At 57.0% G+C, this 115,343-nt stretch carries 94 protein-coding genes and 3 tRNA genes (2 of these 97 cut by a window edge); 49 read left to right on the plus strand and 48 right to left on the minus strand.

Going from position 1 to position 115,343, the window contains the following annotated elements; all coding sequences use genetic code 11:
• Positions 1–458: the 3' end of a DUF5671 domain-containing protein gene (locus tag OHL22_RS03815; protein ID WP_263333429.1), read on the plus strand. Its footprint begins 607 nt before the window's first position; only the last 458 of its 1,065 coding nucleotides appear in the window; its start codon lies off the left edge, out of view; it ends in the stop codon at positions 456–458.
• A gap of 28 nt (positions 459–486) precedes the next feature.
• Here the strand turns inward: OHL22_RS03815 and OHL22_RS03820 are convergent, their stop codons facing one another.
• Positions 487–1,500: a nucleoside hydrolase gene (locus tag OHL22_RS03820; RefSeq protein WP_263333431.1), complete on the minus strand. Its 1,014-nt coding sequence runs from the start codon at positions 1,498–1,500 to the stop codon at positions 487–489.
• A 163-nt stretch (positions 1,501–1,663) separates the two neighbouring features.
• Between OHL22_RS03820 and OHL22_RS03825 the strand changes: the two genes are divergently transcribed.
• Entirely contained in the window at positions 1,664–3,739 is a 2,076-nt protein-coding gene (locus OHL22_RS03825) for a SpoIIE family protein phosphatase (RefSeq protein WP_263333434.1), read from the plus strand.
• Between the two features lie 15 nt (positions 3,740–3,754).
• The gene (locus OHL22_RS03830; RefSeq protein WP_263333436.1) at positions 3,755–4,423 is read left to right on the plus strand and encodes a YkgJ family cysteine cluster protein; all 669 of its coding nucleotides are present in this window, start codon (positions 3,755–3,757) and stop codon (positions 4,421–4,423) included.
• Here OHL22_RS03830 and OHL22_RS03835 read toward each other — a convergent pair.
• From OHL22_RS03835 to OHL22_RS03865, 7 genes are all read right to left on the minus strand, one after another.
• Complete coding sequence (locus OHL22_RS03835) at positions 4,410–6,380, minus strand: DUF3857 domain-containing protein (protein ID WP_263333438.1); 1,971 nt, start codon at positions 6,378–6,380, stop codon at positions 4,410–4,412. The two genes, OHL22_RS03830 and OHL22_RS03835, sit on opposite strands and share 14 nt — an antisense overlap.
• Positions 6,381–6,416: 36 nt before the next feature.
• Entirely contained in the window at positions 6,417–8,396 is a 1,980-nt protein-coding gene (locus OHL22_RS03840) for a DUF3857 and transglutaminase domain-containing protein (protein ID WP_263333441.1), read from the minus strand.
• Positions 8,397–8,556: 160 nt separating this feature from the next.
• Entirely contained in the window at positions 8,557–9,048 is a 492-nt protein-coding gene (locus tag OHL22_RS03845) for a hypothetical protein (RefSeq protein WP_263333443.1), read from the minus strand.
• A gap of 212 nt (positions 9,049–9,260) precedes the next feature.
• Positions 9,261–9,971 carry a Crp/Fnr family transcriptional regulator gene (locus OHL22_RS03850; RefSeq protein ID WP_263333444.1) on the minus strand — a complete coding sequence of 237 codons (711 nt, stop codon included), beginning with the start codon at positions 9,969–9,971 and terminating at the stop codon, positions 9,261–9,263.
• A gap of 1 nt (position 9,972) precedes the next feature.
• Positions 9,973–10,272 (minus strand): STAS domain-containing protein, encoded by a 300-nt coding sequence (locus OHL22_RS03855; RefSeq protein ID WP_263333446.1) that lies wholly within the window; start codon positions 10,270–10,272, stop codon positions 9,973–9,975.
• Between the two features lie 194 nt (positions 10,273–10,466).
• Positions 10,467–12,803: a sigma 54-interacting transcriptional regulator gene (locus OHL22_RS03860; protein ID WP_263333448.1), complete on the minus strand. Its 2,337-nt coding sequence runs from the start codon at positions 12,801–12,803 to the stop codon at positions 10,467–10,469.
• Between the two features lie 344 nt (positions 12,804–13,147).
• The gene (locus OHL22_RS03865) at positions 13,148–13,918 is read right to left on the minus strand and encodes a hypothetical protein (protein ID WP_263333450.1); all 771 of its coding nucleotides are present in this window, start codon (positions 13,916–13,918) and stop codon (positions 13,148–13,150) included.
• A gap of 229 nt (positions 13,919–14,147) precedes the next feature.
• Here OHL22_RS03865 and OHL22_RS03870 point away from each other — a divergent pair, with 229 nt between their 5' ends.
• Positions 14,148–15,455, plus strand: a complete 1,308-nt coding sequence (locus tag OHL22_RS03870; RefSeq protein ID WP_263333453.1) for an NCS2 family permease — start codon at positions 14,148–14,150, stop codon at positions 15,453–15,455.
• 564 nt (positions 15,456–16,019) lie between these two features.
• The gene (locus OHL22_RS03875) at positions 16,020–17,336 is read left to right on the plus strand and encodes a hypothetical protein (protein WP_263333454.1); all 1,317 of its coding nucleotides are present in this window, start codon (positions 16,020–16,022) and stop codon (positions 17,334–17,336) included.
• Positions 17,337–17,550: 214 nt separating this feature from the next.
• Here the strand turns inward: OHL22_RS03875 and OHL22_RS03880 are convergent, their stop codons facing one another.
• A complete protein-coding gene (locus OHL22_RS03880) occupies positions 17,551–19,983 on the minus strand; it encodes an ABC transporter permease (RefSeq protein WP_263333456.1) in 2,433 nt (810 codons plus the stop codon).
• Positions 19,984–20,605: 622 nt separating this feature from the next.
• On the opposite strand from OHL22_RS03880, the gene OHL22_RS03885 reads away from it, so the two are divergent.
• Entirely contained in the window at positions 20,606–21,379 is a 774-nt protein-coding gene (locus OHL22_RS03885) for a hypothetical protein (protein ID WP_263333458.1), read from the plus strand.
• A 56-nt stretch (positions 21,380–21,435) separates the two neighbouring features.
• On the opposite strand, the gene OHL22_RS03890 is transcribed toward OHL22_RS03885, so the two are convergent.
• Positions 21,436–22,713 carry a glycoside hydrolase family 18 protein gene (locus OHL22_RS03890; protein WP_263333461.1) on the minus strand — a complete coding sequence of 426 codons (1,278 nt, stop codon included), beginning with the start codon at positions 22,711–22,713 and terminating at the stop codon, positions 21,436–21,438.
• A gap of 282 nt (positions 22,714–22,995) precedes the next feature.
• Between OHL22_RS03890 and OHL22_RS03895 the strand changes: the two genes are divergently transcribed.
• Complete coding sequence (locus OHL22_RS03895; RefSeq protein ID WP_263333463.1) at positions 22,996–23,412, plus strand: VOC family protein; 417 nt, start codon at positions 22,996–22,998, stop codon at positions 23,410–23,412.
• A gap of 50 nt (positions 23,413–23,462) precedes the next feature.
• Here the strand turns inward: OHL22_RS03895 and OHL22_RS03900 are convergent, their stop codons facing one another.
• From OHL22_RS03900 to OHL22_RS03910, 3 genes are all read right to left on the minus strand, one after another.
• Positions 23,463–23,996: a DUF2199 domain-containing protein gene (locus tag OHL22_RS03900; RefSeq protein ID WP_263333465.1), complete on the minus strand. Its 534-nt coding sequence runs from the start codon at positions 23,994–23,996 to the stop codon at positions 23,463–23,465.
• A gap of 162 nt (positions 23,997–24,158) precedes the next feature.
• On the minus strand, positions 24,159–26,678 hold the full coding sequence (locus OHL22_RS03905; RefSeq protein ID WP_263333467.1) for a penicillin-binding protein 1A: 2,520 nt from the start codon (positions 26,676–26,678) through the stop codon (positions 24,159–24,161).
• A gap of 149 nt (positions 26,679–26,827) precedes the next feature.
• A complete protein-coding gene (locus OHL22_RS03910) occupies positions 26,828–28,021 on the minus strand; it encodes a S41 family peptidase (RefSeq protein ID WP_263333469.1) in 1,194 nt (397 codons plus the stop codon).
• Between the two features lie 192 nt (positions 28,022–28,213).
• Here OHL22_RS03910 and htpG point away from each other — a divergent pair, with 192 nt between their 5' ends.
• The 6 genes from htpG to OHL22_RS03940 all read left to right on the plus strand — a co-directional run bounded on the left by htpG (position 28,214) and on the right by OHL22_RS03940 (position 33,217).
• The gene (gene htpG, locus OHL22_RS03915) at positions 28,214–30,079 is read left to right on the plus strand and encodes a molecular chaperone HtpG (protein WP_263333471.1); all 1,866 of its coding nucleotides are present in this window, start codon (positions 28,214–28,216) and stop codon (positions 30,077–30,079) included.
• Between the two features lie 93 nt (positions 30,080–30,172).
• Positions 30,173–30,496, plus strand: a complete 324-nt coding sequence (locus OHL22_RS03920; RefSeq protein ID WP_263333473.1) for a hypothetical protein — start codon at positions 30,173–30,175, stop codon at positions 30,494–30,496.
• 288 nt (positions 30,497–30,784) lie between these two features.
• On the plus strand, positions 30,785–31,441 hold the full coding sequence (locus OHL22_RS03925) for a peroxiredoxin (RefSeq protein WP_263333475.1): 657 nt from the start codon (positions 30,785–30,787) through the stop codon (positions 31,439–31,441).
• Between the two features lie 56 nt (positions 31,442–31,497).
• Positions 31,498–32,439, plus strand: coding sequence for a PLP-dependent cysteine synthase family protein (locus OHL22_RS03930; protein ID WP_263333477.1), 942 nt, complete (start codon positions 31,498–31,500; stop codon positions 32,437–32,439).
• Positions 32,436–32,876: a M67 family metallopeptidase gene (locus OHL22_RS03935; RefSeq protein ID WP_317890885.1), complete on the plus strand. Its 441-nt coding sequence runs from the start codon at positions 32,436–32,438 to the stop codon at positions 32,874–32,876. The genes OHL22_RS03930 and OHL22_RS03935 overlap by 4 nt, the downstream gene beginning before the upstream one ends.
• A 65-nt stretch (positions 32,877–32,941) precedes the next feature.
• Entirely contained in the window at positions 32,942–33,217 is a 276-nt protein-coding gene (locus OHL22_RS03940) for a MoaD/ThiS family protein (protein WP_263333479.1), read from the plus strand.
• A gap of 525 nt (positions 33,218–33,742) precedes the next feature.
• On the opposite strand, the gene OHL22_RS03945 is transcribed toward OHL22_RS03940, so the two are convergent.
• The 4 genes from OHL22_RS03945 to OHL22_RS03960 all read right to left on the minus strand — a co-directional run bounded on the left by OHL22_RS03945 (position 33,743) and on the right by OHL22_RS03960 (position 39,299).
• Positions 33,743–34,276, minus strand: coding sequence for a hypothetical protein (locus OHL22_RS03945; protein WP_263333481.1), 534 nt, complete (start codon positions 34,274–34,276; stop codon positions 33,743–33,745).
• Positions 34,266–36,584 (minus strand): tetratricopeptide repeat protein, encoded by a 2,319-nt coding sequence (locus tag OHL22_RS03950; RefSeq protein WP_263333483.1) that lies wholly within the window; start codon positions 36,582–36,584, stop codon positions 34,266–34,268. Before OHL22_RS03950 ends, OHL22_RS03945 begins: the two co-directional genes overlap by 11 nt.
• Positions 36,585–36,627: 43 nt before the next feature.
• On the minus strand, positions 36,628–38,568 hold the full coding sequence (locus OHL22_RS03955; RefSeq protein WP_377819129.1) for a CRTAC1 family protein: 1,941 nt from the start codon (positions 38,566–38,568) through the stop codon (positions 36,628–36,630).
• A gap of 428 nt (positions 38,569–38,996) precedes the next feature.
• Positions 38,997–39,299: a hypothetical protein gene (locus OHL22_RS03960; RefSeq protein ID WP_263333487.1), complete on the minus strand. Its 303-nt coding sequence runs from the start codon at positions 39,297–39,299 to the stop codon at positions 38,997–38,999.
• 80 nt (positions 39,300–39,379) lie between these two features.
• On the opposite strand from OHL22_RS03960, the gene OHL22_RS03965 reads away from it, so the two are divergent.
• Positions 39,380–39,682 (plus strand): hypothetical protein, encoded by a 303-nt coding sequence (locus tag OHL22_RS03965; RefSeq protein ID WP_263333489.1) that lies wholly within the window; start codon positions 39,380–39,382, stop codon positions 39,680–39,682.
• Between the two features lie 56 nt (positions 39,683–39,738).
• Here the strand turns inward: OHL22_RS03965 and OHL22_RS03970 are convergent.
• Positions 39,739–39,815 (minus strand) — tRNA-Met (locus OHL22_RS03970).
• Between the two features lie 136 nt (positions 39,816–39,951).
• On the opposite strand from OHL22_RS03970, the gene kdsB reads away from it, so the two are divergent.
• A complete protein-coding gene (kdsB, locus tag OHL22_RS03975) occupies positions 39,952–40,701 on the plus strand; it encodes a 3-deoxy-manno-octulosonate cytidylyltransferase (RefSeq protein WP_263333491.1) in 750 nt (249 codons plus the stop codon).
• Positions 40,702–40,716: 15 nt separating this feature from the next.
• Here the strand turns inward: kdsB and OHL22_RS03980 are convergent, their stop codons facing one another.
• From OHL22_RS03980 to OHL22_RS04010, 7 genes are all read right to left on the minus strand, one after another.
• Positions 40,717–41,451, minus strand: a complete 735-nt coding sequence (locus OHL22_RS03980) for an HAD-IA family hydrolase (RefSeq protein WP_263333492.1) — start codon at positions 41,449–41,451, stop codon at positions 40,717–40,719.
• Between the two features lie 22 nt (positions 41,452–41,473).
• Positions 41,474–44,500, minus strand: coding sequence for an AsmA family protein (locus OHL22_RS03985; protein ID WP_263333494.1), 3,027 nt, complete (start codon positions 44,498–44,500; stop codon positions 41,474–41,476).
• Positions 44,501–44,576: 76 nt separating this feature from the next.
• Complete coding sequence (gene lepB, locus OHL22_RS03990; RefSeq protein WP_263333496.1) at positions 44,577–45,398, minus strand: signal peptidase I; 822 nt, start codon at positions 45,396–45,398, stop codon at positions 44,577–44,579.
• Between the two features lie 142 nt (positions 45,399–45,540).
• Positions 45,541–46,440, minus strand: coding sequence for a signal peptidase I (lepB, locus tag OHL22_RS03995; protein ID WP_263333498.1), 900 nt, complete (start codon positions 46,438–46,440; stop codon positions 45,541–45,543).
• Positions 46,437–47,324, minus strand: coding sequence for a ribonuclease III (rnc, locus tag OHL22_RS04000; RefSeq protein WP_263333499.1), 888 nt, complete (start codon positions 47,322–47,324; stop codon positions 46,437–46,439). Before rnc ends, lepB (OHL22_RS03995) begins: the two co-directional genes overlap by 4 nt.
• 59 nt (positions 47,325–47,383) lie before the next feature.
• Positions 47,384–49,210, minus strand: a complete 1,827-nt coding sequence (locus OHL22_RS04005) for a tetratricopeptide repeat protein (protein ID WP_263333501.1) — start codon at positions 49,208–49,210, stop codon at positions 47,384–47,386.
• A 117-nt stretch (positions 49,211–49,327) separates the two neighbouring features.
• Positions 49,328–50,626 carry a M24 family metallopeptidase gene (locus OHL22_RS04010; RefSeq protein ID WP_263333503.1) on the minus strand — a complete coding sequence of 433 codons (1,299 nt, stop codon included), beginning with the start codon at positions 50,624–50,626 and terminating at the stop codon, positions 49,328–49,330.
• 58 nt (positions 50,627–50,684) lie between these two features.
• On the opposite strand from OHL22_RS04010, the gene OHL22_RS04015 reads away from it, so the two are divergent.
• Positions 50,685–52,733, plus strand: coding sequence for an alpha/beta hydrolase domain-containing protein (locus OHL22_RS04015; protein WP_263333505.1), 2,049 nt, complete (start codon positions 50,685–50,687; stop codon positions 52,731–52,733).
• Positions 52,734–52,798: 65 nt separating this feature from the next.
• Here OHL22_RS04015 and OHL22_RS04020 read toward each other — a convergent pair whose 3' ends face one another.
• From OHL22_RS04020 to OHL22_RS04030, 3 genes are all read right to left on the minus strand, one after another.
• Positions 52,799–53,521, minus strand: coding sequence for a zf-HC2 domain-containing protein (locus OHL22_RS04020; protein WP_263333507.1), 723 nt, complete (start codon positions 53,519–53,521; stop codon positions 52,799–52,801).
• Entirely contained in the window at positions 53,518–54,204 is a 687-nt protein-coding gene (locus OHL22_RS04025) for a sigma-70 family RNA polymerase sigma factor (protein WP_263333509.1), read from the minus strand. The genes OHL22_RS04020 and OHL22_RS04025 overlap by 4 nt, the downstream gene beginning before the upstream one ends.
• A gap of 288 nt (positions 54,205–54,492) precedes the next feature.
• Complete coding sequence (locus tag OHL22_RS04030; protein ID WP_263333511.1) at positions 54,493–55,446, minus strand: quinone oxidoreductase family protein; 954 nt, start codon at positions 55,444–55,446, stop codon at positions 54,493–54,495.
• Between the two features lie 69 nt (positions 55,447–55,515).
• On the opposite strand from OHL22_RS04030, the gene OHL22_RS04035 reads away from it, so the two are divergent.
• Together OHL22_RS04035 and OHL22_RS04040 are read left to right on the plus strand one after the other, a co-directional pair.
• Complete coding sequence (locus OHL22_RS04035) at positions 55,516–56,199, plus strand: TetR/AcrR family transcriptional regulator C-terminal domain-containing protein (protein WP_263333513.1); 684 nt, start codon at positions 55,516–55,518, stop codon at positions 56,197–56,199.
• A gap of 20 nt (positions 56,200–56,219) precedes the next feature.
• Positions 56,220–56,295, plus strand: a tRNA-Ala gene (locus tag OHL22_RS04040).
• Between the two features lie 136 nt (positions 56,296–56,431).
• Here OHL22_RS04040 and OHL22_RS04045 read toward each other — a convergent pair.
• The 4 genes from OHL22_RS04045 to OHL22_RS04060 form a co-directional block, all read right to left on the minus strand.
• The gene (locus OHL22_RS04045) at positions 56,432–57,214 is read right to left on the minus strand and encodes an enoyl-CoA hydratase/isomerase family protein (protein ID WP_263333515.1); all 783 of its coding nucleotides are present in this window, start codon (positions 57,212–57,214) and stop codon (positions 56,432–56,434) included.
• Between the two features lie 28 nt (positions 57,215–57,242).
• Positions 57,243–58,115, minus strand: a complete 873-nt coding sequence (locus tag OHL22_RS04050) for a hydroxymethylglutaryl-CoA lyase (protein WP_263333517.1) — start codon at positions 58,113–58,115, stop codon at positions 57,243–57,245.
• A 45-nt stretch (positions 58,116–58,160) separates the two neighbouring features.
• Complete coding sequence (locus OHL22_RS04055; protein WP_263333519.1) at positions 58,161–59,351, minus strand: acyl-CoA dehydrogenase; 1,191 nt, start codon at positions 59,349–59,351, stop codon at positions 58,161–58,163.
• A 174-nt stretch (positions 59,352–59,525) separates the two neighbouring features.
• Positions 59,526–61,244 (minus strand): acyl-CoA carboxylase subunit beta, encoded by a 1,719-nt coding sequence (locus tag OHL22_RS04060; protein WP_263333521.1) that lies wholly within the window; start codon positions 61,242–61,244, stop codon positions 59,526–59,528.
• A 258-nt stretch (positions 61,245–61,502) separates the two neighbouring features.
• On the opposite strand from OHL22_RS04060, the gene OHL22_RS04065 reads away from it, so the two are divergent.
• The 4 genes from OHL22_RS04065 (at position 61,503) to OHL22_RS04080 (ending at position 71,430) form a co-directional block, all read left to right on the plus strand.
• Positions 61,503–62,711 (plus strand): ROK family protein, encoded by a 1,209-nt coding sequence (locus OHL22_RS04065; RefSeq protein ID WP_263333523.1) that lies wholly within the window; start codon positions 61,503–61,505, stop codon positions 62,709–62,711.
• A gap of 329 nt (positions 62,712–63,040) precedes the next feature.
• The gene (locus OHL22_RS04070; protein ID WP_263333525.1) at positions 63,041–67,762 is read left to right on the plus strand and encodes a 2-oxoacid:acceptor oxidoreductase family protein; all 4,722 of its coding nucleotides are present in this window, start codon (positions 63,041–63,043) and stop codon (positions 67,760–67,762) included.
• A 203-nt stretch (positions 67,763–67,965) separates the two neighbouring features.
• Positions 67,966–69,048 carry an acyltransferase family protein gene (locus tag OHL22_RS04075; protein WP_263333527.1) on the plus strand — a complete coding sequence of 361 codons (1,083 nt, stop codon included), beginning with the start codon at positions 67,966–67,968 and terminating at the stop codon, positions 69,046–69,048.
• A gap of 546 nt (positions 69,049–69,594) precedes the next feature.
• Positions 69,595–71,430, plus strand: a complete 1,836-nt coding sequence (locus OHL22_RS04080; RefSeq protein WP_263333528.1) for a phosphoenolpyruvate carboxykinase (GTP) — start codon at positions 69,595–69,597, stop codon at positions 71,428–71,430.
• 2 nt (positions 71,431–71,432) lie between these two features.
• Here OHL22_RS04080 and OHL22_RS04085 read toward each other — a convergent pair whose 3' ends face one another.
• On the minus strand, positions 71,433–72,377 hold the full coding sequence (locus OHL22_RS04085; protein ID WP_263333530.1) for an AraC family transcriptional regulator: 945 nt from the start codon (positions 72,375–72,377) through the stop codon (positions 71,433–71,435).
• A gap of 176 nt (positions 72,378–72,553) precedes the next feature.
• On the opposite strand from OHL22_RS04085, the gene OHL22_RS04090 reads away from it, so the two are divergent.
• From OHL22_RS04090 to OHL22_RS04105, 4 genes are all read left to right on the plus strand, one after another.
• Positions 72,554–73,456: an SDR family oxidoreductase gene (locus OHL22_RS04090; RefSeq protein WP_263333532.1), complete on the plus strand. Its 903-nt coding sequence runs from the start codon at positions 72,554–72,556 to the stop codon at positions 73,454–73,456.
• A gap of 190 nt (positions 73,457–73,646) precedes the next feature.
• Positions 73,647–74,024: an ArsR/SmtB family transcription factor gene (locus OHL22_RS04095; protein WP_263333534.1), complete on the plus strand. Its 378-nt coding sequence runs from the start codon at positions 73,647–73,649 to the stop codon at positions 74,022–74,024.
• A gap of 84 nt (positions 74,025–74,108) precedes the next feature.
• Positions 74,109–74,234, plus strand: coding sequence for a hypothetical protein (locus OHL22_RS04100; protein ID WP_263333536.1), 126 nt, complete (start codon positions 74,109–74,111; stop codon positions 74,232–74,234).
• Positions 74,224–74,976 carry a DUF899 family protein gene (locus OHL22_RS04105; protein WP_263333538.1) on the plus strand — a complete coding sequence of 251 codons (753 nt, stop codon included), beginning with the start codon at positions 74,224–74,226 and terminating at the stop codon, positions 74,974–74,976. Before OHL22_RS04100 ends, OHL22_RS04105 begins: the two co-directional genes overlap by 11 nt.
• Positions 74,977–75,034: 58 nt before the next feature.
• Here the strand turns inward: OHL22_RS04105 and OHL22_RS04110 are convergent, their stop codons facing one another.
• Positions 75,035–78,460, minus strand: a complete 3,426-nt coding sequence (locus tag OHL22_RS04110; protein WP_263333540.1) for a TonB-dependent receptor — start codon at positions 78,458–78,460, stop codon at positions 75,035–75,037.
• A gap of 230 nt (positions 78,461–78,690) precedes the next feature.
• Between OHL22_RS04110 and OHL22_RS04115 the strand changes: the two genes are divergently transcribed.
• Both OHL22_RS04115 and OHL22_RS04120 read left to right on the plus strand, forming a co-directional pair.
• Positions 78,691–79,878: a hypothetical protein gene (locus OHL22_RS04115; RefSeq protein WP_263333541.1), complete on the plus strand. Its 1,188-nt coding sequence runs from the start codon at positions 78,691–78,693 to the stop codon at positions 79,876–79,878.
• A gap of 4 nt (positions 79,879–79,882) precedes the next feature.
• Positions 79,883–81,454, plus strand: coding sequence for a hypothetical protein (locus OHL22_RS04120; RefSeq protein WP_263333543.1), 1,572 nt, complete (start codon positions 79,883–79,885; stop codon positions 81,452–81,454).
• 18 nt (positions 81,455–81,472) lie between these two features.
• Here OHL22_RS04120 and OHL22_RS04125 read toward each other — a convergent pair whose 3' ends face one another.
• From OHL22_RS04125 to OHL22_RS04135, 3 genes are read right to left on the minus strand one after another with little or no spacing between them, the layout of a single operon-like run.
• Positions 81,473–81,733: a UBP-type zinc finger domain-containing protein gene (locus OHL22_RS04125; protein WP_263333545.1), complete on the minus strand. Its 261-nt coding sequence runs from the start codon at positions 81,731–81,733 to the stop codon at positions 81,473–81,475.
• Between the two features lie 29 nt (positions 81,734–81,762).
• Complete coding sequence (cobA, locus tag OHL22_RS04130) at positions 81,763–82,515, minus strand: uroporphyrinogen-III C-methyltransferase (RefSeq protein ID WP_263333547.1); 753 nt, start codon at positions 82,513–82,515, stop codon at positions 81,763–81,765.
• The gene (locus tag OHL22_RS04135) at positions 82,512–83,126 is read right to left on the minus strand and encodes a precorrin-2 dehydrogenase/sirohydrochlorin ferrochelatase family protein (protein ID WP_263333548.1); all 615 of its coding nucleotides are present in this window, start codon (positions 83,124–83,126) and stop codon (positions 82,512–82,514) included. Before OHL22_RS04135 ends, cobA begins: the two co-directional genes overlap by 4 nt.
• 744 nt (positions 83,127–83,870) lie before the next feature.
• On the opposite strand from OHL22_RS04135, the gene OHL22_RS04140 reads away from it, so the two are divergent.
• The 4 genes from OHL22_RS04140 (at position 83,871) to OHL22_RS04155 (ending at position 90,163) form a co-directional block, all read left to right on the plus strand.
• Positions 83,871–84,614: a sugar transferase gene (locus OHL22_RS04140; RefSeq protein WP_263333550.1), complete on the plus strand. Its 744-nt coding sequence runs from the start codon at positions 83,871–83,873 to the stop codon at positions 84,612–84,614.
• 169 nt (positions 84,615–84,783) lie between these two features.
• Entirely contained in the window at positions 84,784–87,513 is a 2,730-nt protein-coding gene (locus OHL22_RS04145; protein ID WP_263333552.1) for an SLBB domain-containing protein, read from the plus strand.
• 100 nt (positions 87,514–87,613) lie between these two features.
• The gene (locus OHL22_RS04150; protein ID WP_263333554.1) at positions 87,614–89,224 is read left to right on the plus strand and encodes a hypothetical protein; all 1,611 of its coding nucleotides are present in this window, start codon (positions 87,614–87,616) and stop codon (positions 89,222–89,224) included.
• Positions 89,225–89,275: 51 nt separating this feature from the next.
• The gene (locus tag OHL22_RS04155) at positions 89,276–90,163 is read left to right on the plus strand and encodes a metallophosphoesterase (RefSeq protein ID WP_263333556.1); all 888 of its coding nucleotides are present in this window, start codon (positions 89,276–89,278) and stop codon (positions 90,161–90,163) included.
• 36 nt (positions 90,164–90,199) lie between these two features.
• On the opposite strand, the gene OHL22_RS04160 is transcribed toward OHL22_RS04155, so the two are convergent.
• Entirely contained in the window at positions 90,200–91,552 is a 1,353-nt protein-coding gene (locus OHL22_RS04160) for a phosphatase PAP2 family protein (protein ID WP_263333558.1), read from the minus strand.
• A 266-nt stretch (positions 91,553–91,818) separates the two neighbouring features.
• On the opposite strand from OHL22_RS04160, the gene ggt reads away from it, so the two are divergent.
• The gene (gene ggt, locus OHL22_RS04165; protein ID WP_263333560.1) at positions 91,819–93,510 is read left to right on the plus strand and encodes a gamma-glutamyltransferase; all 1,692 of its coding nucleotides are present in this window, start codon (positions 91,819–91,821) and stop codon (positions 93,508–93,510) included.
• Between the two features lie 34 nt (positions 93,511–93,544).
• On the opposite strand, the gene OHL22_RS04170 is transcribed toward ggt, so the two are convergent.
• The 3 genes from OHL22_RS04170 to OHL22_RS04180 form a co-directional block, all read right to left on the minus strand.
• The gene (locus OHL22_RS04170; RefSeq protein ID WP_263333563.1) at positions 93,545–96,046 is read right to left on the minus strand and encodes a phosphocholine-specific phospholipase C; all 2,502 of its coding nucleotides are present in this window, start codon (positions 96,044–96,046) and stop codon (positions 93,545–93,547) included.
• A 70-nt stretch (positions 96,047–96,116) separates the two neighbouring features.
• The gene (locus OHL22_RS04175; protein WP_263333565.1) at positions 96,117–96,554 is read right to left on the minus strand and encodes a hypothetical protein; all 438 of its coding nucleotides are present in this window, start codon (positions 96,552–96,554) and stop codon (positions 96,117–96,119) included.
• A gap of 51 nt (positions 96,555–96,605) precedes the next feature.
• Positions 96,606–96,731: a hypothetical protein gene (locus OHL22_RS04180; protein ID WP_263333567.1), complete on the minus strand. Its 126-nt coding sequence runs from the start codon at positions 96,729–96,731 to the stop codon at positions 96,606–96,608.
• An 81-nt stretch (positions 96,732–96,812) separates the two neighbouring features.
• Here OHL22_RS04180 and OHL22_RS04185 point away from each other — a divergent pair, with 81 nt between their 5' ends.
• Together OHL22_RS04185 and OHL22_RS04190 are read left to right on the plus strand one after the other, a co-directional pair.
• Positions 96,813–97,748 (plus strand): RraA family protein, encoded by a 936-nt coding sequence (locus OHL22_RS04185; protein WP_263333569.1) that lies wholly within the window; start codon positions 96,813–96,815, stop codon positions 97,746–97,748.
• An 88-nt stretch (positions 97,749–97,836) separates the two neighbouring features.
• Positions 97,837–99,210, plus strand: coding sequence for a mandelate racemase/muconate lactonizing enzyme family protein (locus OHL22_RS04190; RefSeq protein WP_263333571.1), 1,374 nt, complete (start codon positions 97,837–97,839; stop codon positions 99,208–99,210).
• A 163-nt stretch (positions 99,211–99,373) separates the two neighbouring features.
• Here the strand turns inward: OHL22_RS04190 and OHL22_RS04195 are convergent.
• Positions 99,374–99,450 (minus strand) — tRNA-Val (locus OHL22_RS04195).
• A gap of 191 nt (positions 99,451–99,641) precedes the next feature.
• Between OHL22_RS04195 and OHL22_RS04200 the strand changes: the two genes are divergently transcribed.
• Positions 99,642–100,238 carry a CDP-alcohol phosphatidyltransferase family protein gene (locus OHL22_RS04200; RefSeq protein ID WP_263333573.1) on the plus strand — a complete coding sequence of 199 codons (597 nt, stop codon included), beginning with the start codon at positions 99,642–99,644 and terminating at the stop codon, positions 100,236–100,238.
• Positions 100,239–100,290: 52 nt separating this feature from the next.
• On the opposite strand, the gene OHL22_RS04205 is transcribed toward OHL22_RS04200, so the two are convergent.
• Positions 100,291–100,455: a hypothetical protein gene (locus OHL22_RS04205; RefSeq protein ID WP_263333575.1), complete on the minus strand. Its 165-nt coding sequence runs from the start codon at positions 100,453–100,455 to the stop codon at positions 100,291–100,293.
• A 221-nt stretch (positions 100,456–100,676) separates the two neighbouring features.
• Here OHL22_RS04205 and OHL22_RS04210 point away from each other — a divergent pair, with 221 nt between their 5' ends.
• The 11 genes from OHL22_RS04210 to iscX all read left to right on the plus strand — a co-directional run bounded on the left by OHL22_RS04210 (position 100,677) and on the right by iscX (position 108,356).
• A complete protein-coding gene (locus OHL22_RS04210) occupies positions 100,677–101,141 on the plus strand; it encodes an RrF2 family transcriptional regulator (protein WP_263333577.1) in 465 nt (154 codons plus the stop codon).
• 60 nt (positions 101,142–101,201) lie between these two features.
• Positions 101,202–102,455: an IscS subfamily cysteine desulfurase gene (locus OHL22_RS04215; RefSeq protein ID WP_263333579.1), complete on the plus strand. Its 1,254-nt coding sequence runs from the start codon at positions 101,202–101,204 to the stop codon at positions 102,453–102,455.
• An 85-nt stretch (positions 102,456–102,540) separates the two neighbouring features.
• Positions 102,541–102,960 carry a Fe-S cluster assembly scaffold IscU gene (gene iscU / locus OHL22_RS04220; protein WP_263333581.1) on the plus strand — a complete coding sequence of 140 codons (420 nt, stop codon included), beginning with the start codon at positions 102,541–102,543 and terminating at the stop codon, positions 102,958–102,960.
• A gap of 149 nt (positions 102,961–103,109) precedes the next feature.
• Complete coding sequence (locus tag OHL22_RS04225; protein WP_377819146.1) at positions 103,110–103,511, plus strand: HesB/IscA family protein; 402 nt, start codon at positions 103,110–103,112, stop codon at positions 103,509–103,511.
• A 91-nt stretch (positions 103,512–103,602) separates the two neighbouring features.
• Positions 103,603–104,295, plus strand: a complete 693-nt coding sequence (gene hscB, locus OHL22_RS04230; protein ID WP_263333585.1) for a Fe-S protein assembly co-chaperone HscB — start codon at positions 103,603–103,605, stop codon at positions 104,293–104,295.
• A gap of 3 nt (positions 104,296–104,298) precedes the next feature.
• Positions 104,299–104,721: a tautomerase family protein gene (locus OHL22_RS04235; RefSeq protein ID WP_263333587.1), complete on the plus strand. Its 423-nt coding sequence runs from the start codon at positions 104,299–104,301 to the stop codon at positions 104,719–104,721.
• Between the two features lie 5 nt (positions 104,722–104,726).
• Positions 104,727–106,730, plus strand: coding sequence for a molecular chaperone DnaK (dnaK, locus tag OHL22_RS04240; RefSeq protein ID WP_263333589.1), 2,004 nt, complete (start codon positions 104,727–104,729; stop codon positions 106,728–106,730).
• A gap of 157 nt (positions 106,731–106,887) precedes the next feature.
• Entirely contained in the window at positions 106,888–107,307 is a 420-nt protein-coding gene (locus OHL22_RS04245; protein ID WP_263333591.1) for a 2Fe-2S iron-sulfur cluster-binding protein, read from the plus strand.
• A gap of 34 nt (positions 107,308–107,341) precedes the next feature.
• Entirely contained in the window at positions 107,342–107,686 is a 345-nt protein-coding gene (locus OHL22_RS04250; protein ID WP_263333593.1) for a ribonuclease E inhibitor RraB, read from the plus strand.
• The gene (locus OHL22_RS04255) at positions 107,683–108,078 is read left to right on the plus strand and encodes a cupin domain-containing protein (RefSeq protein WP_263333595.1); all 396 of its coding nucleotides are present in this window, start codon (positions 107,683–107,685) and stop codon (positions 108,076–108,078) included. Before OHL22_RS04250 ends, OHL22_RS04255 begins: the two co-directional genes overlap by 4 nt.
• Positions 108,079–108,137: 59 nt before the next feature.
• Complete coding sequence (gene iscX, locus OHL22_RS04260) at positions 108,138–108,356, plus strand: Fe-S cluster assembly protein IscX (protein ID WP_263333597.1); 219 nt, start codon at positions 108,138–108,140, stop codon at positions 108,354–108,356.
• A gap of 6 nt (positions 108,357–108,362) precedes the next feature.
• On the opposite strand, the gene OHL22_RS04265 is transcribed toward iscX, so the two are convergent.
• The 5 genes from OHL22_RS04265 to cysS form a co-directional block, all read right to left on the minus strand.
• A complete protein-coding gene (locus OHL22_RS04265; RefSeq protein WP_263333598.1) occupies positions 108,363–108,845 on the minus strand; it encodes a YraN family protein in 483 nt (160 codons plus the stop codon).
• 111 nt (positions 108,846–108,956) lie between these two features.
• Positions 108,957–110,366 carry an acetyl ornithine aminotransferase family protein gene (locus OHL22_RS04270; protein WP_263333601.1) on the minus strand — a complete coding sequence of 470 codons (1,410 nt, stop codon included), beginning with the start codon at positions 110,364–110,366 and terminating at the stop codon, positions 108,957–108,959.
• A 343-nt stretch (positions 110,367–110,709) separates the two neighbouring features.
• On the minus strand, positions 110,710–111,387 hold the full coding sequence (locus OHL22_RS04275) for a hypothetical protein (RefSeq protein WP_263333603.1): 678 nt from the start codon (positions 111,385–111,387) through the stop codon (positions 110,710–110,712).
• Positions 111,388–111,437: 50 nt separating this feature from the next.
• A complete protein-coding gene (locus OHL22_RS04280; protein ID WP_263333605.1) occupies positions 111,438–111,983 on the minus strand; it encodes a DUF4337 domain-containing protein in 546 nt (181 codons plus the stop codon).
• A gap of 20 nt (positions 111,984–112,003) precedes the next feature.
• On the minus strand, positions 112,004–113,494 hold the full coding sequence (gene cysS, locus OHL22_RS04285) for a cysteine--tRNA ligase (protein WP_263333607.1): 1,491 nt from the start codon (positions 113,492–113,494) through the stop codon (positions 112,004–112,006).
• A gap of 285 nt (positions 113,495–113,779) precedes the next feature.
• Between cysS and OHL22_RS04290 the strand changes: the two genes are divergently transcribed.
• Together OHL22_RS04290 and OHL22_RS04295 are read left to right on the plus strand one after the other, a co-directional pair.
• Entirely contained in the window at positions 113,780–114,856 is a 1,077-nt protein-coding gene (locus tag OHL22_RS04290) for a hypothetical protein (RefSeq protein WP_263333609.1), read from the plus strand.
• Positions 114,857–114,939: 83 nt separating this feature from the next.
• Positions 114,940–115,343 carry the start of an AMP-binding protein gene (locus OHL22_RS04295; RefSeq protein ID WP_263333612.1) on the plus strand. Its footprint extends 2,359 nt past the window's final position, so only the first 404 of its 2,763 coding nucleotides appear in the window; it begins with the start codon at positions 114,940–114,942; the stop codon falls past the right edge of the window.

Genomic DNA, 115,343 nt, shown 5'->3' on the forward strand with positions numbered 1-115,343 from the left:
ACTTCGGTGGCTTGCGCAAAACAGAGCCATCGGAAATTTCCGCAAACCGCGATCGTCTGATGGCCGTCATTAGCGCAGTCGCCGTTACCATCATCGCCATACTCGGGTTCATGCAACTCGGCACACCGCGGGTGCAGCGCGAGATACGAGCTGATTCGCAACGCGTGACGCAGCTTTATTATCTGACCGGCCAGATCAGAAACTACTGGAACGTCCACGGCTCTCAACTGCCGTCATCACTCGGCGACGTACCCGGCGCGCATCAGTTCGATCCGGTTACGCACGCGCAGTATGAATACATCCCAGGTATTGGTAGTCAGTATCAGCTCTGCGCCGTCTTTACGGCGGCCAAGCAAAACCAGGAACCTTACAACAATTCAGGCGTATGGGATCATTCCGCCGGTCATGCCTGCTTCAGCCTCGATGCCAAAGGCTTCACACCCTATCCGCCACAATAATCATCATGGAAAGCTGTGGGGGCGACGGTTACTTCCCCGTCGCCTCTAACCGGCTCAAGAGCAGTGAGAGAAAGCCGCTCTCATCGGATTTGAGACAAACCTGCGCATTTGGTGATCCATCCACCTGCTTCGTGAAACCCTTGTCATCGACCGCGATCCGCATCGGTTCCATCGGGCAGAGATCGGGACGGAAGATGTACGACGCAGCCACTGGATCGAAGAGCGTCGGTGTTGGCGCATGTTCGCGGCTTGGCATGATCCATTGGTGATAAAGCAGCGTGATCTGATCGGTAAGCGCCGCACCCGTTGCGAAGAGCTTGTCGCGCTGCTCCCGTTCGAGATGGATCTGGGTTGAATCGAGCGGCATCATGTAGATCGGCACACCGGAGGCAAATAGCTTCTGCGCGCCTTTCGGGTCCTGCAGGATGTTCCACTCGGCATCGGGGCCTTTGCGCTCGCCGTTCGCGCCATCGTAGCCACGCTGGATGGATCCACCCATCATCACCACGCGCTTCAGCTTGTGAAATGTCGTAGCATCGCGATCGATCGCCGCACCCACGTTAAAGAGCGGCCCAATAGCAAGCAGCGTCACCTGCCCCGGATGCTCACGAATTGCCGCGAGCATCGCCGCGACTCCGTCAGCGTATTTCCGATCCGGGGAATGCTCGGCATACGTGCGCTGGGTCATCACGTTACTGGTTTCGGTATGGACTCCCGCGGTTACAGGAATCGACGCTACCCCGCTGGCCTTGAGGAAACGGTCCGTCAACCGCGCTCGCGTCTCCGTATCGCCGAAGGCCGTGGAGATGCCCAGCACATGGACCTCGGGGCTGCGCACCATCAGGCTCACGGCAAAGGCATCGTCGATGTCGTCGCCAATATCAGTGTCGATCCACACCAGTTCGGGACCGTGCATTTCCCCTCGCGAGAAACCGCTCTTCACGGCGCTGCTTTGCGCCAATCCGATCATCGGCAGCAGCAACGCTCCCATCCCCGTAAGCAATAGCTTCGCCCTGCCCGACCACCTCAAACCCATCGGCATCCCCTGTTTCCCTCTTACTGCACGTTAGCTACCCACATACATTCATGTCCAATTCCCGCAGAAGTGCATCGCAAAGCCAACCTCGTGCCGGTACAGTATCAGACAAGCACTTCCCTTACGCGAGAGGACATTGAGCAAGCTTCCTGGCCACCTGAATTGACACATGCCTCGGCTATCTCCAATTCGTCGTTGGCCATTCTGGACTTTCTTTGTCCTGCTCATCGTTGCCGTTTCCGCACAAATCGCAAATGCTGAAGCAACCGATCTTCCGCAAGCCACTTTCGACTACCAGAGCAACCGCGCTCCGCTCGTTTCTCTGGATGGTAAATGGCGGTTTCATCCTGGTGACGATCCCGACGGCGCGCAGGGCTGGGCAAGCTCTGGGTTTGATGACTCCTCGTGGCCACTGATCTCGAGCGATGCTCCATGGAACGACCAGGGCTATCCGAATATGAGGGGATTTGCCTGGTATCGCTTCAGTGTCGTGGTTCCGGCGACGCATCCGGCACTTGCAATCGATCTCACGCCGATACTGTCGTCGTGGCAGGTCTTTGTCGATGGCAAACCGGCAGGTTCTTTCGGCAACATGCCGGCGAATATCTTTCCGAGGGCCAACTGGCAGTACTCCATGGTGCCGCTGGCTCCAGCAGAAACAGCCGCCTCCGGCGCGCCAGCGCATCGGATTCAGGTCGCCATCCGCGTATGGCAATCATCGATATGGGCAAGCAATCTTGGCGGAGGCACTGAGTTTTCAGGAAATCTGCTCGGAGACTCCGCGCAGATTACAGAAGAACAGACGCATCACGAAGAGCACCGGCGTCTGATTTTCGCCGATCGTTTCGCTTATTCAATCGTTGCTTTCATCGTCGGCATCACCATACTCGGCTTGTATTTCTTCCGTCCGCAAGAGCGCGAATATCTCTGGTTTGCCGTGGTACTGCTCGCCAAGGGCCTTGACGCCACGCTGACGGTTCTCTTCCAAGTCTATGCAGCCCCACCGGTCCCCATCTTCGATCTTCTCGATGGCTGTCTCGTCGCCTGCGCGCAGATTGCACTGCTGCTGTTCCTGAATCGTGTCCTCAGATTGCGTCGCAAAGCGCTATTGATCGGCGTTCTGGCCCTGGCCCTTATCAGCCCGATACCCAACATCCTCTACTGGCCAGGTATCGCTTCCGCTCCGGTCGGATCGCTTTTGCAGGTGTTGTGCCTGCTCCCTTCAGCACTTTGGATGCTGGCAATCCTCGCCATTTACTCAAACCGGCGCGACATCAATGCGCGCCTGCTGGTCTTTCCTATCTTCCTGATTGAAGGGCTGTGGCTGGCGAACAGCTTTCTCATATCCATGAACCAGTTCGGCTTCCCGATTGAAGCGCGCATTGTCGAGACGCCGTTCATTGAGGCGCCATTCACAATTCATCCGTCGATCCTTGCCGAACTACTTTTTCTCTTCGCGATGCTTGCCTTTATCATCCGGCGCTTTACCATCGCGCGCAGGCGTGAGGAGCGATGGGAGGGCGCACTGGAAGCTGCCCGGCAGGTTCAGCATCTTCTGCTGCCGGAGGCCATTCCGCAGGTTGTGGGCTTCAAGATCGACTGCATCTACCGGCCTGCCGACGCCGTTGGTGGGGACTTCTTTCAGATTCTTCCGCAGGAAGACGGAGGTCTGCTTATCGTTGTCGGCGACGTTGCGGGTAAGGGCCTGCCAGCCGCGATGATGGTGTCGATGATTGTTGGTGTAATCCAGTCTGAAGTCAGCCACAGCACTGACCCTTCGGAACTGGCCTCGGAGTTGAACACCCGGCTCCTGCACCGCTCGATTGCGCAAGCCGGTTCTGGATTTACGACCTGCCTTTGCGCACATCTATCCGCGGAAGGACGCCTGACCTTGGCCAATGCCGGGCATCTTCCGCCGTATTCCAATGGCCGCGAACTCGACCTTCCCGGAGCTTTGCCGCTGGGAATGCTGGAGGGGCTCAACTACCCGCATACGTCTATTCAGTTGCAGCCAGGTGACAGGCTTACATTCCTCTCTGATGGCGTAGTTGAGGCGCAAAGCAGGTCTGGAGAGTTGCTTGGATTCGCCCGCGCGGAAGAGATCAGCACAAAACCCGCTGCCGAGATTGCTGAGATCGCTAGCGCATTTGGCCAGCTGGACGATATCACGGTTGTAACAGTCGAATTCGAGGGTCAGAAGGCCTTGCGAACAGCAGGTCCGCAGGATCATGCTGGAAGTTGTTAAGTTGCAGGTGCCGTCATGCCGTCCGGTCCAGACCGCTTTGAAATCGATATTCCACTCACAGAACTTCTGGTCAAAGATCGAGAGCTGATTGTTCGCACAGACAAAGCTCTCGCTCACGCCGTCCAGTGTGGCGGCGAACATCTTGTCTGTCGCCCCGGCTGCACGCCTTGCTGTCATGGAGCATTTGCTATCAGCCAGCTCGACGCTCTGCGCCTCAGGCTCGCGATGAGCGAGCTGGCCATGGCCGACGCAGAGCGCGCAAAAGCTGTCTCGGCACGCGCGGCTGCTTATCGCGAACAATACGGCTCTTCATTTCCTGGAGATACGGCTTCCGGCATATTAGGAACTACGCCAGAAGCAGAAGCAGCTTTTGAAGATTTTGCAAACGATGCCGCGTGCCCGGCTCTGGACCCAACCAGCGGACGTTGTGACCTTTACAACGCGCGCCCGATGACGTGCCGCACCTTCGGGCCTCCCGTTCGACACGCCTCGGACGCCGGCGAGGGCTTTGCAGTCTGCGAAATGTGCTTTACCGAGGCTTTCCCGGAAGAGATCGAAGCGGCAGAGATGAAGCCACCGTTTGCCGAGGAGCAGGAATTGCTTCGGCACTTCAAGCCCGAGTCTGGCGAAACCATCGTCGCCTGGTGTCTGAAGCTGCCCTCAGACCACCCTACTGCCGCTTGAGAACTACCGTCGATTTCTCGTCCGTCAGGATAGTGGATTCGAGTTTACGGAAGTCCTGTGCCCTTCCCGAAGGCAGTTCTACCTCTTTTACCTTGTAATCGCGCTCATAGTGCAGGGTCTTGCCTTTGCTGGTCACGGATGAGTGATAGCTGGCGAAATCCATTTCCAGATTCACCGGATCAGGCATCTCGTCGACTGCGTATCCCTCCGGCAACGCAATGTCATAGCTGTCATGCCAGTGCCCCGTAGCTTCGAGATCGATCGGAACGGTGCGGGTTTTGTTGTCGCTGGGCAGCACATCCGATCCAACTACGCGCGGACGCACCAGCAACAACGGTCCGGCCTGGCGGGCGTATTGCTGGGCTGACAGCTCATAGTGCAGCTTCACTGGCTTGTCGAGATCCTTGGGCTCGTCATATTTGAAGCCGATCAACGAGACGCCTGGAATGTCCTGCCCGAGAGATCTCTCCAGACCGTCGTGAAGCTCTTTTTGATCTTCCTGCTTCAATGTCTGGCGAACATCGCCGCCCTCATCACCCATCCGCGTCGTTTCGACCGATCCGGTCAGCAATCCATCGGCCGTGAGTTTGAACTCACCCACACGCTCGGCGCCGCTAGCGTCCGGAGTCAGAATCGGAAGCTGCATCACCTGGCTGGCATCGCCCGCCGCCAGAAGACCATAGCCACCTTGCTCATACGCTGGCAGATCGCCGGCAGGCGTCCGCTCGTTTGTTGGATCGAAGATGAGATATCGCTTGCCGTCTCTGGCCTTCACCACAGCCTGCAGGCGCGTGTCCTGTACATCGGCGGGTATTTCGATTGCGGTGATCATGTGATTGCCTAGTAAAGAAGGATCGTCGGGATCCACAACACCGCGCCGACTATCGACCGGCATGTAGTAGGCGCGAATGCCCGCGACCTGCAACATCGAGATCAACAGCGTCGTCTTATCCTTGCAGTCACCATAACGATTACGGTAAATATCGCCCGCATAGTGCGCCTGCAGGCCTCCGATGCCGCGCAGTACGATGAAGTAACGAATCTCGTTCTGAATTGACCCGGTAATACGGCTCAGCTTCGTGTAGAAATCAGGCGCTCCGGCGATCAGCGTCTGCACACGCGTCGCTATCTCTGGAGTGGGTTCGGGCCTTCCTGACTCCAACTTCGTTACCCAAGCTCCAATCGCCTTCCATTCATTGTCTTTGCCGTCGACTGCGGCATCGCCCCACTGCACGGACATTCGCATAGCCAATGCAGACCATTCCGGATGGGATGGAATATCACGCAGGTCGAGAGGATGTACGTCTCTCATCTCCCATCGCCAATGATTAGGCGATACCTCAACGGCCTTCGCACTCCCTGCTCCGTGCCACGCCTCGAAATGCGCTTTCCCTGGTGGCAGATCGATTTCCAAAGCTTCGAAGACGACAGGAATTCCCTGCTGTACCTGCCAATCCTTTTCCTGAATGTAAGGCTGCATGACCTCTTCCGACTCACAGATGACGACTGCGCCTACGTCGATAGCAGGTGGATGAGCAACCTTCACCTTGTAGGTGGACAGCATGATCGGTATATCGGTATCGCCCACATCGACGAAGTCGGTGTCCTGCGCCTGATACTGTTTTTCATCAGCTCCGATCGTCCATGCGCGAAAGTAGTTAATCTTTTCGTCTTCATCGTGTCCCACTGCGCATGTATTCCCGCGTCCCTGCGGCTTCAGTATGCGGATCGCCTCACGTTCGCGCTCAACAGTTCTGCCCTGAGCATCGATGGTTTCCACATATTCGTCATAAAGGATGACCGCGTTCGCATCATGAGCATAATCCGGAGTCTTGGTCTTGTAGGCATCGAGCCCCCACTGCGGCACAGGCGCCTTCTTGCCGAAGATGCCTGCAAAACTCATCTCCGGCAACAACACAACGGCGGATAACGCGATCCACCAGCAGCTTGCTTTCATCTTCTTACTCCCCGGTCTCACCACGCATCGCACAGATCAGTTTTTGGCTGATGCAACCGCTGCCTGCTCCAGGACAAGTTGTTGCTGATCCGCCGCGGCCACCTTCTGGTAGAAATCCCGAAGCGCCGGATAATCTTTTGCGGCCAGCATCGAGAAACCACGGATGAACGTTCGGGTCAGAACGACAGTCGATTTATCCACCTTTGACTTGGTGCCCAGTGCGGCATAGCTCGCCCACGGAATCTTCGCGTCCGGCGGTGCGCTCTCCACGGTAAAACCGTCCGGCAGATGATACGTAACGTCATCGACCACCGCCTCGGAGTACTGCATATCTACTGGCATTTCGCGCTTTTCTTCTGCCACAAAAGGAAGTTTGGCGTGTGAGTCGAAGAACTCACCGGGCAGAAATACCCGCTTGCCCGTCGTAGTGCCGAGACTGCCTGAGATCTTGGCTATGCCCATCAACTGCGAGTGATAGTCTTCAAGCGCGAGAAAGTGATCGAAGTCTCCCTGCACGCCATCCGGCAAAATGCCCTTCAGGTATTCATTGAACTGCTTTTTAACTTCATCTTCGTCATTGCGGATCGCCCTGTGCCGCCATTGCAACGCCGCTGGGCCGGCCATGGAAATACGCACCGTTCCGGCCACGCTTCCGTCCTTGGCGATGGTTATATCCGCTATCCGGCTCGTGACAGCTTGTTTATAGGGAATGCCGGCGGTATTGCTGAATTCGACACCTTTATCCGACTGTCGCATCGCCGCTGTCATTGCGTGCCGCCAGTCTAGCTCCCCGAAAGGAGAGAATTTTGCGCCTGGATCCAGCGCGATTTCCTTACCGTCGATCGTCGCCAGCACCAGGACATCATCAAACTGTCCCATCGACATGAAATAGGAATTGAAGACCACACGATTGCGGTTGCTAACCACAGCTGCATAAGACTTGATACCCGCAATCCGCAGCATCGCAAGGTAGAGCAATGCAATCTCATCGCTCGAGCCGCTCTTGTGCGTCCACACATCGTCCGCATCCTTTGCCGGCTTGATGTGTTCACTCTTCATTTCAGCTTTCGACTTCTCGCGAGTGAAGTCGGTGTTATCAAGCGCCATCACCGCGTCGTACAGCTTGCGAGCTTTCACTTCCTCGCTGTCAGTCGGCGCTATCAGCTGGCTCACAGCCTGCTTGAGCCCCTTGCTCTCATCCGCAAAGGCATTCATCTCTTTGGACCACTTGCTGCCTGTGTGCTGCCAGTACTCATCTTTATTGAAGTAGGCCGAGTAATAAAAAATCACCTGAGCTTTTAGCGTATTCATCGGTGGCATGTAATCCTCATTGGGGATTGCAGGCATGTCGGCTACTTCGAGCGTATATTTCCGAGAGAGCTTATCCAAATTAACTTGCTCATTCGGGGGAAGCATCGAACTATAGAGCAACTTTCCCAAAGCATTCCCGTTTCCATCGGTAACGCTTTCGATATCCCGGCTCGGCTTGAAAGAATAGTGAGATTTACGAACAAAATATGGCCCCTGCACGTCCCAGTCAGGAGGCACATCCCACTGATCGTCGTATCGAAGCTGCCAGCGATATTCGAGGATGCTTCCTACCCCAACATTTGGCAGCGTAAAAACCATCTTGTTGACCTGAAAATCTTTCGACTTCTCCTCGACCAGATCGCTTGGCTTTACATCGAGCGGATAGATCGTTCCATCTGGATGAATCGTTCGCGCTTTGATATCAGTGATCGTATAGTTGCGCCGTGAGTAAGGAATATTGACCGTCGCGAGTTCCTTGCCTTTCTCTGTCAGCACCTTAATGCGTGCGTAATACGATTCGAAATGCAGAGTGTCATCATCAACTTCCTCCCGGTACAGATAAATAGCCGAGGCCCCCGGAGCTTTCGGCTCGGAGGTCATCTGGAGTTCTTCCTGCGTGGGGGCCTGAAACTGAGCGAGAACCGGCAAAGAGTGCGCGAAAGCCGCAAACACCACTGCTACCGCCAAACCAAGGCGAATCTTCATCACTGCTCCTGAGATTGCTGCAAATAACTTACCCTGCGAAAACGCAGAAATGCAACCGCCAGCAGGGGCATTGAAACAACTCCAGAAAGATGCTTAATGATTATCGGTAACTAAAGATTCGCACTATTTACTACTTTCTATATATGGAGCCATTTCCAAATCAGGCAGCAGCTTTGAAATTCTCCGATTTCTCACCCCGTCGCTCCGCCCTTGCCAAAAGCGACAGGAGCAGGGCGCCGGGCCACGAAACAAAGCTCACCAACAGCTTCGGAATCCGGCGAAAATCCTCGATGACCGACGCTTCTGCCTCTCCAGTCAGAAATGTTCCCTGCCGCATCACATGCCTGTGAAAAAGCGCCGAAATCACAGTGAACGCCACCGCGCCAGTGAATGCCCGTGCCGGAGCAGGAGCACCTGCGATCCGATGTACCAGCCAATCCAGTGCCTGCGAAAGGCCAGGTACCAGCAGCACGATACATACGTCTCCCAACCAACGCCGGCGTATGCTGAGTGCTCGTTGTTGCAGTCCCGCGTAAATACCTGCCGTCAGCGTTACGTAGAGCATCTCTATGCCGATAACAGCCAGCCGCTCTCTGTTTCCGCCTCGCACCATTGCAACGCCGTAGACCAATGACCGGACCACCGCGCTCATGAGCGCACACTTCCAGTTCCACGCACACTTCCAGCGAGACGGCACAAACCTTCGCCGCCCTTTGTGCAGATTAACGGAACACATACCCGTATCTTGCCCTGTTTCGTTCAGGAAAGAATGAACGCGGCATTACATTGAGGGAGGATTTGTGCTGCAGAGGGTACTTCCGTGATTCCCGAAGAACCAGCCTCCATATGGAGGCTGGTTCTTCGTCAGGAGCGGGCGTAGCTTGCCAATGCGCTGAGATTGGGAATGGTCAGCGTCGAGCCGTTCATTGCCACCAGGCCGCGCATCTTAAAGGTTGTCAGTGTCCGGGTAACTGTTTCACGCGACGCACCGATGAATTCGCCTATCTCTTCATGCCGCAGTGAGAAGCGAAAACGCGTTCCATGCTCCGTTGTCTGCCCGCGCTCGCTCCACTCCAGCAACAGACGGGCCAGCTTCTCTGGCGCGGTTGAGGCCAGACCGACCGTTCGCAACTGCTGGCATGCCATGTTGAATTGCGCGCTCATTTCTTCGGTAACGATCTGGTAGGCTTCCGGGTTCCGCATCAGAAAGCCAAGAAACTCGCGCCGTCCAATCGGAGCAATGCGTGCCGAATGGAGAGCTTCGGCCGTCATCTCATACGGATTGCCCGACAATGTCGATGTCAAGCCGAGCACCTCGCCGGCGTGCGCGATCCGCAGAGCCAGCCGTTTGCCATCGCTCGAATTGATCGACAGCTTTACTTCGCCATCAAGGATTAAATACACGCCGCTGGGAGCTTGCTGCTCACTGAACAAAACCTTCCCCGAAGGGTATTGCATCGGAATTTGCAGCGATGCGAAATCCTTTTGCGCCGCAGGTGAAAGCTTTTGGAAGAATTCTCTTCCGCTGCGAAAGTCTCTTGTCAGCATGTTCTCTGTGGCCTCGAATGAACGCATGTCAACGCCCCTCATCTGCTTTTATCGTGCTATCGGAGATTTCCTGGGCCAGATACTGAGTCCACGGTGAGTTGGTCTGCAATTCTGCATGACTGGAGGAATAAATCTCTCGCAACACCGCCAGACCGCCAGCATCGGCAAATGTTGTGTCCTTCAGGTCAATGATCAGTTTGTGCAGCTGGAGTCCGGGGTTGATCTCGGTCCAGACGCGGCTCAGCTCAGCCACCCAAGGTCCGGCAATCCGGCCTTCGAGTTTCAAGAGCACCGTCTCTGGTTTTCGGTCAATCGTGATTCTCAGCAAGTCTTGGCTCGTCCAGCGCCATGCCTATTCCCAATGCAAGACGCATGCCAAACCGCTCAGCCTACGGATGGTCGATCTATATACCATTGAAAATAATGAATTTAATCAAATTATCGTCGTCCTTTGGCTTGCAAGGTGACGAAAGCGCTGACGAAGTGACGAAGACGAAATTGCGTCGCCACGACTATATTTCGTCACTTCTCGAATTCGTCACGCTCAATTCCCAGCTTCTTGAGCTTCGAATTGAGCGTCGTACGCTTCAGACCGAGGCGCGCTGCTGCTCCGTTCGGGCCGCCGATCTGCCCCTTAGCCTCGCGCAACACCCGCAAAATGTGCTCCCGCTCAGCCTCGCGCAGCGTCGGATTTTCAACCTCGTCTGCTTCTTCCAGTTCAGCTGAATCCGGATTCTTCAGCTCAGCCAGCGGAACATAGAGCGCCGGGCCTCGCGTTAGAATCACCGCGCGTTCGAGAAAGTTCTCCAGTTCCCGGATGTTCCCTGGCCAGGACCACCGAACCAGGGCATCCATCGTTTCTTCGGGAATCGTCTCGATCGACTTGCCCATGCGACGGCTGTGGTTCGAGACGAAGTGCCGCACCAGACTTGGAATATCTCCGGTACGCTCGCGCAGCGGAGGAGCGAACACTGGAAATACCCTGAGCCTGTAGTAGAGATCGCTTCTGAATTGTTTATCGGCAACCATGCGCGCCAGATCGCGATTTGTCGCCGCAATCAGCCGCACGTTCACTGGAATCGGCTTGCTCCCGCCGACGCGCTCAATCTCCCGCTCCTGCAGGGCGCGCAGCAGTTTAGGCTGCAGATCTAAAGGCAGTTCGCCGACCTCATCCAGAAAGAGCGTCCCTTCATGCGCAAGCTCCAGGCGTCCGATCTTCCGGTTGATTGCCCCTGTAAACGCACCTTTTTCGTGGCCGAAAAGTTCGCTTTCAATCAGACCCGCGGGAATCGCGGCGCAGTTGATTTTGACAAATGTGCGCTCCCGACGCGGACTCAATCGATGAATCGCGCGCGCCAGGAGTTCTTTACCTGTTCCCGTCTCGCCCTGAATCAGTACTGTGGCGTCTGTCGGCGCCACCTTTTCTATCTCTCCCAGCACCCGCCGCAAACCGGCACTCTCGCCCACAATATCCTCGAACTGCCGTTCGCGATTGATCTCCTCTTCCAGGTACTGCTTTTCCTGCTTGAGCCGATCGCGCATTTCGCTGATACGGCGGAGCGCGATCGCATTATTGACCGCCAGCGCAACCTGCCGGGCGATGTGCAGCAGCACCTGCGCGTCTTCTTCCTTGAAGCGGCCCGCGGTTCGGCTCGACACCATCAGTGTGCCGATGACATCTCCGCGATTGGACAACGGTACCCAGCAACCAGATTGCAATTCCATTTTAAGAAGCGGTTCTATGCTCTCCGGAATGAATCCTGCCTCGAGTAAGCGCTCAACCACAAGCGGTTCCCGAGTCCGGAACGCGAGACCGGACGGGGATCCGTCAACCGGCAGTTTTACCTCTCCATAGATGTCGCGGTCGCCCTGCGCCAGAAAGTGAGCTATGAGGCAATCGTTTGCAGAGTCGTACATGGTAATGGCGGCACAATCATGCGGAATCATTTCGCCGACTGTTGCGGAAATGGCTGCCAGTAGCTTGCCGAAATCCATAGTCGCAAGCAGCGCCTGGCTGAGCTGTAACATCATCTCTTCTTCAGCCCGCTTCCGGTCTGTATAGTCCCGTACGACCTTCGCGAAGCCTGTCACTCGGCCTGCTGAATCCCGAATTGCGGTCAAAACGGATTCGGCCCAGAAACGTGTTCCGTCCTTGCGCACCCGCCAGGACTGATCTTCCGCTCGCCCACGTTGCGCAGCAATTCTAAGCAGCTCGGCCGGCCTGCCGCGTTCTCGCTCCTCATCCGTAAAAAAAATCGAGAAGTGCTTGCCTATGATCTGCTCCGACTCGTAGCCCTTGATGCGCTCAGCACCCCGGCTCCAGGTAACGACGGCGCCTTCCGCATCCAGCAGATAGATCGCATAATCGTGCACACTCTCGAGGATGGAACGCAATTGCTGATCCTGTACTCGTAGTGCCTCCTGCGCGTTGCGTTGGTCCGTCGCATCGCGAACAAAGCTGAGCACAACGAATTCTGTAGCCGTTTTTAGCGGCTTGAGCATGATGTCTACTGGAAACTCTGTGCCATCCTTGCGGAGTCCAAAGAGATTCCGTTCAGCACCCATCTGACGCGTTCGAGGGTGCTCCATAAATTTCTGCCGGTGTTGTGGATGCTGGCCGCGGAACCGCTCCGGGACAAGCATCTCCACCGGCCTGCCAGTTAACTCATTGAGCGGATAACCGAAGATCTCGACCGCTTTTTCATTCGCTGTTCGAATCAGCCCGTCAGAGCCAGTCAGCACAATAGCGTCCGGCGAGAGCTTGAATAATGTGGCAAATAAAAACCGAGTCGTGAGCGGAGACACGTCGCCCAGCTCAGGTATCTGCTCAGGAATTGGGGAAGAAGTTCCTGATTTCATCGGCTCAGTGTGCGGTGTGGGTCACAAAAGTGTGTTTAAGAAGGCTTTGCGAATCCAGACTTTGAACATAACTCTCTCTCCTATTGTGCGTCTACTCTGATCGCGCATTACAGAGTCGTGCTTGCAATGAGTCATGAGATCAATGCGGCCAAGCCCTTTTCTCTCTTCTCAATACACAGCACGAAACTCCTTCACGGAAAGAATGCAAACACCTTGCAGGAACGACAGAGCGATGCACAAAACACGAATCACAAAACATCTATGACGCGTAAGTGTCCGCCGCCATTGTCATGATTCGAACAGAACGTCCTTCGCATTGAGCAATTCAGTCATCCCGCAGGTACCTATTGGATATCAGAGACCTGACCGTTCATAAAGATCACTTTCAAGTTCAGGCTCTTGTAGACATACACCAACTTTGGTCCCACATTGATCTTTGTATCCGGCTGGCCCATGGCAGCCTCAACCTGGGCCGGTGAGTCTCCCTTCTTGATCTGCGACGGAGCTTGTTGCGGCTGGGGTGGCGGCGCGGCGGCTACGGGCTGGGCCGGTTGTTCAGCGGCAGCCGGTTGCTGTGCCGCCCCTTCATCGGGACCAAGAACCTGGTCTATCACATCCGAGACTTGTCCTGGGGCCGCGTTATCGAGAAATCCGGGAGCGAAACTGAATACTACGGAACTCTTCAGGGATGACACCTGCTGAACTCCGTTGCAGGCGTCGCACTCCATCACATCGATGGTGATGGTGCTCCTTTTCGTATTCACATCGAGTTTGGTGAGGAAGACCCGCTCGCCTACGTCGAGGAAGCGGCCATTTGGATCGCCTGCGGTGCAGAAACGTCCGGGAGGCTTGATATCGCCGCCTTTAAACTGGGCCTGACATTTGCCGAAGCTTGTTGGATTTACGCCGAAAAGTCCGCCCTTCTTCAAGTCAAATACCGGTCCAGCATCGATCACTTGTGTGCCATTGGGACCGAACGCTGTTTTCGTAAGTTTGTATTTGGTGATGAGCAGATTGCGCAACGACGGTGGCGGCTCATTCGCATCCTGGGCGATGGCTGTAATGCAGAAGGCAAGGAAGGCTGTGGAGACAGCAACTCTGAGCATGTTCCTCATGGATAGCTCCTTGACTGGGTATGAAGGTGTGGTTGGGGGCGAGCTGATGCTACCCCATTCCGGACAGGCAAACAAGCGCCTCTGATAAATACTGCGTAGATGTTCCTCCATTCTGCTCAACTCCAGTGAGGAATTTTCGAGAAAAGTCTTCGTTGCTTTGCAAGCGCATGTGGCGCGGGCAGGAAAGTGCTTTGGGAATTGGCGTTCCTGTGATTTGCTGTGTTTATTCATGACGAAATCTTTGGAACGCTATTTTGAATTCCATAGGCTGGGGACGAACTGGCGGACGGAGTTGCTGGCGGGGGTGACTACGTTTTTGACCATGGCGTATATCGTCCTGGTCAATCCGGCCATACTCTCTCTGACCGGAATGCCGCTATCGGCAGTGACGGCGGCGACGTGTCTTTCGGCGGCGCTGGGGTCGATTCTGATGGGAGTGGTGGCGCGGTATCCCATCGCTCTGGCGCCGGGCATGGGATTGAATGCCTACTTTACCTACACGGTCTGCCTGACGTTGCATGTATCGTGGCAGACGGCGCTGGGTGCGGTGTTCCTGTCGGGGGTGCTGTTTCTGCTGCTGACGGCGGTCGGCATCCGGCAGTTGATTCTGCGGTCGATTCCGCATGAGTTATATGCGGCGGTGGCTTGCGGGATCGGGTTGTTTATCGCGTTTATCGGGCTGACGAAGGCTGGGCTCGTTGTGAAGAGCGATGCGACGCTGGTGCAGATGGGCAATATCAAGGACCCGGCGACGGCGCTGGCGCTGCTGGGTCTGATCCTGATGGTGGCACTCGAGATCTGGAAAGTGAAGGGCTCGATCCTGATTGGCGTGCTCACCGTGACGGCGGTTTCGTGGGCGATGGGGTTGACGCACTGGACGAAGACTTCAGGCGGGGTCGAGGATCTGACGAAGACCTTCCTGAAGCTGGACATTCCAGGAGCGTTCCATATCGGATTGGCTGAGATCGTGTTTGTGTTTTTCTTTGTCGATCTCTTTGACAATCTGGGCACGCTCGTGGCGGTGACGAAACGAGCCGGCTTGATTGAGTCGGACCACTCGATTCCGCGGTTAAACCGGATCTTGTTTGCGGATGCCGTGGCTACGGTTGCCGGATCGTTGACTGGAACCTCAACGGTGACCAGTTACGTGGAGTCGACGGCGGGTGTGGCGGCGGGTGGGCGCAGCGGCATCACGGCGATTGTGACGGGGGTGCTGTTTCTGGTTGCGATGGTGGCTGCGCCGTTTGTTGGCGTAGTGCCGGGTGCGGCGACCGCTCCTGCGCTGATTCTTGTCGGATCGATGATGCTGACGACTGTGACCGAGATTCGCTGGACGGAGCCGCTGGTGGCGGTGCCGGCGTTTCTGACGGTGATCCTGATTCCGCTGACGTACTCGATTGCCAATGGGTTGGGATTTGGGATTATCGCGTGGGCGGTGCTGCATCTGGCCGCGGGGAAGCTGAGCCGCAAGGATTGGTTGCTGTATCTGTTGGCGGCTCTGTTCCTGGTGCGATTTTTGTATCTATCGGCGAGCTGACTTACTATCCTCCTGCTGAAAATAAACGAGTTGCAAAGTGGGAAGGGGAGGGGGTGTTACGCGGGTAGCGGTAGGCACCGGTAAGTCTTCTAACGGCTCAAGGTTTTTCAAGGCGGCAAGGCAGATTTCAGCCAGGCCTGTTGGATTTCGGGTCACTGACTTGGTTGGTTTGTCTGCGTTGAATGGGCTTTGATTTGGCATTGCTGTCTCCCGCGTGGCTGAAGTTTTTCTGCCTACGATTCCAGTTTGCCGAAATAGAGCATAATTTCACGCAAAGTTGGGAGACGGCATCTTTGTCGTGTATCAGCAACCCTTTAGCTCGATGGCGTCTGTAAATAGATGTATCGATCGCCCTGAAGTACGATAACCTTGCGCAGCAGTTTTGATGTTCTTCCTTTAGTTTTCCCGTGCGAACGGCCGGCAGCCGAAGGCGCGATGGAACAATCTTTTCGTTTTTTGCACGCTACCTGGACTGAGAAGAAATGGCCGAGACCCAAGTGTCGGTCAAGGCGTAAGCGTGGAATTCATTGTGAGCAGAAATCATCTCTGTTGGAGGGCGTGTCCATGAAAAACATCCTTCGTATTGGTCTTGCTCTGTCCTTGATGCCCGCAGCACTTTCGGTTGCGCATGCCCAAACCGCGGCGACAAAGGATGCAGTGTATTACCCGGCCTCCTCCGCGCTGCAAACGGAGGCCGACGAATACACGAGCTACGAATTGCTTGCTCCTGAGACGGCAAGTTTCAAGATCCACTACGAAGTGACCGCGACGACCGCTGGGGCGAGGTTCTTCTATAACCCGATACGCAAAGGCAGCGTGGCCAGCGACGAAAGCGTATATGACGCGATGAGCGGCGAGCCTCTGCGCTTTGAAGTGGTGAGCGGCGCCGAAGCACGTAAAGACGCGCTGATGGCGGACGCCGATCTCGATACCGAATACATCAAGGTGGCCCTGGCGCGACCCGTACCGGAGCATGGTCAGGGGCGGATGATTATCGTCAAGACCTACAAGGATGCCAAAAGCTATTTCGTAGACGGCAAAACGATCGTGTTCAAGCGGCCGTTGGGAATCCAGCGCGATAAGGTGATATTACCGTCCGGATATGAAGTGGTGAAGCTGACTGTGCCATCGCAAATTCTCGCCGAAAAAGACGGTCGCATTGCGATTAGCTTTCTTCATGCAGGGGAAGGCGAGGCTCCTCTTGAAGTGCGCGCGATTAAGGATGCGCAGACCGGCACGAATGCACTTCCAGCGGAATTGACCAAAGAGAGAAGCTGGGAGTCGCCCTTCACCGGAGAGACGGAGCAGCAGCGGTTGTCAGAGCGGGCCAGGCAGGATCGCGACATTGTGTACTTCCTCCAGCAGCCGGAGACGCATTCCTTCAGCCTCTATCACGACTACACCGAAGCCCGTGTTGGCATAAACGGATATGCCAACGTTGTGCGCACGGGCAGCGTCGCCAGTCACCCTTCGGCATACATTCTCGATACTGGAGAGCAATTAAAAGCCGAAGAGATGAGCGGCTCGGAGATGATCGCGTCCAAGATCAACACCGGCGAAACGGTTGAAGCCAAGGATCGGGTCGTCGTTATTCCCTTTACACCAATCCAGGCTGGGCGATCGTTACGGCTGCGCATTGTCGAAACTTACACCGCTCCTGCAAGCTACGGGCAGAAGGGTGATGAACTGGTTTTCGACCGCAGCCTGGGCCGGCCACGGAACGCAGTGGTGCTGCCGTCAGGCTGGTATTGCACAGCCAGTGCCGCCCCAGCGACGGTGAGCCAGTTGCCCGATGGAAGAATACGGCTGGATTATTGGGATAACCGTCCCGAAGCTGTGGATGTGTTGCTTAAGGCAAAGCGGCGAGTAGGAGCGGAGTAAGATACCGGGCACGAGGAGATACATTGTTTCTGCACCTCCGATCGCCCTTATAAAACCGGCGCTTGAGCACAAGGGCGTTTGTCGTTACTAATCCGAATACATTTGACTCAGGGTAAATGAGCGGCTCGCGCTGATTGCATTCATCGGCGGTAGCTTTGGAAGGCTCGACCTTCCCCATAGCTACTGCTTAACTTCGGCGAGAAGTCGCTTTCGTTTACGACGCGCGTATTGCAGCAACGGGATCGACCCGCGTCGCCCGTCGCGCCGGAAAGTAGCATGCGAGAAGCGACATCGCCGCAAGCAATACCACTACCACGCTGACCGTCAGAGGATCGTTGGCTCCCACTCCGTAGAGAAACGCGGCAATGAAGTGCGCGAGGCTGAAGGAGAGCGCCAATCCTAAGCTGAGTCCGATCGCTGTGAGCGAAAGCCCTTGCCACAACACAAGCCTCTGCACGTCGCCGGGTGAAGCGCCGAGTGCGACACGGATGCCGATCTCGTGCGTGCGAAGTGCTGTGCGATACGCCATGACACCATAGATGCCGGTCGTCGCGAGGACCAGCGCGATCGCCGCCAGGATGCCCGCAAACGTGCTCTGCATGACCGCAAAGATCGTCGCCATCTGCGTGGTCTCGCGCATCGGGCGCACGTCGAAGACCGGCAACCGCGGATCAATGTCGTGAATTGCACGCTCCACCGCCGGTGCTATGTCATTCGGATTGCCTTGTGTCTTCACCTGCACAACGGTCTCGTATCCCCACTGGAAGTAGCTCATGTAGACCATCGGTGCGGGCCGTTCGTTCATAAACTGGTGCTTCGTGTTCTGCACCATGCCAATGACCGCAGCAACGCTGTTCCCTATATGGAGCTTCTTCCCAACCGGGTCCTGCCCTGGCCAAAACCGCTTCGCGGCTGTCTGGTCCACGATCGCTACCAACGGTGCCTTTCGGTCGTCATACGGTGCGAAGTCGCGACCCTCGAGAATCGGCATGCCCAGCGTCTCGAAGTATCGAGACGCAACCTCGGCATGAAACACCTCGAGCGATTCATGCGGGTGTGGCGTATAGCCTACCGGATAGGCGTCGTCGGTCTTGCGGTTGAGGTTCAGCGGTACCCAATCGGTGAGCGACGCAACCGTCACGGTCGGCAATGCCGCTACCCGGTCAAGAATCTTGTGGCAGATCGCATCCACCTCTTCGTTGGAGTAGCCGGCTGTTGCGAGCCCCACAGACGCCGTCAAAACATGGTCCTGCTTGAACCCTGGATCACCCGCGGAGAGGTTGCGCAGTGTCTCAAGAAACAGCCCTGAAATCACCAGCAGCGCCAGAGAAAGTGCGATCTGCGCCACCACCAGGCCGCTGAGCAGCCGCCGGTTGTGCGTGCCGCCTGAGATGCTGGCCGATCCATCCTTGAGCACCTCTGCCGCAGGGACCTGCGACGACCGCAACGCTGGAAGCACGCCGGACAGCACGCTGGCCAGCGCCGCCAACGCCACGATCCCCATCACTACGTTCTGATCTACGGCTCCGTTGAGCGCAATGGGGAGAGAGTTTGCGGGAAAGAATCGAGCGAATGTCTTCGCCGTCAACGACGTCAGGAGCAGAGCCACCGCTCCCGCGCCGGCTGAGAGAATCACGCCCTCCAGCACCATCTGCCGCACAAGCTGCAGGCGCTGCGCCCCCAGCGACTGGCGAATGGCAAGTTCGCGCCGCCGCGTCACGAACCGCACCAAGGTAAGCGTAGCCACATTGGCGCAAGTAAGCAGTAACACCACACCGGCGATGGCCAGCAGAATGGGCAGCGTGGCAGCCATATAAACGTTTGCACCGAAGGGCGATCGCCACATGGGGTCCAGCGTGATGGTGTTGGTTCCCAGGTGATCGTTCGGATAGGCCGCCACGATCCGCCGCATGATCGTTTCGAGGTCTTGCGTCGCATGCTCGCGGCTCACTCCAGGCCGCAGCCTCCCCAACACAATCAGAAAGGCGGTGTTGCGATGCGTGAGCCTATATTCGTTCGTCCCAAGCGGGTTCAGCGTCAGCCATGCATCGTCCCGAAGCCCCGGCGCCGCCCCGATAAACCCCTCCGGCGCTACGCCGATCACCGTCACAGGAACCCGGGCAATCTCGATTACCTTGCCCACAATATGCGGGTCTCCCGCAAAGCGGGTCTTCCATAGCGAATATCCGAGTACGACGTACGGGACAGCATCTGGCCGCGTTTCCTCCTCGGGCAGAAAGAACCGCCCCAGCAGAGGCTTCACTCCCAGCACGTCGAAGAAGTTCGCTGACACATTCCCGATATAGATGCGCTCCGGCGTAGCTCCCGCATCTGTCAGCGTGATCCAGTCGGAGTGATAGGCAAGAAGCCCCGTCAGGCTGTGATTCTGTTCTCTCAGGTCGCGATAGTCGAGATACGAGAGGGGCGGCGTCGGCGAGGTATTCCACACGCCACGCATCACGCTCACCAGTTCCTCGGTATGCCTCGCTCCAGGAATCGGATGCAGCATGGTTCCATTGATCCAGCTGAAGACCGTGCTGTTGGCGCAGATGGCGATCGCCAGCATTACCGTCGCCGCAATCGTGAATCCGAGATTCCTACGCAGTTGCCTGACGGCAAAGCGCGTATCCTGAAGCAATCCTGCCATAGCTGTCTCCCAGGGACACTGTTCTTAGGGCAACGAGAGCACTGAGTGGTATGCCAGCATGTAATGTACCAAAGCGCGTCAAAGCCTAAGATATCGCTCATCAGTGATATAGCTTGTGCGTGAGCTCCCAAGCCCTGCTTGCCAGTGACCACTCTTGCCGCTGCATGTCCATTCTCGAACACCCGAGAGATTCATCTGCCCGCTTGCTATAGGCTGCTTACCGAACGCGCCGTCAGCTCATGCCTAATCACCAATGCACTCGTCGAGGCTCGATTAGTAATGACGAAGCTTGATTAGTAATGACTTGATTAGTAATGAGAAGTCGACTTGCGATCAGTAATCCACCAACTGCGGCGATGCACGCCTATCGGGATTTGTACTCTGGTTCGAATCGAGCTCGATAGGTAGATCAGTGTTCGATTTTGTAGCGACGTTCTCGATTCTGGACAAACGGTCGGGCCAGATCGGGAATGTGCAGCGCGCTTATTTTTCCTTGGGCTATTTCGAATACGCGCGAATTGAAAGGCCAAACGACCGGGTGGCAAGAGAACTGGACTGGCAATCTCCGCATTGCAATATGGCCATCGGTGTGCTGCCGTCAGAGCGTAAGGAGGCGTGTGTGATGAAACGAATTCCTGGAATGCTGGCAGCGATTTGCCTTGCGACAAGTATGGCGTGTTTGACACAGAGCCCTTTCATCGGCAAGTGGGAGTTTGACTCATCGAGAAGCAGAACTCCGGATGAGATGAAGGTTCAAAGCCAGGGCGGCAACAAGTACATCTTCGATTTTGGCGGAGGCGCGGAAACGATTGTGGCGGATGGGACCGATCAGCCGGGCCTCCAAGGGACTCTGCTTTCAGCGAAGCAGGAAGCGCCGGATACATGGATTATTGAGCGCAAGAAAGATGGCCGGTTGATGCTGAGGGCGACGTGGAAGCTTTCGGCGGATGGCAATACGCTGACGGACTATTACCGCGAGTTTGAGCAGGACGGTACGACGTTGAGTCTGGATTATGTCTACCAGCGCGTGGGTGGAGGATCGGGATTTGCCGCGGACTGGCAAAGCATCAAGGAGACGAGGAATACTCCGCTGTGGCTGGAGGTGAAGGCTTATGAAGATGACGGGCTTGCCTTTAACACTCCTGGACAGCAGAAGCCGCTGAACGTGAAGTTTGATGGCACGGAGCGCGCCATGGATAGCGCGAGCGATGGGCAGGGTCCGGCTGTGTCGGCTCGGAAGGTGGACGAGCACAATGTCGTGATGACATTTAAAAACAACGGCAAGGTGACGCTGACCCAGGAGGTTGGGCTATCGGCAGATCTGAAAACGTTGACGATCACCTTGCGTTTTGTGGGGCGAGAGAAGCCGGATGTAATGGTTTACCAGCGGCAGTAGGTGCGCTGATTGCTCATGCGCACAGCGGTTGTGTGAGTGTCCTGAACGGGTGGGGATTACCTGAGGCCGGCGGCGGCGGTTTTGGTGATGGTGCCGTTGGCGTCGTCGTCTTTAAAAGCCCAGATGAACGCGCCGCCGAGGCCACCGGGGACGCGCTTGCGAATGTACACAGTTTTAAGCCACACGGTGACCGGGTCATCGTAGGACCAGAAGGTCTGCGAGGTGGGGTTGTAGAGCCACACGGCGAGCCGGCGCTCATCGAAGTAAGACTTGTAGCCGGTGAGGCCGGTAAGCGTGAGATATGTGATGACACCGGGCGTTTGCAGATAATCGGTGGTGGGAAACGGAGCTGGATCGGTTGAGGTTTGATACAGGCCATGGTTGGTGCTGGGAACGCCGGTCCAACCGCGCGCATAGGTAGGAATGCCAAGGACGAGCTTTTCTCCGGGAACGCCAGCCTTAAGATACGAGCGAACGGTGTAGTCGATGTAGAAATTCTCGGAGGCGTCGGGATCCTGTTTGTCGTCGAAGAGTGGAGACGCGTGATTGGTGGAAGTCTCCCAGGTGCCGTGGAAGTCGTAACCCTGCAGGTTGAAGAAGTCTAACTGCCGCGCGACTTCGGCTAGCTGGAGGTTGGAGAAATTCTGCTGACCGGCGGGTCCGAACATCGTCAGCAGATAATGCTTGTGGTTGGCCTTGCCAAGAGCGTCCAACTGCTTGCGAAATTCCTTGAGCAGCAGTGTCGCGTTTTCTGTGTCGGTGGCGGTGGGAAACTCCCAATCAATATCGATGCCGTCGAAGACGCCCTCAGCGGAAATTCCAGTCGCGACATTGCCTTTGATGAACAGATCGATGCAACTGGCGACAATGGCCTGACGGCTCGCAGCGCTACTGGCAGCGGCTGAAAAGCCGGCGGCTCCGGCGAGGGATATCTCCACTTTGAGATTTGGATGCAGTTGCTTGAGCTGTTGCAGCGCGGCGAAATTTCCGTACAACGGGCCGGCGTATGGCGCGCCGCTAACACTTGGAAGAGACTGATCCTGATAGTCGGCCCAGCTATCGGCGATGGTGCAGCCCGTCGCCGTGGCATTGCCGAAGGCGTAGGTCAAATGCGTGAGCTTATCTGCAACGCCATTGGATTGTAGATTGGCAATGTTGAAGCCGGCGAAATAAATGCTCCACTCTTCGAAGTAGCCGCCGACCACTTTGAACTTCTTGTCGTGGTCCGGCTCTCCGGCGAGTAAGGGACGCGCAATGAAAAATGAAATGAGCAGGCTGGCGAGGAAGAAGATGAGGGCGCGGCGGGGAAGACCTGCAGAGACACGAGTAGGCATAGAACTCCCTCAGGGAGAGGATGTTAACCGGCGGAAGGAATATACAACTCCAGAGCACCGCTGACAACAGGAAACATATGTACCGCAGGATGAGTGTTCTAGCCGAGAGATATATCGCCTGGTCACTTATCGAGCGGTCTGCAGCGGAACGACGGCTCATGGACTGCGATGGCTGGTTCCTTGTAACAGCCATACTTCGTGCGGCGGATTCTTTCGCTGTCAGGGGTCTGCACGACACTATCTTCGGCATCTCAAAAAGGAGTGACAGATACTATTTCAGCTATGAGTACCGATGTTTTGTTTATTGCGGGGTTTGGGCCGATTGATCGCGATGTTGCCGAGAGCCGGACTTTGTTTGAGGAGAGTCTTGGCATCCAATTTAAGGAGGACACTGAGGGGTATCTGTACACCGGTGCTCTGCAAGGTGCGAAGCATTTTGCGCTGTGGCCTCTTGCACAGGCTGCGCGGTCGTGTTTCGGCACCGATGCATGGCCTGCCGATATTCCCATTCCGCAGGCATGGCTGGAGTTTGAGGTGCAAGACGTGGAGAGAGCGACGGCCGATCTGGAGTCGCGTGGATACCGGATGCTGATCAAGAACAGGACGGAGCCTTGGGGGCAAACGGTGAGCCGGTTTCTGTCGCCTGAGGGGTTGCTGGTTGCGGTGACGTTTACGCCGTCTTTGCGGGAGTCTGAGTGATTGAGAGGTTCGGAGCGCGATTTGGCTCGGATGTTCTGAGTTTGAATTGCTTAGGCTGGTTCGACTCCTAATGCTGGATGCACCCAGCCGTGGAGACATTGCTCTGATAGTTCGAAGGATCGCTCGCGGGTTATGCCGTTTCTTTGCTCGATGGCGAGAGGATGATCTGTCCCCTCAAGCTCGATCCACGAACGCTGCCCGGGTGGGCGGGAGTGAACGTTGCACTTGAGATTCACGGTATTAGGGTATTGCCAGATGCGATTGCAGAACCAGCCAAAATACGATGGCTCGTGGACGCGCAAAGGGCTATGAGCCAGTTCGCGCTCACGGTCGAAGTTTGCGCGGCTGAGCGATGACCAAACCCCGAAGGCGAAGATTTCTTCCGATCCTACGACCGGGATTTCCAACATTGCGCGAATGAAGAAGTGCTCGCCAGCGATGACGCAATAGTCGGAATCGATCCACGATCCGGATGAGGATTGATACGAGTTGCGATACTCCCAGGGGGCGGGAGCATCGAAGGCGAAGCTATTTGCCACGCCGTTATGAATCTTGCCGCAAGTGCTGCATTTCCAGGAAGTCATTTGGGAATAATAGCGCTCGCATGTAGAGCCCGCGGCTGAAGCCGCTTCTAGTAAACGCTGTTTATTCAGGGGCATAAATGCCCCTGCTCCCTTCCAAACCCTATTTTGAGTCGCTATTTCAAATAGCTTTATGAACTTTGGGAAGTGTTCCGATTCAACTGTTCATTGCGGAAGGGCTGGTTTTACTACTGGTCTTGGTGGCGGGGAGGATGTGCTGTTTGGCAGGGCTGGATGAATGGACGGCATAGCAGGCCGGACCTGTGATTGTGGTGCTATTGCATTTGGCCTGATCACGGGCGGAGCCGGTTTTGGCGCTGGATTTTGCTGTACTGGTCTGCTGGATTGAGACACGGGTCTGGCAGCGGTTGCTGCGCCCGTGATTCCGGGAGAAGCTTTTGTCGCGGTTGTCTTGGTTTCGATGACCGCCGACTTTGCCGCTTCTGCTTTGGCGGTCTCTGCTGTTGCGCTGTCGCCGGGGAAGGTTTCGCCGTCTTTGCCTTTGATGGCTTCGCGCATGAAGTCGATCCAGATGGGGAGAGCGACCCGGGCGCCTTGTTCCTTGTCGCCGAGGGATTGGCGGCTGTCGTAGCCGACCCAGACGCCGCAGGTGACGGACGGCGAGAAGCCGAGGAACCAGGCGTCGGTGAAGTCGCTGGTGGTGCCGGTTTTGCCGCCGAGGGCATGTTTCAACTGGGCCGCGGCGGCGCCGGTGCCGGAGCGGGTGACTTCCTTGAGCATGCCCATCATGGTGCGGGCGGTTTGCTGGGTGGTGACTTCCTTGACTTCGGGGGTTTGTTCCCAGAGGGTGATGCCGTCGGCGTTTTCGACCTTGCGGATGAGGCGCGGGGTGACGCGGATGCCGTCGTTGGGAAAGACGGAGTAGGAGGCGACCTGCTGTTCGAGGGTGATTTCGACGGCTCCGAGGGCAACGGGCAGGTAGGCGGGGATATTGCTGGTGACGCCGAAGCGGTGGGCGGTGTCGATGACCTTATGGATGCCGACGCGGGCGGCGAGCTTGAGGGCGGGGATGTTGCGTGATTCGGCAAAGGCGTTCTGGATGGTCATGGCGCCTTTGTAGTCGCCCTCGTAGTTATGGGGAGTGTAGGAGCCGAAACTGACGGGGGCGTCGATGATAATGTCGGTGGGCTTGACACCTTCTTCGATAGCGGTGGTGTAGACGTAGGGCTTGAAGCTGGAGCCGGTCTGGCGCTCGGCCTGGGTGGCGCGGTTGAACTGCGAAGTGGAGTAGTCGCGGCCGCCGACCATGGCGAGGATGTCGCCGGAAGTGTTGTCAATGGCCATGAGCGAGCCTTCAACGCCCGAGTCCTGCTCGAGGGTGGCTTTATGGGCTGTGCCTTCCATGCCGAGGTCGAGGTGGACGTAGATGATGTCGCCGGGCTTGACGAGATCGTCGCCGTGAGCCTGGCCGGTCCATTTCCAATCCTCGGGGATCATGACGATGGGCATGGAGCCGACGCGGGCACGGATCTCAAGGGGCAGGACGGAGGTGACGAGGGCGTGGACGTAGTCGCCGGGGCCGGATTTCATGGCCCAGTCGGGGTGCTTGTACTCGTCCATGTCGCCGCCCTGGGTGATGACGTTGTAGCGTGCGCCTTTCCAGCCGCGACGCCGCTCGTCCGCGGCTACACCGTCGAGGACGGCGTGGTTGGCGGTCTGCTGGAGATCGACGTCGAGGGTGGTTTCGACGCGGAGGCCGTCTTCGTGGACCTCTTCTGCACCGAACTGCTTTTCGAGCTCGCGTCGGACTTCTTCGATGTACCAAGGAGCGACGGACATCTGAGGTTGGGCGATGTGGAGGCCGAGCGGGGCGTCGCGGGCGATCTCGGCCTGCTGATGGGTGATGGCTTTGTCGTTCTCCATCTCGGTTAGAACGAGGTTGCGGCGGCGGAGGGCTTTTTCAGGATTGATGAGCGGCGAGTAGGCGACGGGGCCTTTGGGAAGGCCAGCCAGGAGGGCCGCTTCGGTCAGGTTGAGCTGGCTGGCGTGCTTGGAAAAGTAGAACTCGGAGGCGGCCTCGAACCCGTAGTTGCCGTGGCCGAGGTAGATCTGGTTGCCGTAGAGGGTGAAGATCTGCTCCTTGGTGAAGGAGCGCTCGATCTGGATGGCGAGGTAGGCCTCCTGGAGCTTGCGGGCGGTGGTGCGCTCGGCAGAGAGGAAGAGGTTGCGGGCGAGCTGCATGGTGAGGGTGGAGGCACCCTGGGCGCGTCCGTGGGAAGCGATGTCATGCCAGGCGGCCCCCATGACGCGGAAGACATTGATGCCCCAGTGGGATTCGAAGTTCTTGTCTTCAATGGAGATAACGGCCTGGCGAAGGACGGGGGCAAAATCGTCGTAATTGACGATGATGCGGCGCTCGAGGGCGAACGAGCCGAAGGGACGTCCCTTGCGATCGTAGAGATCGGTGGTGGTAGAGGGACGGTAGCGCTCAAGGTCATGGATCTGGGGCAGATCAGCGGAGTACACGAGCATGAGGCCGGCGAGGGAGCCTGTGACGGCGGCGAGGAAGAAGAGGATTCCAAAGGCGACGCGGCCGGCGAGCTTGCGCTGGCGACGATTGGCGGCTGGAGCAGCGGTTCGCTTTTGAGGAGGGCGAAAGCCGCCGTGCGCGGAGTTGCGTTCTGCTGGGCTGGCTGGACGCTGCGGAGGGGAGGTGGAAGCCAAAACAATGCCTCAAGCCCGAGCCTACCATGATCGGGAGTGTGATTGCTGGGGCGGGTTATTGGGCGTATCCGGTGTCTAAAGCTGTTCAAAATGCTAACGGGCGGCCGGATTGCTCCTCCGCCCGTTGTTTCGTCAGCTCTAAGTCCTGCTTACGCTGTCTTTGCCTTGAGGATGGAGAGCGCCTTATCAAGAGCGGGATCACCCTTGGGCTCTGCGCCGGTTTCTTCTTCTTCGGCCTGCTGCTCAGGGGTAAGGCCTGCGGGAACGTTGGGGGTGACGGCGTCATCGAGGAACTTTTTGCCGCTGGGGCTGGAGTAGGTGGCGACGGTGAGGATTACGGCTGCGCCGTCGGGCAGTTCCAAAGTTTTCTGAACGGAACCTTCGCCGAAGGTGCGCTCACCGACCACATCGGCGCGCTTGTTGTCTTCGAGTGCCGCGGCGGCGAGCTCGGCGGCGCCGGAGGTGCCACGGTTAACGAGAACGGCCATGGGAGCGGCGGTAATGAATTTCGATGGGTCGGCGGTGAAGGTCTGAGTGGGGAACTTCTGGCCGCTCAGGGTAGCAATGGTTCCCTGCTTGAGGAAGAAGTTGGCGAGGCGCTCACCCTGGGCTTCGTCGCCCTGGCTGACGTCGCGCAAGTCCAAAAGAATCTTCTTGTTATCTTTGCCTGCGGTCTTGAGCTGGGCGGCGATCTGGTCCACGCGAGCCTGGGTGAGGACGATGGGCTTGAGGTAAACGATGCTGCCGTTCTCGAATTGATCTTCGGCGAGAGCCGGAATTGAGGGAACTGTGCGGGCTAGAGTGAGCTTGTCCGGATCTGGTTTGCGGGGACGGATGACGGAAAGGACCACTTCCGAACCGGGTTTGCCCTCAAGCATGGCGCGAATCATCGCCAGAGAGAGCTCGCGTGTGGACTGGCCGTCGATGGATTCGATGGCATCACCGTCGGTTAGCTGCTCTTTTTCCGCCGGAGAGCCGGGCAGAACGCTGACAATAACGGCGTATCCGAAACGCTTGGAGACGGTCAGGCCTACCTGGGCGTCGGCGCCGACGGGATGGTCCTTATAGATTTTGTACTCGGCCGGGGTCATGTAGCTGGAGTCGGCATCGAGGGACTCAAGCAGGCCATGCAATGCGCCGGTGGTTACATCGTTCATGTTGGGCGCGGTGACGTATTCAGCCTGAATGTGCTTGAGCACCTGCTGATAGACGTTCATCTGTTTGTACGCGCCGTCATCGTTGGAATCGGCGCGGACGGCGTGGAGGCCAAACTCGCCGGCAATGAGGGCTACAAGCAGCCCGAGAGACAGCACAAAGACCGAACGTTGAAACAAACGATGCATTTACACCCCAAATTCGGGATTCCAGCCGGAAAACCGTACTCTGATAGACGAATGATACTCCAAAGTGGTTTTCGGAAGCTTGGCGCGAGGCGAATTCCAACGTGGAAACGGCGCGAAATGGAAATTTCATACCATTCGAGTGATTTGGCGGGGCTGGAGCGTAAGCGGGAGTTTTTGGATAATAAGGAAGTTATGTCTAAACGTGAATTTCAGACAGAAGTAAGCCAACTCCTACAGTTGATTGTCCATTCGCTTTACTCACACCCGGAGATTTTTCTCCGCGAACTGGTTTCGAACGCTTCGGACGCGCTGGATAAGCTGCGACATCTGACGCTGACCGACGATGCCTATAAGTCGCTGCCTTTTGAGCCGCGGATTGACCTGGATCTGGACGAAGAAAAGAAGACACTGTCGATCTCGGATACGGGCATTGGCATGAATGAAGAAGATCTGATTTCTCATCTGGGTACGATTGCCCGGTCAGGAACGAAGAACTTTCTGACGCAGCTTTCGGGCGATGCGCGGAGGGATTCGAACCTGATTGGCCAGTTTGGCGTGGGGTTCTACAGCGCCTTTATGGTGGCGGACAAGGTTGAGGTGACGTCACGCAAGGCCGGTGAGGAAAAGGCTTGGCGTTGGATTTCGGACGGAAAGAGCGGTTTTGAGATCGAGCCAGCCGAGAGGGCAGTTGCCGGGACGACGGTGCTGCTGCACTTTAACGATGAGGGTGCGCAGTATGCCAATAGTTGGCGGCTGCAGGAGATTGTGAAGAAGTACTCGAACCACATCGCGTTTCCGATCTTTTTGACCTATGACAAGAGCGAGTGGAATGAGGAAGAAAAGAAATCCACGAAGACACGGGTGACGGAGCAGGTGAACGTGGCAAGCGCGATGTGGCGCCGGTCCAAGTCTGAACTGAAGGATGAGGATTACAAGGAACTGTTCAAGTCGCTGGCTGGTGGATGGGAAGAACCGCTGTTCTGGTTTCATACCAAGGCTGAGGGGTCGCTGGAGTACACGACGCTGTTTTATGTTCCGGCCAAGGCACCACTGGATCTCTATCGCGCGGATTACAAGAGCGGCGTGAAACTGTATGTGAAGCGGGTCTTCATCATGGATGACTCGAAGGATCTGCTGCCGGAGTATCTGCGTTTTGTGCGCGGCATCATCGACAGCGAAGACCTGCCGCTGAATGTGAGCCGCGAGATTCTGCAGCAGAATCGGGTGCTTTCGAACATTCGCACGGCGAGCGTGAAGAAGATTCTTTCGGAACTGAAAAACATTGCGGAGAACGACAAGGAGAAGTACGCGACGTTCATCGCTGAGTACAACCGGCTGTTGAAGGAGGGTTTGTACAGCGACTTTGCGAACCGCGAGACGCTGCTGGAACTGATCCGCGTAAAGACGACAAAGGCGGATGGGCTGACGAGCCTGGCTGATGTGAAGTCGCGAATGCAGGATGGGCAGAAGGCGATCTACTACATCACGGGCGGAACAGAGGCTCTGCTGCGCACCTCGCCGCTGCTGGAGATTTACAGGAAGAAGGGCATCGAAGTGCTGGTGCTCGATGACGAGATCGATGAGATTGTCTTCTCAGGTATTGAAAAGTACGACGACATCGAATTGAAGTCTGTGAATCGCACTGCGACGAGCGACGACTTCAAGGACGAGGCGCAGGCGGATAAGACGGAAGAGGTGAAGCCGCTGCTGGAGAAGATCAAGGCGATTCTTGGCGACCGGGTGAAGGATGTACGGGCATCGGCGCGGCTGGCAGATAGTCCGTCGTGCATTGTGACGGATGAGGATGAGCCCTCGGCGCGGATGCGGCAGATGATGAAGGCGATGGGGCAGCAAAATCTTCCGGAGCTGAAGCCTACGCTGGAGATCAACCCGGAGCACGCGATTGTGCAGAAGCTGCTGAACCATGCGGATGACAAGGTGACGGAAGATGCGGCCTGGCTGCTGTTTGACCAGGCGCTGTTGCTGGAGGGAACGCAGTTGCAGGATCCGGCGGCGTTTGTTCAGCGATTGAACCGGGTACTGCAGCAGTCTGTGTAATTTGTGGATGCCCAGGCTCGACTACGGACCTGGGCGTTCCGACAAGAGTCAAAATCTGTTGATTCGAGTCTGCCGCCCTGAGAGCATGAGTGTATGAAGGTCTTTTTGTTCGTGCTCCTGGCGACGGTACTCGAAGCAACAGGAGATGCGGTTGTGCGGATTGCCCTGCATGAAAATAATGTGTCCGCCCGGCTTGGTTTTTTCCTGTGCGGAGCATTGGCGCTGACTCTTTATGGGACCTCGCTCAATATGGCTCCTGTGGAGTTTGCTCAGGTCACCGGCATTTATATAGCGACTCTATTTGTAGTCTTCCAGATCGCAAATTATCTGTTCTTTCGAACGCTCCCTACTGCTCCGGTATTTGTCGGTGGAAGCCTCATTATTGCCGGAGGGCTGATCGTTGGACTTTGGAAATAATTGGGGTCACGGGCAAAGACCGGCGCATCCAGGTTTACACATGGAGGATCACTGCTTTAGCCTATATATGTGTTTCGGAGCGACTTCGCTCCTTTTGATTTGATATGACTGGTCTGAATATATCCCGCGAATGCAAGTGCCCCTGTTGTTGCGGAGCCGCGCGGGTGTGTATCTCTGTGACCTGATTCAAGATTTCAGAGAGATACGAAGAGGTTCTCGAACCCACCCGCTGCCAGATGGCCGGGTGGGTTTTCACTTTAAGGCTGAATTGCACTCAGGAGAATTCAAATGTCGCTTCGCATCAACGATATCGCGCCGGATTTTACGGCCCAGACCACGCAGGGACCAATTCATTTTCACGAATGGATCGGCGACAACTGGGCAGTGTTGTTTTCACACCCGAAGGATTTCACGCCTGTATGCACGACGGAGCTGGGAGCCGTTGCCGCATTAGAAAAGCAATTCGCCGCGCGCGGCGCCAAGGTGATTGGGCTAAGCGTTGATCCCGTTGAGAGTCACTCGAGCTGGTCCAAAGATATCGAGGATGTGAGCGGCCATGCCGTGAATTACCCGATTATCGGTGACACTGAGCTCAAGGTAGCAAAGCTGTATGACATGCTTCAGGCCGATGCGGGCGATAGTAGCGAGGGGCGTACGCCCGCGCAGAATGCACCTGTGCGCACGGTATTTGTCATTGGTCCTGATAAGCGGATTAAGCTGACGATTGCTTATCCGATGTCGACCGGGCGCAATTTCGATGAGATTGTCCGGGTTCTCGACTCGATTCAGCTTACGGCCAAGCATCGCGTGTCTACGCCGGCTAACTGGAAGCAGGGAGACGACATCATCATTGGCGGCGCGGTTTCAAACGAAGAGGCAGACAAGATCTTTCCGGGATATAAGACGGTCAAGCCTTATCTGCGCACCGCAGCACAACCGAAGTAACAGACAGCGGCTGACCAGCTATTTTGGCGGGTCAGCCGCTATTGATATGGATTGCTATGACACCTGTAGAGAGTGCGGAACAGATTGGTTCATCGCTTCTGGAACGGATTGGCAACACGCCATTGATCCGGCTGGATGGGCTTGTTCGTGATTTGGATGGCGTAAACCTGCTGGCGAAAGCGGAGTGGGTGAATCCGGGCGGGAGCGTTAAGGACCGGGCCGCAGCGAGCATGGTCCTGGATGCGCAGAAGAGCGGCAGGCTCGCGCCGGGTAAGACGCTGCTGGATGCGACGAGCGGCAATACCGGCATTGCTTACGCGATGCTCGGTGCGGCACTTGGTTTTCCTGTGCTGCTTGCCATGCCGTCGAATGTGTCGCCGGAGCGCAAGCATATTCTTCGCGCTTATGGCGCTGGCATTGAGTGGACCGATCCAGACCTCGGGTCGGATGGAGCGATACGGCGCGCGCAGGCTCTGGCTGCCGAAGATCCGGATCGCTTCTGCTACATGGATCAGTACTCGAACGACGCCAACTGGCGGGCGCACTATCGGACCACAGGACCGGAGATCTGGCGACAGACGGAAGGCACCATTACACATTTTGTTGCGGGTCTGGGCACGAGTGGAACGTTTACTGGCACGGTGCGACGGCTGAGGGAGTTGAATCCTTCTCTGAAAGCGGTCAGCATGCAGCCCGATTCGCCTTTTCATGGGCTGGAAGGGTTGAAGCATATGGCGACGGCACTTGTACCTGCGATCTACGATCGACAGCTTGCGGACTGGACCGAAGAGGTGGAGACGGAATCGGCATATGCGATGGCGAAGCGGCTTGGCCGCGAAGAAGGATTGCTGATCGGCATATCGGCTGCGGCTGCGGTAGTTGCAAGCCTGCGCGTGGCTCGTGCAGAAGCTGCGGCTGGGCGGCGGGCGACGATCGTGACGGTATTGCCGGATTCCGCGGACAAGTATCTGAGCGAGCGCTTCTGGGAGGAAGAATGAGCGTGTTGCTGTTGAGCCGCGGGCTCTACGACGAGCTTCGCGCGCATGGGGAAGAAACTTATCCGCATGAGTGCTGCGGAGCGCTGCTGGGTACGCCGGGATCAGGCGGGTGGCATGTAACGAAGGTGGTGCGCGCAGGTAATACCCGCACGGATTCGGCGCACAATCGTTACAGTATCTCGCCGCTTGAACTGGTACGCATCGAAAGAGACGCGCGTCAGCACGGATTGGAGATCGCTGGTTTTTATCATTCGCACCCGGATCATCCGGCGCAGTGGTCCAAGACGGATTTCGAGGAAGCGCACTGGCTGGGCTGCGTCTACGTCATTACGACGGTTGCCAAGGGCAAAGCCGATGTCACGAACTGCTTCCTGCTGTCGGGCGCGAGTGAAGAGGAGAAGCAGTTTCAGAACATTTCCATCGAAGTTCGGGATTGAAACATCCCTTTGCAATGAGTACTGCTTGAGCGCTCATTCGGATTTACAGAACAGAAAGGATAACAATGAAGATTTTTATTCCAACCCCGCTGCGGCCCTATGCTGGCGGAAAAGACGCGGTTGAACTGCAAGCACCGACGATTGCCGCGGCGCTGGATGAGCTGACCCAATCGAATCCCGAACTGCGGAAACACCTGTTTACGGAGCAGGGGAAGGTTCGCTCGTTTGTGAATCTGTATTTCAACGATGAGGACGTGCGATACCTGCCGCAGAAGGAAGAGACGGAAGTATCGGCGAACGATACGCTCACGATTATTCCCTCGATTGCGGGCGGTCTGTAGCGCTCCCGGACCAGTCTACGGTGTGGAATCGTTCCGTCGTTCAGGATCTTTTCGCATCTGAGACACACGGACGCTCTGCAGCATTTTGATGTCGTTGAAGCGATCAGAGCAAGGAATTAGTGCGGCTTGAATTTCCCCGGTCCTGGGTTGGGTTTCGGTTCGCCTTTGATACGGAAGTTTGCGGTTATACCGTCTTTGCCTGATTTGCCGGGTACGGACTTTTGTGGGGTTGCTTTCTGAGTCGTAGCCATACGATTACCTCTACAACTTGGATGCACTCCGGTTTGCCTGGATAACGCGCCGGAACAGAAACAGGATGAATGAGGTGAGCGTGGCATCACAAGCGTCGGTGGCGCTCTGGCAGCATAGAATGGCGCCGCCTTCGGGGAAAGAATTGTCTCCAGCCGTACCAGCTTGGTCGGCCCACCAGGCTACAACCACTACTGTAGAGTTTCTGCCTGCAATGTAGCCACGTATCACTGATGCCTTGTAGTCGCGACCTTAGTCACTGGTCATAAGATCCGCTTAGAAGAGATTTCCCGACACCTGTTCTGCAGCAGCTTTGATCTGACTTTTCAGCGCACTCTCAGTAAGAATCGGGTCATCAGCCAAACTCGTTATGATCATGATTTCGAAAACCTGATCGCGAACGCGCCCTATGGCACGAATACCTTCACTGGATGAATCATCATTCAATGCGCACACAACTGTTTCGTTCCCTATCGCCTTCAGGGGCGTCGGTTCCGATTGGCAGGCCATCTTTCTTTTTGTAAAGCCGGCATGCGGATCGTCTTCAAACCTCGTCACCACAATCCTGAGCGTGCGTGTTCCATCTGCGGCTTGCTGGGTAAAAGTGCAGCTCGCGGTTGGGCTCTGAGAAGTAGCAATGTATGCGCCTTTGGCATTTCCACCGAGCAGCCCTGACGCACTTGCTTCATTCATCCACGGACAGGTATTTGCTGCAAAGGCATCGGCTGAAAGCCCCAAAAGCAAGATGCCAGGCACTGCCGTTGCAATTCTCAGCAAGAAGCGTGATCTTTCAGCTCGCTCAATTGCCATGATCGAGACCTTTCGCTTCGTTCAATATATCCGAATGCATATGCCAGGGAATGCTTTCGGTCGAGATCTCAGGATGCGATCGCAGATAGTTCAGCGAATACGTTGGCGCGCCTGGGTCAACTTTCTTATCTATAAACATAGCCTGTTGATCCGCAGCTTGTTTTGTCATACCCATGCGCCGGTAGAGGATCGACAGATTGTAGTGCGCGGTCAGATCATCGGGATCAATTTGCTGTAGCGCTTCAAATTGCTCCATGGCATCATGTTCGTCCTGCTGCTGATAATAGGTAATGCCTAGCTCACGGCGCGCATCACGCGATTGCGGAAACATCTCCACTACTTTCTTGAAATCTGCGATCTCCTGCTCTGTATTTCCAGCGCGCCGCTGTAGAAGGCCATCGTAATAAAGAGCGCGGGCGCTGTTTGGATTGAGCATGAGCGCTTTACGAATGGCCATGCGCGCCGAATCGTACTTCTCCCATACGATCTCTGTCAACGCAACATTGGTGTAGGCATCGGCATAGTCGTTACGAAGCTTAATAACCTCAGTGAATGCTTCCACTGCCTCGGCATATTGGAACTGGTCAAGCAGCGCAATGCCGAGATTGTTCCACCGCATCCAATCCGGGTTATCGGCTGGGTCGGGAGCTTCCGGGCGATTCTCGCCGATTTGAAGCACTCTTGTGCGCGAGGACAGTTCGACCACAGGGTATGCCGGGTGATCAGTCCCGAAGATATTGTTGAGATAGCTCTGGCGCAGATGACGATAGTTCACTTTGGCGGTTAGCGTGACCGGTCCGCGAATATCGGCAGGCAAACGGAACTGATAGCGCACAAGCACGGAGCGGCCTGCCTGAACACTGTTGTCATAAGCTACCGAATGAATCGTCCACACCTTGTGGCTATCAACGAAATCGCCTTCATCGGTTACTGGACGATTTGTAAAGCTATGCGCTCGAGGATCGAGCATCCCGTCGGGCTTGAGGAACCCACTGTGATAGATCTCATTACCACTCGCATCCTTTACTGTAAATTTTGTCCATGCTTCGTAGAGGTCTCTCACTTCGGGTATTAGCGAGTGGCCAATGTTCTTGTTTTGGATGACTACGTACGCTTCCATAGCATCGTTGGGAGCGAGCGTATAAGAAGCTCTCCCCAGCGGCGCAATGAGCTGGTCTTCACCTTGCTTTTTTAAGGCAAAGATATCGACGTTGAGATAGTTTCCTGAGCGCAGGAATTCGATGGTCTTTTTTAACTGATCGTCAAAGCCGTAGTAAAACGGCACTGCCGTGTTGCCTGCCAACCAACGGTGCGATGCAAAGGTTCCATTCTTTGCGCCATACTCGGTAAGTGTCACCGGATTGCGCTTCATATGGCATCCCTGACAGGTGGTGAAATCACCCGTATAAAAAGTTAACGGATTGCGCTGAGAGAACTTCGACTGCTGCCACTCGTCGTACGCCGTAAAAGCACGAATGAACTTGTAATCATTTAAGGTTGCCGGCAGATTTGCCTTGTGGCATGCGGCACAAAACTCAGGCTTATGCAGGAAATCATGCATTACGGCCTTTGAGTGACGTTCCGGGTGACGCAGGATTTCGGCAAAAGGAACCTCGCCCGGGATACGATTGCCCTTCTCATCAACGATGACGGAAGGTATGCCCATCTCGACGCTCGCGTTTCCGTTTGTTGAGTCCAGACTGACCACCGAATGGCATGTCATGCAGGTGAGCCCGTCTGAGTCCATCTGAGAACGATTAACCTTCGAATCTTCTGTGAGTCCGCCGCTGAGTACTGCGATGGGATTGTGGCAACTGTCGCAAAACCGCGCGAATGCAATGCCGCGAGTCTGATCCCGGATGAGCAGGTTGACGCTTGTGCGATAGAACGGAGTTCGGAAAGAGTTCGAATGCAGCGCCTGACGCCATTGACTGTACGCATCCTGATGGCATGTCCCGCAGTATTGAGCTGATGGAAATGCACCTGGCTGGATAAATCCTTCTCCCTGAACCGTAATGTTTCCTGGGACAAATGGATTGGCTTTGCCGTAATGAAAGTTGTAGCTGGGAGTGACGGCTTCATTATGCGCTGCACGGTCCGCGGCATTTATCTCTTCAGCTTTTGCCTTTAGCCTGCCCAACTCTTCGCGCTGCGCAGGAGTGTCCTCTGCTGGAACACCTTTCGAAGCGTTACTTCCATATTCGGGTGCAGAAGTCGCTGGGGTGGTTTGCTGCTGCGAAAAGAGAGGCAGCAAGCAAATAGATGTCAAAGCAAGAACGGAACACACAGCGGATGCTGGTTTTTTCATACGAACTCCGGTTGATCGTTCACCAGAAAAGCCATCAACGCGGTCATTTTCCCGTCCGCATCATTTCAGATTTGGCTGAAGATTTTTCCGCTGCTATGGCGTCGTATACGCTGGGCAACAGGCCTTTCCCTTCTTCAATCGCAAAGTAGCGGTCGACTCCGGGAAGCTTGTAGCTCTCTTTCACTCCGTCTGGCCAACGTATCTCTATCTTGTCGACGGATGTCACTTCTCCCAGTCCAAAATGCAAACGGAAGTCGTTGGAGGATTCAAAGCTGCCTCCACTCATTACGTCGCCGCGCTGACGCATCCCTCCGGCTGTCAGATACACGGTGGATCCGATCGCATCGCGAGGGCCTTTCGATCCGCCGATGAGAAGCACACCTACCCAGTGATTGTGATCGTCATTCACATTACGCAGCAGAACCGGAGTGTGATCGATGCAGTTGATGACAACATCGATCTTTCCATCGTTGAAGAGATCTCCGAAGGCGGCGCCGCGAGCCGGAATCACATCAGCCAGACCGGTACCCTCGACTGCAGGCATCACTTCAAATTTTTTCCCGTGATTCTGGTTATGGAACAGCAGCGGGCGTTCAGCAAAGGATGTGCCCCAATCATGCTTATCCACTTGCGGATAGACATGCCCGCTCACGAACATCAGGTCCTTCCAGCCATCATTGTCGTAGTCGAAGAATTCCGTTCCCCAACTGAGGAAGGGATACGTCGGTTCAGCGATACCCATTTGAGGAGTGATATCGACAAAGTTGGCGTCGCCGTCGTTGCGATAGAGCGTCTTATAGTCATCAGAGAATGTAGTCGTATAAAGATCGAGACGGCCGTTGTTTTGATAGTCGCCGACAGCCAGTCCCATGGAAGCTGTTTCACGCGCATCCTGATTCAACGCGAATCCTGAATAGAAACTTGAATCGTCGAATGTGCCGTCGCCCTTGTTGATGTACAGGTAGTTGGGCGACGAATCGTCTGTCACGATAAGGTCAACTTTGCCATCGCCATCAATATCTACGAAGGTCGAAGAAAAGCCATAATTGCGCCTTTTATCGTTTACGCCCGCTTTAACGCTGACATCTGTGAAAGTCCCGTCGCCGTTGTTATGAAAAAGATGATCGGGCTCCCCCGGCAGCCCGCGCGGACCGCACATCACCTGGGCGCCGCGAAAAGAGCAATTTGCATAGCCAACAGCTTTGCTTCCAGAGGCTGGCATGTTGTTCATGTCCCAATGAACGTAGCCGGGAACAAAAATGTCCAGTAATCCGTCGCCGTCATAGTCTCCGAAGCTTGGCCCGGTAGACCAGTTTCCGACCGTTACGCCGGCGGTTTCAGCCACATCCGTGAATGTTCCGTCGTGGTTATTGTGGTAGAGACGATTCTTTCCGTAATTGCCCACGTACAGATCGGGCCAGCCATCGTTGTCGAAGTCTCCGACTGCGACGCCAAAGCCCCAGCGATCGTTAGTAACGCCTGCTTTCTCCGCTACATTCGTAAATGTTCCATCGTGATTATTGTGAAAGAGAGCGGCGTGTGGAGGATCAGCCGTACCTTTCTCCGCGTCAAAGGTGGAACCATTCACGAAATAGATATCGAGCCAGCCGTCATGATCGTAGTCCAGCAATGCGACGCCAGAACCTATGGTTTCCAAAATGTAGGCTTTCTGAGGCGTTCCCATTTTGTGATGCCATGTGGTCAGACCTGCCTTTTCCGAAACATCTTGAAAGATCACTGGACCGGTTTTGACGAAGCCGCCTGCTGTGATCGGCCTGTGCTCTGAGTCAAGAACAGGAGTAAAGACACCTGCGGTAGAAGATCCAGTTTGCTGTCCAACAGGTGCTGATCTCGCATTGCCACCGTAAAGCGCAGGTTCAGAAGGAGTCTGACTGTACCCCAGTTCTACTGCCGTCACGGCAGTCAAACACACTACAAACAAATACGCCTTGGGCACGTGAAAGAAAGACAAATGCAGCCTCATGGATGAAAGTAAGTTGGCCCCAACCATGAATTCTGCCGTGTCTACTATTGCAATGTCGCCGCCTGATTGGTTGAATTGAGCTTCCTCCATTTGGTGGAAGCGAGCAGCAAGGGTGTAACTTCACTATGTTTTCTAGCAATATGTTGAAAATTGCGCAGCGGAGCACTCTGGGTTTCGGCGATTCACGTGGCCTGTGTCTTAAGGAAGGACGGTAGCACCCATTCGAGAACTCATTGCCCAAGAATCTGCGCATTATAGAGTCGGCCAATTGAATCTAAATCTACGTCTAAGCCGCAGGTCTTCCCGCAACACGGGACGTGCAAGATTCAATCGTGGGTGACGATTTCAGAGCCGTGAGCCGCGGCGTCGGCACTGCGCTGGAGGAGATTCTGGTGGCGGAGGGCGGGGTCGAACCGCAACACGGCGAACTATTGCAATAGCCCAATACCTTTTGACTCGATAAGCAGGAACTGGATCTCGCCTATTTCAAGAATGCTCTTGCCAATATTGTTCTTGAGGATCTTCTCGATGCGCAATGCATCCCCCTTGTCAGGCGCTTCGAAGTCATACGTGTGATCAGTACCTTCAAAAGAACATACAAACGTTACCCAATTGCGGTGCGTTCCCACTACCCCTTTCAACATCGCCTGCTCGATTTTAGGCACTACGTAGGATCCAGGGTGAATCCCGCTGGACTGAGGTGGCCAACCATCTAGTTCTCTTAATTTCATGGAGACCTCCGTTGCGGAGAATCCTACCATCGAAGCGTATTCAAATCTTCCCAGGCGTACAATCTCGCCATGAGGTGTGCATGTCCTCAATCACCGATTATTTCGAGCGGATGCACCGCAGGGAATATGAGAACCCTACATCCCATCGGTTTACGGTCGCCGGCGGAATCCTATTCCTATTGGCTGGGATAGCGGTCGAGATATGGACGCACGACCTGACTCGCGCACTCTCGCTTGCCGCTATTGGTCTCGGAATGGTCTTATACGGCATTTCCAATGTAAGGCTTCGTGAGTCGCGCTGGTACTGGCTCCCGTTCGCCACGGGAATTGTGCTGTGGTTCACCGCCATCTACTGGATGGTGCGCCCAATATTTGTGGGCTGATTACCACGTGCCGGCTTTTGCTCGGACTGCAAATATTGAAAATAAAAGAGATGTTCTGGTGGCGGAGGGCGGGATCGAACCGCCGACCTACGGGTTATGAATCCGTCGCTCTAACCATCTGAGCTACTCCGCCGGGTGGGCGCGCAGGAAGGGAAAATGCAAAGATGCGCCTCTTTGATGATACGGATGGCTGGAAGTCCGGTCAAACGTGCGCGCTGAAATCCAGATACACGATAGCGGTTGCTTCGAGGCTTTAGACTCGTAGGGTTATGTCGATTCTGATTGAGCGTCGTTTTGGTGTTTTGGGGGTGATTCCTGCCCGTCTTGGTTCTACTCGTCTGCCGCGCAAGGTGCTGCGTGATATTGCAGGCAAGCCTATGGTGGAGTGGGTTTGGCTGGCTGCCAAGGGTAGTGGGCAGATGGACGAAGTAGTGGTGGCGACCGATTCGGACGAGGTTGCGACGGCATGCCAGTTTCGCGGGATTCCGGTGATTTTGACTTCGCCGGAGTGCGCCAGTGGCAGTGACCGGGTGTATGAGGTTTCACGAAAGCTGGATGCGGGAATCTATGTCAACATCCAGGGGGATGAACCACTGATGACGCCGGGGCATTTTGCTCCGATGCTGAGCCTGTTTGCGCGAGCGGAGGTTGCTGTGGCGACGGTTTCAGTTCCCTGCCCTGCGACGAATATTGCGAATCCCAATGCGGTGAAGGTGGTGACGGCCGCCGATGGGCGGGCGCTTTATTTTTCGCGGTCAACGATTCCCTACGACCGGGATGGCGTAGGATTCTCCGGTTATCGCAAGCATCTGGGGCTGTATGCCTATCGCAAAGCAGCGCTGGAGCAGTTTGCGGCGCTGAAACCCTCGCCGCTGGAGCAGACGGAGCGGCTGGAGCAGCTTCGGATGCTGGAGAACGGCATGGCTATCTATGTGGGCGAGGCTGAGGGTGACACCATCGGCGTCGACACAGAAGACGATTTGACGCGCGCGGATGAGATTCTGCGCGCTCGTGGGTGAGAAGCGGCCGGTGGCTTATTTCTGGATCGCCAGAGGCGCAAAGGTCAGCTCAAAACTATCCTGGCCGGGGGTGGCGTGGACTGAGATGCCGGTCAGGTCTTCAATGAGGTAGTGGGCAGCGCTGAGTTCTTCGACTGGATGCGAGAAGGTGGTGCCAATGACGATGCATCCGGCAGCGCGGCCTGATTTTGTGCCAGAAGCGGAGTCTTCGAAGACGACGCAATCTTTGGGGTCCATGCCGAGCAGCGCTGCTCCAGCCAGATAGGGTGCGGGATGGGGCTTGCCGCTGGTGACGTGATCGGCAGTGATGATCTTTTCGGGAACCGGCACACCACCTGCTGCGAGGCGGACGCGGGCGAGGCGTTCCGTGGCCGAGGTGACGACGGTCCAGCTTGCGGTGGGCAACGCAGCGAGCAGGTCAAGGACGCCGGGGAGAACGGCGAGGCCGTCGTTATCGGCCACTTCCAAATCTTCGATGTGCTTGAGCTCGGCTTCTGAGTCCAGGTCAGGGCACAGGAGCTGGATGGTTTCGATGGCGCGGCGTCCGTGGGCGGTGTGGATGGTCTTCGCGACGTCCAGACTGTGAGAGACAGCCCAGGCGCGCCAGCTTCGCTCAACGGAACCAAGGGATGAGATGAGAATGCCGTCCATATCGAAGAGGACGCCTTTGCAACGAATGGTGACTGGAGTTGCGTTGCGAGAGGTTTGAGAGGAAACAGGCTGCGGCGGAGCAGTGAAAGAGGCCGTCATCTTTCTATTGTACGGGGGAGGCTTATTTCTGTTCAGCTTTGGCTGGCGGTGCGAAGGCGAGCTTCGCCGGCTCTCCGAATGGGAGTGAGCCGGAGACCGTGACAGATTGTTTGCCATGGCTGAGGGTGTTGGCATCCAGCTCGGCCTTGCCGGCTGAGAGGCTGGTGTCGCCGCTCCAGTCGTCGAAACGAGAAACAGCCGGTTGACCGGGAACCTGAAGCGAGCCGCCTTGCCAGTCAAAGTGGAGCTTGCCTTTCACGGAGGCTGCTAAATCCTTGACGGTCAATCCAGTGAGCTGAATCTGACCGCTGCCTGAGATAGCGCCTCCTGAGGCGTGAAGACCAGTGAAGGCTGCAAGAGACGAGCCGTTGGCCTGCTTGAAGGAGCCATCGAGCGAATAGGTAGGTTTGCCGTCAGTAAGCGAAACCTCTCCGGTGCCTTCGACTGAGCCTCCAAAGAGAGTCGCCGTCCAGTTGTCGAGGATAAAGTTTCCCTGCTGCGGATGGAGTTTTGCACTGAACGGGAAGGCCAGTGTGCCAAGGGTGAGGCTATCGACGTGGATTTCGGCATCGAAATCGGGTAATTTTGCCGGAGCCGAGGATCGCATGCGGTCGATCAACGGGGCCAGGAAGCCTTGGGGCTGGGGTGTATTGAGCAGATCCGATTGAAGATCGGCGGCGTTGAGCGTGACGAAATGCAGTTGCATCTGCGGCTGACACTTGCCTACAGGGCAGACGATTGGACTGCTGATGATGACGCTTCCCCGGATAGCGCGGGAACCGGTGATGTTTTGGGTCTCAGCGACAGGCGCGTTCCCTGTTTTGGCTGACGCTTCGCTCTTTGGTTCGGGATTTTGAGGTTTGGCAGCTTTCGGCTCAGCCTCGCGGATTGGTTCTTTCGCGCTGCCGAAGTTGAAATCGGAAGCAAAGGTAAGGTTTGCAGAAGAAAGGCCAAACGACACCTGGCTAAGCGTGACCGGAGAAACCAGGAAGGCGGGGGACCAGATCGCGCGCCTCATGACCACTGTTCCGCTCAGCGAATCCTTAACGGGAAAGGGGGCAATCGGTGGCAACGGAGCAGCGGATGCAGCAGATTTTCCAGAGACAGGCTGCGCCGGCTGGGATGCTTCGCCGGGGACTGGCACCGGCGCGGGAGAAGGCGCAGTCTCTACTCCAATGTCACTGGAAGGCAGCCAGGGACCTGCTGCGTGGAGGGCGAGCTGGTCTACTGAGCCGCTCAGGGTGTCCGCCACATCCAGGTGCGGCGTGCCAAGAGCGTACGCAAGTTCGCGCAGGCGGGTGATATTCCCTGCTCCGTCCATCTCTGCCTGATAGCCGTTTTGACCGAAAATGAGTTGCACCGTGAGAGCCTGGGCTTCGGGACGTGCAGGCGGTTGTGCGATGGGGGAAACTGCAGATTTCGTCCGCTGCTTGTCGGGGGATGTTTCTGCGGCGGGTGACGACGGCTCCGCAGGTTGCGGCGCAGGCCGCGATGCTACAGCCTTTTCCGTTCCGATAGGAATAACGAAACGGGTAGTCATTGCGAGCCCGGCCTGCTCCGACCCAGCTACCTTGGCGGAAGCCGTGTGCTTTTGAGCAGGAGCGGCGGAGACCGGCGTAGCCGGAACCCAAGTAATGCGCGGGAAAGTCAGCGGTTCCTTGAGCGCGTCACCTTCGATCTTCGCGCCTTCTACAACGAGTTCGCCTCGAAGTGACGAAGGTGGAGCCTGGATCTCCTTTGCCTGCTGCGCGAGCTTCGTGGCATGCAGCGCTGGTGCAGGCATGGATGGTTCAGGCTGAGCGTACGTGAGGCTTCCGTTGATCTTGCCGCCGATGGACAGGCCAGGCGCAAAGCCGCTGCGGATGGAGCGCAACAGGTCGAGGCCACCCTGAAGCGGAACATCGTGGACTTCGACGGTCCCGTGCGGTGCGCCCGCGGTTCCGGGCAGATCGGCGCGAAGGTGGATCTGACCGCCACCGGAGTCTGTGTCGCAGGCCAGATCATGCACGGCGTGAGCAGAATGCTGGTAGCGGAGCGTACAGTTGGCGTCGAAATTGAGCGTAGTCTGCGGAGTGAACTCCTCACGGCGGATACCGACGACGCGAAGGCGAGCGCGGGTTTGTGCATTTTCAGCGGTGCCATGCACCTCGATATCGGCAGTAACGTCGCCGCGCCAGCCTGAATCCGAACCCAACAGCAGACGAGAGAGCTGGCCGAGCTGCGCTTCTCGCCACTCGATTTGTAAGGAAAGCGGCATATCGCGCAGCGTAACGGCGCTGCGCAGGCTACCCTCGGCGCGTAGCTCACCGGCATCAGCCGAACTCATGGGAATGTCCGTTCGCACAGGCAGGCCTCTGAGCCGGAAGCGCCATTGGCCCGGCTCGTCCTGCCAAAGAGAGAGATCGGTACCGCTGAGTGCGTATGGCTTCTTTTCGTAGCCCTCTTTCAAGTGGATCCACGAATTGGTGGCTTCGAGATAAGGAAAGTGCGCGTAAGAGCGGGAGACCGGTCGGCCTGGCTGAGCTTGTCCGGTGAGTGCGGGCTGGGCACCGAGCATGAGGGAATCAATGTTCCAGCGACCGTCGGCTGCGCGCACCAAATTGAGGCTTGCCTCATCGACGCTGATACGGCTGATCTCAAGCTTGCCGCTCCACAGAGCAAGAAGATTTACGCGGGCAACCACGGTCCCAGCGGACAGAACGGGTTCGGAGCCGAAGCGGGGATCTTCGCTGACGGAAAGATCCTGGAGGACGAAACCAGGCATCGGCAGCAAGCGCAGGCCAACGCTGGACAGATGCACCGGACGACCCAGCGATCGAGCCATCAGCGCTGTGATCTGGTGCTTGTAGCGGCCAATGTTAACTAACGGCGGCAGGATAATCGCAGCGGCGATAAGCGTAATGACGATGGCGGCAATGGCGAAACGGCGACGCCAGCGATTGCGGAACTCCGCTTCTTCATTGCTTGCTTCAGGATTTTCCGGCTCTGACTCGGGAGCGGAGCCGGACTGGTTCAAGCCAGTTACATCGGTCCCGGCCGCATCGGTCATTAATCCGTTCCGCTCGGATCCGTTCTGCCGGGATTCATCCTTCGCGGCTGCACCCGCACCTGGGGCATCCATGAGACTACTTCACCATGTGGAAGGTTCGCGTCCAGCGCGTATCTGTGAAGAAGTGAATCGCAACATGGCCCATCCATGCAATATGGTCGCCGATGCTGGTCTTGTCGATTTCGTCATCGGGCGTTTTGAAGGACCAGTAATTGAAGAGCGGCCTGCCGACAATATTGGCGCGTGGCACAAAACCCCAGAAACGCGAGTCGAGGCTGTCGTGGCGATGATCACCCATCATGAAAAACATGCCTGGAGGCACTACGAGATCATTGCCCTGGATATGGTTGGGAAGATCGACGGCCCATTCTTCGGTGACGCCATTTGCATCAGCAGTTGAAACAGACGGGAAATCGTCGATGTAGGGGTAGTAGGTATCGCCGGGCCAGAGCTTGGCGTACGGCTCATTCTGGGCAACTCCGTTGAGGATGACGACGCCGTTGCGCAGATGAATGTGATCGCCGGGAACCCCGATGAGGCGCTTGACCAGGAACATATCTGGATTCCCAGGCTTGAAGAAGACGACTATATCGCCATGCTTAGGTTCACGGTAGTGAACGAGCGGCATCCAGTAGGAAGGCGGCGCAATGGTGATGCGGTCAACCAGCAGGTGATCGCCGACGAGCAGTGTGTGCTCCATCGAGCCGGAGGGGATGACGAAGTTCTGCGCGAGAAAGGTCAGGATGTAGAGACCGATGACGAGAACGGAGCATATGCTGGCGAGTGCTTCGAGTGGAGTTTCCTCGGCCTCTCCGCTGGCTGCCTCAGCCGGCACCGGCACAACATCAGCGGGGACCGGAGTGAGAGTTTCTGCTGCTAGTTTCTCTGCCTTAGGCATATTTCCGTTTCCGTGACCAAACCGATTTTAAGATTCGCGAGGAATGTCTCGATGTCCTCTAATGCACTACGAACGCCGAGCCGCGTTTCGTTCCGTAGCGCGTTTGCTCCTTCTGCTGCCGGGTTGCAAACCTGACGGATATCTATCGCACGACGCGAAAGATGCGCTTCCACCGGGCGAAACCGGCCCAACTGCCAGGAGCATCGCCTTGCTGCCCAAGTCTATCATCCGACGCCTGCTGCACATCGGTGCGCGACGGGCGGGTGAGGGAGAAGTAGATGACCAGCGGACGAGCCACGATCTCATCGCGCGAAACGAAACCCCAGTAGCGCGAATCGCGGCTGTGATTGCGGTTATCACCGAGCATGAAGTATTTGCCGGCAGGGATAACGAGCTCACCGTTGTGCGACAACTGCTGCATCTGCTTCCACCAGCCGGGTTCAACGCCGGGGTCGCTGTAGACGTTGGTCGGGAAGCGATCGAGATAGGGATTCTCGGGGATGGGCTCGAAGGTGGCGTAAGGCTCGTCGAGCAGCTGGTCATTGACGAAGACTGCGCCGTGGTCAATGCGGAGATGGTCGCCTGGCATGCCGATGACGCGCTTGACCAGATATTCCTTTCGATTGAGCGGAGAGTGGAAGGTGACGATTTCGCCGCGCTGCACGCCGTCGTACGGCAGAATGCGTTTCCAGATGCCTGGAGGAGCGAGCGCTTCGCGGTTCATGAGCAGGAAGTCTCCGACGAGCAAGGTGTGCTCCATGCTCTCGGAGGGAATGACCATGGGCTGCGTGATAAATGTGAGTACGAAGAGCGCGACGATGAGTGTGCGCAGGAGGGACGTGAACGCCTCCGGAGCGCCGTGGATCGCGTCATGGGCGATAGCCTTGCCCAGCCCCATCGAGGGAGTGTTTCGCACACTCGCCGCTTGAGGCAGTGTCACGGCAAGCACTTCTGGCCGACTGCCCTGAGCGAATGTCCCGGCAGAATGATTTTCCGGGACGGCGAGTTCGGCGGATGCCGGGAAGGCGGGAGCGCGGTTCATACTTCGGCAGGCTCCTGCATCGTTTCGGGAGAGATCGGAGCGTCTCCATCCGGTGGAGCGCTCGCCAGGCCACGCATCAAAAGCCCAAGGGCCCGGCGAGCTGCTTCCTGCTCGGCTTTTTTCTTGGTGGTTCCAAGGCCATGGGCCAACGCGTCTCCTGTGCGGCCATCTTTCGATTTGACGCGAACTTCGACCTCGAAGCGTTTCCGATGATCCGGGCCACTTTCGTTCTCAACTACATATACGGCAACGCCAGCATGATTGGCCTGCAAATATTCCTGCAGCGCGGATTTGTGATCTCCGAGGGAGGCTCCGGACAGCAGTTCGCGGGCCAGCTCGTCTTCCGCGGGACCGAGTATATGCTTTTGCGCAAAGCGGCGAACAGGTCCAAGAGCGCCCTGACTGTCCTTCTCCGGATCGCCATCGAGATACATGGCCGCGAGCACCGCCTCCATGGCATTGGCCAGGATGGCCGATTTACGACGGCCACCAGAACGCTCTTCTCCTTTACCCAGCAGAAGATGCGCGCCTAAATCGATTGCCTGCGCCACCTCAGCCATGTGCTTGCGGCTGACGAGCTGAGCACGGATGCGGGTCAGCTCGCCCTCGCGCCAGCCAGAATGCCGCTGATAGAGTGCTTCGGCTACCAGGAGCCCGAGTACGGCGTCGCCGAGAAACTCGAGCCGCTCGTTGTCTCCGCGCTCAGATTCGGTATTTTCACCACTATCCATCGCTTCTTCATAGGCTTGCGAGCGATGGGTAAGGGCCTGCAACAGCAGCTCGGGGTGGCAGAAGCGATGCCCCAGAGCCTGCTCCAGGTTGGATATGGAGCCGGGTGCGCGCCTGGAGGATCGTGCTGTGGAAATGGCGGGCGTCTTCGGCATCACTTCTATGGTAGACGCAAACGAAATCGAAATTGTCCGGCGGTCAAACGGAAGTGTCTCTATTTTGGTGCAGCTGTACCGGAAGAGGCCGCTGACGAATCGCCGGGAGCGGGCGCTTTCACGCTGCCGGCTGCCGGATCGGAGCCGTCTTTTGCAGCTCCGCTGCCATCATCGTTCGAATCGTCAGCCGAACAGGTATGCCCTTGTTGCGCCTCGTATGCCTTTTTCAGGCCATGCTCGGCAGCCAGACGGGTATCCTGCTGGCCGTCGCGAACCGCAAGCGCCTGATTGTATTGAGCAACAGCATCATTCCGCTTACAGGCCAGGTCCATCATGCGCCCCAGGTAGATATGCGACCAGGCGCGAATGCGGGTTTCCTTTGCGGTGTCGGCTGCCTTCTGGAAATCTGTCATGGCGCTGTCGGGATCGCCACCCATGATGGCAGTTCGGGCAAGAATAAAGTTCGCCCGGCCTGTGTCTACGCTTGCATCGTTAGCGGCCAGAGCCTGGCGGGCGAGTGAAGCCGCAGTTGCCGGATCGCCGGTAGAGAGCTTGGCTTCCGCGAGGTCGAGACCGGTGAGTACGCGGGGCTTGGAGCGACGTAGAACATCGTCGTCGGCCTGCTGATCGAAGGTAATATCGCGCGCGCGATGAACCTCGTGATCGACATCCATGCTGTAGACAATCTCACCGATCGAGTCCTTGATACTGGCCGGATCGCGCTCAAAATGCAGGAGCTGCTCATAGAAATAGGCGGTGAGGACCCAGCCCTGATTCATGTCGTGACGGACCTGGGCCTGGCGGACTGTTTCCATCTTCGCCGCAACGGCGTTGCGTTCAGTTTCGATGCGGGCGAAATCCTGACGCCGCTCATCGGTGGGTGTGACGTAAGGCTTGATGCCGGTATCCATGGTCCGCGCCTCGATGGCTTTAATGAGGCACTCGATGGTGAGATCGACGATGTCAGAGCGATAGCGGTAATCGAGAGGAGCTTCGCGCACTTCCTTGAGGATGGGAAGATAGCGTTCCATGGCATCGGCGCGCTGGTAGAGCAGAGGCTCGATGAGGTAATGCAGGTAGGTGTGACGCACGTCCAGCATGCGGATCTGATTGTGTGCCGGCGATACGACCACGACATAATCCGTGCCGTAGATACGAGCGTTGACCGTGCCTGGATTCAACTGCGGCTCGACCACAACAACGAAGCGGCGGCCATCGTAGGTGGAGACCGGCGTCTTCAAATAGTAGTTGGTGGTGAGGATCATCTTGGTGAGCGCGTCATGGAGCTGGTTCACATACTCGTCATAGGAGTGATGCAGGGTAAGCCAGATACCATGCAGATCGACCGCTGTGGCAAAATCGCGCAGCAATGGCAAAATCTCAACAACCTGGGTTGAGTCGGGGGGCATCTCAGGCAGCTCTACTGAGGTTTCAAGCGCTGGCGGAGGTGTGAGATACAGCGCCAGAGATACATACTGGGAGATATCTTTCACGGTACCGGTCATGCGGTGCTGGGCGATGTAGAGGCAAACAGCATCCCGCTTCTTACGGGCGTCCTCGCTGGTGGCCAGCACTTTCTGGATCTGGTCGCGCACGTTCTGGCGCATAGGGTCGCTGTCGGCGAGACCGTCATCGTAGCCGCATTGATTGAGAGCCGCAGCCATGAAAAAAAGCTGCTCAGAGGGGATGAGTTCAATTGCCGGGCCGGCTGGATCGACCAGCGACGGGGCTTTTTCCTGTGCGAACGTGGGCCTTGGAGAAGACGAGGAAGACGACGAGCTGGATGCCTGCGCCAAAGCAGTTTTGGCCGGAATCAGAGGCGCAGCTATCAGCAGCACGAGCGTGAGAGCGAAGGGAACGAAGCGGGAATCTTTGCGAAACAACATCACAATGCAGTCTAGTGCATCTCTCGTTTCTGTGCAGAAATGCGCGGGATGAGGCTTAGACGCTGCGCCAGCCGGGAAAGTGATCGCTTCCCGGCTGATTCCTAAGCATTTACAGCATTAAGCATTTGCGAATGGCTCTTCCAGTGACGGGCTTTGTGGAGTAAAGAGCTTTGCGCCGTCTTCGGTGATGTGTATGTCGTCTTCGAGGCGGACGCCGAACTCTCCGTGTATGTAAATGCCCGGCTCATCGGAAAAGCACATTCCCGCCTGCAGAAGCTGCGGATTGCCGCGCACGAGATATGGCCATTCGTGGCCATCCATGCCGATGCCGTGGCCGACGCGATGGGTGAAGTGCGCGTAGTTAGGGCCGAATCCCGCGTCGTCGATGACCTTGCGTGCGGCGGCATCGACAGAGCCGCAGGCTACTCCGGGTTTGGCTGCTGCGAGCGCCGCTGCCTGAGCGCGGTGGACCATGTCGAAGACCTGTTTCATCTTGTCGGTGGGCTTGCCGATGGTGAAGGTACGGCTGATGTCGGACTCATAGCCATCGACGTTGCAACCATCATCGATGAGAACGATGCTTCCCTCTTTGAGCATCTGCGGTTGGATGGAGCCGTGAGGCAAGGCGGAATATTCATCGACCTGACAGCTTGCATCGCCAGGGAAGCCTACCAATCCATAGGCTGCTCCGATCCATTCGCTGACCTGGGCGTTGGTGATGCCGGGATGGATCGATTTCCAGGCGGCCTCGTACACGCTTAGGGTGATGTCGTTGGCAAGCTGCATCAGCTTCAGTTCCGCAGAGCTCTTGACGGCGCGACAGCCAGCGGTGATGGGGATGGCGCTGACGATTTCGAAGCCCGGTGCGGCTTTGTGAATACCGTCGGAAAATACGAAGGTGACGCGCTCCTCGATGCCGATTTTGCCGCTGGTCAGGCCGAGATCGTTGAGGCCGCGGGTGACGAGCACATAGGGATTTTCGTCTTCCTGCCAGGTGTAGACGCGAGCTTCGGCTCCGCCGGGTGCGCTGCGTATCTGCTCACGGGCGCGATCTTCTTCAAAGGCCGGGCTTACATAGAACGGCGCACCTTTGCGCGGAATGACGCAGACGAAGAGACGCTCGCTGTTCCACCATCGGATACCTGTGAAGTACACGAGCGAGGTGCCTCCGATCATGACGACGGCGTCGATTCCCTCTTTTCCCATGAGTTCGCGAGCGTGCTCAAAACGCTGTTCGCGCTCGGCGGAGGTAATCGGCGTGGCCTCATGCCGGCGGTTCTTGAGTGCGGCTAATGCGGGCGGCAGCGAGGTGGTCGAGGATTCGTGAGCGGACTCCTGGGCGCGAGCCGCCGAGGAAAGCCACGGAAATGCAGCCGCGGCTGCGAAGGCTGAGAGGAAGCGGCGTCGATTGAGCATGTTCGTACCAATGTAAATGCCATTTGCTCTAAGGGCCAGTGCTTATACTCGGGTCATCATGCTACGGTCTCTCCGCGCAGGCTTCGCCGTCCTCGTTGTCCTCGCATTCTCCACTTCCGCACTGGCCCGCGTCACGCGGGTTGAGGTGCTTTCGCGCACGCCACTGGCCGCTGATAGCTCTCTGGGGATTCCGGCCTATGAGAAGATCACGGCGCGGGTCTACTTTGCGGTCAATCCTGCGAACGAACACAACAGGCGCATCATGGACCTCAACAAAGCTCCGCGCAATGCAAAAGGCGAGGTCGAGTTTTCAGCCGATCTCTACCTGCTGCGTCCGATGTCCAGAAGTAATGAGGCCATGCTGCTGGAGATTCCGAATCGCGGCGGCAAGGGTATGTTGTCGATTGTGGATGGTAGCAAAGGAGACCCGGCGAGTGCTGCCGATTTTGGCGATGGATGGCTGCTGAAGCAGGGTTACACCTATGCGGCACTGGGATGGCAGTGGGATGCGCCGAGCGGCCTTAGGCTGTATGCTCCGGTTGCTTATGACGCAGGCGGCAAGCGCATCACTGGCCTGCTACGCGATGATTTCACTCCCTTCAAAGCAGAGAACGAGGTCCCGCTTGGGCACATCATGGGCTGGCGGCTCGGTGGAACAGAGTATCCGGTGGCGACTCCGGATGATCCACGCAATGTGCTGACTGTGCGCGATACGCCGCATGGGCAGCGCACGGTCATTCCGCGTTCGGAATGGAGCTTTGCCCATACAGTGGATGGCAAACTGACGCCTAGCGACAGGTTCCTTCGTCTGAATACAGGATTTGTGCCGGGCAAGATCTATGAACTGGTCTATGTCGCGCAAGATCCGGTGGTGGCAGGACTGGGATTAGCGGCGGTGCGCGATTTTGCTTCGTGGGTCAAACATTCTCCAGATGCGCACTCTCCCGATGCGCTGGCTCCGGTGCATTCCGTGTATGCGAGCGGCATCTCGCAGAGCGGGCGTTTTCTGCGCGATCTTCTGTACGAGGGATTCAATGCGGATGAGAACGGGAAGATCGCACTCGATGGCGTGCTGGCGCACGTAGCCGGTGGAGGTCGCGGCGATTTCAATTACCGCTTTGCGCAGCCTTCACGCGATGCACAACCAATGGCCTCAATCGACTGGCCGACCGATATCTTTCCCTTCACCGATCTGCCGGAGAGCAATCCGGCGCATCCCGGCGATGGCAAAAGCGGCATTCTCGATGCGGCCGTGCGTGAGCATGTCGTGCCGAAGATATTTTTCTCGCATACTTCGTACGAGTATTGGAGCAGGGCGGCTTCGCTGATTCACACCACAGCCGATGGCAAGGCCGATGTGCCTATCAGTCCGAATGTGCGGATTTACTTTTTCTCGGGCCTGCAGCATTTCTCTGTTCCCTTTCCGCCAAAAATGGAAGACGGCGACCTGCTTAGCCAGAACCTGCCCAGCCCGCTGCCGATACGGTGGTTCTGGCGGGCGATGATCGCGAACATGGACAGATGGGTTCGCGATGACAGGAAGCCACCAGCGAGTCGCTATCCGAAGATTGCCGATGGAACGCTGGTACCTGTGGATCAACTGACGTTTCCTGCGATTCCTGGCATAAAGCTGCCGCCGGACAATGCGCAGGGTTGGGAGTTCGATTTCGGGCCCGGCTGGCGAGCAGGCATACTATCGGAGCAACCCCCAAAGGTTCTCTATGACTATCGAGCGTTGGTGCCGCAGGTCGACGCAGATGGCAACGATCTTGGCGGCATCGCGTTGCCGGAAATTACCGTGTCGCTGGCGACGTATACCGGCTGGAATCTAAGGTCGCCTGCGATTGGCGCGCCGACGCAGCGGATCTCGTTCCTAGGTTCATTCTCTCCATTCCCGCTCAAGAGCGGAGAGCCCTCCAAGGCGCTCGATCCGCGTGTGCCGATTGCAAAGCGCTATGAGAGCTATACCGATTACAGAGTCAAGTTTGAGCAGGCGCTGGGTGCTCTAGTGAAAGAGCGCTACATTCTGCCCGAGGATGCGCCACAGCTTCTCGATCGCAGCAAAGAAGAATGGGACTGGATCACCAGCCCCGCGCATAAGCAATGAGATGTATGTGAAGCAAATCGCAGACGAGAGAACCAGAGCAGCAAATCAATCGGCAGGCTGACAGCTCAGCCGTGAACCGAAACACCAGAGAACGACAATACTGCGAGGCCGCGTACCGGCTGTCCGAAGAACCGGGCCGGCTCAAAGACGCTGAATAGCAGGATGTTTTCAACCTGCGCGCGGGTTTGTGGGTCGTCAGGTCCGCTGACGATGCGGTAGTCGTAGACCCGTCCGGAACCGTTGACGTAGGCCTCAACGACGACAGGGCCGCTGGCGGTGCCGATGGGCACGACATCAGGAGCGGCGTCGGAGTTGTACAACAGCTTCGGCGCGGTTGCTGCACCAAGCGGCTCATCCTGAGCCGAGGCGTGCTCGGGATGGGCAAACATGCCCACGACCAGTCCGACGCTACCCAGCAGCAGAACAGCGCTGGCAAAGCCTGCAGAGAGTTGCAGCAGAAACGGCCCAATCGTATTGCGCCAGGCGAGAATCCATTGCTCTTTGCGGTCGCGATGACGCTCGCGGCGCTCCTGTGAGATCGCCACACGGATGCGCAGGACCAGATCATCTGGCTCTTTGGCTGCGCCTGACACCGGACCGAGCGAAGAAAGCACGCGCAGCATACGCTGCTCGGCCTCGAAATGGACGGCGCACTCGCTGCAGCTTTCCAGGTGACCCGACACGCGCTGCATTTCGCGTCCGGTCAAACGACCATCCAAATACTCGCCAAACTTGCTTCGGACTGTCGAGCAGGATGGCGAAGCGATATAGGAAAGAATCGAGATCATCGCGCCTCCTCTCCTTGCCCCACCAAGGCAGCCCCGGCTAATGCCGTCTGGGCTGCAGCCACACGCTGCGCGTCATCAGCCAACAGCAGCTGCCGCAGACAGGCGCGTCCACGCACCAATCTCGACTTCACGGTGCCGAGGTTCACGCCGAGCATGTCGGCCACTTCCTCGTAAACAAAGCCCTCGATATCGCGCAGGATCAATGTCATGCGAAACGGTTCAGGAACTTTACGAAGTGCAGCTTCTACGCGTTCCCGTGTCTCGGTGTGGGTCGCCATCTCATACGGCGATTCGCCCGAGTCGACCAGCATTTCCTTGAGCCGTGCCGGTTCGCCGTTCTCGCAGTCGATCATCTCGGTTTCGATGGTGACTTCCTGCTGCTTGTGCCGACGCCACCAGCGCCGCTGGTTCAGGCCTTCACGCAGTGCGATGCGGTAGATCCAGGTACGAAGGGAAGACTCGCCGTGAAACGAGCCGATGCCGCGAAATATCTTCACGAAAACTTCCTGCGTGAGATCGGCAGCGTCTGAGGGATCACGCACCGTTCGCGCCAGAAGGCTGTAAATGGGCTGATGATACCGGGTGATAAGCCACGAAAAAGCCTCTTCCGATCCCGCCTGTAACTCGGTGATCAGAGCGGCTTCTTCCGTCTGAAGTGAAAGCGCACTGGCGATGTTTCCCAACGTAACTCCCGCCTGCAAGTCCGTGCCCTCCACATTAACGCATACGACGTTATCTTTGCATGTGCCGGCGCAAGCGCCAGACACACTAATCGTGCCGAAGTGAAAGAATTGGTGTGATTTGCCGATGCCAGAAGTTTTTGCCGCTCGGCCGGTAAATCCGGCCTGACGGCGAATCTTTCCGCGTTGGCTCTTCACCACAGCTCTACTTCGTTAGACACCAACCCCCGGCAGAAGTGTTCCCGACTATATGCGGAAAAAACGGATGCGCTCTGACTGGTGCGCTCCTGACTATTCAATCGTGAAAACGACCCGTTTTCCTTTTTCAGTGCGTCCCCAGGCTTCGGTAACTTCTGCGAGCGGCACTGGCTCGACCGCAACTTGAAGACGTCCCTCTGCGGCAATCTGCAGCAGTTCCTGAATGCCACCGAGAACCTGTTTGAGCGGAACACTGCCAAAGCCGCTGCCAGATAACGTGAGATCCACGCTGCGCAGCAAGGCGCCGGGCAATGCGATTGTTTTACCTGCGCTCTCGCCGACTTCGATCAGCCGGGTGCTCCTGGTAGCATCCGGGCGAAAGCTTTTCGCCAATGCTCCGAGGAAAAGCTCTGTCGGGCGGCCCCAAAGATAGTCGATGACCACATCGAAGCCTCCTTGCGATAACTGATCGGCAAAGGCCCTGGAGATGGCCTCTTCGGGATCGGTCAGCGTAATGATCGCGTCCACACCGGAATCCCTGAGGGCATCTACATTACGGCCGGCGCCGATGATGCGCGACGCTCCGAGCTGGCGCGCGGCCTGCACAGCTAACTGCCCAGCCACGCCTGTCGCACCAAGAATAAGAACAGATTCACCCGGTTTGAGCGCGGCGCGCAATTTGAGCGAGAGCCATGCCGACATGCCGGGATTAGCGATCGCCGCAGCTTGTAAAGGGTCAAGGCCAGGTGGCAGTGGATAGCAGTTCTCTGGCCTAGCGACCGTCTTTTCCGCCATGGTTCCTAGCCCTTCTTGCGAGCCGAAACAGTAGACGAGCTTCCCGTCCAGTTCTCCCACGCCGTCAATGCCGGGAATGAGAGGAACTTTGCCGGAACTGGAGTAGTGTGCGCCACTGGCGCGAGACTTCACAATCGGGTGAAGTCCCGCGGCGAGCATTTTGACCACAACCTCGCCTTGTCCGGCGACGGAATCGGAAAACTCTTGAAACTGGGGTGGTTGGCCGAGAACATTGACGACGGCTGCTTGCATTGCATACCTCCTTAACTTAGTTAAATAAAACTTTAACACCGTTAAATTGAATTTGCTAGAATTTTCTTCGTGCCACTTGATCGCCAATCCATCTTGCAGCAGGCCTTCGCTGCTCTGAATGAATCCGGGCTGGAGAAATTGACGTTGCGACGCCTGGCAGCCCGGTTGAACGTGCAGGCGCCAGCGATTTACTGGCACTTCCGCAACAAGCAGGATCTGCTGGATGAGATGGCGACGCAGGTCATGCGCGATCTTGCCGGGCAACTGCCAGCTTTGGAGTCGGTGGAGCACTGGCAGAACTGGTGTCTTCAATTGGGCGGGCAGCTTCGTCGAACGCTTCTGGCGTATCGCGACGGGGCAAGAATGTTCAGCGGCACTTATCTGACGGATGCCTCTCTCTACGCGGCGATGGACGCAAACCTGCGCAGGCTGGTGAATAGCGGCTTCTCACTACGGCAATCCGTTGTGGCGACGACGTCAATCTATAGCTACACAGTGGGATTCGTGATCGAGGAGCAGGCAGTAGCGCAGGTCAAGAGCGCGGCAAATCCTCAATACGATATCGAGACACGAAATGCGCGCATTGATGAAACGAAGTTCCCACTAGCCTATGCCGCCGGAAAAGAGATGTTTCTCGCGTACGAGACACGATTCGCCGAGGGCCTGGCTTTAATCGTCGCAGGGATGGCTGTCACACTTGGCAGCGATGCCGCGAGGTTTGACGAAATGCGCCCAACCGGCGACAATAAATGAGTTGTTCCCACCTTAGTAGTGGGCCTGTGGCGCAGCTGGGAGCGCGCTTCCATGGCATGGAAGAGGTCATCGGTTCGATCCCGATCAGGTCCACCAAACACCCCCTTACAAATCAAGCTTATGCCGGAATCGAGTCACTCCCTCCTCTGCGCACTCTGAAAGTCTGTGACGGCTGCGGGCTCGGCAGGTTGTATCGGTCCGACCTAAGCATCAACGATTCCCGAATAAGCTCTTAACCTTTCATCCATACAGGGGAACGCTTCTCCAGAAACGCTGCAATCCCTTCACGGAAATCTTCTGTCTCGCGAGCCTCGGCATTCGCTTCAATCGCCAGCGTGAGAGCAGAATCGAGCCACGCCTTATTTTGCGAAGAAAGCAAGCGTTTGGTGGCTGCCAATGATTGCGGGCTATTGCGTGCCAGTGCTTCAGCAAGTTCATTTACCCGAGAGGTAAGCTGCCCCTGCTCGACTACTTCATGTACGAGCCCGAGGCGATACGCCTCAGCGGCACCGAAGAATCTGCCGCTCAATAAAAGGCCGCGTGCCTGCTTATCTCCAACCTGCAAAGCGAGATAAGCCGAAACTAACGCCGGCACAAACCCAATGCGCACTTCGGTGAATCCAAACTTCGCGTCGGGCGTAGCCAAGGTATAGTCGCAAACCATCGCCAATCCTGTACCTCCAGCGATGGCGGCGCCTTTTACTGCCGCGATGGTTGGCTTCAGCAGATCATGCAAGGTGCGGAACATACGTGCAAGCAATTCCGCGCGAGCTTTCGCCTCATTCCCATCGCTATTGGCACTTGTCTGCAATTCATCGAGATCAAGGCCGGCGCAGAAGGATTTCCCTGCCCCATGCAAGACGACCACCCGGCACGCGCTGCTTACGCTCTCCTCCAGTGCTGCGATCAGTTCTGTCTGCAGCACATGTGTCAGCGCATTATGCCGCCCCGGACGATTCAGCGTGATACGCCGTACAGGCCCCTGATCCGATACCAGAATGGTTGTGTATTCCACAATTGCCCTCTTCTACCTGCTGACAGATTCAAGATACAGCAGCTCCGAAATGACTGCCGATCGCCGCACTGGCGCGCACTAACCCATCCAGAGACCCCAGGTCGGGAAGCACCGCACCACACTCTCGCAGCGTAGCAAGCAACGTCTCCGTCGCGATGTTGCCAACCAAAGCATCCTGTGCAAACGGGCAACCGCCCAGCCCGCCGATAGCGGAATCGAAGCGTCTGCAACCCGCGGCATAGGCTGCACTGATGCGCGCCGCTGCGTCGCGTGGCCGAGCATGAAGATGCACGCCGACTTCAATGCCATCGAATAAGGGAATCACAGCGGCAAGTGTGTCCTCAACTTGCGAAGGAGTCGCGAGACCAACGGTATCCGCAAGAGAGATCTGCTGCACACCCGAGTCGGCAAGCAGTTCGCATGCGTTGACCACTTCGTCGATGCTCCACGGCTCGCCATAGGAATTGCCAAAGGCCATCGACAGATATGCCACTACACCAAGGCCTGCTTTATAGGCTAGTGTTCCGGCGGCTTCCAGAGCATCGAGAGCTTCGTCGGGAGTCTGGTTCTGGTTACGCTGCAGGAACTCTGTTGAAATAGAGTATGGAAATCCGATCGTCTGAACCGCGCCACTGCGAACTGCACGCTCGGCGCCTTTCTCATTGACCACGATGCCGATAATCTCCACGTCTTCGGGAGGCATCAGGTAGCGCAGCACTTCTTCCGAATCCGCCATCTGCGGAACTGCCTTCGGAGAAACAAAGCTTACCGCGTCAATATGACGGAATCCCGCGTCGATCAGCCGACGCAGATATTCGGTCTTCACCTCGATGGGCAGATGCCCCGCAAGTCCCTGCCAGGCATCGCGCGGGCACTCGACAATTTTTACAAGGTTGCTCATCTCTTCCAAGCTATCGTGCAAGACCAGTGCCGTGCCACGCGACAATCAACCGCGCGACGGATAGACCTTCAATATCTCGCGCCCAATGACCATACGTTGAATCTCGCTGGTGCCTTCTCCAATGGTGCACAGCTTCACATCGCGATAGTACTTCTCAACGGGATAGTCCTTGATGAAGCCATATCCGCCGAAAAGCTGTACCGCTTCATCGCAGATATGAACGGCAACTTCGCTGGCGAACAATTTAGCCATCGACGACTCGCGCGTAACTTTGCGGCCTGCGTCTTTCAGAACTGCCGCGCGTTGGGTGAGCAGACGAGCAGCATCGAGCTCGGTCGCCATATCAGCAAGCTTCCACTGGATGCCCTGAAACTCCGCAATCGCCTTGCCGAATTGCCTTCGCTCTTTTACATATTTCACCGCGGCATCGAGCGCGCCCCGCGCTATGCCCAATGCCAGCGCCGCGATTGAGATGCGACCGCCATCAAGCACACGCATCGCATCGATGAACCCTTCGCCTTCCGCGCCCAGCAGATTTTCTTCCGGAATCTCACAATCCTCAAAGATCAGCTCGCTTGTATCGCTCGCGCGCAGGCCAAGCTTGTTTTCTTTTTTGCCCGGCTGAAAACCTGGCGTGCCTTTCTCAACTACAAAAGCGGAGAGCCCGTGCGTGCCTTTGCTTTTGTCCGTTGCCGCGATCACGACGGCAACATCTGCGTGGCTTCCGTTGGTGATGAAGATTTTGTTTCCGTTGACAATGTAACGGTCTCCGCGTTTGACAGCAATAGTACGTGCGTTGCTTGCGTCGGATCCCGAGCCAGGTTCAGTCAAAGCCCACGCCGCAAGCCACTCACCGCTTGCCAGCCGTGGAACGTATCGCTTCTTCTGCTCCTCATTGCCGGCTAGAAAGATGTGATTCGTGCCCAGAGAATTATGCGCGGCCATTGTAATGCCAAGCGAACCATCGGCTGCGGAGAGCTCCTCGATTGCGAGCACATAATCGACATAGCCGAGACCGGCGCCACCATACTCGGGCGGGAAAATAACCCCAAGCAATCCCATCTCGCCAAGCTTGCGGACGGCTGCGGCCGGAAACTCGCTTGCTTCGTCCCATCGCGCAACGTTCGGAGCAACCTCGCGCGTGGCGAACTCACGAATTTCTCGCCTTAGTTGTTCCTGCTCTTCGGTCAGTACAAAGGGATACAGGCTTTCCAACCGTTCCATCTCAACCGGCATTCGCACTCCTCTGAGCTACGCTGACACTCCCACAGTTGGATGCCGCGCCAGCGCAAACTGAAATACAGCCATCGAAAACCGGCAATCATACAGTGGCTTGTGCACCTCTGTCTTGCGCAGTGGCTGGAATTGGACAGACCTCGTATCGCAAAAGGCATTGCAAACGTTTCCGCGCTAGGTCTGGATAACGCCCGGATTCCATCGTGGAACTTCAGGATTCAACGCAGCGGCTTCCAGCGCCAGGGCAAGCGCTTCGCGCGTCTTCGCCGGATCGATGATGGCATCGACCCACAGGCGGGCAGCTCCATAGCGGGGGTCAGCCTGCGCATCATAGCTGGCTTTGATTTCCTCTTCAATCGCGCGTCGCTCTTCCGCTGTGAGCACGCGTCCGCCGCGCTCCATCTGCTTTGCTCGCACCTCGGTGAGAGTTGCCGCAGCTGAAGCACCACTCATCACTGCATAGCGCGCCGTCGGCCACGCAAAAAGAAAGCGAGGATCGTACGCCTTGCCGCACATGGCGTAATGCCCTGCTCCAAAGCTGCCGCCTACGATGACGGTGATCTTCGGCACCACGCTGGTGCTGACAGCCGATACCATCTTGGCTCCGGCGCGAATAATGCCGGACCACTCTGCATCTTTGCCCACCATGAATCCGTTCACATCGTGCAGAAAGATCATCGGCACGAGGTTCTGATTGCAGCCGAGAATGAAGCGCGCTGCTTTCTGCGCACTTTCTGTATAAATGACCCCACCTACTTCAATGCGTTTCGTTCCCGCGGCCGGCCCCATCGCTACAGTCTGGGTCTGATTCGTTTTTTGATTGGCAATAATGCCAACGGCGCGGCCAGCGATACGCGCATAGCCGCAAAGGACCGTGCGGCCAAACTCGGCCTTGTACTCATCGAACTCACTGCGATCCACAATGCGCGCAATCACCTCGCGCATATCGTAGAGGTTGCTTGCTCCCGGCTCCGGATTCAGCAATGCGTATAGATCTTCCGCCGCATACTTCGGCGCATCTTCTGTGGCGTTGTAGTCTTTGCGGGCAAAGACTTCTTGCGGGTGCGCACCAAATTTATCGACCAGTGATCGCAGTCGCGCGATACATGCCTCGTCATTCGGCTCTTTGAAGTCAACCGTACCCGAGATCTCTGCATGCATGGCTGCGCCGCCCAGCTCTTCCGCATCTGTTTTTTGCCCAATGGCGGCCTGCACCAGGGAAGGGCCGGCAAGAAATAGCCCGGAGCCTTCGGTCATCAATACGGTATCTGTCATCACCGGCAGATACGCCCCGCCTGCGACACACATGCCCATAATTGCCGTGATTTGTGGTATCCCCATGGAACTCATCACGGCGTTATTGCGGAAGATGCGGCCAAAGTCGTCCGTGTCGGGGAATACATCCTCCTGTAACGGAAGAAATACACCTGCGGAGTCCACGAGATAAAGCGTAGGAATGCGATTCTCCATCGCAATGGTCTGCGCGCGGAGCACCTTTTTCGCGGTCATGGGAAAAAACGCGCCAGCCTTCACCGTGGCGTCATTGGCGATGATCATGCACAAGCGCCCACATACCCGTCCAAGACCAGTTACAACGCCAGCGGCAGGTGCACCGCCATATTCGGTGTACATTCCGTGCGCAGCCCACAAGCCCAGCTCAAGTAGTTCCATGCCGGGGTCAAGCAAAAGTTGCAGACGTTCGCGAACAATCAGCCTGCCCTTGGCATGCTGAGCTGTTGAGGCCTTTTCCCCGCCGCCCCGCCTGATCGAGTCTTCTTCAGCGCGCATACCCGTCAGCAATGCAAGTTGCGCGGCATGATTGGATTGCGATTTTGCCGCATCCAAAGCCAATCGGGAAATCAAGACATTGTCGCAATGGATTTCGCTCTTCATAATTCATTTCACGAAACCTGCCGACTATAACATCTCCCGGATCGGCGTGCAGCATCGGAGAACCAACGACATCCCAACGCATACTGTTCCGGACTATGTTTTGAGCCTAGAAACATACGGAGAACAGTCCCAAACAAATGCCTCCGTTTCAGCATAGCTTTGCCTGTTTCATTCGCCACAAAAACAATATCTCGCTACACTTAGTATCCGCATTTAATATGAGTGGAATCGAAAGCCGGCGGAGCCGCAGCACATCACATGACAGCAAGTTCACGCTCTTCAGTTCGAGGCATTCGGCGTATCGACCTCGCCTACGTAAAACTCGCCTCAAGCGAAGATGCGCGTGACATCAATCGCGACATTGTTCTTGAGCTTATTCGCTGCAAGCAGCCGATCGCGCGCGCCGATCTGGCCCGGCTTTCAGGCCTGCAGCCCAGCACTGTCTCCGCTATCGTTGAGCAGCTCATCGCAGAGAAGTGGGTGACAGAAGGCGCCGTGGTGCGCCGCCCGCGCGGACGCAGACCAACGTTGCTGTCGCTCAACGACCGGCTCGTCATACTTGCGGCTGACATCCGCCCCAATCAAGGCATCGTCGCCCTGGTGGATCTGAACGGAAGGTTTCTTGAACGGGAGACAGTATCTCTCGTCCGCCAGCCAGAACGTTCGGGGCAAAAAATTATTACCTGCATGCAGTTGATCCTCTCCCGCCACGCGGACCGCTCTTGCGAGGGTGTCGGCATCAGCATGCCGGGGCGTGTCGATCCGGAGACGCAAAGGCTGATTTTGGCCCCAAATCTGAAATGGACCAACTACGACCTGAAAACCGCGGTACAGGACGCGATGGGCCTGCGAGTCGAGTTGGCCAATGCCGCCAACGCCTGCCTGTTGTCGGAGCTATGGTCTGGCCGACTCGATGGAGTTCGAGATGCGGTACTTGTGACGGTGTCCGAAGGCATCGGCACTGCGATTCTCGCCAACGGACAGCTCATCACGGGGACAAATGGACTGGCTGGGGAGTTCGGACACAGCCCCATCGATCCCTCCGGCCCCCTGTGCGGTTGCGGCCAGCGCGGCTGCTGGGAGATGTTTGCTTCATCGCGCGCTGGCCAGCGGTATTATGCAGAGATCTCGAAGAACGATGGCGTCATTCCAATCCCTCAGCTGCTGCAGCTTGCTGAAGAGGGGGACAAACGGGCGATCGAGGCCGTCATGCGTCAGGTAACTTGGCTGGGCCGCGGATTGAGACTGGTAACTGCATCCCTGGCGCCCAGAAAGATCCTCATTACGGGGGACATCGCCACTGTCTGGCCGCGTTTTGGACCCATCGTCCAGCGGGAAATGGAGAAAACCATGCTGGCTGGTACGCCACCGCAGCTCGAAATCACTACCGATCCGGAACTCGCCCGATTGCGCGGAGCGGCGGCCGTGGTGCTGCAGCGGCATTCTGGCTCCAACCGGCCTGCCTGAGGTACGTCAAAGACTTCTGAGGGCCAATCCCCAATCCGCCTTACTATTTCGAGGGTGGCCACCCGAGCGCCATCCCAACTGGTAACACGCACCGTTTGCTGTTGGATTCATCTGAGCCGTACAATTTTCGCACGGAAGGGTGTGTCTTTCCGGCGTACGCTATTGCTCGAAAACCTTGGAAATGAGCAACTTTTTCGGGCCGATTAAGCCTCACCGGAACGACCAGTGCGAACGTTCTCTGTGCTCACCCGCCGGGCTCCCGGAAAATGACCGGAACCGGACCGAACAGATGTAGTCTCGTGCAGGATCAGGCGCGATGGAGAGAAATTATGACGACCAATGCAGGCAAGAAAGCGGCACGTTATCCCGGTATTCGCATCACTGCGAATGGCAACCAACTCATTTCTTATCACACGGAAACACGTATCGCTGACGCCGGTATCTTTTATCCGATCACTCCATCGACGGAAGGCGGCGAGCTCTTCCAGCAAGCTTATGCCGAGGGACATCTCAACGTATTCGGACACAACACCATCGCCATCGAGACCGAAGGCGAGCACGCAGCCCAGGGTGGAGCTATTGCCCACTCGGTCTGCGGCAAGCGTGTCGTCAATTTCACCTCAGGCCAGGGCATTGTGTACGGCGTCGAACAGTACTACCACGCGCCGGGCAAGTGCTCCACCATGGTTCTGGAAGTCGGCGCACGCGCTCTGACGAAGCATGCCCTCAACGTCCACTGCGGCCATGACGATATCTACGGCGCGCTCGACACCGGCTGGATTATGGTCTTCGGTAAAGATTCCCAGCAGGCTGCCGACCAGGCGCTGATCCTTCGACGCGTCACCGAGCTTAGCCTCACGCCGGGCATGAACATCATGGACGGCTTCCTGACCTCGCACCTGGAGCGCACCTTCTACAAGCACGAGTCCGAACTGATCCGTGAGTTCCTCGGCGCCCCCGAAGACATCATTGACACCCCAACCGAAGCCCAGCGCACGCTTTTCGGCGCCAAGCGCCGCCGTGTACCGGCCATGATCGATCTCAAGGCTCCGCTGATGCTCGGCCCAGTGCAGAACCAGGAACACTACATGCAGGGCGTGGTGGCGCGGCGCAACAACTTCGTCGAGCCAATCCTGGATATGCTTGAGGCCGCTTACAATGACTTCGGCGCTCTCACCGGTCGCACCTATGGTCTCATCAGTCAATACAAGTGTGATGACGCCGAGACTGTCTTCGTCTCCCTGGGTTCCGCTGCCGAGAACATCGAAGCTGCGGTCGACTATCTGCGCGAGACACGCAGCTCTTCCGTCGGCTCCATCCACGTCAACGTCATTCGCCCCTTCCCCGAAGCTGCCGTCGTAAACGCGCTCAAGGGCAAGAAGAATGTCATCATCCTCGAGCGCACCGATGAAGCTATGGCTGGCGACAACCCGCTCGGCCGTGACATCCGTACCGCTCTCAATAAGGCATTGGCCGGCACCGAAGGGCTTTCCAAGATTTCCGCCGAAGAAATGCCGCGCATCATCGGCGGCAGCTACGGCCTCGGCTCACGTGACTTCCGCCCAGAGCACATCATCGGAGCCTTCGAGTATGCCGTTGACGGCAGCAAGCGCAAAGATGGCAAGACCGCTGCCGACGGAGCGACCTTCATCGTTCTCGGCATCGATCATCCTTACTCCGTCGTCGCCAATGAGACACCATCACTGCTGCCCGAGGGCGCCGTTGCAGTCCGTTTCCATTCCATCGGCGGCTGGGGCGCTATCACCACCGGCAAGAATCTCGGGGCAATCCTCGGCGACTTGAACGACACTCTCTTCGAACGCGACGGCCTGGTCGACGAACTTGGACAGCCCAAGGAGATCATCCACGTCAGCGCCAATCCCAAGTACGGCTCAGAAAAGAAGGGCGCGCCAACTAGCTACTTCATGGTCGCCGCCAAGGACCGCATCCGCGTCAACTGCGACCTGCGCCACGTGAACGTGGTTCTCTGCTGTGACCCCAAGGCTTTCACCCACACCAATCCGCTCGATGGCATGGCTGAGGGCGGCTGCCTTGTGTGGGAGTCCGACGAAACCGGCGAGCAAGCCTGGGAGCGGCTGCCCATCTGGGCGCGCAAGCAGATCGTCGATAAAAAGATTCGTGTCTTCACCCTGCCCGGCTTCAACATCGCCAAGAACGCAACAGACCGCGGCGATCTTCAGCTGCGCATGCAAGGCAATGCCTTCCTCGGAGCCTTCTTCGCCGTCTCACCGCTGCTGCAGGAGTTCGGCATCTCGCAGGAAAAGTACCGCGAGGTTGTCTTCAAGCAATACGTCAAGAAGTTCGGCAAGCTCGGCGATGCGGTTGTCCAATCCAACATGGAAGTGATGACCAAAGGCTTCGAGCTCTGCACCGAGATCAACATCGGTGAGCTAGCGGCTCCGGATCGCTCCAGCCTGCGCGGCAAAGCCCTGCTGCCTATCTTTGAAGAAGTTCCTGTCGGCGCGGCCTCAAGCTGCTCCACAGGTTGCCGCTCGCATGCGTTGCCTGCCGGCCAGGCCGAGCGTGATCCACTACATCTTCTCGAAACCTTCGATAGCGAATTCCGTTCCGACTACGGCTACGACCAGCCGGCTACACCGCTCTCGGCGCTCGGCATGATCGCAGCGGCAACCGGCGACACCGCTTCCAAGTACGTCGCTCGCCGCGAGACCCCGCTTTACATCCCAGAGAACTGCACGCAGTGCATGGAGTGCATCGCAGCCTGCCCGGATACGGCTCTGCCGAACTGCTCGCAGGAAGTCGATACCATCCTCCGCACAGCGGTCATGCGCTACGTCTCTGACTTCGGCGACCGCGCCCTGATGCTCTCCAAGGTCAACGAGATCGACTCCAAGGCCCGTGTCATGATGAACGAGGCCGTGGCCAAAAAACTCTCCACACCTATGTCGGAAATTCTCGTCACCGTCACCAACGGCATCCCCGAGTTCTCCGAGAAGGCAAAGACCGAGTTCGCCAACATCATCGCCAAGGTGCCGATGGCCTACACCAAGGTCAACGCCATCTTCTCCTCACCCGAGCGCAAAAAGGCTGGCTCCGGCGGCGTCTTCTCCATCTTCGTCTCCGATCTATGCAAGGGCTGCGCGGCCTGCGTTACCGCCTGCGGCGAGCACGACGCCCTGCGCATGGTCTCCGAAACCGAAGAAGTCAACGCCGAACATGAGACAGGCACCGCCTTCCTGGACCTGCTGCCGGATACCTCTCGGAAATTCCTCGGTCTCTTCAACGCGGCCAACCCGGCTGAGTCGAAAACCGCCACACTGCGCAATCTGCTCATGGTCCGCTCCAACTACGACGCACTGGTCTCCGGAGACGGAGCCTGTGCGGGTTGCGGCGAAAAGAGCGTTCTACGTGCGATTGCCGCAGTGACTGAGGCTTATATGCGGCCCGTCTACTACGCCAAGAGCGACCGCTTCCAGAACAAGGCCGGCGAACTCGAAAAGAACGGCGTTGCCCGCCTGGCGGCTCTTGCCGAGCGCAATCCAGAAGAGCATGCGCTGCTCAAGCAGCTTATCGCGCATCTGATCCTCGGCCTGGGCGGCGAAGATACAGAAGACACCAAGAGCCGCATCGCCGCGCACGAAGCCGCCAACGGCCCCATCACCGATCAGCAGATCGTGGACGCACTCGCCGCCATCCTGCTTACCGAAGCCTTCAATCACAAGAGCCTGCAGCCCATCGATGGCCGCCTCGCCAACGGTATGTCCGTGATGGCCATGGCCGCTCACACCGGTTGCAACACAGTCTACGGCTCCACGGCTCCCAACAACCCGCATCCCTATCCGTGGATGAACTCGCTCTTCCAGGACGGCGTCACTATCGGCTGGCTGATGGGCGAGAGCTTCATCGTCGACCATGCCCGCCGTTCCGTCCTTCCTGAGCGCCTGACCGATGCCATTCTCACTCGCGACGAGAATGTCATCACCCCGCGTGAATACTACGAGCTGACTCACTTCACCGACGCCACCATGACCGACCAGGAAATCGTCGAGCTGCCCAAGGTATGGGTAGTCGGCGGTGACGGCGGAATCGGCGACATCGGTTACCAGAACACCTCCAAAGTGATCCTGCAAAACCGGCCAAACGTCAAGGTCATCATGCTCGACACCCAGGTCTACTCCAACACCGGCGGTCAGAACTCCGACTCAACTCCGATGCTGGGAGGCAACGATATGAACGTCTTCGGCGCTGCAACCCAAGGCAAGAACGTCGAGAAGAAGACCGTAGCCGAGACCTTCCTGGCCGGCCACGGATCGCCATTCGTCGCGCAGATCTCGATGGCCAACGCACCGAAGCTTTACCGGGCAATACTCGATGCCGTCGAGTATCGCGGAACGGCCTTCATCCAGTCCTTCACCACCTGCCAGCCCGAGCACGGCGTGCCCGACGACATGGCTCTCACCCAGGCTCAGCGCGTACGCGACTCCCGCGGCGTGCCGGAGTTCGTCTTCAACCCGCGCCTCGGCGAAAGCTATCAGGAAGCACTCGACGTCAAGGGTAACCCTGCAGCCGATATGGACTGGTACTCCACCAAGGACAAGGTAACCGGCGAAGTCAGCCGCTACACCGTCGCCCACTGGTGCACCACTGAGGCCCGCTTCCGCAATCACGTGAAGAAGGTCAAGAAGGATGTCTGCCAGAAGCTGATCTCGCTCGACAGCATGCTGGTGCGCGTCACGCAGCAGGACGTCGTCTACCGGCGTTATCTGCGCCCGGAGCACCGCTCATTCATCCCTGACTTCGGTGTCTACATCACCCTGCCACCGGCCAAGGCAGGCGGCGAGCCGCAGTTCATCGCGCTCTCACGCCAGCTTGTTCTCTTCTGCGTCGAGCGCCGTAAGGCATGGCGCATGCTGCAGTCCAAGGCAGGCATCGTTAACAAGGAATACCAGGCACAGAAGGCCATCCTCGCCGACGTCGACGCTGGCAAGCTCAGCGTCGATGAACTCTTCGCCCGCGGTGAAGAATTGCTACAGGAGAAGCTGGGGAATCTGGTTCCAGCGAAAGCGTAAGTCTACATTTCTCTGAGCTACAAGGGCCGCCATCCGCTCATCGGGATGGCGGCTCTTCTTTTTCTATGGAAAATATTTAAGATTATTTATTCGCTATTATTTATTCGCGATTGAAATTTCGTATTTTATTTCCTACCATCGGGAAACGCTGCAGTCCTTACAGCTCGCTCCAGCGAGCTACCTCTAGTCCGCGTGGATTTCCGATGAAGCCAGGACGCATCCGAGAACTCGACGGCTGGCGCGGTGTGAGCATTCTGCTGGTGCTGATGCAGCACATGGCTCTGTTTGCCTTCCCTGTTTCTGCAAAGGGAACGCTTGGATTTTGGGTGCATCGTGAGATTTTCGTAGCCGGCGGTCTCGGCGTTTTTATCTTCTTCTGCATCAGCGGTTTCGTCATCACACGATTGCTGATTCTTGAGGAGGCAGAACGCGGGTCAGTCTCTCTTAAGGGCTTTTACACCCGGCGATTCCTACGCATCATCCCTGTCTTTTATTGCTTTCTGGCTACGGTCCTTCTACTGAGCTGGGCAGGCTGCACACCGACGGAGTTTAGCTGGGCAGCAATAGCTGGACTATTTCTCCACGATTTCATCCCTCTACAGCATCCTGATTGGTTTGTAGGACACTCGTGGAGCCTGTCTGTAGAAGAGCAGTTCTATCTGGCGCTTCCACCTCTGTGGGTCTTGCTAAGCGGCAGTAAACGCACGAAGTTTTTGTTTGCAGGATTGGCGTTCATGCTTCTCTGGGGTTTGATTATTCAATGGGGTCATCTCGGGAGAATTTTGTCCGCCGGTGTCGTGCTCGGTTTCAGCTGCATTAGTGTCGGGGCACTCATGGCTGTTTTCGAAGACAGGCTTTATCAGATAGTCGTTCACGTCCATCCAATGGCTGTCATTGCGGGAGCGTTACTACTCATCAGCCCAATGGACAAGGGCGGCATTCAGGGGAGTATCTATGCGCTGATCGGCCCCTTCGCCATCGGCCTGATGCTTATGTACACGATGTGCAGACCGGGATGGCCGAGAAAAGTCTTGAACTGGCCCGGTCTGCAATGGATCGGTCTGATCTCTTACAGTCTCTACCTTTGGCAAGAGATCTTTACCGGGAGTTTTGACCGGTACGGCACACAGCGCATAGCCGCAGCTTTTCACGCAGGTGCTTTTCTTCTGATGATCCCAGTGGCTGCGCTTTCGTTTTACTACATTGAGCGCCCGTGCACCCGGATGGGAAGACGCCTCTCAGACAAGTTTTCCATTCGCGCTGGCTCTGCATCGGTGAATGCGTGAATCGTTTTTAGACGATCGCATATTCCTAAGTTTTCCTGGACCTCAGGCGGCTCAGGCTTCCGAATCGCTAGTGGAAACACAACCGTCGCAGACCTCATCCGGTCTTCTTGAGCGATACTGGTTGTTCTTAGGAACAGCGTGAGCTCGACTCTCATCTCTTCGCTCCCCACCACCAACAAGCACCTCGTCCGGTGGGTCGAAAAGATGGCCGACCTCTACCAGCCTGACCCTATCCACTGGATTTGGGATGCTTAGCGATCGACGGATAGCTCGTTCGAAGTCCTCCCAATCCTCCCGTAGTCCGATGCTGGGATAAAGACAAAACGCTTGAATCTGTTTCGATTTCGGGTTGTAAACTGTCTGCATGGGAAGCAAAGACGCACCAAAGCGCGAAACCAAGAAGAAGCCCCAGCCCAAACCTAAACCGGCTCCAGGCCGCCCTCGCGAAAACGGAAGATAACTGCTCGCCAACCGGTGCGAGATAACGCTGGTATCTTTTCTTCTGAAAGAACGCGCGTGTCCGCGCCTGCGGAGGAATGCCTATCTATGTCCAGCACGCTCATCTCTTCGCCCCCTACCACCAACAAGCACCTCGTCCGCTGGGTCGAAAAGATGGCCGACCTCTGCCAGCCTGACCACATCCACTGGGTCGATGGCTCCCAGGCCGAGTACGACTCACTCTGCGAACAGCTCGTCAAGACCGGCACCTTTATCCGGCTCAATCAGGATCTGTGGCCCGGTTGCTTTCTCGCTCGCTCCACACCCAATGACGTCGCGCGCGTCGAGGACCGCACCTTCATCTGTTCTCTCTCCAAAGACAATGCCGGCCCGACAAATAACTGGGAAGATCCGTACATCATGCGCCGCCGCCTTAAACAGCTCTTCCGCGGATGCATGCACGGACGCACCATGTACGTTATGCCCTACTCCATGGGCCCTATCGGCTCGCCCATGTCGCAGATTGGCGTGCAGCTCACCGACTCGGCCTATGCGGTTGTCAATATGCGCATCATGGCCCGCATCGGTGCGGCTGTCTTCGCCGAGATCGACAAGGACGAGAAACGCGTCGTGCCCTGCATGCACACAGTCGGCGCGCCGCTCAAACCGGGGCAGAAAGACGTGCCCTGGCCCTGCAACGACACCAAGTACATCGTCCACTTCCCCGAAACGCGCGAGATCTGGAGCTACGGCTCGGGTTACGGTGGCAATGCGCTGCTCGGTAAGAAATGCTTCGCGCTGCGAATCGCATCCAACATAGCCCGCGACGAGGGCTGGATGGCTGAGCACATGCTGATCCTTGGCGTTGAGAGCCCAGCAGACAAGAATGGCAAGACGGAAAAGACCTATGTCGCCGCAGCGTTCCCTTCAGCCTGCGGCAAGACCAACCTGGCAATGATGATTCCGCCCGAGGGCTTCGAAGGCTGGAAGGTTTGGACCGTTGGTGATGACATTGCCTGGATAAAGCCTGACGCTACGGGCCATTTGCGCGCTATCAATCCTGAAGCCGGCTTTTTTGGCGTTGCCCCCGGCACCAGCGCGAAGACCAATCCCAACGCCATGGCTACGCTCAAGCGCAACACCATCTTCACTAACGTTGCGCTGACTCCGGAAGGCGGCGTCTGGTGGGAAGGCATGACCGACGAGTCGCCTGCTGAGTGCCTCGACTGGCGCGGCGAACGCTGGACTCCACTCATCGGCCAGGTCAGCGGTAAGCCAGCGGCGCATCCCAACGGACGCTTCACCGCACCTGCGCGTCAGTGTCCTTGTATCGATTCAGCCTGGGAAGACCCTAACGGCGTGTCTATCTCGGCCATCATTTTCGGTGGACGCCGCGCCACCACGCTCCCGCTGGTCTATCAATCCTTTAACTGGTCATCAGGCGTTTATATCGGAGCCACCATGGGCTCAGAGACCACTGCGGCTGCCTCGGGCGCGGTTGGCAAGGTGCGCCGCGATCCGATGGCCATGCTTCCCTTCTGCGGCTATAACATGGCTGACTACTTCCGCCACTGGCTCAAGATGCAGCGCAACCTGACTCGCACTCCGCGCGTCTTCCACGTCAACTGGTTCCGGAAGAACAGCGAAGGCAAGTTCCTCTGGCCGGGCTTTTCGCAGAACATGCGCGTACTCAAGTGGATCGTCGATCGCGTACGCGGTCGCGCCCTGAGCAAGGAAACCCCGATCGGCTGGACGCCGTTTTACGAAGACATTCACTGGGACGGGCTGGACTTTTCGCGGGAAGCCTTCGAAGAGCTGCAGTCAGTGGACCGGAAGCAATGGAAGCAGGAAGTGATGAGCCACGAAGAACTCTTCCTCGACCTGCACGATCATCTGCCGCCCGAGATGATTTATGAGCGGGAGTTGCTGATCTGCCGTTTGTAGCCTTAGTCAGCCTCGGCCATTGCGAGTGAATGTTGCGGCTCGCCTGACCGTCGGTTGTGCTGCCGCGGAGAGCAGCCCATCACTCTGCGGAAGGCCTTGCCGAAGGCACTTTCCGACTCGTAGCCAAGCGATGAGGCTATCGAGGCGATCGAGTCGTCAGTGAACTTCAATCGCTCGCCGGCTAACAGCATCCGCCAGCGTGTCAGATATTCCATCGGCGTTGTGCCGGCTCGCTCTTTGAACCGTTGCGCAAAGATCGACCGCGACATGCCTGCATGCCCGGCAAGCTCCTGCAACGTCCACGCATGGCCTGGATCGTTGTGCATGCACGCAATCACCGCGCTGATCTGCTTGTCCGTCAGTGCAAACAACCATCCCACACCGTTTGCCGATTCTTCTGACAAGTGCAGCCGCAGGGCTTGCACCAGCATGACGTAGGCAAGCTGCTGCGCAATGAGCGTGCCGCCGGGCTGTGGATCGCGCAGTTCTTCCTTCATGCGCTCGAGCGCCCAGCGTATCGCCGCCTTATCCGACTCTTTGCGGATATGAACAATCGGTGGCAGCGACTGTAACAACGCCTCGGCATAGCTGCCGGTAAGCAGGAAATGGCCACCAACGATATAGCGAGCACCGCTCTCATCACAGAAAATCGCCTTGCCCTGCTGCCGCTCGGCGAGTATTGTCCGGAAGTCAACCGGCGGAAGCGAAGGATCTGTCGTAAGACAGAAGGGAAATCCGCGCGGCAGGATATAGCAGTCGCCCTCGGTGAGCAATACTGGCTCTGGAACGCCTTCGACTACGAGCCAGCACTCGCCAGAGACAATGGCGTAACACTTGATGCCGCGATGCCTGGGAAACTGGATCGACATGTGGCCATCCACACCGAAACCACCCGAGACATAGCTCTGCGGTTTCAGCAACGACAAGACATCAGACAACGGATCCACGGCATCTCCGGACGAATGAGCCAATAATGCGGACTCTCAGCATAGATCGTACGCCTATCCGACTCATCTACTGCTGGTGACGGATGTAGGCGCGCCTTCTTAGGGATGACCCAGCAACGAAATCCGTCGCAAACGGAGCCTCACATTCCCATCACGAATAGAAAAGGAGCATCCTCATGCGTGTATTTCTCACCGGCGCAACTGGCTTCATCGGTTCCGCCATCATTCCGGAGCTCATCCAGGCAGGTCATCAGGTTCTTGGACTTTCGCGGTCAGACACTGGCGCCGATGCCTTGCGTGCTGCAGGAGCCGACGTGCAACGCGGAAGCCTCGAAGATATTGAGAGCCTTCGCAGCGGAGCTGCCGCCTCTGACGGTGTCATTCATTGCGCCTTCGATCACTCCGCCTTCGACCAGGGTTTCTCGAGATTCATTGAGGCTTGCGAGCAAGACCGTCGTGCCATCGAGACGATGGGCAGCGTACTCGCCGGCTCCAATCGTCCTCTGATCATCACCTCTGGAACCGGCATGGGTTTACCTGGCCCAGGCCGACCTGCTGTCGAAGATCACCTCGACCTTGAGCATCCCAATCCACGCACGGCATCCGAAGCCGGGTGCGTCGCCCTCTCAGAACGCGGCATCAATGTTTCGGTGGTACGCCTGCCGCAGGTTCACAACACGGTAAAGCAGGGGCTCATCACCTACTTAGTTCGGATCGCCCGTGAAAAGGGCGTCTCTGCCTACGTCGGTGAGGGACAGAACCGCTGGCCCGCGGCGCACGTTCTCGACGTTGCCCGCCTCTACCGGCTTGCACTGGAGAAAGCTGAATCGGGCAGGCGCTACAACGCTGTTGCCGAAGAGGGCATACCCACGCGAGAGATTGCTGAGATTCTCGGCAAAGGGCTGAAGGTGCCGGTCGTGAGCCTATCGTCTGAGAAGGCGCAGGCTCATTTCGGCTGGCTGGCTATGTTCTCAGGCCTCGATATGCCAGCTTCCAGCGCGCTCACGCGGCAGCGGCTTGGATGGAATCCCACCGGCCCAACGCTGATTACCGATCTTGAAAACATGCGCTATTTCTGAGTCAGAGATGATCGCGCGCCAGCGGGCTGGTTCGCCTCTGGCGCGCTGTTGCAGCGTTAGAACTCAATCGTTCCGCGTACCGCCCCGGCCACAAAATCTGTCAATTCCGAGCCGTCTCCGAACCGTCGAAAGTTCATTTCTGGTCATATTGCGTCTTGACATATTCCTAAATAGGAATATATTTGAGCTCATGACGCGACGAGCCAATCCGGCGAATGTCTTCAGCGCTATTGCCGAACCGCGAAGGCGCGAGGTCATCGCATTGCTGGCCAACGGCCAGGAATACGCTGTCAATGAAATCGTGCTGGGCATGAAAATAGCCCAGCCGGCCGTCTCCAAGCATTTGGGCGCACTGCGCAGGGCGGGTGTGGTGACGGTGGTCAAACGCGGACAGCATCGTATGTATCGGCTGAATGCTGAAGGCTTGAAGCCTGTGCACGAATGGGTAAAAGCCTTTGAACGCCACTGGAACCGTCAAATCAACCAAATCAAGCAGCGCTCTGAATGCAAGGCACTGGAACGATTGATTCGTCTGGACCATGGCTCAAACCCATCGAAGGAGGGGTAATGGCAACCATTCATAAGGAAGGCGTCTTGCGGGCCCTCGAAGGCATGAACGAAGAGGGGTGCGAGTAGTATGTGTCCCTTCTGCGTGGCGACAGCGGTATGGATTGCGGCGGGTGCTGTTTCGACGGGTGGTGTGTCCGCGCTCGCCGTCGCAAAGATCTGGAACAAGAAAGCGCGCGAGCGCGAACAAGGAGAGAGCAATGACGAGTAATGAGCAGATTGCGCAGATGAAGAAGCCTCCGGTCGTGTCGGCGGAGGAGTGGCAGAAGGCCTGGCAGGAGATGCTGGTAAAAGAGAAAGAACACACCCGAGCGCGCGATGCGCTGGCCGCGGCGCGACGGCGGATGCCATGGCTCGCGGTCGAGAAAGAGTACATCTTTGAAGGTCCGCAGGGCAAGGTATCACTGCTAGATCTCTTCGAAGGCCGGCGGCAGCTTGTGCTCTATCGCGCCTTCTACGATTCGAATGTCCATGGCTGGCCAGACCACGCATGCGTTGGCTGTTCGCTTGGCGCAGACCAAGTCTCGCACCTCTCGCATCTGCACGCGCGGGACACAACGCTTGCCTATGCTTCACGCGGATCGCAGGAGAATATTGCCACCCTGAAGCCGCTCATGGGCTGGGAGAAGATCCCCTGGTACACCATCACCGACAGCTTCGATAAGGACTTCGGCGTCGACGAGTGGCATGGGCACAACGTGTTCTTCCGCGATGAGAACAACAAGCTCTTCCGCACTTACTACATCAACAACCGGGGCGATGAAGCCATGGGCACCGTGTGGAATTACCTGGACGCCACGCCGCTCGGACGGCAAGAGGATTGGGAGGATTCCCCTGAAGGTTATCCAAAGACACCGCGTTATAAATGGTGGCGGTGGCATGACGCTTATGGTAAGAAAGATGCCAAGTGGGAAAGCGTGGTTGATAGCGCTACGGTGACTCTGAATCTGTAACTCAACGGATGCCCACATCTGGCCTGAAAGCTGCCAGATGTGGGTCCAGCCTCGGCAGCTAATAAATCAGCTTCAGCGAAAACTGAATCTGCCGACTCGTTCCCGCGGTCTTACTGATCTCGCCGAATCCAGCGCCGTTGACGATGTTTGCGGGCAGGCCCATGTTCACGATGTTGAAGATGTTGAAAAACTCCGAGCGGAACTGCAGATCCATCAACTCCGAGCCACTCCTGCGATGGCCAAATGATGTGTCCTTGATGAGGGCAAAATCGAAGTCGTAGTAGGCAGCGCCACGAAAGGTGTTGCGACCGAGCGTGCCGAAGCGGCCGTCATTCGGTCCCGAACCATCCGTGACGTGGACTGGAATATTAAAGAAGCTCGGATTATCGAGACCTTTGCCGAAGTAATCGGCGCGATCCTGCCGTGCAGTCGAAAGATCGGGCTTGCCCACCTGATCAGGCCGGTCCGCACCTTCCGATCCGTAGCCTGTCTGCTGCACGCCTGAGTAGACGGTGAATGGCGACCCGCTTGAGATGCTGGATATACTGAGTAACTCCCATCCGCCAGTGACGCTGCGCGGAATCGCGCTCAGAAATGGCGCTTTGTCTCCGTGCAGATCCTGCGCGACGCTCAAAGTAAATCCGTGCGCCACATCAAAGGCCGATGGTCCTTTTTCTGGATGTGTATTCGTCGGGTCCTGGGGGAAACCCTGCGTGACCGCACCTGTTGATCCGGTGCCGCCGATCACCTGGCTGGTGTCGTCAAGAGACTTCGACCACGTGTAGCTTGCCTGCACGCCCGGACCTCCAGCAGGAACCGTGCCCGATAGCGAGGTTTGCAGCGCATGATAGCTGGAGTGCGCTGTTGCCGTAATCAGGTTCTCGACGCCAAGGCCACCCGAGACCGAGCCATCCGCAGCAAAGGTTGTATCCGGCGCGAAGCCCGGGCTCGCATACGGATACGCATTCGGAAAGCTGGTTCTGGGCAGATGATTGGCAGCCGTGCCGACATAGTTAGCGTCAGCCGTGAGATTGCCGACTTTGCGTTCGAAGCCAGCAGTCCACGTATAGAGCCGCGCATTGCTAAAGTTGCGGTCGATGCCGCTCAGGTTCAAGTCGCTGACCACATCGCTTGCACCCAGCGCAGCCAGTTCCTTTTCGTAGCGGTCCACATCAAGCACGGTATTAGGAGCTACCCGCTTCGGATTGCCCGTTGGGAAGATCGGCTGACCGGTCGGCGTTACTGGAGTAGGCAATTGTGTTGGTGAAATGGTGAATCCGTAAGGCACCGGCTTGCCGAGCGCACCGACAAGACGCGGATAAACAGCGAACGGGGTTGACCCGGTCAGGAAATTGTCCTGCCAGATGTTTGGTTGGATCAGCGTCACTGCTCCGCCGGCGTGGACCTGCATCTTATCAGTCGCCTGCCATGCTGCCTGAACGCGCGGCATCCAACCCTTCGAGTCCGTTTTGTATCCTGGCTGTGGATTCACGACAAATTCCGTGACACCGTTCGCCTTGAGAAAACCCGAGGTCCGGTGCGCGCGTTCTGTGATCGGCGTGTATAGTTCCCATCGCACTCCGTAATCAAGCGTGAAGCGTGGCGTCACTTTCCAGGTATCCTGCGCAAAAGCAGCGTAGCCATTGCGATTGATTGCGGCTGGGCCGATGTGTACGCCGTCGGAAAACGGCGGCGCAGCAATTGCTACCGTATACGCCGCGGCGCTGCCAGTAAGGAAGCCGCTCAGCGTATCGGGCAATAGGTCGCCATAAGCCACGTTATGCAGTCCACTCGCAGACTGAATCGACGCGGCAGCATATGCCGATCCGCCGCCGAAATCATACTCACCATCGGGACTCGTGCCGAAGTAAGTCGTGTCACGATTGAGCCGTGTATCGAAGCCGAACTTCATCGCATGCGTGCCGCGCGTCCAGCTCACCATCTCGCGGCCCTGGAAGACGTTCCCATAAGCCTGCATGACAGAGCCACCTGCAGTGTTGAAGCCCTCGAAGGTGCTGTCATTGAACTTGACTGCGGGGTCGGTGAGGTCGGGAGTTGGAAATCCCGGCGTGCTGCGCTCGATCGCGATGAGAGATTCGAAGACAAGGCGCGGCGACGTCGTATGCGTCCACTTGCCCATCACATTGCGCTGCCGGTCGATGTACTGTACGCCGAACTGCTGGTCGATCGCTGTCTGATCGGGATTGGTCGTGGGGCCGGTCAGATTGTCGTAGGTGAAGCGAGCGAGAAACTGATCCTTGCTCGTGAGCTGGTGGTCGATGCGGATGGAGAACTGGTCGGCGTTTGTCACCACCTTGGATGAGGTTGCGTATGTATTCACGCCATAAGCGCCGGTCGGCAAGTTCGGCAACGGATAACGCGCCAGAATCGCCGCAATCGCAGGGTTCACCGGCACATAGAGTGTGTCTGCCACGGTAGAGCCATCGGCCTGCTGGAACTGCACTGTGTCGTTGACAATGTTGCTGTCGGCGGTAGGTCGCTGCGCTGCAGTCGGAACAGGAAAGACCTGCGTCGTGCCGAGCACCTGGCGGAAGCCCTGATATTCGCCGAAGTAAAAGGTCTTGCCGCGCCCGTCATACAGGCTACCAAGACGCACTGGACCGCCGTTTGTAAATCCGAACTCGTTGCGACGGAAGGGTGGAATGCGTCCCGGCGTCGCGGGTGTAGCGTGATCAAAAAAGTTGCGTGCATCGAAGGCTGAGTTGCGCACAAACTCAAAGACCGAGCCGTGAAAGCCGCTGCTTCCTGAACGCGTGTGAATATCGGTAAACCCTGACGCTCCGAAGCCTATCTCAGCAGGCATCCATCCGGAGCTTGACTGAATCTCTTCGACCGCATCGACGTTGAAGTTCGAGAAGGTCGATCCACCCATTTCAGGATCTGTCGTCGTTCCGCCATCCATGGCAAAGGTGGCCTCCGCGCCGCGCTGTCCATTGATAGCAAATTGCTGTGTGAAGTTGGTTGCGCCGTTCGCATCCGTCATGGTGCCGGCAGCAAGCAACAGCAGCTGGCTGAAATCGCGCTTGTTCAGTGGCAGTGAGCTTACGGCATGGCTGGAGAGATCTTCGCCGCCGGTCGTTGCCTGTTGCGCGGCATCGGGGGCAGCCATCGGAGCTACCGAGAGCGTCACCGTAATGCTGCCTGCAGGGGTCGCAATCATAATTGGCCCGGATGCCGCCGCCAACGGCACCGTCAATGCTGTTGCCGCTTCACGACGCTTGCCGTTAACCACAATCGACAAGCGGTAATGCCCATGAGTCAGGAGCGCGAACCGGAAACTGCCATCCGCGCCAGTTGTCGTTGTCAGTGGAGAAGCGCCCCGCTCCAGCCGCACCTCGGCGCTGGCAATGGGGGAACCATTCGCATCATGTACTGAGCCCGTTACTGCTTGAACAAGCTGCTGCCCATGCGCAACCACGCTGAACAGAAGCAGAAACAGAGAGAACCACAGAGACCGGCGCACAACTCGGTCAGAGCAAGAGAACAGCAATGAAGTGTACCTTTCGCACCGCACGAGCAGAGTCGCGCTGTGCTGGGGGATTTCGAGATACCCCATCCTACATGCCGATGAAAACGATTGCCAAGGGATTTGCGCAACCGATTTCGCAAACCGTCCGGTTGACTTCGTAATAAGCACAAAATGGATGCAAGACGGCCCTTGCGGTACAACTATCTCTGAAGAGAGTTCTTTCCATGGCAACCACCTGGACAGCAACACAAGTCTCCGCCGCCCCCGGCGTTCGCAGCCACAAGAGCATCCCCTGGTACTTGTGGTGCGTCGCCCTCGCTGTCACCTCCGTGACCGTCGGCGCCCACTGGGATGTCTCATGGCACCGCTCCATTGGCCGCGACACCTTCTGGACGCCTGCTCACATGGCGATCTATGCCTGTGGCGTGCTCGCAGCGATCTCCTGCGGTTATCTCGTTCTTTTCACCACCTTTCGCCGGCCGGCTGAACTAACCTCATCCTCCGTCAAGATCTTCGGCTTCCGCGCGCCGCTCGGAGCGTTCATCGCCTCGTGGGGCGGTATCGCCATGCTCACCTCTGCGCCCTTAGACAACTGGTGGCACAACGCATACGGCCTGGATGTGAAAATCGTCAGTCCGCCGCATACGCTGCTCATGCTCGGCGTCTTTGCCGTCTCTGTCGGGACACTTTTCATGCTCGTCAGCGCGATGAATCGCGCCGAACTGGCAGGAGACCACATACTCGGCAAGCATCTGCAATGGCTGTTCCTCTACGTCGGTGGCCTCATGATCGTCTTCCAGATGTTCTTCCGCATGGAATACACCTGGGACGTCTATCTGCATAATTCCGGTGCGTATCAAGCCGTTGCAATCGGCATACCGACCATGTTCGCCATCCTCTGGCTGGCCTCACGCAATCGCTGGGCCTGTACCTGGACGACGTTGATCTATACCGCTTTCGTCGAAGGTGCGGTCCTGATTCTGCCGCTTTTCCCTGCGGAGCCGAAGCTGGGGCCGGTCTTTCAGCAGGTGACGCACTTGATTCCGCCGAAATTTCCGTTGCTGCTCATCGTTCCGGCTATCCTCATCGACCTGCTCTGGAGCAGGACTAAAGAGTGGAAAGCGTGGCAAACTGCGCTCGTCACGGGCCCAGTCTTTGTGCTCTCGTTCGTGGCCGTACAGTGGCCGTTCGCTGACTTCCTCATGTCTTCCGAAGCCGCCAACCGCTTCTTCGGCACCATGTACCACGACTACAGCATGCCCTCAACTTCCTTCGATGTGCGGCGCATGTTTGTAAGACCCGAATACGGCTCAGACCTTGCGACAGGCCTGCTGCTCGCCATCCTTTACGCCATCCTGAGCACTTGGATCGGCATACTTGTAGGCCGCTGGCTACGCAACGTTCAACGCTGACCTCATGTTCTATTCGATAAAGCAAAGCTCTCGCCTGTGGACGTTCCTCGTCTTCGCAATCTTCGCTTGCCTCGCAGCATTGCCCGCTCACGCGCATGTGGGCAGCCCTGACGTTTACGCCGAGGGCAACGCAGGTCCGTACAAGCTTTTCGTCACCGTTCGCCCGCCGCTCGTTATCCCCGGTGTCGCGGAGATTGAAGTGCGCGCCGATGCCGCTCCATCCGCAAGCGGCATTGAGATCACTCCCATCCCACTCACCGGCGAAGCATCCAAGCATCCTCCCGTCGCCGATGTAATGAAACAGTCGGCTCAGGACAAGCAGTTCTTCACCGGCACGCTCTGGATCATGGCCCCGGGCTCGTGGCAGGTGCGCTTTCTCGTTCACGGATCTCAAGGCGACGGCGTTCTTTCCATTCCACTGCCCGCCACGGCACGCGGCACGCTGGGCATGCAGACCAACCTCGGCATCATTCTCGCGGTGCTTGGCGCATTCCTGATTCTTGGCATCGTCGGCATCGTCGGCGCAGCCGTGCAGGATGCCCAGCTTGCGCCCGGTACCGAGGCATCCAAAGCCGCACGCATGCGAGCCGCCGTCGCTATGGGAGTAGCTTTTGTCATCATCGCCGGCATGGTCGTCTTCGGCTACATATGGTGGAACAACGACGCGCAGCAGTACAGCGCGAACGTATATAAACCGCTCAACATGCGGGCAAAGTTAACCGCGGACCATCGGCTCAAGCTCAATCTTGCCGATCCCGGATGGCTTAAGGCGCGGCGGCTCGACGACTTCGTCCTCGACCACAATCACCTGATGCATCTCTACATGATCCGCGAGCCCAATCTCGACGTGGTCTTCCATCTGCACCCCGATCAGATTGCGCCTGGCGAATTCGAGATGCCGTTACCCTCGGTTCTCGCCGGGCAGTATCGCCTCTACGCCGATGTGGTGCATGCTAACGGCTTTCCCGAGACTCTTGTCGCCAGTCTCACCCTGCCTGCGATCAACGGCGTTCCGCTCACAGGCGACAACTCCGCTGGTACGGTTCCGCCAATCGCGCTAAGTTCCTCATCGGCATGCGTTGCACCGACAGGTAAGCCTCGCTTCCAATTTCCCGATGGTTACTCGATGATGTGGGACAATCCCGAACCGCAACCGGCGAAGACACCGGAGCTATATCAGTTCTCGCTCTTCGCACCCGATGGTAAACCAGCTTCGGATACTGGTCTCTACATGGACATGCTCGGCCACGCGGCTTTCGTCAAAACCGATGGCACAGTCTTTGCGCATGTCCACCCTTCGGGCACTGTCGCAATGGCGGCGCTCATGATGGCCGAAGCACAGAATCAATCGCCGAAGCAGCAGCAAAGCAAGCCTGGAATGGATACGTCAGGTATGAATATGCAGGGCATGGATATGTCTGGCATCGAGCATTCAGGTCACCAGCCGAACGTCGTCGGCTTTCCCTATGGCTTTCCCACGCCGGGCCAATATCGCATCTTCGTCCAGATGAAGCACGGTCAGACCGTCGAAACCGCCGCCTTCGACGCCTGTGCGAAACCGGCGAAAGTTCAGTAATGCCTACGCCTGTCTGGCTTAATCAATGTAGGTGTTATCCACGTAGCACCAGCGCCACTTTTCGCCGCGCTCGGCCGACTGGATGATAGGGTGCTGCGTCGTTTCATAATGCTTGCGTGCGTGCCGGTTCTTCGAAGAGTCGCAACAGCCCACATGACCGCACTCCGTACACATGCGCAGATGCACCCAGGAGTCACCGCTCTTCAGGCACTCTTCGCATCCTTTGGTGTTTGGCTTAACTGGCTTGACATGATCCTTTACGTGCGCGCACTGACCCATATCGACGACTCCTCCAGCTTGCGACTATATCACTCGCGTCCTGTGTTGAACGCGTCTGGCTTGAACGCTTCAGGAAGAAACAGCATGACCACCGGCGCGGGCAATGCTTTGGCTTTTCCTAACTCAATCAACCTGCATGTGATGAGCTGCTCGCGTGGGGTTCCCACCGCCGACGCTACAACGCACTGGGTTCCCATCGGCCAGCCATTTGCCAAAAGCTCCGTGGCGACCGGCGCATATTCTTTCCCCGGCATATAAAGCACCAATGCGGCTTCTGGACCAATTCCGGTCAAGCCTCCCGGCACTCCGGCAGCTAGGTGCCGCGTAGCCATTAGCACCTTGGATGTGGTGATTCGACTGGTCAATGCAAGACCTGCTGCTGCTGCTGCCGCAAATCCAGCCGATACACCCGGCACAACCTCGAATCGGATATCCGCTTCCTTGAGCGCTGCCATCTCCTCCGCTGCCCGGCCGAAGAGCAATGGGTCGCCGCTCTTTAACCGCACCACGCTCTGCCCTTCCCGCGCGTAGCGGATCATCCAGTCGTTGATCTGATCCTGTGTGATGGTCTTTACACCACATCGCTTTCCTACGCCGACGACAAGCGCATTCGGTGCAGCCAAGGCAAGAATCTCTTCCGAAACCAGATCGTCATGCAGCAGACATGTAGCTGACGTAATGAGTGTGTGAGCGCGTAAAGTCAGCAGGTCCACCGCACCAGGGCCGGCGCCCACCAAATACACTTTGCCGGGCTTAGGCTTGGTATCGCTGCCGCTGCTCACCGTGAGCCATCCTTCGCCAATAGACGATCCAATGTCTGCTGCACCGGACAGGCCTGCGGATCGCAACTCTCCCGCCGCGCCAGTTGATGTAATGCGGCCTTTCGCTCCTCACCCGCTGGATATGCCTTCAACACCCTGAGCCGCGTCTCTCCCACCTGATCCAGCCACACGCCGGCGTCATGCGCCAGCATCTCGTCGATCTCTTCGCGCAGTTGCTGCGACAGAGCCGGACTTTTGCCCGCCGTTGAAATCGCGATCTGCAGATCGCCTCTTCGCACCACAGATGGATAAAAGAAATCGCAGTCGGGGGGATCATCGACCGAGTTGCACAAAATGCCCGCTGCTCTCGATGCCTCAGCCACTCTATGATTCACCGCCTGTATATCCGTGGCTGCGATCACAAGAAAATATCCCGCCACATCCGCATCCGTGAATTCTCGTTGAAACCATGTAATTTCGCTGTTTTCTGCTCTCTGCATTACTCGCTCCGAAGCCCGTGGCGCCACCACCGTCACCACGCCCCCGGCCCGCAATAGGCTCTCTATCTTCGGCGCGGCAATTGTTCCCGCCCCCACCACCAGGCATGGGCGTCCATCAAGCCGCAAAAACATCGGAAACATCTCCATCCGGCCACGACCTCACTCCCAGCATCGCACAATCCGCGATTCCGCACTTCGGTTCGAAATCACACCTAAACCCTTTTCTATGAAAGATCTAATCTTTCAATTCATAACTTATTAAAAGTCTCTAAAGCTTCAAATCCAAAACACTCCTTCTTCCTCCACGAAATGACCCGATAACTCCTTCTAAACACACCGCTTCCTTCGCGCAACGACGCCCTGCTTCGACTACGCAATATATTCTGTCTAAAGTGGCGAGGTACCTGCATAACTCATTGAAACAGTGCATGATTCGAAGCGGATAGAGATGAGTTATGCTATGCTCCACACATGCCGTCCATGCCTTCACGGTGGATCACGTATGCTCTCCGAATCAGCAAATTTCCAACCAATATTTGTGGTCCAACAGGCGTCGTACGATGTGCATCTCAGGAATGAGAAAGAACATTTTGGAGTGTTGCGGGGGAGAATCGTTCGCGTGACGCAATCTGTTCAGCAACCTGTGCTTACGCGAATCAGGTAGATGACGTGTCCGTTGTGACAGCGTCTAAAACTTGGTTCATGAAAACAACAAAGTCAGTCTCACCCATGCTCAGAGGGTAAAAAGGGTACCGCCCGCAATCCTCGTTAAAACTAGTAGGAAACCAGAACAGATTCCAGGGCTGACTGTCTCATTCGCTCGTCCCAGTTCGGTTTGTTAGTTAGTGATTCAAGCAATTGATTCTAGAGGATCTAATGAGCAAGTCAGAAGTACAGGCGCGATCGGACTTCGAGTTTGCAGGGTTGTCTGTTGAACCCTCGTCCGCAGCCGCTAGCGTCAGATCTGCCCCTCTTCCACTGCTCTCCACGGGAGTGCATGTTCATTCCTGGCGGTATAAGCACGTCAAGAGGTGGACGGACATCGGCGCTGCCCTGCTGATGCTGTCATTTTCGCTTGCCCCCGGACTCGTGATTGCCATCGCCATCCTTATTACATCCAAGGGGCCTGTCTTTTACCGGGAAACACGGATCGGTCGTGGTGGTAAGCCCTTCCGTATCTGGAAGTTCCGTTCCATGTCCGAAACTTCCCAGTGGCATGACGTGATTAAATCGACCCCGGACCACACGTCAACCTTTCATTGGCGGGTGCATAAAGCAGTGCGCGATCCACGCATCACCCCCGTCGGCGCTTTCATCCGCCGTTGGAGTCTGGACGAGCTTCCTCAGTTGTTAAACGTGCTTAGGGGCGACATGTCCCTCGTGGGTCCGCGCCCCGTCATCGCCGCTGAAGTACCCCTTTACGGTCATCTGCAGCATTTCTATCTGGCCGCAACTCCCGGGCTGTCAGGGCTCTGGCAGGTCTCTGGGCGCAGCAATATCAGCTTCGCTGGCCGCGCCAATCTTGACGCATCCTATGTTCGCAACTGGAGCCTGCGCACGGATTTCCTGATTCTGCTGCGAACGATCCCCGCGGTATTAGGCAAGGTCGGTGCCCGCTAGCTTGCGACCATCCAATTGTCTCTTCTGCTCTTGCCAACCTCGCACAATAAACTGTTTAGTTGCTCCCTCAGGCACAAATCTCCGAAAATCAATTACGTCTATGGCCAGATCTATATCCAAGGCCCGGAAAGAATTCGGCTTGAAAAGCGCATACTCCATTTCGAGAACATTGCGTCTAGCCCACTTGCGTCTCGCCAGCCCTCGCTGGCTTGCCGGTACGGCGGCATTATCCCTCGCAATTGTCTTGTCATCCAACACGGCTCCTCTTGCACATGCACAGACAGATTCCCAGTCACAGGACTCCACAACTCCCAATCCGTTGAGTTCTACCGGGTCATGCCCTGATGGCTCGAACCCTGTTTTGCAAAGCGACGGCACCACCAGCTGCCTCGCAGCCTCCAGCCAGCAGTCAGGTTTCCCTGACTTGACCGGCACTATACCGCGTCCTGGGGGAGTATCTAGCACCGGGGAAAATTCCCAGCTCACCAATCCAAGTTCTACGCGCAACTCACTTCAATTCCGTCAGCTACCTGCTGAACCGCTCACCGAGTTCCAGAAATTCGTTGCTGCGAGCACAGGGCAGATTCTTCCGATCTACGGGGCCGATCTCTTTCGCAACGTGCCGGCCACCTTTTCGCCCAATGATCTAGCTCCGGTTTCATCCAATTACGTTATTGGGCCGGATGACGAACTGCGCATTCGTATCTGGGGACAGGTTAATTACACCGGCAATCTGCGCGTGGACCGCTCTGGCAACATCTACATTCCGGAAGTAGGCCAGATTCATGTGGCCGGACTGCAATTCTCCGAACTCGATCAGCATCTGCGTTCCGCGATTGGCCGCGTCTACCGCAACTTCGACCTCAACGCCGACATGGGCCGCATCCGTTCCATGCAGGTGTATGTGGCAGGCCAGGCGCGACGTCCTGGGGTCTACACCGTAAGTTCACTCAGCACTCTGGTGGACGCCATCTTCGCCAGTGGCGGCCCTTCGCCGCAAGGTTCGCTTCGTCACATTGAATTGCGCCGTAACGGCAGTACCGTAACCGACTTCGATCTTTACGATCTCCTGATTCACGGCGACAAGTCTAAAGATGTCCATCTCCTTCCGGAAGATGTGATCTTCATACCGCCTGTAGGCGAGGAGGCGGCCATCATGGGGGCCGTTCGTAAGCCGGCCATTTATGAACTCAAGGACAATGAAACCGTCAGCGACCTGATCGCTTCGGCAGGGAATGCAACATCCCTCGCATCCGACGCGCGCATCTCGCTCGAACGCTCCGCAGATAGGCAACAACGCCAGGCTATGGAATTCGCCTTTGATACCGCTGGCCTCTCCGCATCTGTTTCCGATGGCGATATCGTTCGCGTATACTCCATCGTTCCTGCTTACAAAAACACTGTCACTGTTCGCGGATACCTGGCTAATCCGGGTCGCTTTGCCTGGAAACCCGGACTACATCTGAGCGATCTTATTCCCGACCAGAATTCGCTGCTCAGCCGCGATTACTGGTGGAAGCGCAGCCACCTCGGTCTGCCTTCGCCTGAGTTTGAGCCCTTCCTGCAGAGCTTCGAGAACGATATCAAGCACCCGCAGCGGTATGTGCAGCCTCCCAACAGCACCACCAACGGCAATCAGACCGGAAATGGAACGAACACCTTTCCCTATCCCTATCAGCCCAGCATCACCGATCCGACCTCGCCCGAGGCGCAAGCTCAGTTCAGCAAAGATCTGGCGAATGCTCAGAAACCCGAAACAGAAACCCGTCAGCAGAATCCCCCTCCACAGGTCTATCCCGGCACGGATTCGAGTACCAATCCAACAGACCAGAACAATCAGCAGAACCTCGGGGGCGGAACACTAACCTCCCAGTGGGTTAACACTCCCAACGAGGAAGACGAAAAGCGTTCTGCCAAGACCGATGTCCGCATTACAGCACCTGAAATCGACTGGCAGTACGCAGTCATCGAACGGGTCGATCCAATAACCCTCAAGACCTCCTTGATTCCATTCGATCTAGGCAAGCTGGTCCTGCAACACGATCCCTCGCAGAATCTCGAATTGCAACCCGGAGATGTCGTTTCTGTCTTTTCCCAGGACGACATTCGTGTCCCCCTCCAGCACCAAACCAAATACATCCGTCTCGAAGGCGAATTCGTTCACTCAGGCATCTACAGCGCCGAACCCGGCGAAACGCTTCGTGATCTGGTTCGCCGTGCCGGTGGATTCACTGCAAATGCGTATCTTTACGGTTCCGAATTCGATCGTGAATCGACTCGCAAAATACAGCAACAACGCATCGACGAATACGTTCGCCGCGTCGATCTTGACGCCAGCCGCGGTACACTCGCACTGACATCTTCTGCGACTTCATCGCAAGGCTCCATCGCCAACACCTCTGCCGCCACTTCCGCCGAGCTGGCTTTGCTGGCTCGCCTTAAGCAAATTCGTGCAACCGGCCGTATTGTTTTGGCTTTTCAGCCAAGCAGCAGTGACCTCGACTCTGTGCCGCCCATTCCTCTCGAAAATGGTGACAGCTTCCTCGTTCCCTCTACTCCTTCGACTGTTAACGTCGTCGGCGCTGTTTACGACCAGAATTCTTTTCTGTTTCACTCACGAGGGCGTGTGGAGCAATACTTGAAGGCCGCTGGTGGTCCTGATCGTGATGCGGATTGGCATCATTCTTTTGTTATCCGCGCTGACGGGTCTGTCGTCAGTCGCGAATCCGTCCGCGGCCCATGGGGGAACGACTTCAAGAATCTACATGTGAATGCGGGCGATACTATCATCGTTCCAGACAAGACCCTGAGACCAACTGCGCTGCGCGGACTCCTCGACTGGACACAGATATTCTCTCAGCTCGCTCTTGGAGCAGCCGCCATCAACGTACTTCGCTAGTCTCAAGATGTCTGCGGTACTCGTATCGCAGACATCAGCAATTCGGGCATCTCATTATCGAAAGATTTCTGTCCGGGTAACCATTAGCATCGAATCAGGAATGTTTTCGATTTACACATGGCTTCGCAACCCGATTGCTCTGCTCGCAATCGCCGCCGGCCTTATTGCCTTTGCTGTACAATCCGGTGAACCCGGCTCTGCCGACACCACGCATCGGCTGCAGTCGACCCATGCTCTCTGGACCTCGGAGCCGCCCGTCTTTCCCTACGAATACCCGGAATTCGGCGTACACGGACGCAACGGCTCGCTGCAAAGCTGGTATGGCATCGGCCAGTCGCTGCTCATGCTGCCTGCCGACATCATCGCCACAGGAATCGAAAAGCTGCCCATCTTCGCCGACTACAACGGCAACGACCCCAGCGTCCGAAGCATCGTCGTGAGCTTCCTCACCAGCATGCTGGTCAATGTCCTCACGGCTCTGGTCTGTTTCCGATTCCTGAGTCAGTTGCGGTTTCCTCTCGTCCACTCCATCGTCGGAACGCTGGCTCTGCTCCTGCTCACCACTCATCTCCACTACACGCAGAACATGATGGAGAACAATTACATCTGTCTGCTCACACTTATTGGCTTCTCACGGCAATATGAGTGGCTGCAAAACGGCAGCCGCAAGGCACTCTTCTGGGGCTCTGCTGCGCTTGGTCTCAATCTGCTCACGCGCCTCACCACCGGCATGGACCTCATCTGCGTCGGCATCTTTATTTTGCTGGTTCTGCTTCTCGACGGCACACGCGGCATTGATATATGGAAACGGTGCCGCTCTTACATCGCTGTCGCCTTGCCTGTGTATCTCTTTTTTGGCTTTCTTGACCGGCACTATCAGTTCTACCGCTTCGGTTCTTTCTTCAATACCTACGTCTCTCTTGTTGCCAAGGAAGCGCGCGAACGCGATCCTTCGCTTCCCCTCAACTATCCCTTCACAACTCCGCTGCATACCGGCCTACTCGGAGCTCTATTCGCACCCGAAAAATCCATCTTCCTCTTCGATCCGCTTCTGATCCTTACGCTGATCCTCGCAGCCACACTCTGGAAGCGGTTTACTCCAGTGGTGAAAGCGTACCTCATCTCCACCGCCATCATGCTCGTCATGTATCTCTGCTTCTATGGTCGTTATTTTGCCTGGGCCGGAGACTTCGCATGGGGAGACCGATACGTGTCCACTACTGTCGAATTCGCGGCACTACTCGCCGTCCCGCTTCTACTGCGCCATCGCCATCAACTGGCGCCAACAGTGTGGGCCACCGGTATCGTTCTCATCGCTGCCAGCGCCATCATTCAAATCGCATCCCTCGCCTTCTGGCTGCCGCTTGAAATCTATCAGGAAGAAACCCTGGGCCATCCCACCTTTGTCATCCTTCTACGTCTCAAAAATATTGCAGCCTTTGCATTTGGCAAAATGAGTGCCTGGGGACTCGACACGGAAGCCATGCATCAGGATCCCTGGGACTATACGCACCTCACGGCCTGGAATTTTCTCCCTTTCCAGCTCATGCATGCGGGACAGGCCCCCAAATGGGCCGTCGACATCGCCTTTGCAGTGTGGGGAGCCAGCATCGCGGCGCTCGGCTGGATCCTGGCCAGGCTACGCAGCGTGCTCAAGACGCTCGCGCTTTACGGCGATAATCACGCGTCCCTGCGCGCTCCTCTTCGATAGGCATGTCCCTTCCGAAACGACGCGGCCCGCATTGCCCCGATAAGATGGAGTATGACTCTTTCAAGAGCCACCAGGGGAACCTCTCTTTCGCGCCGCAACTTCCTCGTCGGCGCGGCTGCCTGCATCGTTGCTCCTGGCTTCTACGCAGGCGAAATCGAGCGGCACTGGACTGAAATAACGCATACCGATGCCCTCGTTCCCAATCTTCCCCCGGGATTTGAAGGTGTGCGTATTGCGCAGCTCAGTGACATCCATCTGGATGAGTTCACTGAGCCGTATTATCTCCGCGACGTCGTTCACGCTGTCAATAAGCTCGCGCCCGATTTTGTCTTTCTCACCGGCGACTTCGTCAGCGATGGTCCGTTGCCGCGTCGCATCGCGCGCCACGCAGCCCCACACTGCGCTGCGATTCTCAGCGAACTCACCTGTGCCAATGTCTACGCCTGCCTCGGCAATCACGATTTCCTTACAGACCCAAAGCTGGTCGGCGATGCGTTGACTTCGGCTCGCATTCATGTGTTGCGCAACAGTCATCTGCCAATCGAGCGTAACGGAAGCCGCATTTGGCTTGCGGGTCTCGACGATCCGCTCTGCGCAATGCCAGATCCCGATGCCGCAATTCCTGCATCCATTCGTCAGATCCCCAGCGAGCCCGTTCTGCTTCTATGCCACGGTCCCGACTATGCCGACATCCTGCTGCGGCATCCTGCCGGCAAATCTGTAAGTCTCATGTTCAGTGGACATACGCACGGCGGACAGGTACGTCTGCCATTTCTTGGCCCGGTCCACCTTCCACGTATGGGCCAGAAGTACGTCGAGGGGTGGTTCCACCTTGGCAACCTCAACCTCTACGTCAATCGCGGCATCGGCACCGTTGAGCTGCCCTTTCGGTTCAACTGCCCGCCAGAGGTCACTCTCTTCACTCTGAAAAAAGCATGATGCCGCGCGGCTGAAAAGCAATGCCGTTTCTTTACCTCATTTACCAGCAATCTGAGCAGCCTTCAAACCGGCGGCATAAAGATTCAGCCGCGAATACACACCAAACGATGAGCCATCATCGAGAAACCGGCCACCGGGCCCTTCGGTCTCTGTAAGGATCTTGTCCGCCTGCTCAAGCGTGAGCGAGGGGAACGCCACGGTCAGCAGATATCCTGCCTCTGGCGCGAGCTTGCCAACATCCTCCTGTCCTTCCGCATTCTTCGCATAGACCACGGGCAGGTTGTAGGTCTGTGTCGTCGCACAAAAAGCTGCGTCCTCCTGAGGATTGTTAAATCGCCCCGTGTCCTCTTTGGAGCAGGCAGCAATCGTATCGCCGCATCCTGTTTGCAGTACCGGATCCAACTCCGCGCGTGCCTCCTTAACTGCCGCTCGAAAATCTTTAATCGGTTCCGTCTTCCGAAGCGACAGGCCCACATACGCGGGATCGTTGGCAAGAAGATGCGCCATATCGTAAAGCGCTAGAGTCCGCCCGCCCATCACATCCATGATGTAATGCGATCCCATCAGAATGCGGTCATTGCCATACTCCGCACCGCGCGCAATCATCTGCGCGTATCGTTCCGGCACCAACACCGCAAGCAAAACCGCTCCGGTGTAGCCGTACGTCGTATGCCCGCTTGGATAGGACGGGCTGTTCACCAAATCCATATCCGGCCCGTAGTTATAGGCAAAATTATCGGAGTTCTTGTTGAGATAGTCCTTGCCCGAAAACTTTGTAACGTCGTGCTCGGTCTGAAATGGACGCGAATTGCCATACGCATCAGCGCCCGCAGTACCGGCCTTACGGCCATACGCACTGCCGAACACATCTTCCATGCCGCCATTGTTTTTCAGAATCGCCATCACATCCGGCGCAACCGGCGTCTTGCCATCGGTCGTCGCATTGGCAAAGAAATACTTCCCTGCTCCAGCGTGGGATCCACTCACCGCAAGCGCATAGCGAATCAGGTCCGCAAGCGGCTGTGCCATCTTCGATGTCTGCTTGGCATCGATATAGTGAAAGCGCGCCAGATATGCCGCCCCGAGCGTTGAGCCCAGACCATCGGAAAGCTGCGCGAGATTGTTTCCCGTGATGAATGCATCGCGAAGCGCCTGCTGCTGTTGTTCGGCAAAAGGCAGCAGTGTTGGCTGTTGGAACTTGCCGGTCTGAATGCCTCCTGTTCCGGTGTAATTCGCCTCCAAGGCAGCCTTACCGGCGTCTGTATTTGGCAGCACGCTCACTGGAGCCAGCCCCTTTAACGCAGCCACTTCTGCCGCCGTTTGCGCATGAGCGCACGGCAAAGTCAGAACACAGAACAACACAATTCCAACCGTTATCCGGAACCTCATCCAATCACTCCATATCCATCGACCCACATCAGTCGAATACGTTAAACGCACACGCTTGCTCGCATAAAGTCAAGATATCTCTGAACAGCATCCGCGAGGCAAGAATATCCGATTAGCGTCGTGCGGTTTCTGAAGTTTTTCAGACAATGCTGAAACGTCGTGCTGAGCATACACTTCGATTTCTCTGCATGCCAGCGGCGATGCTATGGAATAATTGCGCTATCCGCCCGCAAGCTCTCTATATCTGAAATCAACCGAGGTGACCCATGAAGCGCATTGCGCCTCTGGCTGTATTGTTGCTCAGCTCTCTTTTCGCGTCGGCCCAGCAGTTTGCGTCCGTGCCCGGACAGGGCCGTTCCATGGTTGTCACCAAGCTCGGCATCGTATCCACACCGCAGTTCCTCGCTTCGCAGGCCGGCGCACATGTACTCGAAGAGGGCGGCAATGCCGTCGATGCAGCCATCGCAGCCAATGCTGTGATGGGCGTCGTGCAACCCTACGTGAATGGCATCGGTGGCGATCTCTTCGCCATTTATTACGACGCGAAGACAGGCAAGCTCTACGGTCTCAACTCCAGCGGATGGACTCCCAAAGCGCTTACGATCGATGCGCTCAAATCGAAGGGTATTACGCAGATCAATCCCATCGGCGTGGAGACGATCGATGTTCCGGGCGCTGTCGCTGGATGGGACGCACTGCATTCACGATTTGGCACGTTACCATTCAGCAAAACCCTCGCACCTGCGATTTATTACGCGCAAAACGGATTTCCGCTTGCCGAGCGCAACGCCCGCTATTGGGTCGCAAAAAAACTTATGGACCAGCCGGGATACAAAGAAACCTATATTCAGTGGCTCACAGATCCCAAGCCCGGCGATCTCTTCAAGAATCCTGCGCTCGCCAACTCACTGCGCCAGATCGCTGCACACGGCCGAGACGCCTACTACAACGGGCCGATGACTGAAACGATGGTCAGGTTCCTCAATGCCAATGGAGGCATGCATACGCTTGAGGATTTCCGCGACTTCCAGCCCGAGTGGGTCGAGCCGGTCTCCACCACCTATCACGGCTGGACCATCTACGAGCTTCCGCCCAACGGCCAGGGCATCGCCGCACTCTCCATGCTCAACATCATGGAGCACTTTCCTCTGGCCCAATACGGCCACAACTCTGTCGATGCACTGCACGTAATGATCGAAGCCAAGAAGCTTGCATACGCCGATATGTACAAATACGTCGGTGATCCGCGCTTCACACCCATCCCCGTCAAAGAACTCATCTCAAAAGAGCTGGCAGACAAGCGTGCAAAGCTGATCGACATGAACAAGGCTGCTTGCCAGGTGGTTCCATCCGATATCGAGGCAGAGCTCGACAGGCACGGCAACTCCACCATCTATCTTTCCGTAATCGACAAGGATGGCAACATCGTTTCGCTCATTCAAAGCAACTACGCGGGCTACGGCACCGGCTTTGTCGCTCCGGGTCTCGGTTTCTCATTTCAGAATCGAGGAGCTGGCTTCCAGCTAACACCCGGTTTGCCGAATTCACTCGCGGGCCACAAGCGCCCGCTGCACACCATCATTCCTGCCTTCATGCAAAAGGGCGATATGCACATCGGCTTCGGCATCATGGGCGGCTGGAATCAGGCGCAAGCGCATGCTCAATTTGTCTCCAACATCGTCGACTTCGGCATGAACGTGCAAGCCGCGCTCGAACAACCCCGCTTTACCAAAGACACATTCAGCGGCTGCGATGTGCAGATGGAAGAAACCATACCTGCCGATATTCGCGCAGGCCTCACGCAGCGTGGTCATGAAATCAAGCTGCTTGAGCCGTTCTCTTTTTCAGTCGGCCAGGGCGCTGCAGTCGTGCGCGATACCAGCCGCGAAGTCAACTTCGCCGCCGGTGATCCGCGCTCCGACGGCGCAGCAATTCCGCAGGAACCTGACACGAACTAGATTCGTCTGAACCTAAATTTCACCGCGCCGCAATCTATCCCATCTGTGGATCGCTGAAGCTAGCCTTGCCCGTTTCCACTCGCCCCGCAAGACGAATATCCTGGCCCGATTCCGCCACGCGAACTATAGCGTCGTACCATCCGTGGCCGGATGCCAGATTGAGCACCACCGATGCTTCCTGCCCAGCCTCAATCTTTTTGGACACCGGTTTCTGGCGGTACGCGCTATCCAGTACCTCAACGTGCGCAGGCTTATCGGTCGTATTGCGCAACGCAATGACGAGGTTACCAGTCAGGTCATTTCCAGTTCGTTCATACGACGAATGCACCTGAAGATGTGGCGACTTCATATCACCAGCAAATGACCGATAGAAGCCGTTGGGACCATGAACCTCGACAGCGTAGCGCTCGCCCGCAAAGCCAGACAACGGATACGCGGGCGTCAGACTGTCACCCGCCTTGACCGCGTAAGTCGCCGCTATCATCTTCGGCTCTGTCTTGTTGCGCAAATACACGTTAAACGGCGCGCCCGCGGATTGCGCTCCATGCACTGTATCCCCAGCGCTCAACCGCAGTTCAAGCTTCTGCCCATCTGCGCTCAGGTTGCCGTCGGCATACAGCTCATACGGCAGCGCACATGCCAGGCGGATTCCCTCTTCCTGTTGCGGCAGCCACTTCGACTGCTTCGGCTTATGATTGATTTCCTCAATCTGCGCCGCCGTAAGCTTCGTAAAGTTCGACGGAATCTCCTTGAATCGCGCCTTCTCGATGCTCACCACAAACTTGTCGCGATCGAGATAATCGATCTGCGGCTCCTTCGGATCGTTGGGGCGAAACACTGATGTCAGATCACCAGCAACCGTGCGCCGCCAGCTGCTGATGTTCTCTTCGTGCACGCTCTTGCCATATTTCTTCTCAACAAACTGTTCCAGAAACCTCAGCGTCGATGTGTGATCAAAAACTTGTGAGTTCACCCATCCGCCACGGCTCCAAGGCGATGCAATCACCAGGGGTACACGGAACCCCATGCCAATGGGACCGGTTCGCGCATCATTCGCATCTACCCCCATCTGCAATTCATCATTCTTGTATATGTATTCGAGGCCCGTATCGACGCCGGCAGACGCTCCTCCAGTTTCCTGACGCTTCGGGTCCGCAGCAACAAACGACGGCACATGGTCAAAATAGCCATCGTTCTCGTCATAGGTCAGGATGAAGATTGTCTTGCGCCACACCTCTGGATTCTTTGTCAGGATGTCCATCACCTCAGAGACATACCAGGCCCCATACCACGGCGCAGAAGGATGATCAGAGAACTTCTCGGACGCAGTCAGCCATGAAACCGTCGGCAGCTTGCCCTCATTCACATCCTTGCGAAACTGGTACAGCACATCGCCCTGGGGCACTTTCATCGTCTCCTGCTTGCCATCCAATTCGTAGGCCAGCTCTTCAAGGGAGTGATAGTGCGGGTCTGAGGCATTCGTAACAAACGCACTCCGATGCAGTGCCTTATCGAAATCGGAGAGTTGCGCATACCTAGCATCGCCGCTGTTCGCAATCGATGCTTCAAGCTCTGCCTTTTTCTTTTCCAATTCCTTAAGCTGATTGCGAAGCGCCAATATCGCCGTCGGATCCTTTTCCGCCGCAATCTTCGCTTCTACATCTGACTTATCCTTCGAGAGCTCCTCAACCCACCGCTGCGCTGCTACGGCATATCCTGGGCACGCTTCGGCGTTGTAAGCCGAGAAACACTCCAGTACGTTGTCACCGTAGTTCGACAACCATGAATCCTCATCGCCGGTAAGCGGTGAGCGCGACACTTCGTTCTGATAGTGCTTCCAGGAAACGCCTGCTTCCTGTAGCCGCTCAGGAAATGTCTTCCACGTCATCCCGCCGTAGTCAATCTGTTCGTTACGGATATGAGCCCGCGCATCGGGTTTCTGCTCTTCGCGAATCGTCCCCGTCCAGAAATAACTGCGATTGGGTGAGGTGCTGGTCATCACCGAGCAATGGTTCTGGTCGCACACCGTAAACGCATCCGCCAGCGCGTAATAAAACGGTAAATCCTCGCGGGTGTAATGCCCCATTGTCAGAGGCAGATGCTTATAGTCCTTTTCACCCGATCGCTTGGCATCCAGCCATCCATCATGCAGCCCCTCGTTCCAGGCGTCCACCTGGCTCTCACGCGAGTGCGGCAGTGAACCCATCCACGTAATGCGCGTGTCCTTGATATCCAGCCGCCAGGGAGCGTACGAGTTGCCCGCGGCATCGGTCTGCACAAAAACTGAATTGCCACTCGCCAGCTTCATTGCTCGCGGATCGTTGAATCCGCGCACGCCGCGCAGAGTCCCGTAGGTGTGGTCAAATGATCTGTTTTCCTGCATCAGGATGACGATGTGTTCCGCGTCCAGAAACGTAGATCCAGCGGCAGGTTCAATCGCATAGGCACGCTGAATCGATTCCGGCAAAAGTTCTGAAAGCCCGGAAGTCCCTGTCAATATCGCGGCAAGCTTTAGAAAGTCACGTCGGGTTCGCATACTCTATCTATCTCACGCCGGAGTTGAGCGCCGATAAAAACCGCAAACTCTGGCGCGTCTGGCATGAAGGTCAACGGCCCAATCGGCGAGCCACTTCGCGCGCTAGACCCTGCAAAGAATCTGCGGGGAGATCCTTTGGTCTGTCGTTGCTGCGTACTCCGTGTATCTTTGCCTTTTGCTCGGCAACCTCCGCAGCCCGCACAACAACAGGGCTGCGCGGCGTGCTCACACCCAGAGCGCCACTTTCTCTCAAATGTGACTTCTGCCTGGCCCCGCGTCCCCGCCGCTCTTTGGGTGGAATAATCTTCACGCTTACAGGCGCCGAAGCTGTCGTCGGCGCCGCAATCTGTTTCATCGGAGCACGCCGTTTCTTCTGTGAGCTTTCATACCCCTGTCTTTCATGCTCTTGTTCAGAAGCCGCTTCGATACTCTTCGCCAATAACTCCCTCGCCGACACTAACTCTGCAATATATGTATCGATCGCTTCAAGAATTCTAGAAATTGCCATATTCTCATGCTAATCGCGACTACCTTCGCTCGTCGATTCGGGCCTCGGCGACTACTCGTAATCTCTATCTTCGGTAGCCGGCCGCACAATACCGTAGCGCGACAGATAATAATGAAACTCTGTCGCATCGCCACCGGCTGCCGATACAATTGCTCCCGCCAGCTCTCGGCGTGTCATCCCAACCTTCTGATCGTGCGGGTTAGCCGGCGAGCGTGAATTCCGTAGAAGCGCACGAACGATTTCCTTGAGGAGAACCGCATGAAGTTGAGAGGGAAGCTCTGGGCGCTTTGCCTGCTTCTGAGCGCCGTGCCTGCATTCAGCCAGGTCAAAATGACCCGCGATCAGATCCTGTTCTACACCTCGGACTGGAAGGGCGAGCGATTCCCCGATGGCCGCCCCAAACTACCGGATCAGCTCCTGAAACGCGCCGTCGACATGACCATCGAAGACGTCTGGGACTATCTACGTGCTCACGGTTATCGCAATCAGTTCGAATCCGGCTGGCAGGCGCTCCATATAGATAAGCCGTTTGCAGGCCGCGCGCTTACCGCTCAGTACATGCCCACTCGCCCCGACATGGCTAAAGCGATCAAAGCCGAAGGCAAAGCGGAAGGCAGAGTCGGCGACACCAATAGCTGGCCCATCGCCGAGTTGCAGAATGGAGACGTATACGTCGCCGACGGCTTCGGAAAAGTGATCGAAGGCACGCTGATTGGTTCCAATCTCGGCAACGGCGTCGCGGCACATACACATACCGGATTTATCTTCGATGCCGGTATCCGCGACCAGGAAGAGAACCGGGAGATCCCCAACTTCAACGGCTTCTACCGCGGATACGATCCCTCCGCATGGGCAGACATGGAGTTGACCTCCATCAACGCACCACTCCGCATCGGCAGGGCGATCGTGCTGCCCGGCGATCTCGTGCTGGCAAAACCGGAAGGAGTAATCTTCATCCCCGCCATTCTTGCCGAAGACGCCATCAGCACCGCTGAATTTACAGCCCTGACAGATGAGTTCAACTTCGACTTAAATCAGCAGGGGAAAAACGGCGGGCAGTTTGAGGGCGGCTGGAACGCGGCAAAATATGATGCCTTTGCAAAATGGATTGATGCACATCCGGAAAAACTAAAGATGTCCCGCGAAGAGTTCAACGCCCTGCTCGCAAAAGCTAAACAACGCAAAGAGGATTAGGCCGCTGCTCATTCCCAAAACAATCATGAGAACACGCATACATCGACAAGTTTAGATAGATTTCAATACGAGCCACGGAGAGAAAAACGTGAAAACCCCAAGCAGCGCGGACGGTAAATGGAACCGCCGCAACGTTCTTAAGTCATCGCTTGCCGCAATGGCCGCAACTGCCGTGGCAGGCATCGCCAGCGCCGAGCCGGAGATCAAGAACGTCAACCGTGCTTCCAGTCCATCGGATCTGAAGATCACCGATATGCGCTACGCGGTTATCGTCAAGCCGGGTCCCAGCCCTTGCGTGCTCATCCGCATCGACACCAACCAGGATGTTTACGGACTTGGCGAAGTACGCGATATCGCCGGCCCTCAATACGCCATGGTGCTCAAGAGCCGTCTGCTCGGCGAGAATCCGCTCCGCATCGACTATCTCTTCCAGAAGATTGCGCAATTCGGCGGCAATGCCCGTCAAGCCGGGGGCGTATGCGCCGTCGAGATGGCGCTTTGGGACATTGCAGGCAAGGTCTACAACATTCCGATCTATCAGATGCTCGGCGGCAAGTGGCGCGACGAGATACGCATCTACGCCGATACAACCGAGTCCATGGACCCGGCAGAATACGGCCGCCGCGCCAAAGAGCGCAAAGCCATGGGCCTCACATGGATGAAGATGGACCTCGGCATCAATGTACTGGAAGGTATGCCAGGCACGGTCATGGAACCATCAGGCATGAGTAAGTGGGAGCTAAGCAATCAGCCGCATCCCTTCGTCGCCACTGAGGTCACGGACAAAGGTATCGACCGGCTGTGCGAATACGTTTCCGCTGTCCGCGACAACATCGGCTACGACATGCCACTCTCCATGGATCACCTGGGACACATCGGCGTAAAGTCCGTTATTCGACTCGGCAAGGCTTATGAAAAGTTCAACCTCGAATGGATCGAAGACGTTGTCCCCTGGTATTACACCGACCTGCTGAAAGAGATCACCAGCCAAAGCCCCACGCCCACACTCACGGGCGAAGACATTTACAAATTTGAAGACTTTGTAACCCTATGCAGAGAACACGCGGTGGACAAGATCCATCCCGATCTCGCCACCTCCGGCGGCATCCTTCAGACTCACCGCATCGGTGACATGGCCTTTCAATACGGCGTACCAATGGCCATGCACTTCGCTGGAACTCCTGTAAGCTGCATGGCCAATATTCATTGTGCGGCTGCAACGCGAAACTTCCTTGCGCTAGAGAACCATTCGCTCGACGTGCCCTTCTGGCAGGATCTCGTAACCGGCATCGAAAAGCCCATCATCAGCAAAGGCTTCATCAAGGTGCCTGAAACACCCGGCCTCGGAATCGCACTGAACGACGATGAATTAAAACGCCACCTGAAACCCGGCACAGGCTACTTCGAACCAACCCCGATGTGGAATGAGCCACAATCCTGGGATGACGCAATCTTCAGCTGAAATGAAACGATGCTATTCCTTCAAACATTGAAATTTTTACATGTAATCGGTGTACCCACGAGAGGTAGGTAGGTTGCATGGCAGGACCGCGCACGAAGAAGCTACCCGAACCACAGGTATCCGGGCTCACTCGGCGGTTCTTGCAGGAAATTGTGGAGGGATATGGTAGGCACGAGGAGACTCGAACTCCTGACCTCTACCGTGTCAAGGTAGCGCTCTAACCAACTGAGCTACGCGCCTGCAGGCCAACTGACTCAGTTTAGCAGCTTCTTTGTCCGCCGCCAAACCGCCGGTCTCGTGATCCATTTGACGCAAGCCCATTGCACAGAACACTCTGCACCAAATGTAAGACTGCGTTAACATGCTTTGTGATGAGTACGAGTCCGGAGGTTACAGGTTTAGGTCTTCCAGCGTTGCAGCGCGCGCGCCGCATGAACCCCTTGCGCATGGCGCCCAACCTGCTCACTTTTCTGCGTATCTGTCTGGCTCCCGTCCTCATTTTTGCCGTCATCGAGCGCCGTTTCGCGGAAGCCTTCGCCCTCTTTATGGTCGCCGCCTGCACTGACCTGATCGATGGTCTGTTGGCCCGCTGGCTCCATCAACGCACGCTCATCGGCCAGTATCTTGATCCCATTGCCGACAAACTGATGCTCAGCTCCCTTTTCCTGGTGCTCACTCTGATGGGCATTATGGACCCCCGAGTCACCGTCCTCGTCTTCGGGAGGGATTTCGGCATGCTGCTGACCGCCCTTATCCTCTACGTCACCATCAAGCTGAGGGATTTTCACCCCTCGCTGCTCGGAAAAGCCAACAGTCTCTGCCAGGTAGCTGCCGTAGGAGCCGTTCTACTCAGCCAGTTTGACCAGCAGTCGTGGGTTCTATACACCCGCACCGTCATGCTCGACGCCACCATCTGGCTGACCGTGCTGTCTGGCTTCCACTACGGATGGGTGGCCTCGCGCCGGATCGGGCTCATTGTCGACAGCACGTCCGGCTCTGGCTCCGGCACAAACACTTCGAACCGATAGACATTCCGTCCCGTCCATTGCTTTTAAATCCTTCGTTTTGAGAAGCTAAGCTTCACCCCGCATCTTCATCGGCCGGGTCGATGCCCTTTTCCTCTATTTCCATATCGTGGAACTCGTCTGAGTCGAAAACCTCGCCGCATTCCACACACTCGACAAACTCGATGTCGTCCTGGCGGGAAACGACACGTACTCTGGGGTGTTTACAGGGGCTAGCCATGGGAGGATCGTGACTGCTGGATTTACCTGACCTTTCGCGCCAGATTGTACCGAGGCGCGGCGATTTGTCCAATAGCCTTTTTCGTAAAGATTTCTCTGAATCCGTTCGCGCCATTCCCTTTTACGAAACCCAGCAAACTCTCGCCTTCCATCCGCATCTTCCATTGAAACAGCGACGAAATCGGTCGTATACTAAATCCAGACCGAAGGGGTCGGACTTCCATGCTGAGGCTAACGAAGAAAGCAGATTACGGTCTCATGGCGCTCAAGTATCTTGCCGAGCATCCGGAAACCCCTTCCGCAAGCGCAAAAGACATCGCTGATACCTACGGCATCCCCTCCCAGCTTCTGGCTAAAGTATTGCAGCGGCTCGCCAAGGTCGGCCTGTTGCGCTCTCACGCCGGTATCAACGGAGGGTATGCCCTCAGTAAGGACGCGCGCGCCATCACCGCATTTGAAGTCATCCGCGCCATCGATGGGCCGCTCTTTATCACCAGTTGCACCAAGGGCAGCAAAGGCTGCGAAGTAGAGCCCACCTGCACCGTAAAAGAGCCGTTGGCACGCGTAAACGAAAGCATCGCCGACGTGCTGAAGAACATCACTGTATACGACCTCGTAGACGACGCAACAGCGGCTTCGCGCACCGCTCAATTGATACAACTCGTCACAATTGCGGCGCCGAATTAGCATGCGGGTCGCAGCCACCGCGCCAAAGAATAGAGTCAAGTTTTCGTTGTGGAGAAGAGAATGAGCACAGTTGAAGCCACCCCGGCCGTACCCGCAGGCGTAACCCTGCCAATTTACATGGACAACCACGCGACCAGCCCGCTGGACCCGCGCGTGCTCGAAGCCATGCTTCCCTACTTCACCGGGAAATTCGGCAACGCAGCCAGCCGCAACCATTCCTTCGGTTGGGAGGCTGAAACCGCCGTCGAAACCGCCCGCGAGCAAATCGCCAAGCTCATCGGAGCCAGCGCCAAGGAGATCATCTTCACCTCCGGCGCCACCGAAAGCGACAATCTCGCCATCAAGGGCATCGCCGAGATGTATCGCGAGCGCGGCAATCACATCATCACCCAGGTCACGGAACACAAAGCCGTTCTCGATACCTGCAAGCGCCTCGAAAAGTATGGCTACCGCGTCACTTATCTGCCGGTAAAGGCCGATGGCCTGATTGATCTCGAAGATCTAAAGCGCGCCATCGACGACAAGACGATCCTCGTCTCCATCATGGCCGCCAACAACGAAATCGGCGTCCTGCAGCCTATCGCCGAAATCGGCAAGCTCTGCCATGAGAAGGGCATCATCTTCCATACCGACGGCGTACAGTCGCTGGGCAAGGTTCCCATCGATGTTAACGCCATGAACATCGATGTGATGTCGCTCTCGGCGCACAAGGTCTATGGCCCCAAGGGCGTCGGCGCTCTCTATGTTCGCCGCCGCAATCCGCGCGTGCAGATCGCCGCCCAGATCGATGGTGGTGGCCATGAGCGCGGTATGCGCTCCGGCACCCTCAATGTTCCCGGCATCGTCGGCTTCGGCAAGGCCTGCGAAATCGCCGGCGAGGAGATGGAAGCCGAAGCAACCCGCCTCAAGTCACTGCGCGACCACCTGCGCCACAAACTTGAATCCGCGCTCGACTACGTCGAGGTGAACGGTTCCTGGGAGCATCGTCTGCCCGGTAACCTCAACATGAGCTTCATTTACGTCGAAGGCGAAAGCCTCCTGATGGGCATCAACGATGTTGCCGTATCCTCAGGCTCCGCCTGCACCTCGGCCACCCTTGAGCCCTCTTATGTGCTCAAGGCTCTGGGCCTCGGCGACGACGTAGCCCACAGCTCCATCCGCTTCGGCCTTGGCCGCTTCAACACAGAAGCCGAAGTCGATTACGTTGCAGATAAAGTGATTGGCGTCGTCAAGCGCCTCCGAGACCTTTCCCCTCTCTACGAGATGGTCAAGGAAGGCATCGATCTCAGCAAGATTGAGTGGGCAGCCCACTAAGTAGCTGACCACACCCGGCTGCGGACAAATGCACCTTCGGCTGGGAAATTGAATCTAACGTATTGCGACCCCGAGGAGGTTTCGAATGGCATATAGCGATAAGGTTCTCGACCACTACAACAATCCCCGCAACGTAGGCGCCCTCGATAAGAGCTCCGATGAAGTCGGCACCGGCCTCGTCGGCGCCCCTGAGTGCGGCGACGTCATGCGCCTCCAGATCCGCGTCAACCCCGAGACGCAGGTTATTGAGGAAGCAAAGTTCCGCACCTTCGGCTGCGGCTCGGCCATCGCCAGCTCATCCCTGGCTACCGAGTGGGTCAAGGGCAAGACCGTTGATGAAGCCCTGGGCATCAAGAACACCGATATCGTCAAGGAACTGGCCCTTCCCCCAGTGAAGATCCACTGCTCCGTGCTGGCCGAAGACGCCATCCGCGCCGCCATCGGCGACTGGAAGAAGAAGAACCATGTCAGTGAAGCGGTCGAAGTAGCCGTCGCCGCCAAGTAACCTTTAACCGTTGTCATCCTGAGCGCAGCGAAGGATCTGCTTTGTGGGATGTAGGCGGCTGGAGTGAGCTCAAGCGTCCAGGTCTCGACTTGAGGCCTGGGAGGGGGATCCACAAAAGATCGAGTAGGAAAGCAGAATAGATGCAGGATATAGTCACAATCAAAACCCCAGGTCAGGCGGCCTCGCAGCCAGAGCAGCAGATTCCGACGAAACCCGCGGGGAACGGCATCGCCGTCACCCCTAAGGCTATCGAGAAGATCCGCAGCGGTATGGCCCAGGAAGGCATCTCGCCCGAAGAAGGCGGCCTGCGTCTCGGTGTCATGGGTGGTGGCTGCTCCGGTTTGTCCTACTCGATCCGTTTCGATACCCGCCCGCGTGAGCGCGACCGCGTTTACGAGTTCGATGGCGTCCGCATCTTCGTCGACCCCAAGAGCTTCATCTATCTGCACGGCATGACACTCGACTACGAACAGACACTGATGAAGCAAGGCTTCAACTTCATTAATCCCAACTCGAACCGTTCCTGCGGCTGCGGCTCATCGTTCTCCTGATCTTAAGTACTACGAACCTTCGGGTGCCCCATCCTTAACCGCGCGCTTTTGCGTGTAAGGGTGGGATCAGCAGATTCCACTTTTCCCAATTATGTCCACAACGCTGACAACTTCCGCTCCAGCAACCTGTTGGGCATGCAGCACCGCGCTCGGCGAAAGTCCGCTGCTCTGTGTCGCCTGCGGCAAAGTACAGCCGACCACCAGCCTCGACTACTTCCACGCCTTCGCCCTCGCTCGCAAGCTTCAGATTGACCTTCCCGGCCTTGAGCGTGAATTTCACCGCCTCAGCCGCCGTCTGCATCCCGATCGCTTCGCCCGCGCCACGCCACAAGAGCAGGAATGGAGCCTCGCCGCAACCGCGCTCCTCAACGACGCCTATCGCACGCTGCGCGACCCTATCGCTCGCGTCGAATACCTGCTCAAGCTCGAAGGCCTGGAAATCGGCGAAGAACACGCCGGAGTCAACAAGCGAGCCGACCGCCAGCCTCCTGCCGACCTGCTCGAAGAAGTCTTCGAGCTCAACATGCAGCTCGAAGAGATGCGCATGACGCAGAAAATGGGCGAGTCTGACCCATCGCTCCAGCGCGATCTCAAGTCCGCCCGCACAAAATTCGAAACCCTGCTCAGCGAAGTGGATAACGATCTCGCCACGCAAGGCCGCGCCTGGGATGAAGGCGACGCTGCCACACGTCCTGCCGCAGCCAAAGCTATGGCAGCGCTCCTCGACCGCCGCCGCTATCTGCGCAATCTCGTCCGCGACGTCAACCAGGTACTGGGAGCCTGAGCCATGCCTTTTGTCCGTATCTCTGTCGAAAGCTCCACGCCAGCCGCGACGCGCAAGCTCATCGCCGACTCGGTCTATGAAGCGATGCGCGAAACCATTGGCATCCCTGAAGGCGACCGCTTCATCGTTGTCACCGCGCATGAAGCCGCTGACATGTTCATCGACCCATCCTTCATGGGCGCAGCTCGCAGTCACCAGTTCGTCCTGACCCAGATCTTTTTAAGCCGCGGCCGCACTGTCGAGCAAAAGCAGGCTCTCTACGCGCGTATTGTCGAACGTTTGCACGAAGCCGCTGGCATTCCCGCTGACGACGTGATGATTGTCCTGACTGAAAACAACTTCGAAGATTGGTCCTTCGGCAAAGGCCAGGCCCAGTATGTTTTGAACCCTCCGGCATGGGCCCGCAAAGCCGAAGAAGGAAACTGAGAGTAATGCCTGAAGAAACAAAAACCGAACGAGTCGTCGGAATCGACCTCGGCACCACCAACTCGCTCGTCGCCTACATGGAAGGCTCCGAGCCAGTCGTCATTCCCGGCGTCGACGGCTCCAACCTTGTCCCTTCCATCATCGCCCTGGACGTTCTCGATCCCAGCGACCCCGGAGCCAAGCCCACCGTCACCATTGGCAACTCTGCCCGCCGCGCCCTCATCGAGACCCCTGACCGCGCCATCTACTCCGTCAAGCGCCTCATGGGCCGTGGCGTCGAAGACGTGCAGGACGAACTCAAACTCTTCCCCTTCCATCTCGCCCCCGATATCCAGCCCGGCGAAGTCATCCGCGTCCAGCTCGGCGACAAGACATTCACCCCCTCCGAAATCTCGGCCTATATCCTGCGCCAACTCAAGCGCAACGCCGAGCGCTACTTCGGAGCACCAGTAAACAAGGCCGTCATCACCGTTCCGGCCTACTTCAATGACGCCCAGCGTCAGGCCACCCGCGATGCAGGCCGCATGTCCGGACTCGATGTCCTCCGCCTGGTCAACGAGCCCACTGCCGCTGCCCTCGCCTATGGCCTTGATCGCGCCAAGGAAGGAATCATCGCGGTCTACGATCTCGGCGGCGGCACCTTCGACATCTCCATCCTCAAGCTCAACGACGGCATCTTCGAAGTCATCGCCACCAACGGCGACACCCACCTCGGCGGCGACGACATCGACAATCTTCTCCTCGCCGTAGCTATCGACGAGATTCACAACGAATACAAGATCGACCTGCGCCAACAGCCCGATGCCATTCAGGCTCTGCGTAAAGCCGTCATCGAAGCCAAGATCGCGCTCTCCTCGCAGGACTCCGCAAAGCTCGATATCGAGCTTCCAGCCAAAGATGGCGTTACCCAGCGATACCAGCGTGAAATCCCCCGCGCCGTCTATGAGCAGCTCATAGCCCCGGTCATCCAGCGCACCGCAGGACCGACGAAGCAGGCCCTCGCCGACGCCGGCATTACAGCAGACAATATCGCGCAGATCGAAGAAGTTGTCCTCGTCGGCGGATCGACCCGCATACCAGCCGTTCGCGCCCTCGTCGATCAACTCTTCGGCCTCTCCGCACGCGGCAAAAAGCCTCATACCGAACTCAACCCTGACGAAGTCGTAGCCCTCGGCGCAGCCGTTCAGGCAAATATCCTCGCCGGAGCTTCCGCCGCCACCGAAGATCTGCTCCTGCTCGACGTCACTCCGCTCTCCCTCGGCATCGAGGCCCTCGGCGGAGTCGTCGCCAAGATCATCCAGCGCAACTCCACCATCCCTGCATCCGCCACCGAGCACTTCACCACCGGTGTTGAAGGCCAGACCAACGTCGCCATCCACGTCGTGCAGGGTGAGCGCGAATTAGCCTCCGATTGCCGATCCCTTGCCCGCTTCGACCTCAAAGGCATCCCGCCCATGCCCGCCGGACTGCCCCGCATTGAGGTCAAATTCCTCATTGACGCCAACGGCATCCTCCAGGTCTCCGCCCGCGAACAGCGCAGTGGTAAGGAAGCCCAGATCGAAGTCAAGCCCACCTACGGCCTCACCGACGAGCAAGTCGAGACCATGATTCTCGAGTCCTTCGACCACGCCGAGGCCGACTTCGAAGCCCGCCAAATCATAGAAGCAAAGCTCGAAGCCGACACCATCCTCGCAGCGCTCGAAAAAGCCAAAACCGGCCCAGCCTGGAGCCTCATTTCCGACTCCGAAAAGGTTCAGATCGAGACCGCACGCGCCAATCTGGCAGCTACGAAAGCCACGGGCGACCTCGCCGCCATCCGCACCGCCACCACAACCCTCGACCACACCACGCGCAACCTCGCCGAAAAGCAGATGGACGCCGCCGTCTCCAGCGCCATGCGTGGCAAAACCATGGAAGCCGCCGGCGAATCGTTGGCTAATGAAAACATCCAGGCGCCCCATCCTTTTGCGAAACCAGAATTCGAGGATGACGATGACAAAGACAAATAGGAATAACCGCGCAGGGAACGCGAGTCATCGTGAATTAGGATTTGTCATCAACCCAGGAATTGTCATCCTGAGCGCAGCGAAGGATCTGCTTTTGAGCGATGCACAATAGATCAAGGAAACCCGGCAAAGCATCCTTCCCCAATAGAAAGAGAAAACCATGAGCACCACCGGACCCAAGACCGAAAACATCGCCCCCGACAAGCTCGTCCGCGTCACCTTCGAGCCAGAAGGCAAGACCGTCGAGTTTGAATACGGCACCCTGCCCTACGAGCACCACGGCAAACCCATGTCCTTCCTCGACGTCGCCGAGAACTTCGACATCTTCCTCGACCACGCCTGCGGAGGCGCTTGCGCCTGCACCACCTGCCATCTCTGGATCAAGGATCAGACCGGCATCTCGGAAGCCGAGGACGACGAAATCGACCGCCTCGACATGGCAGCCGATCAGCAGCTCAACTCCCGCCTCGGCTGCCAGGCGGTCATCACCAAACCCGGCAACTATGTAGTCGAAATCCCTAAGTGGAACCGCAATTACACCTCCGAAGGCAAGCCCCTCACGCTCGCCGAAGGGAAGTAATTGAATCACTAAGCTTTCCTGGGACCAGAAACCTATGATTCACCCGGATGACGAGAACGGTCACGCACTTCGGCGATTAGAAGCCGATGGTGATGACTTAAGCCGTGCCCGTGACATTGATTTCAGTGTTGTCTTCCATTCCGAAGGAGCAGCTGAGAAGTTTGCGGAGCATTTCCGCAATCTGGGCTTGAAAGTCGATGTCAGCTTTGCTCAGGTAAAGGCAGATCATCCCTGGGATGCCGTCGTAGTCAAATCCATGGTTCCGACTCACTCTGCCATCACCGAGTTCGAAAGAGAGCTACAAGAGATTGCGAATGTGTCGGGAGGTTATAACGACGGTTGGGGATGTTTCGCTCAGCCCGGAAAGCATCTTCAATGAGATTGAGTGAGCCGGATAAGGTAAGTACGCCAGAGGAAGCACCCCATATCAGCACCGCGACCAAGCAGACCATCAACCGCAGACACCTCTTAGCCGCCACACTCGGCAGCCGTAACGTCACCGACGTAGACATCCGCGAAATCACTCTCGCTCCAGGCCAGCAGAGCGGACGCCATCTCCATCCCTGCGCTGTAGTCGGCTACATCGCCTCAGGCAACGCCCACATGCAGATCGAGGGTAGTCCCGTACAAACCCTTCCCACAGGCTCAGCCTTCTACGAACCAGCCAGTGTCATCATCACCAACTTCGGCAACGCCTCCGAAACCGAGTCGATGACCTTCATCGCCGTCTACCTCCTCGACGGCAAACAAGACCTGATCCAGATGATGTAATACCCTATTCTCTGACCACTGTTGACTGGTCCCTAATCCCTGTTCCCTAGGAGTAATCCATGCCCCGTGAAATCCACTGGACCGACGCCGAGGAGATCGGCATTCAACTCCAGGAAACGTACCCCGACACCGACCCGCTCACCGTCCGCTTCACTGACCTGCATCGCATGGTCACTGAGCTCCCCGGCTTCGCCGACGACCCCACCAAATCCAACGAGTCACGCCTCGAAGCGATCCAGATGGCATGGCACGAAGAGTTCCAGGACGCCCAGGGTTAGCAGCCTTCAATCCCGCCAGCCGAAAGCCCCGGGAATCAGCGTCACCTCTCGCTCTTTCCCTCTGAGCTCATACACAGTAATAATGTCGAATCGCGTTTCAGGCCGCATCTCTTCGTCATCCGCATCCGGCAGATGCCGTAGATAAGTCCGAGCCAGCCGCCGCAAAGTCTTCCGCTTATTGCGATCCACGGCCGAAGAGGCCGTCGCCATCTCCTTCGATGTACGCGTTTTCACCTCGACAAAACAAAGCACATCGCCCTGCCACGCAATCAGGTCGATATCCCCTTGCATCGGCCCATCATTCCACCGCCGCGCCACTACCGTGAATCCATTGCGCCGCAGATAGAAAAACGCAGCTTCCTCGCCGCGCTCACCGGTAGCCAGATGCTCAGGCATCTGCGGCAGCCGTCCGCGTCGCGCGCTCACGCGATCCAGCAACGCGACCGCACGTTCCACCGCATTAGTCCGCAAGGCATCCAGGCTCAGCATGAATGACAACCATTCTCGCGGCTTCCCGGCAATCCATCAACACGCAAGCAATTCACGAAAAAGCCCGCCGCATTCATCGCGGCGGGCTTTTTCATTTCAGTTAATTCCTGCCTACGCTTCGACAGCCACTGCCTCGCTGGCCCGTGCGTGTTCCTCTTCCACTTGCGACAGCGCCTCTTCCAGGATGTCCAGAGCCACCGTCGCTTCCTGCTCGTTCACAATCAGCGGCGGGCAAAGCCGCAGCGAAGTCTCGCCACAACCCAGAATCAGCAGCCCCTTCTCAAAGCACAGCGTCTCCACACGATTACGAAGTGCTGTCGCTGGCTCACGGGTCTCTTTATCCAGCACCAGTTCAATGCCGATCATCAACCCGCGCCCGCGCACATCGCCTACAAGCGCGTGCGTCTTCGTCCACCCCTTCAGCCGATCAAGCATTTTGCCGCCAATTTTCTCAGCATTCGCAATACCCTCGCGCTCCAGAATATCCATCGTCGCCAGCGCCGAAGCAATCGCAATCGGATTGCCGCCAAACGTCGAAGCGTGTGAACCCGGCACCCAGTCCATGATCTCTGCCCTGGTCATGCAGATGCCCAGCGGCATACCCGAAGCAATGCCCTTCGCCATGCAGACAATATCCGGCTGCACGCCCGTATGCTCAATCGCCCACCACTTGCCCGTCCGCCCCGCACCTGACTGCACTTCGTCCGCCACCAGCAGAATTCCATGCCGGTCGCAGATAGCGCGCAGCTCCTGCAAAAAGTTGGTCGGCGCTACAACATAGCCGCCCTCTCCCTGGATCGGTTCCACAAAGATTGCCGCTACTTCCTCAGGCGGCAAAGTCTTCTTGAAGAGCTTGTCCTCGATATAACGAGCACAGCCCAGCGCAAACTTCTCCTGCTCCTGTGGTCCGCCTGTGCATCCGCGGTACGCATACGGATACTCGATATGCGTAACCCCAGGTACCAGCGGAGCAAAACGCCGTTTTTGCTGTGGCTTCGACCCCGTTAGCGACAGGGCTCCCATCGTGCGTCCATGAAAAGCTCCAAAGAAGCTGATCACATGCTGTCGCTTCGTGTGATACCGCGCAACCTTTAGCGCGCACTCCACAGCCTCAGCTCCCGAATTGCCGTAGTAAAACCGGTGCGGTCCCGGCATCGGAGCAACCGCTGAAAGCCGATCGGCAAACTGCGTCATCGACTCGTAATAGAAATCCGTTCCCGATATGTGAATCAGTTCCGCCGCCTGCTTCTGAATCGCCGTCACCACGTCCGGATGACAATGTCCGGTCGAATTCACTGCAATGCCTGCGGCGAAGTCCAAAAACTCGTTCCCATCTACGTCGGTAATGCGGATTCCCCGCCCACTCTTCGCCACCAGTGGATAGGAGCGTGTATAGCTCGGCGATATCACGCGGTCGTCGTGCGCCACGGCAGCAGTTGCCTTCGGTCCAGGCAGGCTCGTAATCAACTTCGGTCCAAACTGCATATGTAAATCGGAGTGCGAATACGCTGAGTGTGCCATAAAGAATCTCCTTCCATCGGCCAAGTTCACGATTGGATACGACGATGCCAGCAACCCACATGGGTGCCCGGAAACGTCTGAAAAGAATGGGAAAGAATCGAAAAGTGCGTGAGAAAGAGAGGCTTAGTCACCTGCATACAGGTTCGGCCGCGTCCGGCTCGGCAGCACGCGAAGATGCCGCCGCGGGCCGATCACACGAGCCCGCAATCCACTCCAGCATTTGCTGGCGGAAATCGCTTTCCTGTTTGCACGCCGTATGAATCGCATAAAAATCCTGTAAGGGAACCGTTGGCCCTCAGGATAGCATGCAGCCGATACGGCCCGATAGTTCCGGCCGCTTCGGCTATTTCTTCGCGTCGAATGTACCCGCAGGCACCAGGGATAGCGGATCGTCGCCCTCGAACGAGACATGCCCTGTCTCAAATGTCGTCAGTCCATCAACATCCGCAGCCAGCGTCAGCAGACACACCATGCCTTTGTCCACAATCGTGCATGCCGTCTCGATCGTGTAAATTGGTTCTTTCTGATCCTGCGGCGTGCCTTTCGCCCTCTCAACCCACAGATTATGCTTGCCCAGTTTGTACGCACTGTAGGTTGAGTCAATAATGTTGAAGTTCTTTTTCAGCCCCTGTGACATTCCCTCGCCGACAGAAGGAAGATCGTCCTGAGAAAAACGCTGCCCAAAGCAATCGAAAGGCAACGTCAAAGACATGATCACCGACGCCGGAGCGCCATGCTTCACCAGAAAACCTACCTGCGCGCATGCAGCGCCTCGCTTCTCCGGATCGCTTGTCGCTTTATCTTGCGCATTCAACTGCGCCGCTGGCAGCATCGGCTTGGTATCAACTAGTTCCCAGGCTGTCGGATACGCGTAGGTGAAGCCGATTTCGCTCTTGTAAACCGTAGCCCCTACCGCGGAATTGTCCGACTGTGAGACCGTCGCCTGCCCGAAAACAGGAACAAAAGCGGCGCATACCAGCACCGAGGTCAAAGCAAGAAAGTGAAACTTGCAGCTAGGCATAGTTCGGCGAGTGTAGCACGAACTTTACTTCGTGAATATCAACAGCTGCGCTACTTCAGCAGCAACACCGAAGCCGAAACCAGTATGCCCGCCAACCCGAAGATCAGCCCAAACACCCAGTAAAGCCGGTTCTTCGTCAACAGCGTAATCGAAGCCGTCACCAGCGCGATTTCGAGCAGCGCCTCGCCAAGATCGAACCGGTTGGCGCGAATCTCTGCCCGTTCCACTTGTTCTTCCAGTTCCTTGGCCTTGTCCTGCTCTTCCTTCAGATCCTCGTCCCACTTCTTCTGGTGATCGGCGTAGGTCTTTGCAATCTTATCGGCAGCCGCCCTATCTGCAACCGGCATCACCGAAAGCAGATCAGCCGCCAGCCCCGTGTCGCTCTGCCGAATCTTCTTCGCCTGATACAGATTCCATTGGTCCGTCGCCTGGTTCTGCTTCAGTACCGCTTCGGTGTGTGTCCGGTGGCCCAGCACAGTAATGATCGCCACCAGCACCGCCAGCACGCTCATCGTAAACGCTACCGGCCGCGATGATGGCTCATGCGACGCATGCTCCGCGTGTTCCTGCAACTCACCTGCTTCGTTCGCTTCCATACTGCAACCTCGATCCGCGGCTATTTCCGCTTCCAGCGCACGCCCTCGCGCGAGTCCTCAATCACAATACCCTTCGCCGCCAGCTCATCGCGAATCTCATCTGACCGTTTGAAGTTTCTCTGCTTCCTCGCCATGTTCCGCTCGGCAATCAGCGCGTCTACTTCAGCATCGGTCAGCCCAGCCCCAGCCAGCAGTTCAGGCGCTATCTTATCGCCAAGACCGCTACTCTGCGCCCATTCAATTGCAGCCTTCGTCGGCTCCGCATCGCGATCGGCGATCACTGCAAATACCGCGTCGAACTCGTCCAGCACCTGCAGCACCCGCTCGCGATCACCTTCCAGCACCGTCCCTGCGTCCAGCGCCGAATTCACCATCCGCACCAGATCAAAGATCGGCGCCCGCGCCTCAGCCGTATTCAGATCATTCTCGAGCGCGGCAAAGTATCCTGCTTCAGCCTTCTCCGCCGCAACCTGCAGTGAATCCGTCGTCCCTGCCGCAAGTGAAGCTTTCTTCAGCCGGCCAACAAAGGTCCGCAGCCGGTCGATTGCGTTCGTCGCTTCCGTCAATCCTTCAAACGTAAAGTTCAACTGGTGACGGTACGGAACCGAAATCAGCGCCAGCCGGATCGCCGAAGCCTTGTATCCCTTCAGCAGCAAATCGCGCAGCGTGTAGAAGTTGCCTTCCGACTTCGACATCTTCCGCCCATCCACAAGCAGAAAGCGCACATGCATCCAATGCCGCGCCAACGGCTTACGCGTCACTGACTCCGACTGCGCAATCTCATTCTCATGGTGCGGAAACATCAGATCTTCGCCGCCCGCATGCAGATCGAAGCTCTCGCCGAGATACTTCATCGACATCGCCGAGCACTCCAGATGCCACCCTGGCCGTCCGCGCCCGATCTTCGTCTCCCAGCTTGTCTCGCCCGGCTTCACAGCCTTCCACAGCGCAAAGTCGCGCGCCGAGTCCTTCTCATACTCGTCCACATCCACGCGCGCGCCGTCCGTGATGCCTTCCAGATCCTTTTTGCTCAGCTTCCCGTATTCAGGAAAAGCCTTTAGCCGGAAATACCACGAGCCGTCGTCCGTTCCCTCGCCGGTCCGGTAAGCCGCGCCCGCAGCCTCCAGCCGCTCCACCAGTTCCACCATCTCGGGAATATGTTCCGTGGCCCGCGCCATCACCTCAGGCTGTTCAATCTGCAGCGATTCCAGATCGTCCAGAAACGCCTTCTCAAACTTGGGCGTGTACTCGCCAATCGGCACGCCCTGCGCAGCGGCATTGCGGATAATCTTGTCATCCACATCCGTAATGTTCATCACGTGCTTCAGCCGCATGCCCTTAAGCTTCAGAAACCGCCGCAGTACATCGATTTGCAAAAACGTCCTGAAATTCCCGATATGCCCGTAGTCGTACACAGTCGGCCCGCAGGCATACATCCGCAGCTCTTCGCCATCGGAGGGTGTCAGTTCATCCAGTTGTCCGCTGAGGGTGTTGTACAGGCGCAGGGTCATTTGCGTGCGGGACAGTCTCTCGCTGCTTTCCAAAAATCCAGTCAGTTTCGCCGTCTATTGGGCCTTTTCGATTGTATCAGCGCACCGTTTCACCTCCGCACCGACCCCAGCTCTGGATTTCAGATAAATGTTCGCCACTCTTCTCCCGAACGGCTATACTGCTGCGCAACAATTCTTCCTGCAACAATTCTGCAGCCGTAAGCCTCTTTCTCTGTTCTCCGGGCCCTTTCACAAGCCATCCCCCGCGAACCCAGGTCCCTTCGGCCTCCCCCGCAGGAGCGCATTATGTTCGCCAGAAAATTCGCCTTCTTATCCCTAGCCCTCATCCTCGCCAGTACCGGCTGCCATGCCGTCGCAAACGCAATGGATCCGTTCGCTGCATCCGGATCGCTTCCCCGTTCCGCCGACGGCCTCCATTGGATCCAGTTCAACGACTCCGCCGAAGGTGCATTTTCCATAGATGTCCCCTACGGCTTCCAGGTTCGTGGCGGCATGTGGCGCTTCGGCTACTTCGATGTCCGCTGGGGCATGAATGTCCGTTCGCTCGACGGCAAGCTGCTCATCCGTATCAACGACCCAAATGTCCCACCCTATGTCCTGCCCGGCCCACATACCGGGGCCCCAGGCCAGCGCTACTTCAAGCCGCAACAGATGCAGATGATCGTCTCCAACTTCCAGCAGGCCCAACCCTACGCCGAGGGATACGCAAAACGCCTCTTCGCAGGCGTCTGTACCTCCATGACGCCCCGCTCTGCATCCTGGACACCGGCTATGCCGCAGCAGTGGCAAGCCGATTCGCGGGCCCGCGTCTCGCAGGCATCTGTTGCCTACGACTGCGTCTCGTCCGATGGCCCCCGTATCGTAGAAACCTACGTGCGCACCCAAATGCCGCCCAACGGCAACGGCCTCTGGCTCGTCGACCCGGTCATCAGCATCCTCACCACACCCGACAATTTGCCGCTCGCTCACGGTATCGTCGACCACATGACCGCTACCTGGCAGAAGAGCCCGCAATGGGACCAGTATCAGCAGCGCATGACCCAGATGGGCCTCGACCAGATTCGTGCGAACTTCGGCCAGTTCATGCGTCAGATGCAGGTCTATCACCAGCAGCGTGAGGCCGCTATGAACGCCCAGGTTGCCAGCTTCGAGCGCCACCAGGCCGCGCAAGCCTCCCAGGTCTCAAGCTTCTGTGACACCTTAACTGGTCTGACCAACCTCCATGATCCACAAACCGGAGCCACTTTTCAGGTCTTCAGCGGCCCCAAGTCTTCTTACTACCGCAACGGTCTAGGCCAGACCGTCAATTCCAATGTTTCGCCCGGATCTAACTTTTACAAGGTCGATGAAATCAATCCTTGAGTCGATAATTGACGCAGCTCAATTCACCATTCAACGCATAATGTTTTGAACTTCAGTCATTTCCGCGCATCTATGATCGTAGAGTGCGTACTCATCTCGCCAGCCTGGTTGAGGAGTTCCGCCTCCACGCTGGTGAGACAGCTGTGGTGGCACATCGCGGCAATCGCCGCTACCGCACCACCTATGGCGAACTAGCGCAAATCACAGGCCGATTCGCCGCAGAACTGGATCGCCGCAACATCGCTCCCGGCGACCGCGTGGTCCTTTGGGGAGCCAACTCCGCCGAATGGATCGGCGCATTCTTCGGTTGTCTCCTCCGCGGCGTCCTCGCTGTCCCCCTCGACTTTGCCGGCTCACCGGACTTCGCAGCTCGCATCGTGCAGGATGTCTCACCCAAACTCATCGTCGGCGATCACAGCCTGATCCAGTCTCTCGTTCAGCATTTGGAAAACTTTGACGTCCCCTGGCTCACCCTCTACAACCTCAT

The sequence above is a fragment of the Acidicapsa dinghuensis genome (assembly GCF_025685685.1).
Taxonomy (GTDB): Bacteria; Acidobacteriota; Terriglobia; order Terriglobales; family Acidobacteriaceae; genus Acidicapsa; species Acidicapsa dinghuensis.

What these genes read in the sequence shown, in the direction of transcription:
- OHL22_RS04245 (WP_263333591.1), top strand. Translation starts at nt 106,888, where the DNA reads ATGAGCACCACCGGACCCAAGACCGAAAACATCGCCCCCGACAAGCTC.
- OHL22_RS03865 (WP_263333450.1), bottom strand. Translation starts at nt 13,918, where the DNA reads ATGAGGAACATGCTCAGAGTTGCTGTCTCCACAGCCTTCCTTGCCTTC.
- OHL22_RS04200 (WP_263333573.1), top strand. Translation starts at nt 99,642, where the DNA reads ATGAACCCCTTGCGCATGGCGCCCAACCTGCTCACTTTTCTGCGTATC.
- OHL22_RS04235 (WP_263333587.1), top strand. Translation starts at nt 104,299, where the DNA reads ATGCCTTTTGTCCGTATCTCTGTCGAAAGCTCCACGCCAGCCGCGACG.
- OHL22_RS04055 (WP_263333519.1), bottom strand. Translation starts at nt 59,351, where the DNA reads ATGCCGGTTGAGATGGAACGGTTGGAAAGCCTGTATCCCTTTGTACTG.
- OHL22_RS03895 (WP_263333463.1), top strand. Translation starts at nt 22,996, where the DNA reads ATGAGTACCGATGTTTTGTTTATTGCGGGGTTTGGGCCGATTGATCGC.
- OHL22_RS03880 (WP_263333456.1), bottom strand. Translation starts at nt 19,983, where the DNA reads ATGGCAGGATTGCTTCAGGATACGCGCTTTGCCGTCAGGCAACTGCGT.
- OHL22_RS04105 (WP_263333538.1), top strand. Translation starts at nt 74,224, where the DNA reads ATGACGAGTAATGAGCAGATTGCGCAGATGAAGAAGCCTCCGGTCGTG.
- OHL22_RS03850 (WP_263333444.1), bottom strand. Translation starts at nt 9,971, where the DNA reads ATGCGTTCATTCGAGGCCACAGAGAACATGCTGACAAGAGACTTTCGC.
- OHL22_RS03875 (WP_263333454.1), top strand. Translation starts at nt 16,020, where the DNA reads ATGAAAAACATCCTTCGTATTGGTCTTGCTCTGTCCTTGATGCCCGCA.
- OHL22_RS03900 (WP_263333465.1), bottom strand. Translation starts at nt 23,996, where the DNA reads ATGACTTCCTGGAAATGCAGCACTTGCGGCAAGATTCATAACGGCGTG.
- OHL22_RS04075 (WP_263333527.1), top strand. Translation starts at nt 67,966, where the DNA reads ATGAAGCCAGGACGCATCCGAGAACTCGACGGCTGGCGCGGTGTGAGC.
- OHL22_RS04030 (WP_263333511.1), bottom strand. Translation starts at nt 55,446, where the DNA reads ATGCAAGCAGCCGTCGTCAATGTTCTCGGCCAACCACCCCAGTTTCAA.
- OHL22_RS03860 (WP_263333448.1), bottom strand. Translation starts at nt 12,803, where the DNA reads ATGAAATCAGGAACTTCTTCCCCAATTCCTGAGCAGATACCTGAGCTG.
- OHL22_RS04265 (WP_263333598.1), bottom strand. Translation starts at nt 108,845, where the DNA reads ATGCTGAGCCTGGATGCCTTGCGGACTAATGCGGTGGAACGTGCGGTC.
- OHL22_RS03960 (WP_263333487.1), bottom strand. Translation starts at nt 39,299, where the DNA reads ATGAAATTAAGAGAACTAGATGGTTGGCCACCTCAGTCCAGCGGGATT.
- OHL22_RS03885 (WP_263333458.1), top strand. Translation starts at nt 20,606, where the DNA reads ATGAAACGAATTCCTGGAATGCTGGCAGCGATTTGCCTTGCGACAAGT.
- OHL22_RS03825 (WP_263333434.1), top strand. Translation starts at nt 1,664, where the DNA reads ATGCCTCGGCTATCTCCAATTCGTCGTTGGCCATTCTGGACTTTCTTT.
- cysS (WP_263333607.1), bottom strand. Translation starts at nt 113,494, where the DNA reads ATGACCCTGCGCCTGTACAACACCCTCAGCGGACAACTGGATGAACTG.
- OHL22_RS03935 (WP_317890885.1), top strand. Translation starts at nt 32,436, where the DNA reads ATGAGCGTGTTGCTGTTGAGCCGCGGGCTCTACGACGAGCTTCGCGCG.
- OHL22_RS04185 (WP_263333569.1), top strand. Translation starts at nt 96,813, where the DNA reads ATGAAGTTGAGAGGGAAGCTCTGGGCGCTTTGCCTGCTTCTGAGCGCC.
- OHL22_RS04160 (WP_263333558.1), bottom strand. Translation starts at nt 91,552, where the DNA reads ATGAGGTTCCGGATAACGGTTGGAATTGTGTTGTTCTGTGTTCTGACT.
- htpG (WP_263333471.1), top strand. Translation starts at nt 28,214, where the DNA reads ATGTCTAAACGTGAATTTCAGACAGAAGTAAGCCAACTCCTACAGTTG.
- OHL22_RS04120 (WP_263333543.1), top strand. Translation starts at nt 79,883, where the DNA reads ATGTTCTATTCGATAAAGCAAAGCTCTCGCCTGTGGACGTTCCTCGTC.
- OHL22_RS04255 (WP_263333595.1), top strand. Translation starts at nt 107,683, where the DNA reads ATGAGATTGAGTGAGCCGGATAAGGTAAGTACGCCAGAGGAAGCACCC.
- OHL22_RS04290 (WP_263333609.1), top strand. Translation starts at nt 113,780, where the DNA reads ATGTTCGCCAGAAAATTCGCCTTCTTATCCCTAGCCCTCATCCTCGCC.
- OHL22_RS04050 (WP_263333517.1), bottom strand. Translation starts at nt 58,115, where the DNA reads ATGAGCAACCTTGTAAAAATTGTCGAGTGCCCGCGCGATGCCTGGCAG.
- OHL22_RS03925 (WP_263333475.1), top strand. Translation starts at nt 30,785, where the DNA reads ATGTCGCTTCGCATCAACGATATCGCGCCGGATTTTACGGCCCAGACC.
- OHL22_RS04095 (WP_263333534.1), top strand. Translation starts at nt 73,647, where the DNA reads ATGACGCGACGAGCCAATCCGGCGAATGTCTTCAGCGCTATTGCCGAA.
- kdsB (WP_263333491.1), top strand. Translation starts at nt 39,952, where the DNA reads ATGTCGATTCTGATTGAGCGTCGTTTTGGTGTTTTGGGGGTGATTCCT.
- rnc (WP_263333499.1), bottom strand. Translation starts at nt 47,324, where the DNA reads ATGCCGAAGACGCCCGCCATTTCCACAGCACGATCCTCCAGGCGCGCA.
- OHL22_RS04205 (WP_263333575.1), bottom strand. Translation starts at nt 100,455, where the DNA reads ATGGCTAGCCCCTGTAAACACCCCAGAGTACGTGTCGTTTCCCGCCAG.
- hscB (WP_263333585.1), top strand. Translation starts at nt 103,603, where the DNA reads ATGTCCACAACGCTGACAACTTCCGCTCCAGCAACCTGTTGGGCATGC.
- OHL22_RS04060 (WP_263333521.1), bottom strand. Translation starts at nt 61,244, where the DNA reads ATGAAGAGCGAAATCCATTGCGACAATGTCTTGATTTCCCGATTGGCT.
- OHL22_RS04215 (WP_263333579.1), top strand. Translation starts at nt 101,202, where the DNA reads ATGAGCACAGTTGAAGCCACCCCGGCCGTACCCGCAGGCGTAACCCTG.
- OHL22_RS04125 (WP_263333545.1), bottom strand. Translation starts at nt 81,733, where the DNA reads ATGGGTCAGTGCGCGCACGTAAAGGATCATGTCAAGCCAGTTAAGCCA.
- OHL22_RS04080 (WP_263333528.1), top strand. Translation starts at nt 69,595, where the DNA reads ATGTCCAGCACGCTCATCTCTTCGCCCCCTACCACCAACAAGCACCTC.
- OHL22_RS03840 (WP_263333441.1), bottom strand. Translation starts at nt 8,396, where the DNA reads ATGAAGATTCGCCTTGGTTTGGCGGTAGCAGTGGTGTTTGCGGCTTTC.
- OHL22_RS03945 (WP_263333481.1), bottom strand. Translation starts at nt 34,276, where the DNA reads ATGGCAATTGAGCGAGCTGAAAGATCACGCTTCTTGCTGAGAATTGCA.
- OHL22_RS04155 (WP_263333556.1), top strand. Translation starts at nt 89,276, where the DNA reads ATGACTCTTTCAAGAGCCACCAGGGGAACCTCTCTTTCGCGCCGCAAC.
- OHL22_RS03835 (WP_263333438.1), bottom strand. Translation starts at nt 6,380, where the DNA reads ATGAAAGCAAGCTGCTGGTGGATCGCGTTATCCGCCGTTGTGTTGTTG.
- OHL22_RS03890 (WP_263333461.1), bottom strand. Translation starts at nt 22,713, where the DNA reads ATGCCTACTCGTGTCTCTGCAGGTCTTCCCCGCCGCGCCCTCATCTTC.
- OHL22_RS03980 (WP_263333492.1), bottom strand. Translation starts at nt 41,451, where the DNA reads ATGACGGCCTCTTTCACTGCTCCGCCGCAGCCTGTTTCCTCTCAAACC.
- OHL22_RS04140 (WP_263333550.1), top strand. Translation starts at nt 83,871, where the DNA reads ATGAGCAAGTCAGAAGTACAGGCGCGATCGGACTTCGAGTTTGCAGGG.
- OHL22_RS03920 (WP_263333473.1), top strand. Translation starts at nt 30,173, where the DNA reads ATGAAGGTCTTTTTGTTCGTGCTCCTGGCGACGGTACTCGAAGCAACA.
- OHL22_RS04170 (WP_263333563.1), bottom strand. Translation starts at nt 96,046, where the DNA reads ATGCGAACCCGACGTGACTTTCTAAAGCTTGCCGCGATATTGACAGGG.
- OHL22_RS03820 (WP_263333431.1), bottom strand. Translation starts at nt 1,500, where the DNA reads ATGCCGATGGGTTTGAGGTGGTCGGGCAGGGCGAAGCTATTGCTTACG.
- OHL22_RS04175 (WP_263333565.1), bottom strand. Translation starts at nt 96,554, where the DNA reads ATGGCAATTTCTAGAATTCTTGAAGCGATCGATACATATATTGCAGAG.
- OHL22_RS03830 (WP_263333436.1), top strand. Translation starts at nt 3,755, where the DNA reads ATGCCGTCCGGTCCAGACCGCTTTGAAATCGATATTCCACTCACAGAA.
- OHL22_RS03955 (WP_377819129.1), bottom strand. Translation starts at nt 38,568, where the DNA reads ATGAGGCTGCATTTGTCTTTCTTTCACGTGCCCAAGGCGTATTTGTTT.
- OHL22_RS04065 (WP_263333523.1), top strand. Translation starts at nt 61,503, where the DNA reads ATGACAGCAAGTTCACGCTCTTCAGTTCGAGGCATTCGGCGTATCGAC.
- OHL22_RS04005 (WP_263333501.1), bottom strand. Translation starts at nt 49,210, where the DNA reads ATGTTGTTTCGCAAAGATTCCCGCTTCGTTCCCTTCGCTCTCACGCTC.
- OHL22_RS04020 (WP_263333507.1), bottom strand. Translation starts at nt 53,521, where the DNA reads ATGATCTCGATTCTTTCCTATATCGCTTCGCCATCCTGCTCGACAGTC.
- dnaK (WP_263333589.1), top strand. Translation starts at nt 104,727, where the DNA reads ATGCCTGAAGAAACAAAAACCGAACGAGTCGTCGGAATCGACCTCGGC.
- OHL22_RS04070 (WP_263333525.1), top strand. Translation starts at nt 63,041, where the DNA reads ATGACGACCAATGCAGGCAAGAAAGCGGCACGTTATCCCGGTATTCGC.
- OHL22_RS04280 (WP_263333605.1), bottom strand. Translation starts at nt 111,983, where the DNA reads ATGGAAGCGAACGAAGCAGGTGAGTTGCAGGAACACGCGGAGCATGCG.
- OHL22_RS03845 (WP_263333443.1), bottom strand. Translation starts at nt 9,048, where the DNA reads ATGAGCGCGGTGGTCCGGTCATTGGTCTACGGCGTTGCAATGGTGCGA.
- OHL22_RS04115 (WP_263333541.1), top strand. Translation starts at nt 78,691, where the DNA reads ATGGCAACCACCTGGACAGCAACACAAGTCTCCGCCGCCCCCGGCGTT.
- OHL22_RS03870 (WP_263333453.1), top strand. Translation starts at nt 14,148, where the DNA reads ATGACGAAATCTTTGGAACGCTATTTTGAATTCCATAGGCTGGGGACG.
- OHL22_RS03985 (WP_263333494.1), bottom strand. Translation starts at nt 44,500, where the DNA reads ATGACCGATGCGGCCGGGACCGATGTAACTGGCTTGAACCAGTCCGGC.
- iscX (WP_263333597.1), top strand. Translation starts at nt 108,138, where the DNA reads ATGCCCCGTGAAATCCACTGGACCGACGCCGAGGAGATCGGCATTCAA.
- OHL22_RS04250 (WP_263333593.1), top strand. Translation starts at nt 107,342, where the DNA reads ATGATTCACCCGGATGACGAGAACGGTCACGCACTTCGGCGATTAGAA.
- OHL22_RS04010 (WP_263333503.1), bottom strand. Translation starts at nt 50,626, where the DNA reads ATGCTCAATCGACGCCGCTTCCTCTCAGCCTTCGCAGCCGCGGCTGCA.
- OHL22_RS03950 (WP_263333483.1), bottom strand. Translation starts at nt 36,584, where the DNA reads ATGAAAAAACCAGCATCCGCTGTGTGTTCCGTTCTTGCTTTGACATCT.
- OHL22_RS04270 (WP_263333601.1), bottom strand. Translation starts at nt 110,366, where the DNA reads ATGGCACACTCAGCGTATTCGCACTCCGATTTACATATGCAGTTTGGA.
- OHL22_RS04135 (WP_263333548.1), bottom strand. Translation starts at nt 83,126, where the DNA reads ATGTTTTTGCGGCTTGATGGACGCCCATGCCTGGTGGTGGGGGCGGGA.
- OHL22_RS03930 (WP_263333477.1), top strand. Translation starts at nt 31,498, where the DNA reads ATGACACCTGTAGAGAGTGCGGAACAGATTGGTTCATCGCTTCTGGAA.
- OHL22_RS03910 (WP_263333469.1), bottom strand. Translation starts at nt 28,021, where the DNA reads ATGCATCGTTTGTTTCAACGTTCGGTCTTTGTGCTGTCTCTCGGGCTG.
- OHL22_RS03965 (WP_263333489.1), top strand. Translation starts at nt 39,380, where the DNA reads ATGTCCTCAATCACCGATTATTTCGAGCGGATGCACCGCAGGGAATAT.
- OHL22_RS04210 (WP_263333577.1), top strand. Translation starts at nt 100,677, where the DNA reads ATGCTGAGGCTAACGAAGAAAGCAGATTACGGTCTCATGGCGCTCAAG.
- lepB (WP_263333496.1), bottom strand. Translation starts at nt 45,398, where the DNA reads ATGCCTAAGGCAGAGAAACTAGCAGCAGAAACTCTCACTCCGGTCCCC.
- iscU (WP_263333581.1), top strand. Translation starts at nt 102,541, where the DNA reads ATGGCATATAGCGATAAGGTTCTCGACCACTACAACAATCCCCGCAAC.
- OHL22_RS04090 (WP_263333532.1), top strand. Translation starts at nt 72,554, where the DNA reads ATGCGTGTATTTCTCACCGGCGCAACTGGCTTCATCGGTTCCGCCATC.
- OHL22_RS04015 (WP_263333505.1), top strand. Translation starts at nt 50,685, where the DNA reads ATGCTACGGTCTCTCCGCGCAGGCTTCGCCGTCCTCGTTGTCCTCGCA.
- ggt (WP_263333560.1), top strand. Translation starts at nt 91,819, where the DNA reads ATGAAGCGCATTGCGCCTCTGGCTGTATTGTTGCTCAGCTCTCTTTTC.
- OHL22_RS04180 (WP_263333567.1), bottom strand. Translation starts at nt 96,731, where the DNA reads ATGACACGCCGAGAGCTGGCGGGAGCAATTGTATCGGCAGCCGGTGGC.
- OHL22_RS04150 (WP_263333554.1), top strand. Translation starts at nt 87,614, where the DNA reads ATGTTTTCGATTTACACATGGCTTCGCAACCCGATTGCTCTGCTCGCA.
- OHL22_RS04275 (WP_263333603.1), bottom strand. Translation starts at nt 111,387, where the DNA reads ATGCCTAGCTGCAAGTTTCACTTTCTTGCTTTGACCTCGGTGCTGGTA.
- OHL22_RS03940 (WP_263333479.1), top strand. Translation starts at nt 32,942, where the DNA reads ATGAAGATTTTTATTCCAACCCCGCTGCGGCCCTATGCTGGCGGAAAA.
- lepB (WP_263333498.1), bottom strand. Translation starts at nt 46,440, where the DNA reads ATGAACCGCGCTCCCGCCTTCCCGGCATCCGCCGAACTCGCCGTCCCG.